This window comes from Gardnerella sp. DNF00497B (genome assembly GCF_049262725.1).
Classification (GTDB): domain Bacteria; phylum Actinomycetota; class Actinomycetes; order Actinomycetales; family Bifidobacteriaceae; genus Bifidobacterium; species Bifidobacterium leopoldii.
Genome location: NZ_CP058400.1, coordinates 403,700 through 519,042, shown reverse-complemented (window position 1 = coordinate 519,042; position 115,343 = coordinate 403,700). Strand labels below are relative to the sequence as shown.

The following is a 115,343-nucleotide window of genomic DNA, read 5'->3' as shown; positions in this document are numbered from 1 at the left end:
AATTTGACATGCGTTCATTCGACCAAAAAATAGCGAACACTCCATATCCTATGCCTATAACAAACGATGCTACAGCATAAGATGCAATTCTATTTCCAACCTCACTATGCGCTAACAGACTTGATATAAAAGACATTACTGTAAAAATAGTGCACCCTATGCCAATGCCTTTAACAATGTTTTTTACCATTGTTTTACCTAATGTTGCAACTTGCTTTTCCATAATAATCGCTTCCTTTTAAGTATTAAAATCTAGTATTAAAAAAAAATCAGTATTAAAATTTTTGATAGTTTTATATTTGACTACATTCTAGCTACATTCGTTATTACTATAACTACATCCCTAAGCGCTTTTTGAACCCACCTAAGCATCTGCGACTAATCCACTCAACGCTTCCATCGTCCATTTTTACGCTCATACTTCCACCAAATCCTGGATCAACTCGAACAATGCGATTCAAGTTCACGATTGCGGATTTAGATATGCGCACAAACGACGCGAATTGCGGATTGTCAAAATCCATTAGGCGCTTGTAAGACACGCACTCGCCTTTATCACCGTGAATGATTACGCGCGAATTTTCAACGCAAATCATAATCACATCTGGCTCGTGCATAACAATAATCGAATCGTTAATATAACCGTATATGAATGGATTATTGTTGCTCAACTTATCTGAAGTATTAATTTCAGTATTATTTTCAGCACTTCTTACATTTGCATCATTGGAGTCAATGCTTTGTAACTGAGCGATAATGTGCTTAAGCTCATCGTCAATATTGTGAATTGACAACTGAACTGACTGCTCTTCCTCAGGCGGAACGATAGCAATAGTTACTTTCATCAAGCCTCCTTTCCGTACACTACTGTTAGCGTTTGTTAGCTTTTTGTTTTGTAATTTTGACTATACGGCACTGTAAATAGTCTGTCTTTACAAAATCGCTAAACGGTAGCTTTCGGTAATTAAGCGGTAAAGGAGAGATTACGCAGCACCCCAAATGCGAATAAGACGCTGGCTTGTAGGGTCAGCTGCAGGACCTTGATCATAAGCATCCAAACGCCAATGAATCGAACCATCAGCGTTAAGACTTGGAATTAAGCGCGCCCAACGGCCGTTTCCCATGCCGCCAATCGTCTTGTAGGAAGGATCTACTTTATCTAATCCAAGCAGCTTATGAACAGTTTGCGAAAGACAGGAACCATGCGAAAATACTAGCAAATCACGGTCTGCGCCAGTTTTGCGAGTCCAATCTTCTACTGCAGCAGCAGCGCGCTCTCCTACTTCCTGCTTAGCTTCAGCACCATGACGAAGCTCCCCGCCTTTACCTTCAACCCAAGCTTTGAAATCTTCCGGCCACTGCTCGCTAATCTGCTGACGATTCAAACCTTCCCACTCGCCAAAGAAACGCTCGCGCACACCATTTTCAACATGCACATGAAGCCCAATCTTATCTGCAAAAGCATGAGCAGTCTGTTGAGCACGAATAAGTGGAGAAACAATCGCCACAAAACTCGCGTCCGCTTCTTCCGGCGTAATGCGCACGTGTTCAGCGCTGTTCGGGTCCTTTGGATCTTCTAAATCAGAAGCACCAAAAAGCACGCGCAAAGCTTTTCCAGAGCGAGTCACCTGATCCATTCCAGACTCATCCAAAGCAATATCAATCATGCCTTGCAAACGGAACTGTGCATTATACGGAGTTTGACCGTGGCGAATAAGCATAACAGAACGAGCAATTCCTTCATGCGCACTATTAATGGAATTATTTACGTTACTCGCAACATTTTCTACGAAATCAACCATGGTTTGTACCGTACTTTCTTCTTATTATTCAGTTTCGCTAGAATCTTCAGTTTTGCTAGAATCTTCAGTTTCGCTAGCATGCTCTGGCAGTTGCAAATCGATTGCCGGGCAATCATTCCACAGGCGTTCCAAGCGGTAGAATGCTCGTGCTTCCTCATGCATTACATGAACCACAAAATCGCCAAAATCAAGCAAAATCCACTGTGCTAATTCCAAGCCTTCACGAGATAAAGCCTTGCGTTTGTTGTCTTTCAAGTACAAGTCTTTTTCGATTTCTTCTGCAACAGCTAATACTTGACGCTCATTTGAAGCAGAAACAACTAACATAGCATCCGTAATACCAAGCAAATCGCTTACATCAAAAGCCTGCTCGTTCGTTGCTTTCAAACGGTCTGCAGCAGCGGCAGCAATACGAATTGCACTAATTGAGCTTTCTAAAGCTGTCATAATGTTACTACTCCTTAATTCTCCAACAAACGCTTTTTAGCGTTCCCAAGCTGGCTTCCAGCCCTCTACAACGTGCTGAGTATTTTCCGAGTACACCATAGAATCAGCCGGAACATCGTGACGTACCACCGATCCAGCGCCGGTAGTAACATCATCTCCCACAGTAACCGGTGCTACAAACAGGTTTCCTGCGCCAACGTGAGCACCAGAACCAATCGTAGTATGATTCTTATGCACTCCGTCATAATTTGCAGTAATCGTACCGCCGCCAATATTCGTATGCTCACCCAAATCAGCATCGCCAATATAGCTTAAATGAGGTACTTTAGTGCCATTTCCAATATGAGCTTTCTTCATTTCTACGAAAGCTCCTGCCTTACTTTCCTCACCAAGTACGTTTCCTGCACGCAAATACGTCCAAGGACCGATGTTTGCAGCTCTACAAATATGCGATTCCTGTACACGCGAACGTTCAACCACAGCATCCTCATCAATTTGCGCATCAATAAGAGTCGTGTAAGGGCCAACTACAGCACCACTTGCAACCGTAGTACGACCTTGAAGGAAGCACCCAGGAAGCACAGTAACATCTTGTGCGAGCGTAACACTATCTTCAATCCAAGTAGTATCAGGGTCGAGAATAGTTACACCTTCAAGCATCCATTTTTCACACACGCGCTTATTATGTGCTTTTGCGAGCGCAGCTAATTGCACACGATTATTTACGCCCTCTACAGTAAGCGGATCTGGAGCAGACATTGCACCAACATGACCAAACTTTCGAGCATGTTCCAAAGCATCAGTCAAATAGAACTCACCTTGAGCATTTTGAGAGTTAAGATCTGCAATCGCGTCACATAATACAGTCGCATCGAATACATATACAGAAGTGTTCACTTCATGAATAGCAAGCTCTCCAGCATTTGCATCTTTATGCTCAACAATACGCAAAACGTCACCGTTTGCTTCGCGCACAATACGGCCGTAGCCAGTTGCATCGTCTAATACTGCTGTAAGAACTGTTGCCACATTGTTATTATTATTGTGAAAATCAACTAAAGACTGCAAAGTTTGCGTATCAAGTAGCGGCATATCGCTTGCGGCAATCAGCACAGCTCCTTTTAATGCTTCACCAGTTTCGTTTTTAGCAATTTCATTAAGATCTTTAATAGCACATTGCACTGCTCTGCCGGTTCCAGGAGTTTCGTCCTGATTTACAATATGCACATTTTCGTTATAGCTAACAGCAGCAGCAGCTACGCGTTCAGCCTGAGCATGCACAACTACAGCTAGTTTTTTAGGATTTACGCCATTCATGGCATCCATAACACGATTGAGAAATGTTTTACCAGCAAATGGATGTAGTACTTTTGGAGTTTCTGAACGCATACGCGTCCCATCGCCTGCTGCCAAAATTATTGCCGCAGTTACATCATGCTTTTCCACGCATACGCTCCTTATACTATTTCAATAAATTTCGCTGTATGTAATTCTATTACTTATTAGCAGCGTTCAAAACAAAAAACGCCACCCGATTCAACGAGTAGCGCTTCAAGTAAGCTCCCTCACCTGGATTCGAACCAAGACAAAGGGTTCCAAAGACCCGTGTGCTGCCATTACACCATGAGGGAACGGCGGAAAAACCGCCAAGTCACTATTATGCCATAATATCGAAAAACGTCAAATTGGCGCGCCGAAAAGCAAACCGCACGAAATCAATACTTAAGCAAATAAGAATCCTTGTCCGTGATGCTCAGGATAAGTGTCGAAAAGCTTAGCAACCGAACCATCCTCAAACACTGCTTTAATAGCGCTTGCAAGAAGCGGAGCAATTGAAAGAACAGTCAAACCATCCCAACGCTTCTCTTCTGGAATAGGCACAGTATCAGTCAAAACAACTTCCCTAGCACCACAAGACTTCAAACGTTCGACTGCAGGACCAGAAAGCACGCCGTGAGTTGCAACAACTGTAACAGACTTAGCTCCAGCTTCCTTCAACACATTGCAAGCTCCTGCAATAGTTCCTGCAGTATCGATCAAGTCGTCAACCATAACGCAATCGCGTCCAGCAACGTCACCAACGACGCGATTTGCAACCGTCTTATTAGGGCAAGTGATATCGCGAGTTTTGTGCACAAAAGCCAAAGGACCGCCGCCTAAGCGCTGAGCCCACTGTTCTGCTACGCGAATACGACCAGCATCAGGAGACACAACAGTCACATTAGCAAGATCATCGCGGAAACGATCACGTACGTAATCAACCAAAACTGGCATAGCAATCAAGTGATCAACAGGACCGTCGAAGAATCCTTGAGACTGAGCTGCATGCAAATCGACGCTCATAATGCGATCAGCACCAGCAGTCTTTAGCAAGTCAAACATCAAGCGGCAAGAAATAGGTTCACGACCGCGATGCTTTTTATCTTGTCGAGAATAACCAAGCAACGGGCATACTGCAGTAATTGAACGAGCAGAAGCCCTCTTCAAAGCGTCAATCATAATTAACTGTTCCATAATGGACTTGTTAACAGGATCACTGTGGCTTTGAATAACGAATACATCTGTACCACGCACAGATTGCGTATAGCGAACATACATTTCACCATTAGCAAAATCGTATGCCGTAGTTTCAAGTACATCAATTCCAAGCTGATCAGCTACATCACGAGCAAGCTTCGGATGTGCGCGACCGGTAACGAGAACAAGGTTTTTATCTGGCTTTCCTTCAAGGACGATGCTCACCATATCTCCAAACATTAGTTCGCTTTAATTCGCGAAATGAACATAATCAATACTAACTTTTTGCACAGACGATAAACGACAAGCCTACAAAATCAATAATTACGCACGATACAAACCATGCTTAACTATGTACTGAACTACTCCATCTGGAACTAAATACCACACCGGCTCACCATGCTCAGCTCGACGACGAACATCAGTAGAAGAAATAGACAACGCTGGAATCTCTAAAATATCAACCGGCAAATGCGTAGAATCACAATGAACCATATCGTCACGATTCGCTGCAATACCAGTATCATTCGTATGCATTTGGCGAGGCATTAACGGAGAATTAGAATCTGCTAACTTTTCTGGCCTCGAATAGCCAGGACGAGTAACAGCCACAAATCGAGCCAAATTCCACATTTCGCGCGCATTTTTCCATTGCATTATTTCAGCAATAGCGTCAGCTCCAGTAATAAAGAAAAGTTCCGCATCAGGATGTTGAGCACGTATATCTCGCAAAGTATCGATAGTATAAGTAACTCCAGGGCGATCAATATCAACCCTAGAAACAGTGAACTTTGGATTTGAGGCTGTTGCAATAACAGTCATTAAATAACGATCTTCTGCATTCGTAACTTTTTTATCAAGCTTAAAAACAGGCCTACCGGTAGGAACGAAAATAACTTCGTCAAGATCATAAACCCAAGCAACTTCTGAAGCAGCAACCAAGTGACCATTGTGTATTGGATCGAATGTGCCGCCCATAATTCCAATGCGCTGACGCTCGTGCACATTGCCACGAGTAGAAGTACGTTTATGAACTGAATTCACAACCGCAGGAGGAGCCGCTTCTTTAGCAGTAAACGCGCCATGGAATAGGTCAGACATGCGACGTTCTGCATCTTCGTGAATTTCAGGACTCATTCGCTTCAGATTCCTTGTCTTCCACTTGAGTTTCATTCACTAACCCAGATGCAACATTTGCGCTATCCGGATTAATATTGCCCATTTCTTCATCCCACTCATCTTTTACGACACGCTGGATTTCGGCAAAAGTTGGAAGAGGGAAATCTGGTTGATACGCACCACGAATTTTCGCTACAGATTCCGAAATTTTAGCAAGCATGGATGTCATGCCATCAATATCATGATCACGTTCTAATTCGCTAAACTTAATAATATTCTTTTCCATATTGCGAACATTTTTAAGAACATTATTAAACGAAGTTTCATCAGGAATAGTCACATCATTCGAATCAGAATCTGGCCAGCCCATTAACACTGCGTCAGCATACTCAAGCGATGAACGTTGCGATGCAGAAGCAATACCATCTTCAATTTGCACCAAAAAAACATATCGCACAATGGACAAACGTTCAGCAGCAATATCAAGCGCTTCAGCTGTACTCAAATTCACGTCATTATTAGGCATACTCTTACCTTACCGCCACGTAACTATTAAAACCAGTACGTCTATTTTTTAATTTGCTTACTGTGGCGCGAGTTTTGGGGGATTTCTCTCCTCGCAAGTTCCCGTCCTTCGTCGCTTTGGCTGTTAAAGGTTTTACTGTCTGCTTTGTTCTTAAAAGAATGTTGCTTCCTCAGTCCTCTTTTATTGCTCGTAAAGAAATCCCCCAAACTCTGCATGTCAATCGTTAATAACCGTGCTCATCGCAGAGATTTTTCGATTTTTCTTCTTCGCTCGACGAATCAGCAGCCTTCGGCTCTGACGTCCGCCTTCGTTCAGTGCGAAAAATCTCAAATCTCTACCACACGAATATTCACACGACTGAATAGTAGTGCGCATTGAGATGTAAAAAATAAACTATAAACGTATTTGCCCATCTCCGTAGCCGATCCATTTGGTTGTTGTCATTTCAAGCAAACCCATAGGGCCTCTTGCATGTAATTTTTGCGTAGAAATACCAAGTTCTGCGCCGAAACCAAATTCGCCGCCATCTGTAAAGCGCGTTGAAGCATTTACCATAACTACAGCGGAATCAACACTTGCAATAAAACTTTGAATAGTTGAGTAATCTTCAGCAATAATGGTTTCAGTATGGCCAGTAGAATATTTCGCAATATGAGAAGCTGCATCAGTATAATCATCTACAACTTTTACACCCATATTCAGCGACAAATATTCTCGCTTCCAATCTTCCTCAGTGGCACACTCAAGCTGCAATCCTTGAATATTAGCGGATTGCAAAATATCGTAAGATTTATCGTCTGCATGCAAAATTACATTATGCTCAGCTAAAGCAGCAGCGATTTTTGGCAAAAATTCTTGCGCAACAGCTTTATGCACTAATAATTTTTCAGCAGCGTTACACACGCCTACTCGTTGCGTTTTTGCATTAACAATAATTGGTATAGCTTTTTTAATATCAGCGCTTTTATCTACATAAATATGTACGTTTCCAGCTCCAGTCTCAATAACAGGAACCGTAGATTCTTGAACAACTGCTGCAATAAGATTTGCACTACCTCTAGGCACAAGCACATCAATATGACCGTGAGCATGCATCATTGACGTAGCTCCGTCTCTTCCTAAATCGTCAACAGCCTGAATCAAATCAGCACTAAAGTTAGAATTTTTAAGAACCGATTGTATAACTTCAATACTCGCCTGATTCGTATGAAGAGCCGCGCTTCCTCCTCGCAAAATCGCAGCATTTCCAGATTTAATGCACAAAGCAGCTACATCAATAGTTACGTTTGGACGAGCTTCGTAAATCATTCCCATAACGCCCATTGGAACTCTAATTTGCGAAAGTTTAATTCCATTAGGAAGAGTGTATCCGCGAACTACTTGACCTACAGGATCTTGCAATTGCGCAATTTTTCGCACGCTTTTTGCAGAAGCTTGGATTCGCTCTTCATCAAATTTAAGCCGATCGAGCTTTCCAGCATCCATTCCCTTAGCTTCAGCTTCTTTAAGATCTTTTTTGTTAGCCTCAGCAATATTTGAAGCTGCAAACTCTAAAGCATCTGCCATTTTTTCGAGAAGCGCATTTTTTGCGCGAGTATCTGCATGAGCAAAATTACGCCACGCTTTGCGCGCACAATCAGCACGAGCATTCACTAAATCATCAACAGACAACGTTCCCCCTATAGATTATTTGCCTAATCGCCAATTAATTAATAGTAAAACAAAAGCATTTATATATATGAGATTAGCACACGCCCATTCGCCCAGCGCTTCAGGTACCATAATTTGATATAAGTTGTGTAAATAATTTACATAAATAATCTACGTAAGTAAAAAATATTCTCTATAAACAGACGGTTACGGAGTTATTATGGCATCAGATACAACTATTTTCCATAGCACTCGTTCGCTTAAGCCAACATGCACATCAAAAGAGGCAATACGTAAAGGAATTGCTGAAGATGGCGGATTATTTGTAGCTGATAGCCTTGGTAGCGAGCGTTACGATATTTCTAAATTGCAAGGCAAATCGTATCAAGAAATTGCGCAGGATATTTTGCAACTGTTGCTGCCTGATTATACTTCAGAAGAGCTTTCTTCTTGCATTAAACTGGCATACGGCAATCAATGGTCTAATAACGCTATTACTCCACTCCAGCAGCTTGGGAACACTAGCGATTTTGTGATGGAACTTTTCCATGGTCCTACTTGTGCGTTTAAAGACGTTGCTTTGCAAATGTTGCCACAATTAATGTCTCGCACTAAAACTCAACACGAGAATGAATCTGATATTGAAAAAAGCGTTATGATTCTAACTGCAACTTCTGGAGATACAGGTAAAGCTGCTTTGGCTGGTTTTGCTGATGTTCCAGGCACTTCTATGATTACTTTTTATCCAGAAGGAAAAGTTAGCCGCGTCCAAGAATTGCAAATGACTACTCAGGTAGGCGAAAATGTGAAAGTTTGCGCAGTCCGCGGTAATTTTGACGATGCTCAAACAGGCGTTAAACAGATTTTCACAAATAATGAGCTCAACAAAAATATTGAAGAAGATGCGAATACAGTATTGTCTTCAGCTAACTCAATTAACGTTGGTCGTCTTGTGCCACAAGTTGTTTACTATTTTGCAGCATACAAGCAGCTTATTGAACGCGAAGTTATAAAACTTGGAGACGAAGTAGAATTTTGTGTTCCTACAGGTAATTTTGGCGATATTCTAGCAGGATATTATGCGAAAATGCTTGGTCTTCCAGTGAAGCATCTCATTGTTGCTAGCAATAGTAACAATGTGCTTTTTGATTTTTTGGTAAGCGGCACTTACAACCGTCAACGCACATTCCATCACACTGTTGCTCCTTCTATGGATATTTTGGTTTCTTCTAATTTGGAGCGAATGCTTTATTACATGTGCGATAAAGACACGCGTTTAATACAAATGCTTATGAATGACTTGACTCAATGGGGCGCTTTTGAGATTCCAGAAAATGTGCTTGCAAAGATTCGCTCACTGTTTGGCTGCGGTTGGGCGAATGAGGATCAAATTCGCGAAGCTATTTATGACTGTTGGAACAAGTACAAGTATGTGATCGATCCACATACTGCTTGCGGATTCTTCGTTATGCAAAATATTCCACATGACGAAAGCACACCTAGAGTATTGCTAAGCACTGCAAGCCCATACAAATTCCCTCGCGTTGTTGCTGAAGCTTTGAATATTGAGCATGTGCAAGATATGGATGATTTCAAATGCATGGACGCTCTTAGTAAAGCTACAGGAACTAAAGCTCCAAGCATGCTTAGAAATCTTGAAAATAAAACTCCACGCTTTAATGATGTTATTAATGTTGAAGATATGCCTGAGTATGTTTTAGCTCAAGCGCATAATTTCGCAAAATAATCATAAAGTTTTAAGCGAAAGAGGCTGGTTTACTTGTATAATCCAGCCTCTCTTACTATTCATTCGTTATTACTTTCGAATAAAGCTGCATACACTTCGTTAATAACGTTTAAATCATGACCTTTTCTTGCAGCTGCTGCGAAAAATCTTCGTCTTCTGACTAAAGGCTCAAGATTTCTCGTGCGCGAAGCCGTTTTGCGACCGAGTTCCCACGCTGCTTCAGTGAATACTCCAGAGTTTTGAGCAGAAGCTACGTTTTGTGAAATAGCAGCAGGATCAACATTTTTACGCTGCAATTCCATTCGAGTAGCTCTAGCACCAAGAAGCCTCACAGCGCAAGAGCGAATCACCATTTGAGCATATTGATTGTCATCAAGAAGATGCAATTCAAGCAAACGATGAATAACCGCGTCAATAGCAACTTCCGTGTAGCCTTTTTCTTTAAGCCTTTTGCGCATGTCCATCACAGAGCGAGGAGCATAATCTAAAAGCCTTAAAGCAGCTTCCCTGCAATCATCTTCACTACTATTGCAAAGTTCGTCGCTTAAATCACTTACTTTAGTGTTTTTTACATACGGCATGTTTTTTGTATTATTTTTTGCGCTTAAAAGTACTGATTTATGCGATATTTTTTTGCGAGTATGTGGCTTTACGCTATTACTTTCGTCATCTTCTTCAGTCCGCTCTACTGGATGATCGCGAAGAAAACTCTCTACACTAATAGGCATATTGCATTCGCTTTACACTGTAATCTTATTATTACTTCGATTCGGATGACTTTTGTGCAGAATTTTTAGCTACAGAATCATCAGCGAATTGATCTAGTTCAGAATCTTCAGCGAATTGATCTTCAGGATGCATTAAACCTAACGAAGCTTTGACTTTTTCGCTAATTTCTTCAGTAATAGCTGGATTATCTTTCAAGAACTTACGGACGTTTTCACGACCTTGTCCAAGCTGCTCACCGTCATAAGTAAACCAAGAACCAGATTTCTTAATAACTTCAGCTTGCAGCCCCATATCGATAACAGAACCTTCAGTAGAGATACCTTCTCCGTAAAGAACATCAAACTCAGCAGTTTTGAAAGGCGGAGCCATTTTATTCTTGACAATCTTAACTTTCGTTCGGTTGCCAACAGCTTCTTCACCCTCTTTAATAGTAGAAACTCTGCGAATATCCATACGCACAGACGCATAGAACTTCAAAGCTTTACCACCAGTGGTAGTTTCAGGGTTACCAAAGAATACGCCAATTTTTTCACGAAGCTGATTAATAAAAATAGCAGTAGTGCCAGCTTGTGAAAGAGCACCAGTCATCTTACGCAACGCCTGACTCATTAAGCGAGCTTGTAAGCCCACATGACTATCTCCCATATCGCCATCGATTTCAGCTTTAGGAACTAATGCCGCTACAGAATCAACAACAATAACATCTAACGCACCAGAACGAATAAGCATATCAGCAATTTCCAATGCCTGCTCACCGTTATCTGGCTGAGAAACAATAAGAGCATCCGTGTCTACTCCAAGCTTTCGCGCATAGACAGGATCCAACGCATGCTCAGCATCAATAAATGCCGCTACCCCACCATTTTTTTGAGCATTTGCAACGATATGCAAAGCAAGAGTTGTTTTACCAGAAGACTCAGGACCGTAGACTTCAACTATTCGCCCTCTAGGAACACCGCCAATCCCCAAAGCAGTGTCCAACGCTAATGAACCAGTAGGAATAACTTCTACATCTTGCATAGGTCTATCACCTAAGCGCATTGCAGAACCTTTTCCATATTGTCGTTCAACATTGGCTAAAGCAGTTTCTAATGCTGCTTGGCGACGTGGATCTGTTTTATCCGCATCAATAAGGCGATTAATACTGCCTTTACTTTTCGTTTGCGCCATGTATGCTACTCCTTTCGCATGCCGTTATGTATCGAACGACCTTAGTTCCATACTAGATTCAAGTACAAGCATTTTTGTGCAATGTGGATAAAACATTTAATCCAAGCACTTAAACGCTTAACTCAGCTTAAACCATCTCGACAAACACAAGTATACTACATATGCGAACATTTGTTCGATAGCGCGTGTCTTGATTACAACCCAACTACTTACAATCTTCGACATAAGCAATCAACTCATCAGCTATTCTCAACAACTGAAATACAGTAGATTCGCGAACTTCTTGACGACTGCCAGATAATCTCAATTCAAAAACAAAAGCAACACTTGATTGCGCAATTTTAGTTACGCTTTGACTTTCGATTTGAGCAAAATCATAATCATAGACGTTACTCACGCATCCATCTTCAAGTTCTTTATGAGCCGCATCTTTCACAGAATCCATAACATCATTAACTTTAGGCAAAAATATTCCAACATAAACTAAACCTGCTGGTTTATTGCCATCGGGACCAGGACCTGCAACACCAGTTGTAGACAAGCCAATAATAGGAAAATTTGCACAACACTCATAATCTTCCCCATACACCCATCCACTGCCACGATATATTTGAGCAGCTCCAAGCGCCATCTGAAAAGCAACATCCTGGTAAACCGCGCCTTCAGATTGTAAAAGATTAGAATTTACACCAAGAATTTTGGATTTAGCATGAATATCATAAGTGACAGCAGAGCCACAAAAAACTCGTGACGCGCCAGGAACAGAAACAAAAGCATCAGCCAAAAGCCCGCCAGTTAACGACTCTGCTGAAGCAATATGCATTCCTTTAATAAAACTTTTTTCCAATAGATCCGCGGCTAAAGAAACTGTATTAAAATCTGAAGAATTATTCATAATACGCTCGATATGATTGTAGCTTACGATTTTCCACAACATAAACCCTTTAGGGATAATCTATGAAAAACCGTAAGCTACAAACAAGAAGTTTACTTATTGATTTTATTTACTTCACAGGAGGCAAAGGAACTGCATTTTTTGCATCATCAACTTGAGATTCGCTATCTGAAGAACCTTCAAAGAAAGCACTATAGACATACAAAACTGCAGAATAGAAAGCAAAGCCCAAAGAAATACCAAGCAAGCCAAAAGCCACTGCATAGTAAGAAACCATCCAAGAAGGCAATGGATTAGCATGAAGAGTTGCAACAAGCGGTGCAATAATCATTGCAATACCAATCGATTGCGTAAGAGTCTTATACTTTCCTGCAGAAGATGCAGCAATTACTCTTCCACGAACATTAACAACATAAATTCGCACAAGAGTAATAGCAATTTCGCGAATCATGAACAAGATGGTTATCCACCAATAAATTTCGCCGAAAACAGAAGCAATAATAAGCGCAGCTAGAATAAGAATTTTATCCGCAATTGGATCAAGTAACTTACCTAATTCTGTAACCTTATGATATTTACGAGCCATCCACCCGTCGAGCTTATCCGTAGAAGCAGCTACGACAAACAGCACAAACGCAGCCCAACGCAACGAAACTGAATCAAAACCCCACGTACCTGCTTTCAAATATAAAACAATAAAAACAAGCGAAAGCACGATACGGATATAAGTCACAATATTTGGAGCATAATTCCAGCCAGCAAAAAATGATGACTTAGCTTTTTTCTTCATACGCATAACCTTCATTCTACTGCAAAGTAAAAACTTCTAGCACACACAACTTGGTGTTGTACACAACAATACAATATCTTATAACGAATCTGACTCGCCACGAATAAAAGCCAAAACTTTTGGCAAATCTTCCGGTTGAACCAAAACTTCGCGAGCTTTAGAACCTTCAGAAGGTCCCACGACGCCTCGAGATTCAAGCAAATCCATCAATCGACCTGCCTTTGCAAAACCAACGCGCAACTTACGCTGAAGCATTGAAGTAGAGCCAAATTGCGAGCTGACAACAAGCTCAGCAGCCTGGAGCAACTCGTCCATATCGTCGCCAATATCGCTAGTTTTAAGCTTGCTTTGAGCTTGAGCATCCGCTTTTTGAGCCATTTGCTCAATATCTTCACGATACTTTGGTTTACGCTGCGTGCGAACATACTCCACAGCCTTGCGGATTTCAGATTCACTCACCCACGAACCCTGCACACGTTGAGGTTTTGCAGCACCCATTGGAAGGAACAAAGCGTCGCCTTGACCAATCAAAGTTTCTGCACCAACAGTATCGAGAATAACCCTTGAATCAGTAGCAGACGAAGTAGCAAAAGCCAAACGAGAAGGAATATTTGCTTTAATCAAGCCTGTTACAACGTCAACAGACGGGCGCTGAGTAGCTAGAACCAAATGCACTCCTGCAGCTCGAGCAAGCTGAGTAATACGCTGAATAGAACTTTCAACATCGTTCTTAGCGACCATCATCAAATCAGCCATCTCGTCCACAACCACAAGCAAATACGGGTATGGAGCAACTTTTCGCTCAGATCCAGCCGGTGCGTGAACCTTTCCTTCACGAACAGCCTTGTTGAAATCTTTAACATGACGGAAACCAAAGAATTGCAAGTCATCGTAGCGAGCATCCATCTCTTTAACAACCCACTCAAGAGCCTGCGCAGCCTTCTTAGGATCCGTAATAATCGGAGTAAGCAAATGCGGAATACCAGCATAAGCAGAAAGCTCCACGCGCTTAGGATCGACCATAATCATGCGAACTTGCTCAGGAGTTGCCCTCATAATAATCGAAGTAAGCATTGAGTTAATGAAACTCGACTTACCGGAGCCGGTAGCACCAGCAACAAGCAAATGCGGCATTTTATCGAGAGCTGCAGTTACGAAATGACCTTCAACATCTTTTCCAACGCCTGTAAGCATAGGATTAGGGTCATGCATAGCTTTTTGCGAGCGCAGAACATCTCCCAAATGCACAATTTCGCGGTCGACGTTTGGAATTTCAATACCAATAGCAGACTTTCCTGGAATTGGCGACAAAATACGCACATCCGTACTAGCTACAGCGTATGCAATATTTTTTTGCAAATTCGTAACTTTTTCAACTTTTACACCAGGACCAAGCTCAACCTCGTACTGCGTAACAGATGGTCCTCTAAGGAATCCAATAACGTGAGCGTCGACGTCAAATTGCTCAAAAGTAGAAGTTAGCGCACGAATAACGTTATCGTTTGCTGGAGTTCTCGCAGCATGAGGCTTGCCATGAGCTAAAAGATTCAAATCAGGGAGCTTGTAAGGTTCAGAGAAAGAATCAAAAGAAGGCTCATTATTATTGCCAGCACCATTTTCGCCGTCTGCAGCATTTTCATTATCTGAATCTTCCTGATCCCTGCGATATTGATCCATACGTTCAGCTGGAATACTTGACCATGGATCGCTTGCAGATAAAGAGGAATCACTCATAGGAGCTTTTGGCAATATTTCTTCAGGAACAGGCTTTGATGAAGATGAAACACTTCTAGGTGTAAGTTGACTCGAATTATTATCAGCATTTTCAAATTGGGAATTATTTGCAGCATTATTATCGGAAGAGCTGCTCACAGTTCTTGCTTTACGAGGTTCAACTCTTTCAAGATTATCTACACTATTACCGTGAGAAGCAGCATGCGAAAATGCATCATCGCCGGCGTATTCGTCAAGCAATTCCCCATTATTATTACTGTTTTTACGCTTAAAGAATGATTTAAACAGTTTCAACACAGAAGACATTTGAGAAGATCCGCTATTATTTTTCGACGACTCTTCATTGTGAGTTGGCACGCCATCTGCAAATTCCAAAGAATTGGTTTTGCTGTCAGAATTATCTTCTTCAGAGTTTCCTAAATCTTCAGAAGATTTTTTACTGTTATATTTAGCAAAAATAGTAGCAACACCTTGAGCTATATCAGTTACATGAAGGCGAGTAATCATTAATATCGAAAAAATAGCAGCTACTACAAAAATAATAATTGCAAAAATACGAGAAAGACCCCACGATAGCGGAGATCCAAGCACAAAACCTAACAACCCACCTGACTTCTGCACAGTTCCTAAATTAAATGCTTTTCCGCGAGGCGCAGAAGAAATATCAAGAATTGAGCAAACAGATAACAATAGAATAATAAATCCGCTAATAACACGAGGATTACCAGAGCCAACTCCACTGTTACGCATCAACCTAAAAGCGACAACGCTTAACCATACAGGCAGAACAACGCTCATAATTCCAAGCAAACTAGAAGACACAAAATGGAGACCTACTCCAATAAATCCACTAACTCTAAACCATTCTGATGCGCAGAATAAAATCGCAAGAACAAGCATAACGAAGCACAAACCGTCCCTGCGATATGCCTCATCGTATTCTCCAACACCAAAAAGCGAGCGCACTAACTTTCCTAAAGTTCTAGGCACAAACAGGAGAATTGTCTCCCATAATGGTTCACTAGGTGAAGCCTTACCAGCCATAAATACTCCTTCTGCACCATGTGCTATTTAGTACGCCATGTCATCATCAACATACATATGCGTAACCATACCAGTCTACTCCATAGACTGAGGTTATTTAAATGAAGCGATTGCCGCTTACTCTAATGCTAATATGATGCACATTCCTCAAGTATTTCATCAACTGATAAATCGTTGATATATCACTTCTTTCTTTCACAATAAGCAATCATGTATTTATTTTTCACAAATATGCATTCCTTGCGGCGCAATATTATTATTACGACGTTTTCGAACTATAGCAATAATCATTGTGGCAAGAACCACCGCGCAACTTATCAATGCTATAAGGAACATAGTCATCCAGAATGGCCACTGAAGATGATCTTCTGGAGCATGCGCTGGATCCGGCAGCACACGATACCCCGTCACTAGCAATCTATGCGAATTCACACCATACGGCGTACACGTAAGCAACGTCGCTAAATCGCGACCCTTTTCACGCTGCAACAAACTAATATCATGCGGGTCTACAACACTAATGCGAAACACCCTATAGCGCATTGTATAGCCCTGTACATCAATGTAGAAGTAGTCTCCACGCTTCATATCGATTAAACCGTCAAACATGGTTGCTGTAGGCAAACCAGTATGAGCTGTGATAACAGTATGCCTGTTTTTACCGCCCACTGGCAAATCTGTGCCATACAAGTGCCCTGCTCCGCGAGCTAGAACATCGCGCGAAGCACCATGATAAATCGGTAGTTTTACGCCTATTTTTGGGATTTTTATGATTCCCATAATTCCCATTGGTTCGTCTAGTTGTTTGATATATGACTTATAGTCTGCTGTTTTTTTGTAATTGTCACTACCATCATACGGATCGGCTGTAAAAATTTTTTTTCTGCGCGCATTGTATTTTCGCGCACTTTTTAGAATAGATTGTCGCACGCTAGCGGCTTGATTATAAGTTACTTTGTCGTAATCTATGGAAATTTGTTTAGACACGTGATTATTCCACAGTGTTGATGCCACTGGGTAAGTGAAGCATAGAATTGCAGCTAGCGCCAGAATGATTGGTTCAATAACGCATTTAAAAACAGATTTTTTGGGATTTGCAGAATCTGAGTCTGCAGACGATTCATTTGCAGAAGATTTGTTTTTAGTGGATTTAAGGATATGTAAGCCTGCGAATCGAACTAGCCTCTCTAAGCTATCGCGGCAAGCTTTTGCAAATTTAGTCAAACTCATAAATCCACTTCCAAAAAGTAAAACAGGGGGCTAAGCAAATACCGCCCAACCCCCTGAGTTTTTTATAATATATTTACGTTAGAAGAATACTAAGCGCGCTGCTTATCTTCTTCTTTGCGATTGTTACGAGTGTAAATAAACACGCTTGCAGCAATCAAAACAATGCCAGCAATAGCGAAAATAAACACGCCGTAAGCACCGGTCTTTGGAAGCTTGAACCAGTGGTCGATGTCATTGTTGCTCGTTGGAACATCCTTGAACGAGTAAATAAACGTTTGCGTATTATTATCATAGCCAGCAGCAGAGGTATAAGTCGTAGGAATAGTAACTTCTTCAACCTTTGGAGCCAAAACATAGTTGTCTGGAGCTTTAGTTTCCACAACGTAGAACTTTTGTCCAACCTTTGCTTTGAATCCAGCTGCTGTCAAACCAGTCTTATCAGCAGTTTCAGTATCAGCAAAGCCCTTAGAAGACTTGTTCTTGCACTTAGCATCAGTACGAGAAGCGTCAGCCGCGCATGCGTTTGCATCATCTGGCTTTGCAAACACAGCAAACTTAGCGCCCTTAATAGCTTTTCCGTCAGTACTGCTTATCTTCTTGATCTGGAATTTGACAAGAGTTACCTTAGAATCTGGATTTGGAGTTGGATTAACAGGCTTTGGCTTATCCTGGTCAGGAGTACCTTTCTTATATCCTGGCTGATAACCATACTTGTTTATAAGTTCGCCAGCTGGAGCATCTGCCTTAAGAGTGAACTTAAGCGCAACAGTTAACTTTGCATTTGGCGAAGTCTTAAGAGCAGTAGCAATTTCGCCAAGACCTGCATCTGTAAACGATACGGTAATACGCTGACGAGTATTATCATCAGGCGTTGCAGCAACCGCTACCTTATACTTATCCTCTTTACCGGTAGAATTCTTAATTTCCATAGTGCCAATCTTAACGCTTTTAACTACATCTTTACTAGAATCATAAGCAGACTTCAACGCGTCATCCCACACAGCAAAGCCCTGATAATCATCAGCCTTACGATCTTTAACAGGCGTACCACTAGTTGTAACTACAGAAGTTGAAATGGTATATGGCAAATCATCCTTTGTACCAACCATTCCTGTAGTATCAACAGTCTTCTTAATAGCATCCTTGGTATAAGCGTTCTTAGGATCAACCTTCACATCATAGGTGTATGTTGTCTTACCAGACTCATTGGTAATTTGTGGAATGGTCATAAAGAATGGCTGCGGAAGCTTTTCGTATCCATCCGGAACACTTGTTTCTTCAACCTTGTACAAGCCAATACCCAATTGATTAAACTTTGCAACACCAGCATCTGTAGTAAGCTGTTCAGTTCCCTTATCAAAGTTTAAACCAGCAGAAGAATCATTTGGATTAGCATTAAGAGTTGGAACCTTAGCAGCAACATCAAGCCACGTATCATATTTCGTTAAATCAAAGTTGGTTACTTTGTAAACCTTGAACTTTGCACCCTTAACAGGAGTTGTCTTCTTCTGATTACCTTTCTCATCGGTTTCATCCTTATACTTAGTGATAGTGATAGAACCAGTCAGCTTCTTACCAGCTTCAGACCAAGGTGCTGGCTTAGCAGCTTCAGCACTTGGACTATTAGCAAATGCTACGTTGTTGTTTGCCACCACAGCACCGGCAACGCACAGCGTGCCAGCCATTGCGAGCGAGGCGAATGCCGCCACGCATTGTTTAGTGAATTTGTTCATATTCATTCCTTTCATAAATGCTGTTTCCAGCAATTAAAAGTTTTGAAATTTTGATGTAAGTATGTAATTGTTTATCGGTTTTAACCGAATTTCGAATTATTCACGCAATTTGCTCATAAATGAGTAAATTTTTTAAGTTTAGGAATATTATGTTGCAATATCACGCTCCAAAATTCCATGAGATTTTGCATCAAAAACACGCACATTAAAAACATGCACCCAGTAGAAAAGCTTCATACGAGTCGCCACCTTCCAAGCAACTCGTGACCGCGCTTAGTTTGATCCATTACAAACACAGCAGCAATCAAACTAGACAACATCGCAGAAACAACGCACAAAGACGCATTCCAGCCGCATCCGCCGGTCTTTGGCAGCGCGAATGGTTTCACAACGTGAATCATGAAAGTCTTAAACTCGTAATCTTTACCCCTGGTGTACTGATCACCGTAAACTTCATTCAACAAATCATATTTAGCACCATGATGATTACTCATACCATCAAAAGATTTCTTAGCTTCTGGTTTCAAAGCCCAAGCAACGCACTGATAGTCACCAGTTTTTTCTGGAATACCATCGAGCGTAGCAGTAGTACGTTGAGCAGCATCGAACGGATTATTCGGATTATCCTTAGCGTTATAGCTATACAATTTATGCTGCGCGTTGCAATTAGAATTATTCTTACATTTCTCACGCTCGGAGTACGTATCAATATGACTCCATGTAATTGGATTACTTGCTTTCATACCCGCAAGTTTTGAAACAAAATCACGGTCATCATTTTCGCATAAAACTTCCAAGCCTATTTTCTTCTCAGTTTTATTACCACTATTCCACACGTCTTTTGTAGACCAAGCGTCAATAAACGGTCTATACATAAGACTCATGCCACTCATAATGGTAAGACCGCTACCACTTCCAAACTGACCATCAGTATCACTAATATCAGGCGCGTCAGGAGAATCTGACCTTAGCACTCGAAGCTTTATATCATCGCCTTCCATTGGATCCACTGTCACTTGCGCGTACACTGGATTTGGTTTACTTATGCCATCTCCATTACCAGCATCTTTATCCGTAGACTTTGAACCGTCCGGATAATGTACGATCACAGGAATTTTATACACGCCAGGCTTCTGCCACTTAAGCGGCTTAAAAGACATCACTCCATAGTGAGAACCATCACCCGTACCATGGTTTTTACCAGTCTTCCCACCATCGCTAGGCTTATTATCTTGACCATTATCGTAGAAAGACATTCCATAAGGATGATCCTTATCCTTCTTATACCAACCAGAATTATCTTTCTTATACTGGTTTTCATCAAACTCGAACCAAGTACCGTCTGGAAGCGCGCCTTCTTCTATATCATCCTGATGAGTAGCATTATTAGCGCCTTTCTTACTCGTAGGCACATCAGTAACATTCTTATAACCGTTAGTAAGGCTTGCATGATATTCACCAGCCTTCACTTTCAATGGCACGTAACTAGGATTATTCCTATGCGCGTAAGAAGCTTTAACACTAAACTTTAAAGTTTGATCATTCCAATCTTTACCCTTTGAATCCTTAGTCTCGCCCTTAGTACCATAATTAGCAAAGAGCATTTTCTTATAAACAACACTTCCGCCAGTATCATTGACAATTATGTCATCGAAATTCTTAAGACTAACAGCATTGTTAAAAGCAAACACGCGACACTCGTACTTACCGCTTTTCCTAGGCGTTCCAGTAATAATCGCGCGAGAACGAGCCATAGTATTCGTGTTGTACTCATCTTTAGTTAAATACGAGTACTTAAAATCATTAAGATTACAGTTTTTATTATTCCTGCACTTGTTTTCTTCGTCTTCCGTAGCGATTTTCCATTGATGAAAAGCTGTAAACTTTAATCCGTTAACCTCACCGACAGACCTGTTTTTCGCTTCATCCCATTTAAGAAGCGTATAATTATCCTTATTTTCTTCGTGGCAAATAGCACGGAATGTAATCGGAGACTTATTGTTAGCAGACCACGCGTCAGGTATAAGAAGCTTACTACCATCTATCTGCTTATCTTTATCAAGATTCGTGTAATGATCCGTATGATACGAACCATAAGTAATACGGTCGGAATAGTTACTACCGAAATCGTGCATACCTGCACCCTCAGCAATAGAAAAACCTAAATCGTTATTGCCTACAGTAAGTGGCGTTACTTTAACGTGAGCATAAACCTGCCCATTATCCGTACTACTTGAGCCATCAGGATAGTGAGCAATTACAGGAGTATCGTAATTATTAGGATCTTGAGGTTTGCTCGGAGTAAAAGTTACTTCACCAGTACTAGCATTAGTCATTTTTGACCAAGAAAGCACTGGTTTAGAATATTTATTACTCTTACCAAGCTCAAACCTAGTACCTTTCGGAAAATCGCCTTTAGTAATCCCCTCGTTTTTTGGAACCGACGTAATTGATTTTCCAGCTTGCACCTGTTTTTTATCATAATCTGGATACACAGGCTTATAAAAATGAGACATAGGCCAAACTTTGAATTTAGCGACAACCGTCTCTGAAAAAGGCTGAGGATGATTACAGTTGTAGTTACTTGGATTAGGATAAGTTACCTTAATCGGTATATAAACTGTATGATTCTTATGCGAGTCTGCCGGGTTAAAATACACTTTGCCTGTGGACTTGTCAATCCACGCATGACCTTGTTGCAAAGTCTCTGGCTTCGGACTATTAGGATCATCAAAAGTAACTTGAGCATTGGAACTCTTATTGTTATCAAAATAAGCGTTACCATCAATAGAATAAGTAAGATTCTTAGGAATATGATTGTACAGCTTACCTCTTTTACCGTCACTGCCATAATCAGGAACAAAACTACCCTTATTATCGAAGTAATCACCATCATTCTCATGCCAATGACCATCATCAGTATAAGCTCTTACGGAAGAAGCTTGACGAGGCTGTGAATCCTCCGACTCCTCAAAATGTAATCCACCAGGCTTAGTTGGATCGGTACTATTATCCCACTCCACGTTATCTGGTATGCCATCACCATCGTGATCATACGGACCATAAGTTGCATAATCACGCTCATGAGATTCAGCATTAGTAGACTGATATCCAGCAATAATAGGCATGTAACGAATATCAGTACCATCTGGCACATCTGCAGTAATAACCCAACGGTAGCAAGTCGTAGAATTAGCACTTTCAAACGAACGCAGCATTATACCAAAGTCGCCATTGTCATGCCACTTCTTTATTTCGCATAAACTGTAATTCTTAAATTTAGACGAAGGATCAGTATTATATCCACAGCCAAAATTACCATTGCCAACAGTATCTTCCCACTGACCATTAAAATCGTTACTACCATACGCATAATGCCAACGAGAAATTGTTCTAGACCAGCCCCAATACTTATCCCAAGTTTTCATTGTTTCTGGGATGCCTTTATCATTCTGACTTGTCCAGTCATTCCACTTTTTCTCGTAAACATTTCGCCTATCTCTTTTCACTCTAATAGTGTCTGTAATAAGCTGTTTCGGAAGATCTACGTAAAAAGTGACTCGTGCTGGAATACGCTGTCTAGGCTGAGGATTTAACTTCTCCTTAAAAGCATAGTTAAAATATATTTCATACTGCACATGAGTACCATTAGAATCCTTAGTAAGTGTTGGTGCAATATGCATATTTTCAATAGCATTACCAATACCATTACCATTAGCAGTAAAATATCCATAGCCACCATACGACCACATAACCTGCGCAGCGCTTGCAGGCTTAGCTGGCACAACGAGAACAGCAAGAATAGTCGCCACGGCAACAATCAACGCAAGAGCCGCGCGACGAATGTAATACAATTTAGAAGCGCTAGCAATAGAGCACCCTTTAGTGTACCTTTTAGATTTTTGTAAAGTTACAGAACCGTTAACATCATCAAGCGCATGATGACAATTCATAAAACTACAAGTTATACGTATAAGGTTAGAGAAACAGCCGTGAAGCCGTGACATTCTAACGCCTCGATTTCTTAAAAATCTAAAAGCTGCTCGAATACTCATGCCTGTTGGTTTTATGAATCAACAAGCATTGCCCGGGGTGCAGAACACTGCATTATCAGCAGCAAATGAGCGCGAAATATCACAAACCACCAAAGCAAACGTCGATACGAACGCAAGCAAGCACAATCATGCCCAAAATCAGCAGACTAATTCACGCCAAAAACTTAAACGCAAGATAATGTAGTGCACTACTGCTAAGCACATACGTTGTTATACCCCCCCCCATGAAAAATTTCAAGTAAAATTTGCAAATTTCTTAATATTCGTAAAAATTCCTAAATTCGGGGTTATATACGGGTTATAGGCAAAAATATTGCAATCCAAAAAACAAAAAACGGCAGATATTTACCTGCCGTTCAAGTGGGGTGGCTAACGCGGCTTGAACGCGCGACCTTCTGAACCACAATCAGATGCTCTACCGACTGAGCTATAGCCACCATGTGCGCGAAACGAATTGAATCACACAACAAAGGGATACTATACACGATTTCCTCGATTTATGCTAGCGCAACACACTTCGGCGCGTCGTAGTAACAACATCAATTATTCGACAATGGCAAATGCAACAATGGATGTATGAGTTTTTCTGAGCAAAATCAGCGCATATTTGGCGTAACTGAAAACAGTAACAACACAACCGCGCTTCTTCTTGGATCTGGCGAGCTTGGCAAGGAAATTGCGATTGAGCTTATGCGACTAGGCGTGCGAGTATGCGCTGCCGATAGCTACAAAAACGCTCCAGCAATGCAAATAGCTCACGAATACCACGTGCTAGATATGTCGAATCCACAAGAATTGCAAGAACTTATTTCAAATGTGAATCCTGACATTATTATTCCAGAAGTTGAAGCTATTGCTACTGAAGTTTTGAAAGATGCTGCTAAAAAGAATATTCAAGTCGTTCCTAGCTCAGATATTGCCGCGATTGCAATGGATCGCGAGCGCTTGCGTAGAATTGCGCACGAAGATTTAGGACTGCCTACTACACCGTATTGTTTCGCTTCATCTTATGAAGAGTTAGAGGATGGAGCTAAAAAAGTTGGATATCCTTGTGTAGTTAAGCCTGTTATGAGCTCTTCTGGTCACGGTCAGTCAATAGTTCGTAGTTCTGAAAATTTGCTTGCAGCTTGGAATGAAGCTCAGCATGGCAGGCGTGCAGCAGCTGGTCATGAGAATGAGTGTTCACGCGTTATTGTTGAAGCTTTAGCTCCGCTTGATTATGAGCTTACAGTACTTACAATAAGCTCTTGCGCAGGAATTACTACTTGTGAGCCGATCGCTCAGCGTCAGCAAGACGGAGACTATAGAGAATCTTGGCAGCCTGCAAATATTCCTGAATCGATCCGCACTAATGCGAAAGATATTGCAAAGCGCGCTGTAGAAGGTTTGACTGATATTGCGCAAGAAGCTGGCGAAGCAGGTTGGGGCGTTTATGGAGTCGAATTATTCGTGCTTACTGATGGCTCTTTGCTTTTTAATGAATTGTCACCTCGCCCACACGATACTGGCATGGTAACTATGATTTCGCAGCATTACAGTGAATTTGCATTGCATGCATTGGCTATTTTGGGAGTTCCAGTTACAGCTAACTATACTGAGCTTTCTTTGAAAAATAATGAAGTTGCAGCAAGTCACGCCATTGTTATTAAGGCGGAAGGATCTGTTGGTTTTACGAATATTGCTCAAGCTTTGCAATCTGGCGAAAATTATCGATGCAACTTGCGTATTTTTGCTAAGCCTTCTGTACATGGTCACAGACGCATGGCAGTTTCTTTAGCTACTGGATTAACGCAAGAAGAAGCTAGAGAAAATGCGACACGCGTCGCCATTTCGCTAAAAACTACACAAACAAATGCTTAGATACATTGAAAATTAAGGCATAGGAGTTAAAAAAGATAATAATTTACAGTATGCACGAAGGGAAATTTTGTAGGTAACAATTGTTACGCTAATCGTGCTGGCAAAGGTCAGGTAAACCTACAAATATTGTTGGTTTGCGCCTACAACTGTGAATGCACATAAGAGAGGGCATATCATGGAAAAACTTGAGAAGTTGTACGAAGGCAAAGCCAAAAAACTGTATGCTACCGATGACACCAATGTGCTATGGGTTGAATACATGAACCAGGCAACAGCTGGTAACGGTCTGAAGAAAGCTCAGATTGCAGGTAAAGGCAGTTTAAATAACCGGATTACTTCGTTACTATTCCATTTACTTGAGGCGCGCGGCGTAAAAAGCCACTTCCTCGGACGAATTTCCGATACTGAACAACTTGTAAAGCGTATGCGCATGTTCCCACTGGAAATTATTATGCGAAATACTGCTGCAGGTTCTTTTGCAAAACGTTATAACGTTAAAGAAGGAACACCTTTAAAGAAGCCATTGTTGGAGTTCTGCGTAAAGTCCGACGAGCTTGGTGATCCATTTATTAATCCTGAAGGCGTTGTGGCTCTTGGATTAGCAACAGATGAAGAAATAGCAGAAGTCACTCGTCAAGCTCATGCTGTTAACAATGCTTTGTTGGATATTTTCTCAAAGATTGATGTTCAGCTTGTCGACTTCAAGATTGAAGAGGGCGTGGACGCCGAAGGAAATATTCTTCTCGCTGATGAAATAACTCCTGATACTTGCAGACTTTGGGATAAGCGCAATGCTGGTACGAACGGAGTAAGTCATTTGGACAAGGACTTGTTCAGGCGCGATTTAGGCGACATCATTCCTGCTTATGAAGAAATTCACGATAGGCTTGCATCTTTAGCTCAAAGCGAAGGTTTGGATGTTTCTGTGCGCAAACCTGACGATTGCGTAGAACGATAATGATTGTTGTGGCTCGTACCTTTAAGGGTGCGAGCCACATGCATTCTTAATGTGATTTTGAATAATTTAATATTTATAATTTAAAACCAATACAACAATAAACACTGCATTCATACCGCACATTCAACAAGGTAGGTTTCTCGTGGTATTTCGCGTATATGTGGAAAAACGCACTGGTTTTGACGTTCAAGCGCAACAGCTTTTACATGAGCTTAGGGAGATTCTTGGCATAAGCGCGATTACTTCCGCAAGAATTATTAACCGTTATGACGTTGAAGGTATCAGCAAAGATTTATTCGACAATGCTGTGCAAACAGTATTAAGCGAACCTCCAGTTGATAATACTTACGATTACTTGCCTATTGAAACCGACGAGCACGTATTTGCTGTAGAATTTTTGCCTGGTCAATTCGATCAGCGTGCGCAATCTGCTAGCGAATGCATTCAACTTATTAGTCAAGGCGAGCGCCCAACAGTGCGCACTGCTAGAGTAATCGCTTTAAAAGGCGATCTTGACGAAAAAGCACTAAACGATATTAAACACTACGTTATTAATCCTGTTGAAGCGCGAGAAGCTTCACTTGATGAGGTAAAAAGTTTACAGCGAGAAGCAGTTGTGCCATCCGATGTAGAAGTGATTAGCTCATTTAACGACTTAGACGAAGCTGGATTACAAGACTTTATTAATACTCGCGGTTTGGCAATGGATTTGGCTGACGCAAAGTTCTGCCAGAAGTATTTCCGTGAAGAACATAGAAATCCTACTATTACAGAAATTCGCGTTATTGATACGTACTGGTCCGACCACTGCCGTCACACGACTTTTGGCACAGAGCTTACAGATATTTCTATTGACGATAACACTGTTCAAGAAGCATTTAGCCGTTATCTTGATTTGCGAAAAGAACTAAATCGCGAAAATAAGCCTGTTTGCCTTATGGATATGGCAACTATTGGCGCAAAATACTTAAAGCATACTGGCGAGCTTAAAAATTTGGACGAGTCAGAAGAAATCAACGCTTGCACAGTAAAAGTTAAAGTGGACGTAAACGGTCACGACGAAGATTGGCTATTCCTGTTTAAAAACGAAACACATAATCATCCTACAGAGATTGAGCCTTTCGGTGGAGCTGCAACGTGCATTGGCGGCTGCATCCGCGATCCTCTTTCTGGACGCTCTTACGTGTATCAAGCAATGCGCGTAACTGGTGCTGCAGATCCACGCACGCCTATTAGCGAGACTTTAAACGGTAAGCTTCCACAGCGAAAAATCGTAACTTCTGCCGCCGCAGGATACTCTTCTTACGGAAATCAAATTGGTTTAGCTACTGGCGAAGTGCATGAACTTTATCATCCGGGTTATGTTGCAAAACGTATGGAGGTTGGTGCGGTTGTTGCCGCTACCCCAGCCGACCATGTGCGCAGAGAAACTCCAGCTCCTGGCGATGTGATTATTCTTCTTGGTGGACGCACTGGCAGAGATGGCATTGGTGGTGCTACCGGCGCTTCTAAAGCTCAAGATGTTGAAAGTATTGAAGAGTGCGGAGCTGAAGTTCAAAAAGGTAATGCTCCTATTGAGCGAAAACTCCAACGACTTTTCCGACGCAAGGATGCTTGCCAACTTATTAAGCGTTGCAACGATTTTGGCGCTGGCGGCGTTTCTGTCGCAACTGGCGAAATTGCCGACGGCTTAACTATTAATCTCGACAAAGTTTCTAAAAAGTATGAAGGTCTCGATGGCACTGAGCTTGCTATTTCTGAATCTCAAGAGCGCATGGCTGTCGACGTTGCGTCAAGTGATGCTGAAGAATTTTTGAAGTATGCTCGTGAAGAAAATCTTGAAGCAGAAATAATAGCGACTGTTACTGAAGAAGCGCGAATGCGAATGACTTGGCGTGGAAAAACCATTGTTGACTTAAGCAGAGCATTCTTAGCTTCTAATGGCGCTCCAAAACAGCAGATACTGCATATTGAAAGTGGAGAATCTTACGAAACTCCATGGCAGAATCAGTCAAATTTGCCGTTAGAAAAGCGCATGCATAACTTAGTTTCGGATATTAATATTGCTTCAAATAAAGGCTTATCTGAACGATTTGATTCTACTATTGGCGCTGCTACTGTGCTTATGCCTTTTGGCGGTCGCCGTCAGCTTACTCCTGCTCAAGCTATGGTTGCTAAATTCCCAGTATTTGGCGAAACAAACACAGCTTCCGCAATGGCTTGGGGCTTTAATCCGTATTTAATGGAAAAAAACCAATTCACTGGTGCCTATGTTGCTGTTGTTGAATCATTGGCAAAGCTAGCAGCTAGCGGTTTCACGCGCGAACGTGCTTACTTGAGTTTGCAAGAATATTTTGGCAAGCCTCACGATATTCCAGAGCGTTGGGGAAAGCCAGCTGCAGCAGTTCTTGGTGCTTTAAGTGCACAGCTTGATTTTGGAGTTGGTGCTATTGGCGGCAAAGATTCTATGAGCGGCAGTTTTGAGAATCTGGATGTGCCACCAACTTTGATTTCGTTTGCTGTTTCTACCGGAGACGCACGTTTAACTGTTTCACCTGAATTTAAGGGTGTAAATCATAAAGTTATACGTATTGCTCCAAAGTATAAATCCGACGGAATCACTCCAGAAAAAGAAAGCTTCCTGAAAGCACTAGAAATTGTAGAAAATATTACGAAAAACAAGCAAGCTCTTGCTATATCTACTCCTGGCTACGGTGCTAGCGCAGAAAGCTTATTCAAAATGACGCTTGGAAATCATATTGGTCTTAAATTATTCAACAATTTAAGCGACGATGATTTATTTAAGCCAGCATATGGAAGCTTCTACGTTGAACTCAAGGAAGACGCTGAAGTTCCATCTTTAGCTAATACAAGCTTGGTTGACGTTGAGATTGTTGGCGAAACAACTGAAAATTACGCAATTACTTCATCAAATAGCGAAGAAATTGATTTAAGTGATTTGCAAAAGGTTTGGGAAAGCGAACTTTCCTCAATCTTCCCGTACAAAAAGCCTGGCGAGATTGTAGAAACTATTAATAACAAAACTAATGTTTCTACTACAAATCACATGCACATAGGAAAACTAAAGCCGCTTTCGCATCCTCGCGTTATTATCCCGGTTTTCCCTGGAAATAATTGCGAATACGATACGCAAGCTGCTTTTGAAAAAGCTGGAGCAGACGCTCATACGCTTATTATTAATAATTTAAGCGCAAAAGATATTGCACAATCAGCTGAGAAATTGGTTGAAGAGATTAAAAAGAGTCAAATTGTAATGATTCCGGGAGGCTTCTCCGGAGGCGATGAGCCGGACGGTTCTGCGAAATTCATTACAGCATTCTTTAGGAATCCAGCAGTAACAGACGCAGTTCGTGACTTGCTTAATAATCGTGACGGTTTAATGCTTGGAATTTGCAATGGCTTCCAAGCGCTTATTAAGCTGGGCTTGGTTCCTTTTGGAGATATTGTTCCTATGGATTCTAACTGCCCAACTCTTACCTACAACACTATTGGCAGACACCAAAGTAGGATTGTTCGCACTAGAGTTGCTTCAAATCTTTCACCATGGTTAGCAAATACGCAAGTTGGAGACATGCATACTGTTGCAATTTCTCACGGAGAAGGTCGCTTTATTGCTACTAACGAAGTTATGGAAAAGCTTATTAAAAATGGTCAAATAGCTACACAATATGTTGACAGCAATGGCGTACCAAGTATGAGCTTAAACGTAAATCCTAATGGCTCAATGATGTCAGTAGAAGGTATTACAAGCCCAGACGGTCGAGTTTTTGGAAAAATGGGACATTGCGAGCGCGCAGGTCGTGACTTGTATGTCAATATTCCTGATTTCCATGAGCAACCATTGTTTGAAGCTGGCGTTGAATATTTCACTGCATAAGCTTTAGTTTACAGTTGCAAAACTTGTATCAAAATAACTACAAATTCGACGATTACAATCATCGATTATTAGGGGGTATGAATGTCTGCAGAACTTGAAGATATTCACGAAGAATGCGGCGTATTTGGTGTGTGGGGTCATCAAGATGCAGCTAGGCTGACATATTTTGGACTTCATGCGCTACAGCATCGAGGACAAGAAGGTGCCGGCATTGTATCTAACGACAATGGCAAACTGCATGGGTATCGCGGATTGGGATTGCTAACTCAAGTATTTAGCAATGAACAAGTTATGGATCGTCTTACTGGAAACCGGGCTATCGGTCACGTGCGATATGCTACTGCAGGTTCTGGAAGCGTTGATAACATTCAGCCTTTCCTATTCCGTTTCCACGATGGAGACGTAGCTCTTGCTCATAACGGAAATTTGACAAATTGCACTAGCCTACGTAATTCCTTAGAAGATAAAGGCTCAATATTCCACTCAAATTCTGATACTGAAATATTGATGCATTTGATTCGCCACTCTAGTAAAGCAACTTTTATGGATCGCCTGAAAGAAGCTTTACAAACTGTTCATGGCGGTTTCGCTTACTTATTGCTTACTCAAGACGCATTAATTGGAGCAACTGATCCAAATGGTTTCCGCCCTCTTTCGCTTGGTCGTATGAAGAACGGCGCATACGTGCTCGCTTCTGAAACTTGTGCGCTTGATATTGTGCGAGCAGAGTTTATTCGCGATATTGAGCCTGGCGAAATCATTGTTATTAATGACGATGGCTACACTATTGAGCAATATACGAAGCATGTACAGCATGCAGTATGCTCAATGGAATTTATTTATTTCGCTCGCCCAGATTCTAATATTTACGGTATTAATGTTCATTCTGTGCGAAAGCGTATGGGTGCGCGTTTGGCTAAAGAATCTCCTGTTGAAGCAGATATGGTTATTGGAGTACCTAATTCTTCACTTTCTGCTGCTGCAGGATACGCTGAAACAAGCGGAATTCCAAACGAAATGGGATTGATTAAAAACCAATATGTTGCACGCACTTTTATTCAACCGACGCAAGAATTACGCGAACAAGGCGTTCGTATGAAACTTTCTGCTGTTCGTGGTGTGGTTGCAGGAAAACGCGTTATTGTTATTGACGATTCGATTGTTCGCGGAACTACTTCTAAGCGCATTGTGCAATTGCTTCGAGAAGCTGGCGCTAAAGAAGTGCATATGCGTATTTCTTCCCCTCCGCTTAAATATCCTTGCTTCTACGGTATCGATATTCAAACTACGAAGGAACTTATTGCAGCAAAGCATTCAGTTGAAGAAATTCGCGAATATATCGATGCTGATTCCTTAGCATTTTTGTCTTTAGATGGATTAGTCGAGTCGATTGGATTAAAAAAGCCTGCTCCTTATGGCGGTTTGTGCGTTGCTTACTTTAATGGCGACTACCCTACTGCACTAGACGATTACGGCGAAGAATTCTTGGCTTCACTTACTCCTGAAGAACGCGAACATTTGCAAGAAGTAAGGAAACATAGTAAATATTCGCACGAAAATCTTATATAACTTAATAATTTAATTGTTCATTGCAATTTATAAATAAAACTTAAGAAAATACTTATAACAGTGTTACGAAAGGAACCGATATGCCACATGCATATGAAGAAGCTGGCGTAAGCGTAGAAGCAGGATACGAAGTAGTACGTCGTATTAAATCTCATGTAAATCGCACAAAGCGCCCAGGCGTTGTAGGTGGCATTGGCGGATTTGGCGGCTTATTTGATTTGGCGTCTCTTGGTTACAAAGAGCCAGTGCTGATTTCTGGCACGGATGGCGTTGGAACCAAGCTTGTGATTGCAAAAATGATGAATAAGCATAACACTATTGGCATTGATTGCGTTGCAATGTGCGTAAACGATATTGCAGCTCAAGGTGCCGAGCCGCTTTTCTTCCTCGATTACATTGCGTGCGGAAAAAACAATCCTGAAATACTTGAGCAGGTAGTTTCAGGCGTTGCAGATGGTTGCGTGCAATCAGAAGCAGGTTTAATTGGCGGCGAAACTGCTGAAATGCCTGGAATGTATGACGAAGACGAGTATGATCTTGCAGGTTTTGCAGTAGGCGTTGCAGAACGTTCAAATATTGTTGACGGCTCCACTATTACTGCCGGCGACGTGCTTATAGGACTTCCTTCTTCAGGAGTTCATTCAAACGGATTCTCTCTTGTTCGCAAAGCTTTGTTTGAAGAAGCAGGTTTTAGCGTCGACACCAAGCTAGATGAGCTTAATGGCAAAACACTTGGAGAAGTTCTTCTTGAACCTACTCGAATCTACGTAAAAGCTTTAAAGCCACTTTTTGCTGAGCATCTTATTAAGGGAGTTGCTCATATTACAGGCGGCGGATTTATTGAAAATGTTCCGCGCATGTACGCAGATGATTTAGCTGCAAAAATTGACACTACTAGCTGGAGCGTTCCACCTATTTTTGGCGTTCTTGAAAAAGCTGGAAAAGTTGCTCACGCTGAAATGTTCAACGTTTTTAATATGGGTATTGGCATGATTTTGGCAGTTGACGAAAACAAAGCAAACGAGGCAATGCGAATACTAAAAGAGCATAACGAAACCGCTTATATTATTGGCAAAATGGCTAAGCGCGAAAACGCTGCAGTTGAGTTGTTGTAAACCGCAAAATATAAAGCTGCAAAACAGTAGACAGCGAAATCTTAAAGCAATAAAGGATTAAAAATGAAAGTTTTAGTAGTTGGTTCTGGCGCTCGCGAACACGCTATTGCACACGCGCTACTTAAAGGAGAAAGCGTTGAAGAAGTAACTGTTGCTCCTGGAAATCCTGGTATTGCAGCAGATGGCATTCAAACTGCAAACATAAGTCAATCAGATCATGACGCTCTTATTAAGTTCGTTAAAGACAATAACTACGATTTTGCGTTCATTGGTCCTGAAGTTCCGCTTATGAATGGCATTGTTGACGATTTTGAAGCGCATGGAATTGCCGCTTTTGGTCCAAACAAAGCCGCAGCTCAAATTGAAGGCTCTAAAGATTTCGCAAAAAAGCTTATGGCTCGTCACAACGTTCCAACCGCCTCCTACAAAACATTTGACGCTTTGGAGACAGCACGCGCATACGTTCTTGAGCATGGTGCTCCAATTGTTATTAAAGCGGACGGTTTGGCTGCTGGAAAAGGCGTTACTGTTGCTATGGATGAGCAAACAGCAGTTGATGCTTTGGAGGATATTTTCGTCGATCATCGTTTTGGTCAAGCTGGAGCAAAAGTCGTTATTGAAGAATTTTTGCAAGGCCAAGAGTTTTCACTTATGAGTTTTGTAAGCGGAACTGATTTTTGGGTTATGCCTATTTCTCAAGATCACAAGCGCGCTTACGACGGAGACAAAGGACCAAATACTGGCGGCATGGGAGCTTATAGCCCTGTTCCACAAATTAGCGACGAAACAGTTCAGCGTGCTATCGACGAGATTGTGCGCCCAACTGTTGAAGGACTAGCTAAAGAGGGTACGCCTTTTACCGGCGTGCTTTATGCTGGCTTAATTGATACAGCAACAGGTCCTAAAGTTATTGAGTTTAATGCTCGTTTTGGAGACCCAGAAACAGAAGTTGTACTTCCTCGCCTTACTTCAGATTTTGGTGAAGCTATATGGAATATTTTGCAGCATAAAAATCCGACTTTTACTTGGAAAAATAGCGGTGTTACGCTCGGCGTGATCATTGCTAGCGAAGGCTACCCTGGCACTTTAGTTACTGAAACTCCTCTTCCTCAAATTCCTGTTGACGAAAATCAAGGTCAGCACGTGTATTATGCAGGAGTAAAAAGCGATGAAGAAAGCGGCAAACTTCTTACTTCTTCAGGCAGAGTAGCTCTTGTACAAGTGCATGGAGACGACGTAAAAGACGCTCAAAACAACGTCTACAGCATATTAGATAAGCTTAATCTTCCGCACATGTTCTTTAGGCATGATATCGCAGAAAAAGCTTTAAAATAGTTTGTTAATTAAATATAGTTTTCATTAACAAACTGCAAATCAATAAGCCCCTCGCTATTTGAAAAATAATATTTATCAAATACAAACGAGGGGCATTTTAATTATCAAACTAACTTTTAGCGCGGTAATTTCATAAAATCAGTATTACGCAAATAATGCTTTCCAGCAGTAATATCGTATTGTATTAAGCGATAGTCGTGAAGAAGTTGACGTGACTTCTTATCCATCTTAGACAAAATCATCGGATTACCATCGTTATCCAAATAAATTGATTGTCCTTCAGGAATTCTATCCCAGCCTTGAATAGTATTTACAACAGGAGGCTCCATAGCACTCACATGCTCATGTAAACGAGTTAAGAAAGCAAGATACGGAGAAACTTTAGCGTTCATATGTAAAGCAGCCTGAGAAATAAAGAAGTTAGGCGAAGAATACTTATTAGTACGATCTACATCTTTACTTGTATTAGAATGCTCTACATTTTTGTTTGAAGATTTTTTCTCACTACGCTCTTTACGCTCCAAAGCAACTTTATTTGACCAAATAAAATAATCAGTCAAATGCAAAGACAATGAATTCTTTTCATCCGAACTTGCAGTACCGTAAATTCCTGGCAAATGGTCACCATAAAACATAACAGTAATAGGCTTATTCAGTTTATCCAAACTCTTCAAAAACGCTTGCGTTGCTTCATCAGTGTGCTGCACACCCTTAGCATACGTTTCAATAGAAGTTTTTTCATCATCACCAAGATCAGCGGCACTATCTTTAGAAGACGCTTCGAATTCATTATTCGCATACCAATCCCTATAAGGCATGTGGTTTTGCATAGTAACAATTTGTACGAACCTAGGTTGCTTATGTTCTTTAATCTTTTCTAACGCACTCTTATATGCTGATGCGTCAGAAACATACGGCGATTTATCTAGCACATCACGGTGAGCAATAACATCAGGTCCTTGCAATGCATAGAACTTACTAAATCCAAACTTTTTGTAATTAGTAGCGCGCAAATACATGCTCGGCTCATACGGGTGGAAAGCTATAGATTTAATAGAATTACGAGAATCATCCCAATATTGATTAATAGTTGGAGACCATTGAGCATTAGGAACCAACTGCTGATACGGACTCGTCATTGAAGGATCAAAATTAGCCATGCTCAAACCAGTTAAAGACATGTACTCTAGGTTTGCAGTACCGCCACCGTAACCAGAAGAAAGCATCAAACCACTATCCGTATGCTTCTTCAAATTGCTAATAAATGGTATTGGATTCTTGTTCAACCTCAAACCAGGAACACGAGTAGGATCAGAGAACGATTCAGACAAAATAAGAATAAAAGTATTATCGTTCATATTTGTTGTACGAGAACGATTTATACGTTTAGCTTCATCGTTATAACGCTTGTATACAGCCTTCATAGTTTCTTCACTGTAATCAGCCGGCCTATCCATAATTTTAGGATTTACATTACGCAAAAATGCCACAATAGCACCATTGCGTTGAGCGTCATAAACAGAATCCCACATAGCAGGACTGTCACCAAGCATTTTAGAAAAAACGTTAGCCGAAGAGTCAACTGTGCCAACGCCGCCAATATACCAGCTTAAATTCCCTATTAAAATCAACGCAATTGCAACACGAATACCAGCAGAATAACGCCAATCTTTAAATCGCACAATCTTTCCATGATTTGTATCAAATATGTGTAAGCAAACAGTTGTAACTAAAAGCAAAATAAAAACGCCTAAAGCAACACCAATGACCATAGGGGCATTATCTGGCAAAAATGAAGCGACATTACCAGTGTTACTTTTTAAAAAGTTTAAGTCCGCAGGAAGAATAGTTTCATAACGAACATTTACTTTCATATATTCAATAACAGCAATAAGCAATGAAACACTTAGAATTATCGCACTTGATATCCAAAATCGGTTACTAATCAAAAGAATTAAACCGTATATCATCGCAACAACGAGCGCACTAAGAACAATAACAAAATTAAGTTCTCTCCAAGTTTTAGTTATTAATCCCCAACGTCCACCAGACATTGCAGAAGTCATCTCAACTCTTCCAGCGCGCTGCACACCCATTTGCACAATAATTACCGACATGCCGTCAATAACAAAGAAAAGAAATGCATACAGCCAATACGGAACTTTCAAGCGCAAAAATGACTTCATACTATCCTCAATAAATCACACACGTACTAATTATTACTAATAATGTGCAAGTTTACTTATTGCTATCGTCATAACTTTTTAACAATGCATTGAAACAAGAAAAATAGCGATTTTAATACTTAGGACTGATTACAATATATGTTTCGATATTTATTATTTAAATAGAATAAATAATAAAAATAAAACAAATATTGAGGAAAATTTCAGATACTAGCATTACATTACTAGGTTGGGCAATTACTGTGCGTATATGTCGCTTAGATTGGTAACTGGTACGCAAATTAGACTAGAAAGTATAGGAGTCAAACATGCTGCAATTGGCAAAAGTGAGTCTTTTGCAAGGATGGCTACCAATAAGCCTTTTTAGCGTAAATGGTATTTCTTTAGTCTTGTTGCTTTTTATGAAAACAAAACGCGGCAAGAAAATGTTCCACTTACTAATACAGCTTGCAATAGGTGTCATAACATTTTTTGTCGGTGGAATAATTGCTTGGCTTATTTCTGACGTGTTTCTTGTATTCGGAGTAAGTCTTGGATGGCTCGTTATTTTTTCTATTGCATGCGGCTTCGGGCTTATAGGTTTTGCAGCAACAGCACTTGTTTTCTTACACAAATGGAGGAAACTAGTTGCAGTAATAGCTATTATCTTGACGTTAGCAAGCACAGCTCTTCATGTAGACATGATTTATGGGGAATACACGACAATAGGTTCAATATTTGGAATGGGCGGTTTTCCAAAACTAGAAGTTAATAAGCAAAAATCCGCATCCTCTAGTATTAAGCAGTGGAGAGAGTTAGCAGCCCAACAAAAACTGCCAAAACTTCCTAAAAAAGGTATTGTTCGTTCAGTTTATATCCCTAACACTGCTTCACATTTCAATGCTAGAATAGCGAACGTATACTTGCCACCTGCTGCACTTGTTAAAAAACCACCAAAACTGCCAGTTATGGTCATGTTCGCAGGACAACCTGGTAGCCCTAATCACTTTTTTGCAGCAAGCGATATTGCAAATACTTTAGACAATTACGCGAAAGATCACTACGGTCTTGCACCTATTGTTGTAGCCCCTGACCAAAATGGTGAATCTTCGCATAATTCTCTGTGTGCGGATACACATGTGTTCGGCAAAGCAGAAACATATTTAATTAATGATGTTCCTAAATGGATACGCAAACATTTGCCAGTAAGCAAAGATCCTAAAATGTGGCTTATGGGCGGCTTCTCGCAAGGAGGCACTTGCTCAACGCAACTAGTTCCATCCCACCCTGATATATTTGGAAACATTTTTTCTGCCGGAGGGGAACTAGAACCAACGTATAAGAATCGCCAAGAAACAATTAATCATTATTTCAATGGAAACACATCAGAATATGAACGACACGTACCTAGTGTGATAATGCGTAAAAATGCTCCTTTGAAACAAAATTATTACGCTATTGCAGGCTCATGGGATACTAAATCTCAAGCGAATCAGGCAACCATTGCACTAAGCGCACATCGCGCTGGAATGAACGTTATAACCATGCTTTCTCAAGGCAATGGTCATGATTGGCACACAGTAAAAGCTGGATTAAAAATAGCAATTGATCAATTCTGCAAAAAAACAGGTATTTCAAGCACTGCGCCAAAACTTAATACCTACCCAAATGTACAAATTCTTGTCAACCAGCAAGTGAATCGAGACTAATATGATGCTGTCTTTCTTTCATAAACGCTGTAAGAAAAATGATTCTGATTCTAAACATTCAGCAATTCGACATACAAAAATATTGATGCACGATTTCATAGCTTGGATGCAACATAAAGTTTTTGCATTAACACTTACGTGCATTTTTATTGTTATAAATTGCATACATTGGGTTGTATTAACGCTTATGCATTTTTATACTTATGGCACAAGCGCTACTCTTGCACAATTGTTTATGCGGCATCATCGCTCAAAAGGTCCAAGCCTATTCTTCGGGCACGGAAACGTCACAGAGCTGCTGATAAAAGTATGTCATTCGCTTATTTTCGTAAATAATATGCCATCTCTTATGGTTAATTGTTTACTTGTTGCCGTACTTATTGGCGTTGCAGAAACTCGTATAAGTAGACTCAATATTATTTATATTGCAATATTTAGCACACTTGTTGGCATAATTGTAGGATTAACAATCATAGGTAATCTTTCAATCATTATTCGAAACATGCATTGGATTACCAAGATTCCTATTCGACTATCTCCATTCACACTGTTTATTGGCGCTTTTATGGCTTCTGCATCTTACGAATCTATTTTGTGGCGCAGAAGAACTTTAGTAATTGGATACGCTACTACTTCAGCAATGCTTCTTTATAGTGGAAATCCTGGCGATTATTGCACTATTATTGCAGCCCTTACAGGGCACATCATCGGCAATATTATGAGCAAAACAAAAGGCGTTAAACGAAGTGTAAACTGGTGGGAAGGTACAGATTACGAAATTCGCAGGCTTTTTGCAGTAGCTCAGAGCATTATTGCATTAGGTCCAGTGTTGGCATTATCTTCGCGCTCTCACGCAGGAATTCTTACTACTCTTGGTTTGTTTATGTCACCGCAACTAGGCTCTAAAACATGGCTTACGCGATGCATGACAAATTACAGTACAAATAATTGTTTTCTTCATTCAGGTCTACATCACGCTGCAATTGGCGGATTATGGATTCGCATTCTATTACCAAGCATCACACTGATGATTATTGCGTGGGGAATGTTACGAGGGCGTAGACTAGCTGCATTAACTTCTATATTTATAAACGCACTAACTGTGCTATATGCAGGAATGTATTTCACTGTTTTGCCTTTAATTGCCACAAAACAAAATATTTTGGAACATCAACATAATGCTGTTGCTGTTGCTTTTATGCTTACAGCTCTCCCACCATTATTGCTTACTATTTTGTTGATAATTAATTTAAAGCATTTTTCTGTTCATACGAGCAAACTACAGGCACGTTTGGGACTAATAGCGATTTTTATAGCATTGTACATAACTGGCGCTGGATATGTTGCTTTTGGTCTTATGATACCTGAAGAATTTACTCCATCTGCTGATGTTTACCACTTATTGCGAGATTTACCAGGGCGCTGGATGCCTATGGGATTTGGAAACAGATCTAACGCAATGCTTCGCACTGAAACACCTCTATCTTCTTTACTAGCACAAAGCGTGGGCGTGATATTCTGGGCAATATTGTTTATTGTCTGCTTTACGTGGTTCCGCAGCAGCATCTCTACAAGCGAAAACGATAGAAAAAAAGCAAGCTCATTAGTAGAACTTGGCGGAAACACAATGAGCTTTATGACGACTTGGGCAAATAACCATTATTGGTTCTCTCAAAGCGGGCAATCTGCAATCGCCTATAGACTAAATTACGGTATTGCACTCACTCTTACAGAGCCTTTTGGAGATGAAAAAGAATATTCGCAAGATATTCGAGGATTTATTAAATTATGCGAACAAAATTCGTGGTCTCCAGCATTCTATGCTGTGCACGATAAAACGCGTCAAGAACTAGAAAAACTTGGATTTACTTCTATTAAAGTCGGAACAGACATGCTAGTAGACCCTAATGCTTGGCAGACGCGAGGGAAAAAATGGCAAGATATTCGTACAGCTATAAACAAAGCAAAACGAGATGGAATTGCCGACGTACTTACAACTTATAACGAAGCCTCTTGGGACATACAGCAACAGATTGTAGAAATTTCAGAAGAATGGGCAGAGTTAAAAGCTCTTCCAGAAATGAAATTTACTCTCGGTGGACTTGACGAACTTCAGGATAGCCGCGTCAAAATTTTATACGCTATTAATGAAGACGGCAGGGTACTTGGAGTAACTAGCTGGATGCCAACGTATAGGAATAATAGAATCATCGGTTGGACACTCGATTTTATGCGTCACCGCACAGATAGTCCTAATGGGATTATGGAATTATTAATTGCTAGAATGGCAGAACGTTTAAGAGATGAAGGATTAGAAAACCCAGACTGTTCTGTAGAATTTATGAGCCTTTCTGCAGCACCTCTAGCTGGCATAAACGAAGACACATTGAACGAAAATGGTCAAAAATCTTCTAACGTTATTAATCATGCGCTAGAAATGATGTCTGACATTTTGGAACCAGCTTATGGGTTCAAATCGCTATATTTCTTCAAGAAAAAATTCCAACCATCCGCAAGTTCCGTATATGTCTGCTACATGGATTCTGCAAAATTAGCTCAGATTTCACTAGCTGTAACTCACGCCTATTTACCGGAAGCTAATCCTAAACAAATACTAGAAATGGTAAAATCGTTGCGTCCAAAAAGTAGCGAAGCGAACAAATAATTTGTTAAGTTTTAGATAAACTTCGGCGAGTTCTCCCTAGTGTTGCGTAAAGTAACAAGTGCACGTCAGGGAGGTTCATCGTGTCAGAAGTAAAGCCAACCGTCGCTGTCGTAATGGGATCCTCAAGTGATTGGGAAACCATGCGTCATGCTTGTGAAATTCTAGATAAATTCCAAGTTCCGTATATGAAACGAGTTATTTCCGCACATCGTACACCAGAATTAATGGCAGATTTTGCGCATAATGCTCGCTCAAACGGTTTCAAAATTATTATTGCTGGAGCCGGCGGAGCTGCCCACTTGCCTGGCATGATTGCGGCACAAACCACGCTTCCTGTTATTGGAGTGCCAGTACGCTCGCATGCGCTATCAGGCTGGGATTCATTGCTTTCAATAGTACAAATGCCAGGAGGTATTCCTGTTGCAACTACTGCAGTTGGAAACTCTGGAGCAACAAATGCTGGATTGCTTGCTGTGAGCATTCTAAGCACAACTGATAATCGTCTTGCTAAAGAACTAGCAGAATATCGCAATGAACTAAAAGAAAAAGTCGAGGAATCAAATGCCAACCTTATCTGAAGTAACTAATGGCGCTGTTGAACGTTTAATGCCAGGATCCACTATTGGAATTATTGGTGGCGGCCAGTTAGGGCGCATGATGGCTATTGCAGCTCGCCATATGGGTTTTCGTATTGGTGTTCTTGATCCTACGCTTGACTGCCCTGTGTTCCAAGTAGCAGATTTGCAGGTTGAAGCCAATTACGACGATCCTGAAGGCTTGCGTGAGCTTGCTGAACGTTGCGATGTATTAACTTACGAATTTGAAAATGTTAACGCAGACGCACTTGATAAAGTTCGTCATTTAACCGCAATCCCACAAGGAACTGACCTGTTACGCGTAACTCAAGATCGCGTCAGTGAAAAAACGTTCATTAATAGTCATAAAATCGAAACAGCTCCGTGGCGTGAAGTAAATAATTTAGACGACTTAGATACTGCTATTGACGAAATAGGCTTGCCAGCAATTCTTAAAACTCGTCGCGGCGGCTACGACGGTCATGGCCAAGATGTTTTGCGTACAGAAGAAGACGTTGCTAACATTCACCATCGCTCGGATCGCGGAGGAAAATTCCCTCCTTCAATTCTCGAGGGTTTCGTTGATTTTGCTTTTGAAGCATCGATCCTGGTTTCTGGAAATGGTAAGGATTTCGTAACTTATCCTCTAGTAAAAAACGTGCATCACAATAGTATTTTGCACATGACTTTAGCTCCTGCAGTAGTTGATCCTGAAGTTGAAAAAACAGCTCACGAATTAGCTTTGCGCTTAGCTAAAGGATTCGAACTAGCAGGAACATTAGGAATTGAGCTTTTCATCACTAAAGATAATCGCGTAGTAGTAAACGAACTCGCTCCTCGCCCTCACAATTCCGGGCATTATACGATTGAAGCTTGCGATATGGATCAATTTGAAGCACATATTCGCGGTATTGTTGGTTGGCCTTTAAAGAAGCCTAAGCTACTTTCCCCTGCTGTTATGGTAAATGTTCTTGGACAACATGTGGCTCCTACGCGTTCGCTGATTTTGGAACATCCAGAATGGCATATACACGATTATGGAAAAGCTGAAGTTCGTAAGAATCGCAAAATGGGTCATATTACTGTGCTATGCGATAATCCTGTTGATGCCGCTGCCGCATTAGATGCAACAGGCTGCTGGGACGACGAACTAGACTAAAAACGACGAAAGGATGCGAAATGTCTAGTGAGCCTATGCGTAGACATACAAAACAAAAAGAAATAGTACTCTCCTACTTACGCGAGTCTCGTAATTTTGTTTCTGCACAAGATTTGCACAGAATACTCGCCAAAGACGGGGAGATTATTGGCTTAGCAACAGTGTATCGTCAACTTAATTCGCTTACTCAAAGCGGCGAAGTAGACACAGTGCGTTTTAACGGTCAGCAATTATTCCGCATTTGCGACGAGAATACGCACCACCATCATTTAGTTTGCGAACGTTGCGGAAAAACTGTTGATATTGAGCCGCCTGACGACGAAGGCTGGATTCATAAAGTAGCTGAATCTCACGGGTATACTGTGGTGGATCATACGCTAGAAGTATTCGGCTTATGCGAAAGCTGCCGCGAAGAAGATAAGTAACCTGCGCGCGTCTTATTGACGCGTGCAGACCTCGCTTGCGTTGAAAGCACACCGTGCTTTCAACCTTGAGCAAGCTCGGCACCATGAAAAATCTTGAAATGCGCTATGCTATTTCAAGATTTCATAGTGCCCCCGACGCGACTCGAACGCGCAACCAACGGATTAGAAGGCCGTTGCTCTATCCTTTGAGCTACAGAGGCAAACAAATGGTTATTATACCAAAAAACTACTATCAACGCGCCATAAAATTATAAATATCAAACGTTTATATAAAAATTGTTATTCAATAATCCACGCAAGTGACATCAACACTGCAAGGAAGAACACATTGACAATAGTATACGTGAGCAAATAACGCCCACGGTAATGCGAATACTGGTGTGTAATTCCCTTATAAGAAATAAGCGAAGCCATAGAAGCAATCAAAGTACCCATTCCACCAAGATTCGTGCCAATAATAAGAAGCTTCCACTGATCACAGAATCCAGAAAGCAGAATCGTCGTCGGCACGTTGCTAATAAATTGGCTTGAAGCAATAGAAACTTCCATCGGATGCGTACCAACCCACATTTGCGCAAGATCGCTAAATCCAGCAACTCGACGCATATTGCCAATAAAAACAAAGAACATAATAAACGTGAGCGGCAAAGCCCAATCTAAAACACGGAATACGTGGCGGTCGCAAACAAGGAAAGCTGCAACCATAATGAGCACCATAATCCAGTCAGGAATCCATCCACTAACACCACACAAACAAACAACAAACAGCAAACTATAAACAGTAACACGCCAGCGAGTAAAACTCATGCCGTAACCCATAACACGAATTTCATCAGGCTGCGGATGACCATGTGAAGGGGCCAACACGCTTTGCTCAATATCGTCACCATGCAAACCTGCAAACTGGTCAACTGTGCGCGACTTAAAGAATACGAATGCAAATACGATCATCAACAGTGCTGCTGTAATCGTATAAGGCGCCATAATCTTCAAAAAATCTTGCGTAGACATATGAGTCAACGCCTTTAAATACAGATTGTGAGCATTGCCAATAGGAGTGAGCATACTTCCAACATTGGCACCAATAGTCATAAGCGTAATTACAAGAATTGACTGCTTTTCAGCATTCGCCATTACGAGCACAGATAGTGCAAAAGGCACAAAAGTTACGAGAGCAACGTCGTTCGTAATCCACATCGCCGAAAAGAATGTTAACGACATAAGCACGAGCACCAAGCCGCGCTCAGTGCGCACATGCCTTAGCAAACGCGCACCAATAGATCGAAACACACCAATGCGCTGGAATCCGCACACAACCATCATAAGGCACACTAATTGCGAAATAGTGTTGAGATGAATATAACTCAAATATTGCGGATCTGGAGGTACCAAAAAACAGGAAATAACTGCCAAAATTGCAGCAACAATAAGAATGGTTTCACACTTGACCACATTCAACAGCCAGCGCTTCATCATTCCTCCGTAACGCAATAGACATAATGACTCTATTATACTAGAAACCCAGTCCCACAATCGGGTTAAATTCCCGACAAAATCGTTGCAATAACAATAAATTAGCAACTATTAATAGCGTGATTTAGCCTAAAGTAGCTAACATAAAATTCCGCCCTTTTTTATGACACGCGCATTGAAAAAATTGCATTTAAAGACAAGATTGCGTATATCATAATAAAACAAAGAATTTGTTGTCTACACAAGAAGCGAATTATGGCAGAAATAAACAAAACAGAAGATCAAAAGCTTGAACAAAAACTTGCTCGTCAAATGCATCTTCGTGAAAACCACAAGCGCAATACTGCAGATTTAGTTGTTGAATGCTTGGTAAACGAAGGAGTTGAAGTAGTATTCGGTATTCCAGGTGAGGAAAATATTCCGCTTCTTGAAGCAATTGAGCGCGATGGACGAATTCGTTTTGTGCTTACTCGCCACGAGCAGGGCGCTGGTTTTATGGCAGCGACATACGCTCATATTACTGGAAAACCAGGCGTATGCTTGGCAACTCTAGGTCCTGGCGCATTGAATTTAACACTTCCTGTAGCTCAAGCAAACGCAAGCACCACACCGCTTGTAGCAATTTGCGCACAAGGTAACGTTTCTAGGCTTTATAAGGAATCTCACCAAATTATTGATTTGGTTGCACTCTTCCAGCCAATTACGCAATGGTCTTCTATGATGCTTGCTCCAGAATCTGCGCCAGAAATGGTTCGAAAAGCTTTCTCAATTGCCGGTCGCAACCGTCCGGGAGCCACATGCCTTGTTATTCCGGAAGATATCAGCGAAATGCCAGCACCTGACAACGCAAAGCCTCTTCCACTTCCACATCCGCTGCATATTATGCCAGCGCCAGACACTATTGAAGAAGCTGCGAAAATTATTAGTCAAGCAAAGCAACCTATTATTTTGGCTGGAAACGGCGTTGCGCGCTCTCACGCTGAGGATCAGCTTCTTGCGTTTGCTGAGCAGCTTAATGTGCCAGTTGCAACTACTTTCGAAGGTAAGGGCGTTTTCCCAGATAATCATCCGAATGCACTTGGCGTAGTCGGCTTCATGCATCGCGATTACGAGAACTTCGCGTTTGACACTGCTGATTTGATTATTGCTGTCGGCTTCTCAATTCAGCAGTTCGACCCGAAGAAAATCAACCCAAATATTGATAAAACTATTATTCACATCAATACTTTTGTGGAAGATACCGACGCACACTACCCTACTGCGCTGAATATTATGGCGAATATTGGCCAAACGCTTAAAACTCTTACAGAAGTATTAAAGACACGAAACATTACTTTTGACGTAAGTCACCCACGTATTCGACAACTACTTACGGAAGAATTACATTCTTGCGAAAACGACGAAAGCATGCCAATGAAACCACAGCGCGTAGTTTACGATATTCGCCGCGCTGTTCCTGAAGGCACGAAGGTTCTTGTAGATACAGGCGCTCTTAAAATGTGGATGGCACGATTGTACCCAACTATGCACCCGAATACTTGCATAATCGACAACAGTCTTTCAACTATGGCTTGGACGCTTCCAGGTGCTGTTGGAGCTTCGTTTATTCGCGATAATTCCGGCAAAATTAACACGAAACCGGTTTTGGCTGTGATGGGCGACGGAAGCTTTATGATGAACGTGCAGGAAATTGAAACTGCAGTGCGCGTTGGCAGCCGAATGGTAGTTCTTGTTTGGGAAGATAACGCGTACGGCTTAATCAAGTGGAAGATGGAGCTTCATGCAGGCGAGCACGAGTACGTTGATTTCCATAATCCGGACGTGCCAAAACTAGCTGAAAGCTTTGGCGCGCGCGGTCATGCTGTTAAAAAACCGGAGGATTTGTACAACATGCTTCGTGAAGCGCTGGATCAGGAAAGCGGCGTCGACGTGATTTCTTGCCCAGTTGACTACAGTGAGAATATGAAGCTTATTGAAAAGCTCGGCGATATTGACTTTAGTAACTGAGTTTCAATAAATTTTTGCAAACAAAAGGCTACGTAATCACGCTAGATTACGTAGCCTTTTGTTTGTTAGTACAGTTTTGTACAAAAGATTGCATGAAAGGCTACATGATTTGCGATTGTAAGTTTTTGCGAGCCGCTTCCATTGAAGTAATTTTTCCTAGAAGCTCAAGCTTTTCCTGACCATCCTTGAGTTTCGCCATACGCACTCTAGCAGCACCGATTCTACGCATATAGCCGATATCAAGAAGGCGAATAAGCAGCTCGTTTGCATACTTACTTTCTGCACTCGTAGCTTTCCGCAAAAGATCTGAAGGAGATCCGTTTGAAACTTGCTGATTCTGTCGATTGCCGGTATCTTCCAATGTATCTGCAGGAGAAGGAAGCGGCAACGGCATTACAGAAAGTTCTGTAATAACGGATTCAAGCAAAGGACCTGCAGCTTTTGTCATCATATGCAGCCACAATCCTTGCGAAACATTGCCAACCGGCAATCCACCTGCAGCTACAAATGCTTGAAACAGCGTACGAAATACTGGTGTAATAAAATTATTCAAAGTCAATTGCGCAAACAATTTCTCATCAAAAGCAAGCGGAACTTGCAAAAGTAACGCCATAAATTGTTGTTCGCACATAAATACAGCATCATCCACACGATAATAATGCTGATTTTTAGCAGAACTTTTAATAATTTCCATACGCGAAGCTTTAAAACCTGCATTACGATCGTCATTAATTTGCTGACCAAAAGTTGGAATAACGTTATGCTTTTGCGCATAAGCATCGTCGTCACGCACTTTCAAACGTCTACGTGCAGACTCAACTTCATTGCGCATAACAGCTAAATCAACGCCAATTGAACGCACGGCTTTGCGCATATACAAGTCAAGCAGCGAACGGTCTCGAATTTGCGCAATAAGAGGAGCGACAGCCTTTATAGCGCCCATTTGACCAGTAGTGTACGAAGTCTCAAAACGATTAATTACTGTGTCAATAACGAAATCGTATAGCGGACTTGCATGTGCAACAAGCGAACGCACAGCCTCATCACCGCGCTGAATACGCAAATCGCAAGGATCGAGATTATTGTCTGCTACAGCAACAAAAGTTTGCGTCAAAAACGCAGAATCCAAACCAAAAGCGTGTAGCGCAGCCTTTTGACCTGCAGCATCACCGTCGAAAGTAAAAACGATGCGCGAACTTACAGACTGTCCATCCACCTTCAGTGGGCCAACAAGCTGAATTGCCCCCAAAGAATCGTCTGCAATAAGGCGGCGCACAATTTTTGCATGCTCAACGCCAAACGCAGTTCCGCAAGTTGCAACAGCAGTATCAATACCAGCCAAATGACATGCCATTACATCTGTGTAGCCCTCTACAATTACAACTTGACGCTTTTTTACAATATTTGCCTTAGCTAAGTCAATTCCGTACAGAACTTGCGTTTTTCGATACAGTGCAGTATCGGGAGTGTTAATATATTTCGCGCTAATAGAATCGTCATCATAAAGCTTTCTTGCACCAAAGCCAAGAGTTCGACCAGTCGAGTCGCGAATAGGCCAAGTTAAGCGGCCACGGAAATAATCATATATTCCGCGCTGACCGAGTCTAGCGAGACCAGCGTCGAGAAGCTCTTGACGCGTAAAACCTTTATTCGCTAAGTATCTAACTAAATTATCCCAGCCTTTAGGCGCGTAACCGCAAGAAAAACGCGCACTTTGTTGCGGAGTAAAGTTTCGCCCTGCAAGTAATTCGCGCGCAGGAGCTGCCTCTTGAGTGCCGAGATTTGAAACGAAAAACTTTTGCGCTTCTTCATTTGCTTCTAAAAGCCTGGCTCGCTTAGAACCGCGCGATTGAGAATCACTATTTTGCTCCTGCTTATAATGCATCTCAATGTGGTAACGATCTGCTAAAAACTCGACCGCTTCACGAAAATCAATATTCTCTTTTTGCTCAACGTACTTAAATACGTCGCCGCCAGCGCCGCAACCAAAACAATGCCACACTCCCAAGCTTGGTCGCACACTAAAACTTGGCGTTTTTTCATCGTGGAATGGGCAAAGACCTACAAAAGTGCCAGTTCCGGAAGGCTTAAGCGTCACTGTTGCAGACACAATGTCATACAAATCTGCCGCAGCGCGCACGCGCTCAATGTCTTCTTTCACAATCATTCCAACCATGCTATCTAGCTTATCGCAAATCTGCGGCGAGTGGTATTGCGCACATAACTTTAGTGTTTCAGCCACTTTTCACCGCTTTTCCAAAGCATAATACAAAAATAGGCGATGCGAACACAGAATATACTGCGTTAAGCACCGCCTTAAAATCAATTACTCGATTACAACAGATACAAATGCAATTTATAAACGCAATTTATAAGCATTAATACCTAGAAATAACTAGAGAAAAGATTAGCGAATAAACTATTTAGTGACGACTCTTGCAAAGAACAGCACCAATACCGGCAAGCATGGAAGCAGTGACAGCAGCCAAAACTACAGAAGAACCAGTATTAGGAAGTTTAGCAGTCTTATTGCTATCAATCTTATCGCTATCAATCTTATCGCTATCAGTCTTATTGTTATCAGCTTTACTATTATCGACACGATGCGGAATAGAAGTATCTACAGATTGAGTGTCAGCCGATTCAGAATTTTTTTGAGAATGTCCGAAGTAATCAATAGCAGCTACAAACCTATTGAGCGCGCCATCAAACTTTGGATGGTGCAAACTAAGATAATAAGATTCAGCTTCATCTGCCTTATTCTGAGCTGCGGCTTTTTCTTCTTCTGTAGAAGCGTTATCAACTTCATCTAAAGCTGCAACCCACTTAGCCTTAGCTTCGCAAATCTCATGATTTACTTCCAACAATGCTTTAGCTTCGGCGTACCCCTTAGCATTCGTATCGCCTGCGGAAACGATTTCATTTGCGCGAGACAATACTTCCAAAATCAAATTATCAACATCTTCTTCTTGACTATCATTGGAATAATCATCAGCCATCGCTGGAGTAGAAAAAGCTAATCCGGATAGCAAAGTTGCAGCAGCAGCGAATACTGCGATAGCTTTCTTGTTTAACATAATTTTCCTTTCTTCTTCCTTCTCACGTACAGCGTGCGAAGAATTTTGCACTAAAATATGTTAGTGTAACTTTGGGTCAAACATGTGACCTATATCACAAAATACCCCCCCCCTAGAAAATGAATGAAGTAGAAGGAAAAATAGAACAAAGCTATATAATTTTCAGGCTAAATTAATGACAGCAAATTTGCGAGAATTCACCATATAACTGATGCAAAACCGTCGAAAACACATAATCACTTGGTGAAATAAACAAAACGAGACGAAACTGTCGAAAACACCAAATCAACGATAATATCGACAAAATACGCTACGAAATCAGCGGAAGACGCACAAATCGCAAATAGTTGCGCAAGCCGCATCTTCCGCAATCTTTCGTAATCTTTTGCTACTTTACAATTCCCGATCTTTAATGAAACCAGTAAAATCAAACGGCTTCTCAACTAGGTAGTAAACGTTTGAATCATCCGGAGCTGGAGCAAAAGGTATTGCTTTATGTTTAGAAGTTGGAACAAAAGGATTGTCTCTCATATCACCATCTTTTGAAGCAACTGTTATCTCTGATTTACTGTAATATTTAGGATCTCTGCGCAAAATAAACGGACGATCCATATCCGGTTTAGTCTTGCCTTTGCCTTTAAAGAATCCGCTTGCTTCTAGTTCGTCGAGCTTTGCACTAACCGGAACAAGCACAAAATACGCGCGCATCTTATACGTTATACCCTTATTTACTCCCGGCACATCAATAAAGTTATTGCTAGAATAATCTGGATAATTGCTATCTAAATCTTGGTAATCTTGGAATTGTCCGTTAACACACAACCCCGAATGCACATTGTATACCTTATTGCCACAATAAGGATCTCCACCATCGCGAAATATTTCAGTCATGCCAGAATCACCAAAAATCAATGTATTGTGCAAAGGAAGAGAATTCTTATCTTCATCACTATCATCAGTATCAATTGCATCACCCAATAATTGCTGTGTATACTGCCACATTCCGAAACTGTGTGCATAATCTTTATTATTTTCATCATCTACTAAATCATCCATAGCATGAGTGCCACGAAGAAGCACTCTAGTATTCTCGCCTATTTCTGTATCATAATTTGTAGGTTCAAACTCTAAGCAATCTCCAGATTTAGTGCACCATTTTCCAACAAATGGAACTAATGTAGAAACTACAGTTGCTTGATTACTTTCACCATATCCACGCTTGCTAGTAAACATTTTCTTAGTTTCAGAAGCATCAGCGCCATAGTAAAGCGTTATGTCGGTATCTCCCCTATGTGATTGCCCTAATCCAAGATTAGACCCAACAATTTTGCCTAAGTGTTTTCGGGATGAATATTTTGGTACAAGTCTAACTTTGAATCCTTCATCAGACATCATTTTGTACGCTTCGTCTTTATCTTTATCGAATAATTCAACAGGAACAGACCTGCCGCTATCAGGATATTTATCTTCTTCTCCAACGCCTATGAAGATTTCTTTATTTTCATCTAAAGGCTCGCCTGGCATTGGGTTAGTTGCAGCAATTTTTCCAGGATGAAGTGAGGCTACTTTGTAAACTTTTACTGGAACTCCCATTGATTTTAATAGAGGCGCTGCTTCTTCAACAGTTTTTCCAATCACTCCCTTTTCCGGCATTCCAGGACCTTTGGATTCAACGACCGTTACAACGTGATTCCCGCGAATAACTTGCCCAGGTTTTACGTTTTGATATCGCGCAAAATTACCTGGTTTACTTCCTCCGAAATCTTTTATTACGTGAGTTTCAATACCTTTTTCTTGCAGTTCGCGTACAACATCTTGTGCAGATTGTGAGGCTTTTGCTTTAGGTACGACTATGCGATCACTTGGCGATGCTTTATGAAAATACGAAGAAGTAAAGAAGAAGATTGCTGCAGCAATAATTGCAACCGCTGCTATAACACATGCGCTTATAATAATTAGTTTGCGATTTTTTATAAGCGGAGTTGCATATTCAGGCTGAGCTATCTGAATTCCGGGCTGCATCACTTCCGTAGGCTGAGATTGTTCAACGTTATTCCCGTATGAAACAGAAGCACCACAGTTACCACAGAATTTTTCTCCAGGAATAATATTATTCCCGCAATTTGCACAAAACATCGTAGCCTTCTCTCGTGCGCGCAACAATCTCATCTACAGAAAAATCTAATTTCTATACTACAGCTACTTGCGCAATTTTTTAATGCGACAACAAACGCCGTGAATATTCACAGCAAATGTTTCCACATAACGCCGAAACGGCAACAAACGCCGGGAAAATAACACGGCAAATGTGGTTAGACGCGGCCAAATCACAGTGATTCGCCAGGAATTGCACTCCAGTCGAAAGGTTCTTCCACAAGATAGTACGCGTTTGAATCGTCCGGAGCTGGAGCGAACGGAACCGCGCGACTACGCTCCGTAGGTACAAAAGGATTAACCCAATCGCTTCCTGCGTTCTGGTCCATGCGCGTTTCTTTGTATAGCTTAGGATTTCTGCGCAAAATAAACGGTCGTGTCAAATCAGGCTTATTCTCAACTTTTCCAACGAAATATCCGCTATTTACAAGCTTATCGAATTTCGCACCAACAGGCACAACTACCATAAAATCTCGCATTGTATAGTAGAAACCAACACCATTGCCTGGATCATCTTGAATACGGTGATATTCGTCTGGATCGTTATCTGGATACTGAACGTATTTTCCATTCAGGCATGCGAATCCAGCACCCATAATAAAAGTATCCTCACCGCCGCATTCTATAACTCCTCCACCAGAATACAGTTCAACAGCACCAGTATCACCAGAAATAAGGTGATTTCTCATCATTGAACTATTTGGAAGATTCTTATCAAATACAGCGTAATCCGTAGGATCTTGGCCCGTTGAATTTAGTGTAAGAACACCTTTCATATTTATATAATCTTTGTGGTCTTTATCAGGTATTCTACCGTTTTTATCAGCAATATCTGCCGGTATAAGTTCCGTAATGTCCTTCTCTTCCGTGTCTAATTCGGAAACTCCACTCATAAAACGCGGAATAAGATTTATGCAATCGCCACTCTTCGTGCACCACTTGCCAACAAAAGAGCCTGCTCGAGTTACAAGATAAGCCGTTTCGTCTCCGAAAGTCATCGGCTCAGTCACCACATCCTTAGCTTTGGACGCGTCAACACCATAGTAAAGCGTTACGGCTTTAGGATTGCCTTTAGTGCCCAAAGCTGGGTAGGCGCCAACGATTTTGCCAAAATACTTTGCAGACGAGAACTTCGGGCGAAGATCCACGCTGAAAGGCTTAGAAGATAGCATGTCCTTGGCTTTGTCTTTATCTAATCCAAACACGTCAACTGGCACGCCATCGCACTTTTCGCCAACCGCAATATTTATTACGCCGTCTTTGCCAACAGCATTTCCAGGCATAGGGCTAGACGCAACAATCTTACCGTCTGCAGTATCGGTGGAAGGAACGTGATGCAGTTTTACTGGAACGCCCATTGACTTCACAATTTTCTTAGCATTGTCCAGACTTGCGCCAACAACGCCTTTTGCAGGAACACCCGGGCCTTTAGATCTTAGAATTTTTACAACTGTTTTAGTTGACACTTTAGAACCCGGCTTAACGTTTGCGTATCGAAGGAAGTTGCCCTTCTTTTCGGCGCCAAACTCGTCTATAACTTTCGCACGGAAACCCTTATTTTCCAAGGATTTTACAACTCCATCCGTATCGTCTCCAGCTTTTGCTTTAGGAATTTTAGCGTAGGCTTTTGCACTGGTTAAGTTTGCGATTGAATTAGGATTTTTTACGCAATATAAAACAGTGCCTGTAATTACAAGCGCGATTGCAAGAATAATGCTCGTAATCATAATTATGAGTTGCTTGCGATTATGAAGAGGGTCGAATTTGAAGGAATTATGAGATTGCGACGAGCTTGATAAGTTGGACGAGTTTAATGAGCTGTATGAATCGGCTACATCGCTTTCAACAACAGCTCCACAAAAACTGCAGAACTTGTTACCTTCATCAATCTTATTCCCGCAATTTGCACAAAACATTCTCAACCTTCTTCGCACACTTTAGTCTTTACAACAAATCTACACTCACAGCTCACCCAGAACAAAGCACTTAGCAAAAGCACCTAGCACAAAGCCGCGTGAAGAGTTGTAGCAGAACCGTCTGTAAGACTTGCCACCTGGTCGATTGCAATACGAAGACGCTCATCATCGTTAGTGCACTCGTTCCAATCTCCCACGAATACTTCCTCCATTGCATCGTGCGAGCGCGGCGACTTGCTCATAAATACTTCTACTAAATCTGTCAAAATTTTCTGTTCGCGCTTATAAACTTCACGCTCGCGAGGAGCGATTATAAAGTGCACAGCTAAGCTTTTCAGCATCACAATTTCGTAGGAAGTATTTTCCGGAATCACAAGGTTTGCGCGGTAGCGAACAAGCGGACCGTTGCCATAACGCTCACGCGTAGCGTGCTCAACAGAGCTTGCAAAACGACCAATAAGAGCACTAGTAATATTTTTCAACTGCGCTAGCGCTCGACGAGAACCGTCGAAAGAATTAGGAAACATGTGAAGCGAGCGCAAACGTTTCAAAGCATCCAAAAGTTTATCTACATCCCAACGTTCACCATACCATGCATGGGTTTCTTCAATAACTTCATCTACAACTTTTGAATCCGCAACTAAAGCAGGGTTAAAAGCGCCAGTTACAATCGCATCCTCAATATCGTGCACACTGTAAGCAATGTCGTCTGAAAGATCCATTATTTGACATTCCATTGGTTTTGCTTCGCGTGGAGCACCAATTTTCAGCCATTCAAACACATCTCGATCATCCGGATACACACAGAATTTCAAATCACGCTCGCCTTTATCGTGCGCTTTTGCTTCTTCTAATCCCCACGGATACTTCACTGCAGCATCTAATGCTGCGCGCGTAAGATTTACTCCTGCACTTCTACCGTTTTCGCGAAAAACTTTCGGTTCTAAGCGCGTAAGTAAGCGAAGAGTTTGTGCGTTTCCTTCAAATCCACCAATATTTTTCGCTAATTCTGCGAGCGCGCGTTCTCCGTTATGGCCAAATGGTGGGTGCCCTAAGTCGTGCGATAAGCAAGCGCAATCAACAACATCCGGATCGCATCCAAGCATTGCTGCAATTTGCCTACCAATTTGCGCAACTTCCAAAGTATGTGTCAAGCGAGTTCGAGCAAAATCATCCGAACCCGCAACTAAAACCTGGCTTTTTGCACCCAATCGACGTAGCGCAGATGAGTGTATGATTCGCGCACGATCTCGTTCAAAAGGCGTTCTCACACGAGTGTGATGAGGCTCACTCGCCCAGCGCTCAGTATCATGCAAATCGTATTCGCCAACGATCTCATTATCCGATGCAATTACTTCGTTGCACATACAGCACCTCTTTTATTTGCAATTAAGGCTAATTTAACCTTCTAAAAAACCAAGCAGCAACAAGCTATATAAGACTTTTTGCGTCCAATTTTGCAATATCGCTAGAAGATAGCACTTCGTAAGCATTGCGGTAAAGCCGCGGCACGCGAGGTCCGATTCCAGTCATGATTTCGTAGCTGATTGTTCCTGCAGCTTCTGCCCAATCGTCGGCAGTAGGCTCAGCAAATTCCACACCTCTTCCAGGACCAAAAAGCGTTACAGTATCGCCTTCTCGGACGCCTAACTCTGCAGCATCGCCTTTTAAATCAACTATGAACTGATCCATGCAAACTCGCCCTGAAACATTCAAAATTCGCGCACCTTTATTGGTTTCTACTCTAACCGGTCCGCCCTGCTTATCAACATGACGCGCACCTTGCATATCAAATCCGGAAGCAGATCGCAAAATTCCGTCAGCGTAACCAAGCGGCACAATAGCAGTACTCGTATTATTTGGAGTTAAATACGTGCGCCCGTAGGAAATTCCATGCCCTTCTTCTACAGCTTTTACAGTGCCAAGTTGCGCTTGAAGCGTCATAGCTGGTTGCAATCCATAAGTTTGAGAATCCCCCATTGCAGGATCCGGCTCGTATCCATACAAACCAATTCCTGGTCTAACAAGCTCAAAACGAATTTCTGGACGATTAAGCGTTGCAGCAGTATTCGCTAAATGGCGGATTTTAGGTGCCACAGATGCTTCTTTCATGCGATTTGTAAACTCGTGGAATTGTTGGATTTGCCGGTCGGTTGCATCTACAAATTCTGGAACATCAGGAGAATCTGCCACAGCTAAGTGACTCCATTGGCCAATAACCTCAATTACGCCTTCACTAGAGTATTGTTGCAATTTTTCTAGAGCGGCACTAAAACCTTCTGGCGTAAAACCGTTTCGTCCAAAACCAGTATCGACTTTTACGTGCACGCGAGCAGGTTTACCTAACTTTCGTGCAGCAAAAGCTACAGCATCAAGAGAGTCAACAGAGCCTACTGAAATATCGATATCTGCTGTAATCAGATCTGCAAATCTCGTAGTTGGAGCGCTAGTAAGCCAAGTGAGAATATGGCAACGGCTAGAATCAATACCAGCTGCACGCAAACGCAACGCTTCGTACGGTTGAGCTGTGCCAAGCCAAGTAGCACCTCCAGCCAAAGCCGCGAGCGCACTAGGAACAAGCCCGTGACCGTATCCGTCTGCTTTTACGACTCCCATAACTTCCGGCGCATTCTGACTAGGCTGCAAATCTTGCGAAACGCGCTCAACCAAAGTACGCATATTGTCTCGAAGCGCCTTCAAATCGACAATTACTTGCCCAGGGTATACGCTTAACGTGCGAGCATAGTTTGCTTCTAACATTGCCGCATTACGTGCACTATTACTTGCCGCATTACTTAAATCTGTACTCATAACTCACCTAACTGATTTAGTATGCTTTAATGCTACATGCTCTTTTGCATACTCTCCATAAGCTTTTTAAGAACACATGCGCATTTCATATGACATGATTAAGTGTTTGCACCCATTGGTATGCAATACGTACTGCACTGTGCGCACGATCTGGAATAACGACCAATCCACAACGACTAAACCCTGCACGCGTAATTACTTTTTGCATAATCACGTTATCTGGATGCGTATCAATGCGTACATTATTATAGTTTTGCTGCACCCAATGCAAGCACGCTGTTGCCATTTTTGGTTTTATTCCCGAAGATGCTAAGCGGTGAATTGTTACATAAGGGGAAATATCATCAAGCCATGCACCGTCAATACTGGCATACACTTCATCAACACCTTCGCATAATGCGAATTGCGCTAAAATACGCTCGTTATGCGATTCTGGATCCTCGTCAACAATCAAATAGAAACGTTTTAAACGAATATCCTCAATAACACTTGAAACAAGTGGAAAACTATTCCCCCACTGATGAGGATTGCCTGTAACACGCATAAATTTGCGAGCATTTTCATAAATATGCTCAATATTTCGCAAGTCACCAAGAGTTGCTTTTCTCAATGTTATATCTTCCATGCCAACCTCTAAAAGAAACCAAATAAAATCACGCAAAATTAGCTAATTATTACTTACACAAGTTTGCGCTCAAAAGGATCCGAACTAATTCCCTTCGCTAGAATATCTTTACACCATTGACTAGCACCAAATAAACTGTGGTCTCTATAGTTGCCGCAAGATTCAATAGTTGTTGCAGGAACATCATCCCAGGTGGCATTAAACGCAATAAACTCAAGAGATTCCTTTAAAGCGCGCGCCACATCTTCTGTGCTGTGTTCGCCCCAAGTTAGCAGATGAAAACCAGTTCTGCAGCCAAAAGGCGAGCAATCAATATAGCCATCAATACGCTCACGAAGTAACACTGCAATCATATGCTCAATTGTGTGCAAAGCTGCAGTAGGAATCGCTTCCTCATTAGGCTGCGTTAAACGAATATCATAGTTGGAAATAACATCCCCATTAGGACCTTTTTGCGTATTGATATAGCGCACATAAGGTGCTTTTACTTTAGTATGATCTAGTTCAAAACTTTCTGGTCTAGGTCTAGACGCATCCTGCTTATTCATAAGTATTCCCTTCACTTAACTACACAATAAACAACGTACTCTTTAACGTAGTGAGTACTTCTATAGTAGACGGTAGTTGCCTAATTAGTTGAAAGATTTATTAGTAGAAAGATTTATTTACATGATTGCTGCGTTTACAAGAGCACGAGTGTAGTCATTTTGTGGATTATTGAGCACATCATTTACACTGCCACATTCCACAACTTTTCCTTCATTAAGAACAATAACTCGCGTTGCTAAATGCCGGATCATACCCAAATCATGACTTACAAATATGCATGACATGCTTTTACGCTCGGAGCGAATGGATGCAAAAGCGTCTAAAATGCGAGTTCTTTCCGCAACATCAATTGCACTCATAGGCTCGTCAGCAAGCAAAACTCGAGGATTATTGATTAATGCGCGAGCAATACAAACACATTGCGCTTGACCGCCAGAAAGCTCGTGAGGATGACGTTCCAAAAAATCTTCAGGTTTTAAGCCTACTAATTTCAGCATTTCACAAACACGCTGCTCAATAGTTGCATCGTCTAATTTAAGCGATTTTTGCCATATTCTAAGAGGCTCAGCAACACTTTTTTGAACTGTCCAGCGTGGATCCAATGCGGCAAACGGATGCTGAAATACAAGCGACGATTCGCGTCTCATAAGCGTACAAGCATTTTTATTTACTTCTAATAAATTGGCATTATTTACAATTTCACCGCAATAAGTAACGTTTCCTTCGCAAAGAGTTTCAAGCCCCAACATAGCGCGTATAAGAGTTGTTTTGCCGGAACCAGATCCGCCAATAATCGCCAAAGATTCGCCGATATTAAGATTTAAATCTACGCCTCTTAACACTTCAGCACGAGTTTTTGCGCGACCTAAAATAACGTGAATATTTTTTGCATTTATAAGCGAATTCTCTTCACTATTGCCAATACGGGAATTAAATTTCTTAGAATCAACGTTTGCAGAACCAGTATTTGCAAAATCAACATTTGCAGAACCCACTTTTACAGAATCTAAATTTTTAGAACCTAAATTTTGCGCTCTAAAAGTCAACTTTTTAGCAGCACTCACTAATTGTTTAGTAGAAGAAATACGCGGATTATCAAGCAAATTCTTAATATTTTCACTATCGACCACACGCCCAGAATCAAGCACATAGCAACGATTAGCAGCATGCGAAAGCACAGAAAAATCGTGCGTTACAAAAAGCATTGAAGCGCCCATATCATCTACAAGTGAAGCAAGCATTCGCACAACTTCACTTTGTGTAACCGAGTCAAGCGCGGTAGTAGGCTCATCAGCCAAAATCAAACGCGGAGAAGTAATCAAAGCTGTAGCAATACCAACTCGCTGCTGTTGACCTCCAGAAAGCTCAAACGTGCGTTTAGATGCGAGATTTTTCGACAACCCTACTTTTTCAAGCATCATGCATACTCGATTGTGAATATCGTCATCATCTAGATTGTAATGTATTCGCAAAGGCAAAGAAATTTGTTTTTCAACGCTTAACATTGGATTAAGCGCTCTATTAGCCTGCTGAAATACTACACCAACGTATTTTCCGCGAATAGAAGCTAAATTTTCATCTTTTGCTTTCACTGTTTGAAAATTGCCAAGCATACAAGAGCCTGAAATTTCAGCATTTGACGGCAATAATCCAGTTATAGCTCGAATTAGCATAGATTTGCCAGAGCCAGAGGAACCAACTAAGCCAACACGCTCACCGTCAGAAATCTCAATTGATACGTTGTCAAGAATTAGTTTTCCGCCAAGTTTTAGCGTGAGATTTTGAATATTTAAGCTCATTTTTCCCCTACTTTATTCGTACTTTTTGATGAAGGATCTAAAACTTTGCGCAATACGTCACCAAAAAGATTAAGAGCAACAACAACCACAGTCACAATCAAACCCGGCCAGACAACCGATAAAGGATTTACGTGAATTAACGAAACAGAAGTAGCCAACACGCGCCCCCAGCTAGGAACTCCAGAAGGAACACCAATACCCAAGTATGTTAAGCCACTTTCAGCCAAAATAACAGTTCCTGCAGAAAGAGAAAGCTCAACAAAAGCAACAGGAATAATATTTGGTAAAACATGATGAATAAGAACATATTTACGCGAGGAACCTTGCAAAACAGCTGAAGTCACATAATCAGATTGCAACGCAAGCTGCGCACTAGGTCGTACAATACGTGCTAAATTCAAGCCATAGCCAGTTCCACAAGCAATAACAATCACAACAACACTAGCTCCAAACGGAACTGCAAGTATAAGCGCAATTAAAACAGTTGGAATAGAAATCAATGCGTCAACAGACATAATGCTTATTGTGCGAACAATTTGTGAACTAGAAATCATAAAGCTCAAAACAATAAACCCAATACAAGTAGCAACTAGAACAGTAGAAAAAACGAGAATCAGCTCAATTCTTGAACCTGCCATAAGCCAACTAAGCATATCTGAACCAGTGCCGTCCATGCCAAGCCAATGCGAAAAAGACGGCTTCTGCCATACTTTAAAACCATTAGTTTCTAAAAGTGAGTACGGAGTCCATAAAAGCGAAAGCAAAGCAACAAAAAACCATATTGCAAACGTTAAACACACAAATTTACCGAAAGTAGCATTCCATATGCGCTTAAACAAAGTAGATTTTACTTTGATACTTTTTTTAGACATATTGCACATAAAAACTCACCTTATTCGCATGTTAGATTCAACAATAGGAAATTAATTCAAACTATCTTTAGATAACCTAGGGTCAAGTAGTCGATGGGTAATGTCAACTACAAAGCCGATTAGTAAGAACAGCGCAGCAAGCATAAAAAGCTCACCTTGCACTGCAATTAGATCGCGCAAACCAACATCTCGAACCATTCCCGTACCAATACCAGGTAAGGAAAACAGGTTTTCAATAACCATCACGCCCATAACCATATGAGCGAAAGTTAAACCAATAACAGATACAAGTTGAGGAAGAGCAAGTCGCAAACCAACACGCCACACAACTTGTTTGCGAGTCATTCCGCAAGCCATAGCTTGAGAAGCTACTTCACTTTTAACAATATTTTCAACAGTTGCAGCAGTGTAACGCATAAAACTAGAGCCAACAATAAGTCCTACTGTAAGAGCCGGAATAAGAAGAGACGCAAAAGCTTCAGGAAATTCGCTCCAGCCATCTGTAGGGAAACCTTGAGTTGGCAACAAACTGAACACACCAATACCGCGTCCTAATAGCAAAATAAGTAGCATGCAACCCCATAATGCTGGAACAGAGCCTGCTGTAATAGCCAAAAAGCGCATAATTGCCTGTGAAAGTTTGCCTTCATGAGTAATTTGCAAACATCCAAGTGAAATACCAACCACTAAAGCAATAAACAGACCCAAAAGAATCAGCGGAAAAGTAATAGAAGCACGCATCGCAATAGTTGAACTTACAGAACGACCAGTTAACATAGACACGCCAAAGTCACCGCGGAAAACACCACAAATCCAGTCAACATACTGCATAAAAAGTGGTTTATTAATACCAAGTTCTGCTCTAAGCTCCTCTACTTTTCCGCTAGGAGCGTTTAAGCCGGCCATAACTTGCGCAACATCGCCCGGAAGTACACGTAACGATATGAAAATAACTACAGAAATACCAAGTAAAGCGAGAGTAAACAGCAATACTCTGTAGCAAATCATGCGAAACATAAAATGCCTCCTTTCTATGTTCTTCTAGTCGAAACACACCACAAATACACAAATTCGGGCACAGTGCAGTTTGCGTGCTGCGCGAGTGTCTCATTTTGCATGTTTTGGGACACTCGCGCAGATTACGCTCGCGCGCTTTGACCGAGCTTGAAATCAACAGGATTTCAAGCTCCTTCAAAGCGTGATTTGGCTCAATTGTGAAGCACGGTGTGCTTCACATGCTAAATCAGCCGAACGGCTATGCCGTGAGGAATATGCGCGAAGGCAGGTCGTCAGCGCACACAAACCACAACCAAATTCCCAATGTGCCCACATGTGAGTCTTCCCTGCCTTCGTCAATCGAGACGAAGGCAGACCTCGCTTGCGCTGAAAGCACACTGTGCTTTCAACTTGAGCAAGCTCGGCGCTCCGAGTTGCCTTCGCGCGCTACGCTCTATGCGCGAAGGCAGGTCGTCGCGCACAGCTAACACAAAATCAGTTAAGCCGCAGGTTGTATAGCGGCAAAATCTCTTGATTCATGTCAAAAGGCATTCCTTCAAGATTCTTCATTTTCGCAGTTACAACGCGATAGTTAAACAGCCAATCAGCAGGAGCATCCTCGCTAATAATTCGCGCAGCTTTAGCAAGCAATTTATTTGACTCTTTAGGATCCGCACAAAGCATAGCTTTAGCATACAAATCCTGGACTTGCTTATTGTCGTAACCGTAGTAATACGTAGGATCCGCCCACTGCCCAAAATCGTGACTCTCATTGTGATCAACCATCGACAAATCATACTGCTTATTCTTATAAACATCTTGAAGCCAAGTAGTAAACTCAACAATATTAACTTTCAAATTGATTCCAATAGGCTTCAATTGCGAGCGCAGCTGATCGCCAATTTGCGTGCCGTAAATATTCGGATAAGTAAGCGTCAAATCCATAGGATGAGATTCGTCAAATCCGACTTCCTTCATTAGCTCCTTAGCGCGCTGCAAATCATGAGGATACAGCTTAGTTAAATCCTCATAACCAGGGTCAAGAGAAGGAATTGGACCACCAAGAGCTAAATCCGTGCCGCCACGAGATGCAATAATTTGCTTGTGATCAATCGCGTAACGAATAGCTTTGCGCACGCGCTTATCCTTAGTACGTTCGCCTTTCATATTCATAGCTAGAACAAATTTATCTGTGCCATTACCTGCACTGACATCGTAACGCTTGGAATCATCTTTAAAAGGCTTAGCAAGTTGACCAGAAATAGGAGCTAATGCTTGCACAGAACCGGAAGAAAGTGCGTCAACCGCTGCGTTATCGTCAACAAAATAGCGAACTACTATCTTATTAGTTTGCGCACGATGAATACCTTTATAACGCGGATTTGCTTTTAAAACAACACGATCATTTGGCACAAATTTGTCAATTAAATACGGTCCAGAACCAACTGCTTGAGTTTTTGCATCATACTTTGCGCTTTTATCAAAAACTAAACCTGAACGACTGCAAAGTGCCCACAAAAGCTTAGCATTTGGCTCTTTAAGAGTGATTTCAAACGTGTAATCATCTTTTGCTTTAGCAGACTCAACTTTTCCAACCATGTTAGAGCCGCGATATTTTTTAGCAATAAGCTCGCTAAACGACCATTCTGCATCATGCGCAGTAAGCTTATTGCCGTTAGAAAATACAGCACCCTTACGCATGTGGAATGTGTAACGCAAACCATCTTTACTTACTTCCCAGCTTTGAGCTAACGAAGGAACTACCTGATTAGTAGCATTGCGAGCAACTAAGCCTTCATACACGTTACCAATAAGCAACTGGTCGAGTGAGGAACCTGATTGATTACGGATATCAAGATTCGTAGGAGCTAACTTTAGACCTATAGATACAGTTTTGTTCGAAATTTCCGATACTGAATTTGATTTATTTGGTTTATTAGATGTAGTAAGAGTTGCAAAAATTGCACTAAACACTACTACCAAAACAATAGCTAAGCTAAATAGCCAGATCTTGCCCATTTTGCGTTTCGAGCCTGAATAAGCATATTTTTCAGCTTCATTCAGCGAAGAGTCAGTGCTCGCAGCGAAAGAAGTGCTTTTATTAGTCTCATTGTTAGTTTTACCGGAGAATTTTTCAGTCGCGCCGTTTTCTTCGTGCACGCTTTCCTCAGGTTTGCTGTTAGCCATACCATAAACCTTTCTTAATGGCATATAAACATTATTTATTTGTTATTATTTATTTCTTTATTTATTCTTTATTTATTCTTGTCTTATAGCTCGCCGCTTTATTGGAAATGCACATTTGCAAACATAACTATTTGCATACCACATAAACCCAAATACAAGTCGACTGCATTACTAATCGTAGTCGATTGACAAGCCAGTCTCATCTATGGCGCGTCCAAAAAATCAAATCATATTTTGTATATTTTTGTAATATTTTTATACCAATACATATGAGATATATCCTACGAATGTGGTTAAATTCCAACAGAACGTAAACTTGCAAACGTACGCAATAATCGACATAAGATTAAAGCGTAGAAGCGCGCAAATTCACGAAATATTAAGATGCATACACGTATCTCATATGTTAAAGCTCATATGTTAAAGCTAAAGCGAGGAATGATGGCTGAGAACTTGAATACTACGGTAACTGTGAACGAATCCTCGGATCCGCAAAACAAAAGCGGCGAAGACCGTACAGCATTGAACCGTCAACTGGCACAAATGCTTAAAGGCGGCGTGATTATGGATGTCACCACCCCAGAGCAGGCGCGAATTGCTGAGGATTCTGGCGCGTGCGCAGTTATGGCTTTGGAACGTATTCCTGCTGATATTCGCGCAGCCGGCGGCGTTTCTCGTATGAGCGACCCAGCAATGATTCACGGCATTCAAGAGGCTGTGTCTATTCCTGTTATGGCAAAATGCCGCATCGGTCACTTTGTTGAAGCACAAGTGCTTGAAGCTATCGAGATCGACTACATCGACGAAAGCGAAGTGCTTTCTCCAGCCGACGACGTGTATCACATCAATAAGCGCGATTTTGCTGTGCCTTTCGTTTGCGGCGCTAAGGATTTGGGCGAAGCTTTGCGCCGAATTAACGAAGGTGCTTCCATGATTCGCACTAAGGGCGAGCCTGGAACTGGAGACGTGATTCAGGCTGTGCGTCACATGCGCATGATGAATTCCGCAATTCGTAAGCTTACAAGCATGCGCGAGGATGAGCTTTTTGAAGAAGCCAAAAATTTGCGCGTGCCTTTCGAACTCGTAAAATACGTTGCACAAAACGGCAAGCTTCCTGTTGTTAACTTCGCAGCCGGCGGCGTTGCTACCCCAGCCGACGCTGCTTTAATGATGCAGCTTGGTGCCGAAGGCGTATTCGTTGGCTCCGGCATCTTTAAGTCTGGAGACCCAGCAAAGCGCGCTGCCGCAATCGTTAAGGCTGTAACTAATTACAAGGATGCCAAGATGATTGCTCAACTTTCCGAAAACTTGGGCGAAGCTATGGTTGGCATTAACGAGCAGGAAATCAAGCTTTTAATGGCTGAGCGAGGCGAGTGATTTTGTCAAACTCACCTACCAATACTGATAACTCCGCTCATACTGTAGCAGTTTTAGCTGTTCAAGGTGCTTTTCTTGAACATCGCTTAATGCTTGAAAAATTAGGCGCACACGTTATTGAACTTCGTCAAGCGCGCGATTTGGAGCAGTCTTTTGACCGCTTAGTACTTCCGGGCGGCGAAAGCACTGTGCAGGCTAAGCTTCTTCGTGAGCAAAATATGCTCGAACCTTTGCGCGAGCGCATTGCAGGAGGAATGCCTGTTCTTGGCACTTGCGCAGGTTTGATTTTGCTTGCGAAAAACGTAGAAGGTGACGAAGTAAACGGTTTTGGCACTTTAGACGTAACAGTTAAACGCAATGCTTACGGACGCCAGCTCGGAAGCTTCCATTGCGAGGCTGAGTTTGGTGAGCTAGGCAATGTGCCGATGACGTTTATTCGCGCGCCTTACATTGCAGAAGTAGGCTCTAATGCCAAAGCTCTTGCAACTGTAGATGGTCATGTTGTCGCCGCGTGCCAAGGAAAGCAAATCGGCACATCCTTCCACCCGGAGCTTGACGACGATATGCGAATCCATCAGCTTTTCCTGGATTTGTAATCGAATTTGCAAATAAAAACGTAAGTAAAGCGCCAGTTAAAGCGTAAATCTTAAATAAGTTACATACAAACCTTCGCAAGTAGCAATATTTGCGGAGGTTTTTGATTCTGAACATTGACACAGAACGAAAACTATCCTGCCTTCATATTTATCGACGAAGGCAGACCTCCCTCACATTTGGAGCACAACACAACCCAAAGCCCTCCAAGCACGAGCAAAATTACCCACGTTTGGAGCAAAAAACAACAAATAAACGATATTTACTATTAGCGCAAGTTTCGCTGATAAATCGAAGCCATACCTTTGAAAATAAGATCCGGATCGTAATAATCAATCGATTGCACGTCATTTTCAAAAAGCCTACCCAAGCCACCAGTAGCAACTACCTTAAATGGCTCGTCTATTTCAGTTTTAAATTGTGCAATTGTACGCTCAATTCCACCCAAGAAGCTGTAATATAATCCAGCTTGCATTGCGAGTTTAGTAGATTTTGCAAGAACAGACTGCGGTCTAGCTATTTCCACTTCTGGAAGCTGAGCCGTGTTATCCCAAAGTGCCGCAGCTGCAGTACGAATACCTGTGCAAATAAGTCCGCAAGTAATAGCACCACTTTTATCTATATAGTTGTAAGTTGTTGCCGTACCAAAATCAATAACTAGTACAGATCCTCCATACTCACTAAACGCACCAACGCAATCAGCTAAACAATCCGCGCCAAGAGTTCTTGGCTCATCAATACGAATATTCATACCGGTTTTAACACCAGGACCTACAATCATAGGATCAATATGAAGAAATTTGATAATACTAGCGCGGAATGAATGCATAACTTTCGGCACAACAGAAGCAACGATAACATCTTCAACATCGTTTATTGTAAATCCGCTTAAATGCAAAAATTGCGCAATCATAATGCCATACTCGTCTGATGTATGATTAGACTTTGTTGTCATACGATAAGTGCCAACAATTTGGTTATTTTCCAAAAAACCCAGCACAATATTCGTATTACCAATGTCTACTGCTAATAACATGTGTGCCTACTTCCTATATTGACATTTACGGATTAATTAAGTTAATCTGCAATCACGCGCGCACGTATTGTATGTGTATTTATACTATCCTATTGTATTTATACTACTTTTGCTAATGATCTTACTTTTACGCAAAATTAAGCTGCTTTTACGAAATCACTTAATTTTAATACGTTACGAAATTATCTAACTACAAATCCTTGATTGTAACCATATTCTTGAAGATCTTTTTCCCACAATAAAAGACCATCTTTTAAAGAAATACGTTTACCAGGATCATCTGGAAGCCACAATTTACTTCCATCATCTTGAGTAACACCAGCATCAATCATGGCTTGCACGTTTAATCTAGCTAAAGATTTAACACTCCAGTCATATGCTTGACCCATAGTTGCTCTAAAATCACTTCGCGAATACACTTCAAAAGGCAAATACCTGTATCCCGTATCCACGCGATTAGCGGCATCTGCAAATACACGATTAAACTTCTGGCCGCCAAAATAAGGTATATCAATGCCTCGTGAATCACGAATAGTAGCTCTATCTAAAAATGACTTATCTCTAAGCGTAACAACATCTGCAGGAAACGCTCCACCATTGACACGAGTACGAATTCCATGCATATCATGGCATACAAAATTCACAAATCGCATTGCTGCTTCAGGCTTACGACTCGATTTAAGCACAGATAACGAAGAACCGCCCATTTCTGCATTACGCTTTTCTCCGTGCATAGTTGGCACATTCGTCACCTTCCACAATCCTGCAGTTCCAGGCACATTTTCCAGAAGCAAAGACGGCATCCAGGCTCCTGAGAAAACAGAAGCAATCTTGCCAGCTCCAACACCGTTCTTCCAGCGTTGACTCCAAGTTGTAGTTCTAATGTCAATCAATCCTTCATCAATCATTGATTGCCAGAACTTTGTAAACTCTTCAGTACCCTTATCTTTGCTCAATCTAACAGTAACTGTTTTCCCATCATGAGAAGTCATAAACGGGTGTCCACCTGCAAGCCAAATCATAGCGTTATAAAAACTTGCGTCACCTGAGTCTGCTGCAATATACACACCGATATCTTTAAGCTTACGAGCAGCGTGACGGTAATCTTCCCAAGTGTGTATTTTTGTGGCATCTACACCAGCCTGCTTAAACACGTCATCATTATAAAACCAAGCCATTGGGCCAGAATCCATCGGCAAACCGTAAACACGTCCACCAAGTTGCACAGAAGACCATGTTCCAGGAGTATAGAATGTGCGAGTATTTTTCACACGATCAGTAATATCTAAAAGCTGTCCACTTACAGCATATTGCGGAAGAGCAAAATATTCTAATTGAACAATATCTGGCATACCATAGCCATCTTGAATAGCACTATTAAGATTGCTATATCCGCTAGTATCTTTTACAGTTACATGAACATCTGGATTATGTAATTCAAATTCTTCAGCAAGTCGTTTCATGCTTGGTTCCCAAGACCAAACACTAATTTGAGTTCTAGAATCTTTAGTTCCGCATCCGCAAGAAAACAGCAAAGAAAAAACACAAAGTATCGACAGAAGCAAGCGTCCAAAATGATTGCGTTGTTGCAAAATTCTTGCAAATGCAGACATAAGATTTGCCATCCGTTACTTTATGTTACTCAACGTTGTTATGCGCTTACTCAACAGTTACAGACTTTGCAAGATTACGAGGCTTATCAACATCATAACCTTTTAACTTTGCCATATCCATTGCAAATAATTGCAATGCAACTACATCTACAAGAGGACTTAGCAAAGTCGCACATTTAGGACGCCAGAACACAATATCTGCATAGCGAGAAGCATCTGGATCACCCTCTTCTGCAACAGCTATAGTGAAAGCTCCGCGCGCTTTAACTTCTTCAATTCCAGAAATAACTTTCGCATGAAGCACATCACGACCGCGAGAAGATGGCACAATCACAACTACCGGCTCACCTTCATCTACAAGCGCAATAGGACCGTGCTTAAGCTCACCCGCAGCAAAACCTTCAGTAAACGTATACGCAATTTCCTTAAGCTTCAACGCACCTTCTAGCGCAACAGGATATCCAACATGTCGACCTAAGAAAAGGAAAGATTTAGCTTCCAGAGTATGCTCAGCAGCTTTCATAATTGATTCAGATTGTGTATCAAGTACATACTGAATTTTATCCGGCATCTCTTTTAATTGCGCAACGATTTGCTGAATTTCGTCGCGATACATAGTGCCTTTTACTTGCGCCAAAAACAGACCAAGCATATAGGCCGCAACTATTTGCGCAACAAAAGCTTTAGTAGATGCAACTGCTATTTCTGGACCTGCATGCGTGTAAAGAACTGCATCAGATTCGCGCGGAATGCTAGAACCTTGCGTATTGCAAATTGCAAGAACTCGACTACCTTGCTCGCGCGCATGGCGCAAAGCCATAAGCGTGTCCATTGTTTCACCAGATTGCGAAATAGCAACAACCAGCGTGCGATGAGTCAAAATAGGATCACGATATCTAAACTCATGCGCTAATTCAACTTCTACAGGCACACGAACCCAATGCTCGATAGCATATTTTGCAACCAATCCGGCATAACTTGCAGTTCCGCAAGCAACAACAATAATTTTATCTATTGAACGCAAAACATCTTGGCTAATATGCACTTCATCTAGCACAATATTTCCTTGCGCATCAAAGCGACCTCGCAAAGTGTCAGCGACAGCATGTGGATCCTCATGAATTTCCTTATCCATAAAGGAATCCCAACCGCCTTTTTCTACTGCAGAAGCATCCCAATCAACCGTAAAACAAGTAGGATTTTCAACAATATTATTGTCAAAATCAGTTAGAAGCAAAGATGCCTTGCCGCTGCCATCTACATCTCCAATGCACACAGCTTGATCTTGACCAACTTCCAAGACTCGATCCGTATAAGCAACAAAAGCTGCAACGTCAGAGCCAAGGAAATATTCACCGTCTCCAAGACCTACGACCAAAGGCGAATCGTGACGAACAGCAGCCACAATACCAGGCTGACGAACGTCAACAGCAAGTAATGTGAAAGCTCCTTTTAACATTTTTGCTGTACGACGAAGAGCTGTGAATAAATCAGGCTTACCAGTTTCGTTTACAATATCATTCGCAATTTTGCCAAGTAATTTTGCAGCAACTTCAGTATCTGTTTGAGAAGAAAATTCGTATCCTTCTTCGTGAAGCTGCTCTTTTAATACAACAGCATTTTCAATAATGCCATTATGAATAAGCGCGATTTTGCCATCTGCACTAGTATGAGGATGCGCATTAATGTCACAAGGAGCACCATTAGTAGCCCAACGAGTATGACCAATAGCTGCACTCGCCTCAGGCATAGGGTTTGCATCAATATCATTGCGAAGAACAGATAAACGACCAGCTTTCTTTCTCACAGTCGCACATTTCATCCCAGGAGCAACTAAAGCTACGCCCGAAGAGTCATATCCGCGATATTCTAGACGCTCTAACCCACCTAAACAAACTTCTAAAGGTTTTGCACAAACTTTTCCAAAACCTGCGTATCCTACAATGCCACACATAATCTTCTATTGTACGTTATGCGAGCGAGTGCACGCCAGAGAAGCACACAAAAACTATGCAAAACTACATAAATAAGATACGTTTCTTACGTAAATTACAATACGTGATTTAGGAAATCTTTAAAACGATCAGTTTGCGGATTAGTAATAATATCTGCACTACCCTGCTCAACTATGACACCGCCATCCATAAACACAACCTGATCTGCAACCTCACGCGCAAAACCAATTTCGTGAGTTACTACAATCATAGTCATGCCATCTTTAGCAAGATTTCGCATAACGGTTAACACTTCACCTACAAGCTCTGGATCTAGCGCAGATGTTGGCTCGTCAAATAGCATAATTTCCGGTTTCATAGCAAGAGCGCGAGCAATTGCAACGCGCTGCTGCTGACCGCCTGAAAGTTCTGCAGGATAATGGTTCATACGCTCATCCATGCCAACTCGCTTTAACTCTTCAATAGCTAAATCGCGCGCTTCTTGAGCTTTCATATGCATAACATGAATAGGAGCTTCCATAACGTTTTCTAAAGCCGTCATATGAGGGAATAAATTAAAACGCTGGAATACCATGCCAAGCTTCGCACGCTGTTGAGCAATTTCTTTGTCGTTAAGAGCCTGCAGGCACTTCTCACCTTTATGCATTACTTGCTTTACGCCGATGCGCTCGCCATAAATACTTATACTTCCTGCAGTCAAAGTTTCTAGTTGATTAATTAAACGCAATAACGTCGATTTTCCAGAACCGGACGGACCCAAAATAACTGTTACGCTACCTGGATTCACTGTCATATTAATACCGTTAAGTACATGCAATTGACCGAAAGATTTCTGCACGTCGTTAATAGCAACCGCAGGAAGATTAGATTTTGCTTCTACCATTTATTCACATCCAATTTGTTTGTTTCATGCAAAATTTAAAGTTTACAAAGAAAAATATTTAAAATTTAAGCTATTATGCGTTTATTTAGGCATTAAATCCGAGCATAGCAGCATCATTTCGTCCTTTAACATTTTTCCGTTTAGCATCTAATGATTGATCGCCGCGCTGATCAGAATCAGTATTAAGTTGAGCATGCTTTACAATATCTCTTGCTTCAAAACCTTTAGCAAAATGCTTCTCGAGCATGTATTGCAAAACCATCAAAATGGAAGTAATAATCAAATACCAAATACTCGCAACAAGAAGAAGCGGAATTGGTTTATAGATACGGTTAGCAATAGCATTTGTAGCAAATTGCAATTCAAGAGTAAACGGAACTGCAAGAACTAACGAAGTCGTTTTTAGCATACCGATTGTTTCGTTACCAAGCGGAGGAACAATAATACGCATTGCTTGAGGAAGAATTATACGCCTCATAGTTAAAGCTCTACCCATTCCAAGAGCCTTAGCAGCTTCAACTTGTCCACTATCGACAGCTTCCAATCCTGCGCGAACAATTTCCGACAAATAAGCCGATTCATTCAAAGACAAACCAACTACAGCAGCAGTAAGAGAAGTCATAATTACATTAGAATCAATAGACCAAAATTCTACAGAAGTAAAAGGAATACCAATACCAATTCTCGGCACAAGAACCGCAAACATGCCCCAAAATACAAGCTGCGTATAAACAGGAGTACCACGGAAAAACCAAATAAAGAACCAACTTACGCCACGAAGCACAGGATTAACTGACTTGCGCATCATCGCTAAGCCTACAGCAAACACGATTGAAATTACCATAGCAATTAGCGTAAGAAGTAACGTCCAGCCAATACCAGAAAGCACGTTATCGCTTATTAAATATATTCCGACTACTTGCCATTCAAAACGAGGGTTAGTAATAATACTGTAAAGAAGCGAACATGCTATTACAGCTACAATGACTCCGGCAATAATAGGTCCTGGCTTTTTTACTGGCAAAATACGTTCAGAGTTAGCTACTCCGGACTTGCTCTTAGCAGAGTTACCAATTAAAGAATTCAAAATATGCTCCAATAAGTACGTTTATACAAAAACAGCAAAGTAAAGAAACAATCTGAGCCGAGAATTAAATCACGACTCAGATTAACGATATCATTTTAGATAATTATTCGATTATTTGATAGCTAAAGTTTGATAGCTAAAGTTTTATAGTTTTGGATTAACTACAGACTTTTCAATAGCAACATCTTCAACGCCCCACTTCTTCAAGATATCCTTGTAGACGCCGGACTTCATAAGCTTATCAATACCAGCTTTTACAGCCTTCAACATCGCTGCATCACCCTTTTTAACAGCCGCTCCCATTGGTTCAGAATCCTTGCTGTTTTCCAAAATTTCAAGCTTTCCAGGATTCTTAATTGAAGCGTAACCGGCAACAGGAGTATCTGCATACATAACATCAGCGCGACCGGAAAGAAGTGCGGTAGTTGCGTCAGTTTGCTCCTTGAAGCTCATGATTTCAAGAGGCTTATTCCCTTTAGCTGCGCACTGTTTCTTTGCTTCCTCCATAATAGGTTCGCCAACAGTTCCAGTTTCCAAAGTTACTTTCTTGCCACAAAGGTTCTTTGGATCTACCTTAGTAGGATTTCCCTTACGCACTTCAAAAGACAAACCTGCGTTTGCATAAGTAATAAAGTCTACAGACTTCATACGTTCAGCATTTACTGTAAAACCAGAAATACCGACATTATATTTGCTTCCTATTGCTGGAATGATTGAGTCAAACTGAGCATGCATAATTTTTGCTTTTAAGCCCATGACCTTTGCAAGAGCCTTCGAAAAATCAATTTCGTAACCTACAGGAGTTTTACCGTCTGCAGCAAAGAATTCTGCAGGGGCATAACTTACGTTTACACCAACAGTTAACTCTCCTGTTTTTGCAACTTCTGCTGGTACCAATGCTGCAACAGCATCATCTTTTTGCACATGACTTATATCATAGCTACGAGCAATATCAGGGTCTGCTTCTTTAGAATCAGCAGGTCCACATGCAGCAATACTGCCAATCATTACTAAAGATGCAACAATAGCAACAGGCTTCATAGATTTAAACATAGTTCTTCTCCTCATGTATGTACTAAGAATCTATAATTTGCATTAATGTGTATAACTATACACGATAACCCTACAAATTCAACAGCCTTTTATACGATTATTGAATATACGAAGATACTCATGCAGTACATCTGCACAATAATTATGCTTTTCATAAACAAAAACTGCATATTATTCGCAATAATGTATAATATGTGCGTGTCGTATTGTCGCACTTTCTATCCCATGCGAAGCGCACATGTGTTTCAAAAACGTATAAAAAGAAACATCAACTCTTAATCAATACTACGAGAACGCAGATTACGGTAACGCATTTCACGCAAGGCCTCTCGCTTATCTTGCTCCTCACGCAAAGCCTGACGCTTATCAAATTCCTTTTTACCGCGCGCTAAAGCAATTTCTACTTTTACGTAGCTTCCCTTAAAATACAAACGCAAAGGCACAACAGTGTAGCCTTTCGCCTCAGTTTGCCTAGAAAGCTTAGCAATCTCAGCAGCATGAAGCAGAAGCTTACGCTTGCGCTTAGGAGCATGATTATTCCATGTGCCGTTTAAATATTCAGGAATATTTGCTCCTTCAAGCCACATTTCACCACGACGATCAATATTCACAAATGATTCAGCTAAAGAAGCACGCCCTTCGCGAAGTGACTTAACTTCAGTACCAGTAAGAGCAAGACCTGCTTCATAACAATCTTCAATTACATAATCATGATGCGCTTTACGGTTTTGTGCCACAGTAACAGTGCCATCTTGCGCAGGCTTATTTGCCATAATTCCCCTCCAGTACACATCACACACAAAAGAAACTTGCCATAAGATACTACTATCTTATGGCAAGAACAATAAGTCGTAAATCTTACAACGTTTTCAATTTCAATAAATTGAAAACTATGAAGTGCTTATATTTAATAATGAATGTACTCATAATCGCCTGGATTATAAATAGTTTCATAAGCAGGGAATGTTGCAAAACCAGTTCCACCTTCAGAAATAAGAACTGATCCATCAGCATTCACACGTTCCACAACCGCAACATGTCCATATTGCCAATCAGCATTCCAATTACCAACACGTTGGCCACGAGCAAACACCATAACAGCACCAACATGTGGAATTCTATTAACTAAATATCCAAGCCTACGAGCAGTATTCGCCCACTCAGCACCATTACCCATGTAGGAGCCAACAGGCAGACCAAGTTGCGAACGACGCAAATAAGCCCATAACGTGCATTGACGAGCAGGATAAGCAGAACCACCAACAGTGTTTCCAGTATTATGCCCGTAGCAGAACTTAGAACCTTCTGCGCAATTTCCAGGAACAGTATAATTCATACCATTAGCAGCGCCATTAGAAAGTTGCATCGGAGGAAGGTAAACATTCTTCCCAGAACTTCCATTCAATTGCTGACGATTACCAGCATTCGGATCGGCTTTAGCGAATGACTTATTAGCAAGAGCACGCGCTTGAGCATCGATGGCAGATTTCATTGCTATAATTTCTGCAGCCTCACGCGCAGACTGAGAAGTCAAACTACTCTTTTGACCTTCCAGCTGCTTACGAATCTCTTCACCATGATCTCGCAAACTTTGCAAGGACTTTTTGCGATCATTGGCAGCTTTCGCAGCGATTTGAGCACTTTGCGCTTGGGCATCCGCCTGCTGCTTTAACTTGGTTATTTCTGCTTCAATAGCAGCCAAACGCTGACGACGATTCATAGAAGTATTCAACTTGATAGCAGCATCATTAGCAGCGTTTGCTTCACTTCTAGCAACAGCAGCCTCGGATTGTAACTTTCCAACAAACTGTTCTGTGGTAGTTGATTTAGTCACAATATCCATAACATTAGATGCCTGAGAACCATGGAAACTCTTACGAGCAAGCTGTGCTACAGCAGCCTTAGCATCATCAAAATCTTCACCAGTTTTTTTAATTTTCTCTTCCAAATCACGCTTATCTTTTTGTGCAGACTCTAGACGCTGCTGCGTTGATTCTACAAGACTGCGCGCCTGAGAAGCTTGCTCTTCTGCTTGTTGAGCAGCTCGTATTTGATTTGGAATTTTATGCTCATTTAAATCATTCAATTCAATGATCTTATTTGCAAGTTGTTTACTTACGCCAGCAAGTTGGCGCTTCAAATTCTCGTTTCGTTGTATTTTGCGCCTATATTCCTTCATGTTGACAGCACTTGCTGTAGACGCATTAAATAATGCACCAGCAACACCAGCAAACATCATTGAAATAGCAACTATTAAACTCACTACAGTATGAGTGCGTCGAATTGCATACATGCTATGTCGATCTTCGCTCATATCACTTCCCTTTCAACATCACTATTGCGAATTATACCGTAATGCAAGGAATCACGCGAGTTTCTACTTCAAATCTTCTAAAATAGTACTTTTACAATACTCATACGAAAATAACGCAAATAATTACACACCTATTATTTTGCATTTTAAGCTTTTAAGTATCGTCTCAAAGCAATAGCAGAAGCAACTATAGATAACACCACTGCACCAGCTACAAGTATTGGAACGCATAGCCACACAGTTGTTTGAGTAACAAATGGCATCCAACGCACATTCTGCGCAAGCCAATCAGTTACAAAAATTTTAACTACTAAACTTAGCGCAGCACCAGCAAGTAAAGAACCTACAAACGACGCGAACGCTCCTTCAAGAATAAACGGCATACGAATAGTCCAGTTAGAGGCACCAACTAAGCGCATAATTTCGGTTTCTTGACGACGGCTAGCAGCAGACATTCGAATCGTAGTGCCAGTAAGCATAATAGCCACAACAACCATAACCGCTGCAAGCACAATTGTCACAACAGTAGCGCGATTAAGCACACTGAAAACAGGATCAAAAATCTGACGCTGATCAACAACTTCTTCCACACCATCGCGTCCAGAAAGAACTTCTGAAACAACCTGATATTTCATAGGATTAGTAAGCTTCAAGCGCAACGAATCTTGCATGTCTGCCGCAGTTAAAGTACGTCCTTGATACATTCCGTTAGGATATTGCTTTAAGAATGTGTTTTTATAAAATTCGTTGCGGCTAACATAAGTGATATTTGAAACATCATCGCCTAATTCTTGGTGAATAATATGCTCCAATTTTACAATTTCGGCACTAGTAGGCGCTTTTCCAGAAGCACAAGAAGGAGATTGGCTAGTTCCATCCGGGCACAGCCAGGCAACCACTTCTACTTTGTCATACCAGTCACCTTTTGCCTTGGTAATCTGCGCTTGCATAAGCACTGAAACACCAATAAAAAGGAAAGAAATGAACGTTACAAGCATAACCGAAAGAATCATCGAAACATTACGACGCAAACTAATGCAAGTTTCGGAAAAAATAAATCGTAAACGCATTACTCTGCTCCTTCAGTTTTATTAATGTCATTATTGCTATCGTCAACACTAATGTTCTCATTATTAGTATTTTCAGCTGCAACAGGTGGCTTAGGCGGAGCTGGAGGCATAGGAGGAAGCTGAGATTTACGCTCAGATTCAGCATCGGATTGCAACTTACTTTCTGCTTCTGATTGCAACTCATCGCTGGTTTCGGATTGTGATTCTCCGCTCACTTCAGAGTTTTCAGTAGATTCAGTAGATTCAGTAGATTCAGTAGATTCAGTAGATTCAGTAGATTCAGTAGATTCAGTAGTTTCATTAGTTTCATTAGTTTCAGCAGTTTCGTGAGATTCGGCAGTTTCATAGGATCCTTTATTATCTTCCGAAATCTCAACTTCTGAATCATTCTCTTCAACATCTTCATTATCGTTTGCAGAAATCAATCCACGTCCCCAAGTCATTGTTGTTTCCAAAGACTGGAACACTTCGCCATAACGACCAGTCCTGCCAGAATGGACAGACTGAGCCAAACGTGCAATTCCTTCATTCTCTGAAGTATCACTCTTCAACGATTGCGTTACCATGTCAACAACTTCACGCGCCTGAGCAGCACGTTGAGCTTTTTTAGAAAGCCTCTTATGACGTTCAGTATGCTCAGATTGAGCAATTGATTTTTGAGCATCACGATCTGATTGATCTTGAGAATTTTCAACAGTTTGTTGTGCTTTAGAATTATGCTCAACTTCACTATCCGGGAAATACAATGCAGAATCATATGATCCTTCACGCTCATCACGCACAATTTTGCCGGCATGAAGCTCCACAACGCGCTTACGCATTGAGTTCACAATTTCCTCATTATGCGTAGCCATAACAATCGTTGTGCCAGTTCGGTTAATAGCATCCAAAACTTCCATAATTCCAAGAGAAGTAGTTGGATCCAAATTACCAGTAGGCTCATCTGCAAGAATAATTTGAGGGTGATTGACATATGCGCGAGCAATTGCAACTCGCTGCGCCTCACCACCAGAAAGCTCATGTGGGTAATTATTTTCTTTACCAGTCAAACCAACCGTTTCAAGAACACGAGGAACAAGTGAACGAATCGTAGACCGACTCGTGCCGATCACTTCCAAAGCAAAAGCAACATTTTGGTAAACTGTTTTATTATTAAGCAGCTTATAATCCTGAAAAATAAAGCCAAGAGATCTACGATACTGCGGCACCTGTCGGTTAGAAAGTCTGCGCAAATCGTTACCGGCTACGTGAATTTCCCCACCATTTGCTTCTTCTTCGCGAAGCAGCAAACTAAGCAATGTAGTTTTACCAGAACCGGAAGCGCCAACAAGAAACACAAAATCTCCGCGATCTACATGCAAAGACACATCGTCTAATGCAGGACGTGTACCTCGAGGATATATTTTTGACACATGATCTAATGAAATCAGCGACATTGTTTCAATTCCTTCCGAAGATTATGTGTAATTGTTGGTTTTTAGTTCTAGCTTTAGTTTTATTTAAGATTCTGCTTCAGCTTCTTTTTGAGCCGCAACTCGCTGCTCGTGACGCCAACGAATACCAGCTTCAATAAAACCGTCAATATCGCCGTCAAAAACAGCCTGAGTTTGCGAAGTTTCGTAGCCAGTGCGCAAATCCTTCACCATCTGATAAGGGTGAAGCACGTAAGAGCGCATTTGATCTCCCCAACTTGCCTTAATATCTCCAGCAAGTTCCTTCTTTTTTGCAGCTTCCTCAGCATGCTTAAGCACAAGCAAACGCGATTGCAAAACTGCCATTGCAGCGGCGCGGTTCTGAATCTGGCTTCGCTCATCTTGCATAGAAACAACCAAGCCGGTTGGCAAATGCGTAATACGAACAGCAGAATACGTAGTGTTCACGCCCTGACCTCCTGGCCCTGAAGCTTGGAAAGTATCCACGCGAATATCCGAATCCGGAATATCAATATGATCCGTAGCTTCAACAAGAGGAATTACTTCAACAGCAGAAAAACCAGTTTGGCGACGTCCTTGATTGTCGAATGGCGAAATACGAACCATTCTGTGAGTGCCACCTTCTACAGAAAGACGACCATACGCGTACGGGGCATCCACTTGGAAAGTGGCTGATTTAATACCAGCCTCTTCTGCATAAGACGTGTCCATCATCTTAGTTTTATAGCCGTTTCGCTCAGCCCAGCGCAAGTACATACGAAGAAGCATTTGAGCAAAATCGGCAGCATCCACACCGCCCGCACCAGAACGGATCGTAACAACCGCAGAACGAGCGTCATACTCGCCGTCAAGAAGAGTCTGAACTTCCATATCGTCCAACTCGTGAGCAATATTTCCAAGCTCTTCTTGAGCCTCATTCATTGAATCAGCATCGCCTTCTTCTTCACCAAGCTCAATTAAAGTCTTAGTATCTTCAATACGCTGTTCAACAGCTTGCAAACGCTTCAATTGAGACTGAGCTGCAGAAAGCTTACTCGTGACTTGCTGAGCATGCTCAGAATCGTCCCAAAGTCCAGGCTCTGCAGCCTGCTTTTCTAAATCAGCAATCGTAGCCTTCAACGAATCGACATCTAGTGCTTTAGAAATCAAAGAATACTTTGCTTCAACATCATTTAACGCTTGGGAAAAATCAAATTCCGCCATTTACTTAAAGTACCTCTTTACATACCTGTTTTACGCAATTACTACTCGCAAAATACTTACAAAATCAACTATTGATAAGTTTAGCGCACGGTCAAAATCTCAGGACCGTTTTCCGTAATTGCAATCGTATGCTCAGTGTGTGCACCGCGAGAACCATCAGCAGAGCGAAGAGTCCAACCATCCTTAGGATCCTGGTAAATTTCGTCAGTAGTCTTTAAGAACCATGGCTCAATTGCAATCACAAGACCTGGGCGAAGCTTGTAGCCATGGTGAGCAGTTCCATCGTTAGGAACATGCGGATCGCCGTGCATAATATGACCGACTCCGTGACCGCCAAACTCAAGATTTACGCTATAACCATACTCGTGAGCAACGCAACCAACAGCTGCAGAAATATCGCCAAGACGGTTGCCAGGCTGAGCCATATTAATACCAGCCTCAAGAGCTTCCTCAGTGCACTTAATTAAGCGTAAATCCTCAGGATCAGCATGCTTTCCAACCACAAAACTAATAGCGGAATCACCAACCCATCCATCGACGTTAATTGCCAAATCAAGGGTCAACAAATCGCCGTCTTTAAGGTTATAATCAAAAGGAACTCCGTGAAGGACAGCATCGTTTACAGAAGTGCAAATATAGTGCGCAAAAGGACCTGTACCAAAATCAGGAGCGTAATCAACATAGCAAGAAGACGCACCTTTGCGGCTCATAATTCGCTGACGAACGAAGTCATCAATCTCAAGAAGATTCGTGCCAACTTTGGTCATTGCTTTCAAGTCTTTAAGAATACTACCGACGAAGCGACCTGCAGGCTTCATCGCTTCAATTTCAGATGGAGTTTTAAGTTCAATCATGCTTCAAGACTAACGCGCAGGCACGAAAATAAAGCAAAATATAGCGAAAATACTAACTAATAGTGTCGCTTAATACTTGTAAGCTAATCACATGTCTAACAACAATGAAAACAATAGTAATAATAGTAATAATAAGGAATCGCAGAAGGAAATTTCTGCTGTAGATTTCGACCCTGCCTCCTTCTCGTCGGCTACTCGTCCACAAGACGATTTATTCCGTTACGTAAATGGTCCTTGGATTGACACTTACACTCTCCCAGAAGACAAACCAATGTATGGTGCTTTCCACAAGCTTGCAGAAGATGCAGAAAAGCAAATTCGAGATATTTTAGAAAACGAAAATTGCCCAGCCAAAAAGTCGCAAACCTTATACCGTAACTATTTGGATACCGCATCTATTGAAAAAGCTGGAATTACGCCAATTAAGGGCGATCTAGACGCTGTGGATTCAGCAGAAACTAAGGAAGATTTGGTTCGCACTATTGGCGCGCTTAATCCGTACGGCGGTCCAGATGCAATGTTTTATTTTGGAGTTTACGGAGATCCTAAAGATCCTAAGACGAATATTATGCATATTGAGCAATCGGGATTGGGCTTGCCAGACGAAGCATACTATCGCGAAGATAACTACGCTCCAATTCGCACTGAATATGTAAAAATGGTAGCTTCGTTGTTGAGATTGGCTGGTTACGGAGATACCGCCACTACCCAAGCTCAAGCCGAGCGTTTTTTGAATGTTGAAACTAAAATCGCGAAGCACCATTGGGATAACGTGGCAACTCGCGATTCTCAAAAAACTTATAATCCTTGCAATTATGCTGATTTGGCAAAAAATCTTGAAGCGCTGAATCTCGACGCTTTCTTAGATGCTGCACAAAAAGCGTACGAAACTTGCGAAGAAGCAGAACATCAACCAATCAATCTTCGTGAAGCTTTTAGCAAAGTAGTAGTTCACGAGCCAAGCTTTATAGAAGGATTGAATAAGATTTGGCAGGAAACTAACTTAGAAGATTTAAAGCTTTGGGCACGCGTGCACGTGATTTTGTGCTGGGCAATCTTACTGAGTGAAGACTTTGCCGAAGCTAGATTCGACTTCTACGGCAAGGTGCTTTCTGGAGCCACAAAGCAACGCGACCGCTGGAAGCGAGCAGTCGGAGTTGTTGACGATGCTTGTGGCGAGGAAGTTGGACGCGAATACGTGCGATTGCATTTCCCTGAGTCTTCTAAGGAATATATGCAAGGCTTAGTTGACAATCTTATTAACGCTTACCGCGAGTCGATTTCTCACAGCAGCTGGCTTGGCGAGGAAACTAAAGCGAAGGCTTTGGAAAAGATTAGTAAATTTGAGCCAAATATTGGTTACACAAACCATTGGGTTGACTACTCTGCGCTAAATATTAAGGAAGACGCTGATTTAGTTGAGAATATGCGCGAAGTTTATCGATTTGGCTTTGGTAAAAATACTGCAAAAGCCGGAAATCCTGTGGATCGCGAAGAGTGGCAGATGACTCCGCAAACTGTGAACGCTTACTACGATCCTCTGCTGAACGTAATCGTGTTCCCAGCTGCTATTTTGCAACCACCATTCTTTAACCCAAGCGCTCCAGACGCAGCAAATTATGGTGCTATTGGTGCCGTGATTGGTCATGAAATCGGTCACGGTTTTGACGATCAAGGTTGCGAATACGACGGCGACGGCGTACTTAACAATTGGTGGACTGAAGAAGACAAAACCAACTTCACTGAGCGCACTAAGAAGCTTATTGAGCAATACAATGCTTTCACACCAACGCAGCTTATTGTTAAGTACTCTCACTTGAAGAGCAAAGAAGAGCGCAATGCGATGCCTCACGTAAACGGTGCTTTAACAATCGGCGAAAATATTGGCGATTTAAGCGGCGTGACTATTGCGCTTAAAGCATACGCTTTCGCCTTGCAAAAGAGCAAGGGACAAGAAATCAACGGAAGTGATGATGCTATTCGCGAAACCTTGCTTAACGCTCCTGAAGTAGATGGTTTCACTGCTTTGCAGCGATTCTTCTTAAGCTACGCGTTAGTATGGCGTTCCAAGGCTCGTAATGAAATTGCGGAACAGCTGCTTCAAATCGACCCGCACTCCCCAGCCGAATGCCGCACTAACGGCATTGCTCGCAACGTTGACTTGTTCTACGATGCGTTCGATGTTCAAGAAGGCGACGAGATGTGGCTCGACCCAAGCGAGCGCGTGCACATTTGGTAAAGCATCTCAAATTGAGCACAGAAAATAGAAAATAAGAAATAGAAAAGCCTGCAAGCGTTCTTTACTAATCGTTTGCAGGCTTAATTTATATAACCTTATAAGTTTTTATTCTTCCGCAGAGGCAGAACCTGCAGAAACAGCTTCTTCTGCAGCAAAATCTTGCGAAATAGTCTCATTTGAAACAGCTTCTTCTGCTACAGCAGGAGCATTATCAGCAGCATAATCATTATCAACAGCAGCATCAGCAACTTCTGCTACAGCTTCAGCATCAGCAACAGCAGTATCAGTATTAGCAACAGCAGTGTCTACAGAAGCAGCTTTTGTACGCGCATTTTTGCGTGACTTATAAAGTAAAATAGAAAATACAACTACAGCACAAAGAATAATTACCATTGCAATTACAGCAACCACCATTCCAGAAATACCAGTTTTTTCAGTATTTTTAGCGGAATCTTTACTATTTGCAATTTGAGAATTAACCTTATTGGCTAAATGCTTATTTTTTCCAAATGCTTTCTTTTTGCTAGATCTATCACCCTTATGTTTTTTCTTATTTTTATCGTCCTTCTTATCTTTCTTATCTTTTTTATCCTTGTCGTCCTTTTTATCCTTATCGGATTTAGCTGCCTTAGTATTATTCGCTACTGCAGCAGGACGCTGATAAACTTGAGGGCTTCCATAACCAATTTTGCCATCAGGATAGTCAATATCACCGTTATATTCCGACAAAGTTAAATCACCAACAATGCCGTACGGACCGCCTTGAGCTTCACCATAACCAAAGGAGATATTTCGTGGATTCAAAATTTGATACAAATGACCATTCTCGTCAGTAAAGGCACCACGAGTAGCGCGCAATGGTCCCTCTTCATTTTGAATCCATAAACGCATAGAACCAGCAAGATCTGTACCCCAGCTTAAGTTTTCACCCCAAGCTTTTCTACCATTAAAATCAGGTGCGCTTTTACCATCTGGAGCAAAATGACCAAATTTACCATGTTGAGCAGTCTCTTGTGCGCGACGATACGCATCCTCTTCATTTGCGGAATCGTATTGAATATTATTCACATAAGCTTGTTTAGTTAAACCGCAACGACTCACATAATCTTGCAAAGGAATTCCTTCAAAGTAAATACTACGATCGTCGTATAAACGCGAACGTGCATTACGAATTGAAGCCAGCACATAGCGCACTACATCAACAGATCGAACCCAGCCAACACTACGTGCAACGTTTTTTTGTTTAATAATCGGGTTTTTAATAGACAGGTTTGACGTAGACGAATTAGATGCTTCTTTGCTTAATTCTAACGAATTTATGCCCATCAAATTCATATTCATGGAGCTTTGTGCAGACAAGCACACAAAGGATACTACAGCAAGCAGGCTTATCAGCGAACATACAATATGCTTCACTACAGCACTTTTAACTATCGTATTCTTCGAATTCATTGAACTATTCGATTTAAAACCAAATGATTTAAATAAATTAGATGAGCATGAATTTACATGCATAGCTAAATTGCGCACCAATCCCTGCTTATTATTTTTCATAGTAAAAAACTCTTCTTCTGTTCATTCAATGCAACAAATATAGGTTAATAGTATCTCTTAATAAGGAATTATTGCGAAAATGCTTGCAATCTTGCTGTTTTACAAGTGATTTTATTGTCAATATTTTTAATAAATTGTGGTTAAAACATAGCTTTTAACCACAATAAAAGAATTTTCTAGAACAATTCTCGCAAAACATTCATAGTTGTTATTACTGCGGCATTTCCTTGTGGCTGCGAAGCTCAGGGGCAATGATGGCTCTGATTTCGGGGCTGAAATGGCTGCAGTCCAAATCGTGAAAGGATGATGAATATGGTACAACAACAGTCAACTGTGACTATTAGCGGATTTGTAGGCGCAGAACCAATAAGTTTTGGACGCAACGAAAATTCTCCTGCTTGTTCTCTACGAATTGCAAGCACACAATCTTATTATCGAAATGATGAGCAGCAATGGCATGAGCGTCCAACCACATGGATGACTGTGAAGGCGTATCGAACTTTGGCTTCAAACGTTCTTAAAAGCGTGCATAAAGGTGATGCAATTGTTGTTTCTGGAAATTTGAGTACTGAAAGTTGGACAAAAGACGGCAATGATTATAATCGCATAATTTTAGAAGCGGCTACTATTGGTCACGATTTAAATCGTGGAACTACTCAATTTACAAAGCGAAACGCTGATTCCGCTAAAAATGATCATACGAAAGAAAGTAATCAAGCACAGCAGAACAATAGGGCACAACAAAATAACTCTAACGCAAGCATTTCGAATGATGAATTTGGGGGCGAAACTGACATTTAAGAAAAATAAATCGCAATTCTAAAAATCCACTAAACTCACACCACAGTAAAAATTAATATGAACACAATAAAATAGCCGCCAAGAATCAACATTCCTGGCGGCAAATCTATTTATTCTCTATTTCGCAAATTAAGTATTTCCTAATTTACTGAAACTGAGATATCTACTACTACTTAATCACATGTATGTCATCAGAAGAAACCGATGGCTGACCATAAGGCAAATCACCACCATGATACATAATGCCATTAGGTTTCGTTGCAATAGTAATTCTCTTACCTTCGTATTGTTTGAAATTATTACTAGTTCCATCATTAGAGTCACTGATAAGCACAGCTACTTTATTAGCGAAAGTAATAGTTGGTCTTAAAGCACAATCCATAAAACCATTAGCCACTGTAACTGAAGATGGATTATCTAGCAAAAGAACAGTAAAGCGTGCATTATCATCATAAGTGTCTGGGAAGCCAGTAGTATCATCCTTATCAGCGCCAGGTAAGTTCTTAGCTTCTTCCTTACTTAAGGTCTTTATTGTTCCAGTGTAGACTTGGTAACCCTTTTCAATCCAATTCTGAACATTCTTATTATGCTCACGCACTTTTTGTGAATTCTCTTCATTATTCACTAATGCGTCAACGCCTCTCATGTCTGAAATTGAAATAAACGACGGCATTACTACTCTTGATAATTCATCAGTTCCTTGAACAACACCATCGCTTCCTAACGGATGCTCAACAGTTTCAGAACTAGTTGTGAATTTATGATGTTTATTTAGGCGATATATTGTTTTTGTCCAAGGCATATCTCCATCACTTGTAGCATCGGAACCAAATGGAGCAAGTGTAACTATTCCATCATGATTCTTGTTAAAATACAAAGTTGCATATGAATCGCTACTAGTGGTCAAATCTTCAGATTTTATAAGCTTTTTACCATCGTAAGAAGCAACACGAACGCCATATGTAGCGTCTATCATTCTAGTAGTATCAGCGCTGCGCGAAGACGCAATCACTAAATCTGGGATAGAGTCTTTGTTTATATCCCATAGCGTGTAGTAATACTTCATGTCACTACTGTCGGAAGATTTGGTTTCGCTAAAATCTTTTAGAACTTTTTTATATTGTTTTCCAGCCTCACTAATTACGTTATTATGAGACCCATCAGCACTATTTACTCTTTTATTTAGATTCAAAAAACAAACTATTCCAGCAATTACCACAACTAATGCAACTACTGCCGAAATAATAATTGTTAATTTTGAATACTTACTTTTCTTATTCTTAAGCGCGTCTACAGGCTGCTCATAAACCTGAGTATACAGTTGCTGTTCTGATTGGTTATAAACTGCTTGCTGCGGATTATTTATTTGTTCTGCAGAAGTTTGCGAACCAATAGAAGAATCAATCCTCGCTCCACACTCATTACAAAATTGCTGATCATCACTAATTTGTGATCCACATTTTTCACAAAACATATGTGTAACTTCTTCCTATTACGTATATATAAAACAAGTGGGATGCAAACGCAGAGCCCACAAGTTATTAATATTTCTCACGATTCAAAATTACGCACCAAATTTTACTTATTCAAAAGTATTTTGACACGCTTTACAATGCGGCTTGCAGCTTCGTCAACTGGAACTGCTTCAACGTTTGAGCCGTTGCGATCGCGGATTTCAATCGTACCGTTGTTCACGGTATCGCGACCTGCTACAGCAATCAGCGGCACGCCAACAAGCTCAGCATCCTTAAACTTCACGCCTGGAGAAACCTTTGGACGATCGTCGAAGATTACTTCGATTCCCTGCTTACTAAGCTCCTCAACAACCTTTTCAGCAGCATCGAAAGCAACTTGATCTTTGCCTGTTGCAACCACGTGAACTTGAGCTGGAGCAATCGCCATAGGCCATGCGAGACCAGCGTCGTCGTGATGCGTTTCTGCCAAGCATGCGATCACGCGGCTAACGCCAATACCGTAGCAGCCCATCCAAACTGGCACAGCTTTACCGTTTTCGTTAAGAACGCTTAAGCCCAAAGCCTTAGAATACTTTAAGCCAAGCTGGAACACCTGACCGATTTCCACACCGCGTTCGAAGCTAAGCGGACCAGAACCATCTGGGCTCATATCGCCGTCACGAACCTGGGCTGCTTCAACAACGCCGTCAGCCTCAAAATCGCGACCGTAAACAGCGTTGTAAACGTGCTTTCCGTCTTCGTCAGCTCCTGAAATCCAGGCGCTTCCCTTTGCAACGTGAGCATCCATCAAGTAGCGAACAGGATTTTCAATACCACTACCCTCTTTGCGAGCTTGAGGACCTAATACGCTAAAACCAATGTAGCCCTTAACAAACTCAGGATGAGACTTCAAATCATCCTCAGTTGCTTCTTCGATTTCTGCAGGAGCAAACTGAGCTTCAAGACGCTTCATATCTACCTGGCGGTCACCTGGAATACCAATAGCAACAATTTCGCGCCATGGCTCCTCATGCTCGCCACCCTCAGCATCAGCCGGGTGCTTAACAGCAATAATCAGATTCTTCAAAGTGTCGTCTGCTTGCCATTCGCGGCCATCTTTACGCGGATGCAAATCGTTAGAAACCTTAACCAAAGCTTCAATCGTCTTAGCGTCTGGAGTTTCGAGCGCTTCTGCTGCAGGAGTTGCCGAGTAATCAACATCAGACATTTCTGGAGTGGTAAGAGCCTCAACATTCCAAGCTTTTCCGGAAGGAGCGAGAGCAAAAGTATCTTCACCAATTGGCATTGGAGCCAAGAATTCCTCAGAATCAGAACCGCCCATTGGACCGGAAACAGCGTGAACAATCACGTATTTAATGCCCAAACGGTTGAAAATTCGAGCGTAAGCAGCGCGCTCTTCAACATAAGCAGACTTCAAACCATCTTCGTCAATTGAGAACGAGTAACCATCTTGCATAATAAACTCGCGGCCGCGGATAAGACCTGCGCGAGGACGGAATTCGTCGCGATACTTCGTTTGAATCTGATACAAAGTAACAGGCAAATCCTTGTACGAAGAATACATATCCTTAACAAGGAGCGTGAAAACTTCTTCGTGCGTTGGAGCAAGAAGATAGTCAGCTTCATGACGATCCTTAAGGCGGAAGATGTTGTCGCCGTATTCTTCCCAACGGTTTGTAGCCTCATAAGGCTCACGCGGAAGAAGCGCTGGGAAGTGGACTTCCTGCGCACCAATACCGTTGATTTCTTCGCGAATAATCGCTTGAACCTTGTTTAAAACCTTGAGTCCGAGCGGCAACCAAGTCCACACACCTGGGGCAGATTTACGAATATAGCCTGCGCGCTGCATAAGTTTTGCGGAAGTCACGTCCGCGTCTGCAGGATCCTCGCGCAGCGTACGAAGGAACAGCTGAGACATACGAAGTACATTGGAATTCATGCGTTCCAATCTATTTGCGCATGAGGACATAAACACTTGTTTACACAGCTAAACAAACAAGCCAAAGCAGCGACAAAAACCCAGTTAAAACTCCGGCAAATGTTTCCCAAATACGCAAAAACGACAACAAACGCCAGAGAAAATACACGGCAAATGTTTCAAAAAAGCACCAAAACGCTCGCGCGGGTAACGCGCTCGCTACGAAACTCGCGTTGGAAGTCCCCCGGACTTCCAACTTAAGCGAGTTTCCGCTCCGAGTTGCCTTCGCGCGCTAAATCGCAGCGCTCAGGCAGGTCGTCGCGCAAATGTTCCACAAAAAATCGCACTAAAACTCGTCATCGAAGGAAAACTCTTCATTATCTGCGTAATTGACAGCGCCAAAAATGTCAAACTCTTGCTGATTTGCAGAATCGCCCTCAAACTTATCTGTCAAAAATACAGAAGCACCATCGCTAGCAAGCATCTCACTCGCACGTTTGGAAGCATCGCGCAAAGATCCATCTAGTAGAACGGCATCAACTGAAACGCTAAACGCGCGATCGTTAATACCTTCCAAATAAAGACCGCCCAGATTTTCCACGCGAGAAAGCGCAACATATCCCATTCCAGGAGCGAAAGTTCTACGCAAATCCATTACCGCACTATCGAGCGTCATACCTTGCGACTTATGAATCGTAATTCCCCACGCGCAACGAAGAGGCACTTGATTTACGCTAGCAAGTACAGTCTCACCGTCCGTCATTTCCCACGCAGCTGGCTTAAGAGTGACAATATTTCCGTTTTCAAACTCAACAATCGGCCAGCCACCTTTAGATTCAGGCACAAAACGCAACACACGTCCAACAGAGCCGTTTACATACTGCTTTTCTTGGTCATTACGCAATGCCATCACAGCAGCTCCGACCTTCAAAACTAAACGCTCCGGAGCAAGCATATTCTTCTTTAAGCGCTCAACGAGATTTTTAGGTCCTGCTTCCGTTGCAACGAATTCGTGAGGCTCAGCATTAATTTCCGCAAGCTGCATATTATTTAAGCCATCTGCTTGCGCGTTCGTTGGGAAAAGATGTACTGCAACTTCGTCATCTTGCGGATACTCACCAAGACGGCTGGCCAACACTTGCTTATCGTCGTCACTTACTAGACCGCTACGAATATCTGTTAAAACATCAAGTAACTTACCGTCGTCTTGACGATGTTGCTCAGTTAAATAGCACACAACAGGTTTCAAAGCATCCCAGGCGAAAGATTCCGTAATATAGCCTTCCGGATTTTTTCCAGCTGCAGCATACTTTTCGCGCGACGAAATAAACTCCGGGCTCGGCTCGAACACGTCACGATTTCGCATAGAAGTGCTAACAGGAGGCAGCTGGAAGAAGTCGCCCGAAATAACTACTTGAAGCCCGCCGAAAGGAGCGGGATTTTTGCGCACTTTTCGGCATACTTCGTCAACCATGTCGAAAAGCCACGCGTGTATCATTGAAACTTCGTCCAGCACGAGCACGTCCGTGGCTTTTATGCGCTTTCCTCGCCTAGCTCTAATGGTTTTAAGAAGCGTATCCGTAAGTGCGTTTGCAACTCCAACTCCACTCCAAGAGTGAATGGTTTGACCGTTTAAATGAGTTGCTGCGATTCCGGTAGAAGCCGTTACAGCCACGCTTAAACCGTTCTTTCGCATTTCGCGAATAGCTTCGTTTAATACGTAGGTTTTACCTGCACCCGGAGCGCCGGTAATGAACGCGCTTGCACCAGCGTTGATTATGGTTAGAGCTTCGGATTGCTTCATCGGCAGTACCTTTTATTGTGTTTAATACGTTTAGTAGTCGCGCTTTTCTGCGGAATTTACGTCTTCTAGCGCCTCTCCGCGGCGTTCGTAGTCACGAAGCAAGCTCGTGCTTTCAATGTGCTGTGCGCCAGCTTTTGCTTGAGACTCACTTGGGCCTGGAGCTGGAACGAACATCATATCGCGGTAGTAACGAAGCTCGTCAATCGACTCAATAATATCCGCGAGCGCACGGTGACCGCCATGTTTTGCCGGCTTATTGCGGTAAACGTCCGGGTAAAGCCTGCGCGAAATTTCCTTCAACGTGCTTACGTCTATTACACGATAGTGCAGATTTGCCATTAAATCTGGCATGTAACGGTCGAGGAACTTTTTATCGGAACCGACGGAGTTTCCAGCAAGATGAGCTTTTCCGCGAGCCGGCAGGAAGCGCTTTACGTATTCAACTACCTGCTTTTGTGCTTCTTCCAAAGGCAAACCATTCTTATTCCACTCGTCAACAAGTCCGGAAGAAGTGTGCATATTGCGCACAAAATCGTTCATATGAGCCACAGCAGCATCGCTCGGCTTAATCACTAAATCAATGCCGTCGTCCAAAACTTTCAGATTAAAGTCGGTTGGAACTACAGATACTTCGCATAATTCGTCGTGGAAAATATCGAGTCCCGTCATCTCGCAATCAATCCAAATTAAGCGCGACTCTTCCGGCGTAAACGTAAGATCTTCCTTAGCTTCAGCCATTTTCGTTCCTTTCCTAATATTTTTTCGAACCCATCAGCCTACATCTTCGTAGAGACGAGACACGTATTAAAAACGACGAAAAGCAGGCAAGTTGTGAGTAACTTGCGTAACTTTTCGCCGTTTAAAATAGTTGCGATTTATACGCGATTTAATCGCGCAACTTACGCACCACGCGATTTAGTTGTGGAAACCGCTGTAGTTTGGCGCTTCTGCAGTCATCACAATATCGTGAGGATGAGATTCACGAAGACCTGCATCAGTAATACGAATAAAGCGTCCGCGCTCTTGCATTTCCTTAATATTGTGAGCACCAACGTAGAACATGGACTGATGCAAGCCACCAAGCAACTGGTAAAGCACAGCGTTAAGTGGACCGCGATATGGAACTTCGCCTTCAACGCCTTCTGGAACCACCTTATCGGAGCTGGTAACGTCTGCCTGGAAGTAACGATCCTTCGAATAAGACTTCTTACCACGAGGAGCCATTGCGCCAAGCGAGCCCATGCCGCGGTAAAGCTTGTACTGCTTGCCGTGAAGAAGAACCTTCTCACCAGGAGCTTCCTCGCAGCCAGCCAAAGTGCCACCGAGCATAACGGTGTCCGCACCTGCAACCAAAGCTTTAGCAATATCGCCGGAATAGTGAATGCCGCCGTCTGCAATGCATGGAATACCAGCAGCCTTGCAAGCCTGAGCAGCGTCGTAAACTGCAGTAAGTTGAGGTACACCAACGCCTGCAACAACACGCGTAGTGCAAATAGAACCTGGGCCAACGCCAACCTTTACAGCGTCAACGCCAGCATCAATCATAGCCTGTGCGCCTTGGCGAGTTGCAATATTTCCGCCAATAATTTGCACGCCGTCGAAAGCCTTATCTGCCTTAATGCGACGAATCATGTCGAGAGCCAAGCGAGCCTCGCCGTTTGCGGTATCGACCACAAGCACGTCAACTCCAGCTTCCATAAGAGCGCACGCACGCTGCCAAGCATCACCAAGGAAGCCAATGCCAGCAGCAACACGCAAGCGACCTTGATCATCCTTAGTAGCATCCGGATACTGCTCAGTCTTCACAAAGTCCTTAACAGTAATCAAGCCTGTAAGCTTACCTTCAGCATCAACCAAAGGCAACTTTTCAATCTTGTTATCCGCAAGCAAGCGGTGAGCATCTTCCTTAGAAATATCGGAAGGACCAGTGACGAGATTTTCGCGCGTCATCACGTCCTTAACTTTCAAGCGATCGTAATCTTCGGAAGCAATAAAACGCATATCGCGGTTGGTAATAATACCAACTAAATGATTTTCGCTATCCACTACCGGAAGACCAGAAATATGGAAACGCCCGCACAATTTATCTAAATCGGCGAGCGTAGCATCTGGGTGAACAGTAAGCGGGTCGGTAATCATACCGGATTCACTGCGCTTAACAATATCAACCTGCGCAGCTTGATCATCAATAGAAAGATTGCGGTGAAGTACTCCAATACCACCGTTACGCGCCATGGCAATAGCCATATCGGACTCGGTAACAGTATCCATAGCTGCCGAAATAGTCGGCACTTTCATGGTAATTTCGCGAGTCAGACGAGTGGAAGTATCCACTTCGGACGGAATAACATCAGTTTCGTTTGGAAGCAAAAGGACATCGTCATAAGCGAGACCGAGCTTCTCGAAAATTGGTGGAACAGGAGCATACACGGATTTCGTGTTAATATCAGTTGTAGCCATAGGGTTACTATACGTTTTTGCTATGACGTTTGCCGAAACTCCGAACGAAACGCTACGAATTGCGAAGTTCGGGCAGGCGGCGACGCAAGTACGGCATCATTGTGAGCACAGTAAGCAACGCAGCAGCAAGAATCATTCCAACAAGCACATACACAGCTTTAAAGAACAAAATCATAATAGAGCCAAACGCAATCAGCGCCGCCCATCCCCACAAAATCAGCACAGCACCTTGCACAGAATGTCCGATTCTAAGCATGCGGTGATGCAAGTGCATGCGATCCGGATGCATTGGCGACTGCCCTTTAGCAACACGCCGCGTAATCGCCAAACACATATCAAGAACCGGCAAAAACAGCACAAGAATCGGCAACAAAATCGGCATAAATACAGGCAAATAAATACTCGTGTGAACGGCGGACGGATCCAAATGGCCGGTCATAATAATCGACGCGCAAGTAATTAAGTAGCCGATTAGCATGGAGCCGGAATCGCCCATAAAAAGTTTCGCAGGATGCCAATTGTGCATGATAAATCCAACGCACATACCTACCATTGCAACGTCAATAAGAGTTGCCATTGATGCGTAGGATGGCGACGTGCGCGCGAGCATGTAGGAGTAGGTTGCGAAGGCAATTCCGCCAATTGCAACAATTCCGGAAGCCAGTCCGTCCAGCCCATCTACAAAATTTACTGCATTAATTGAAGCAACGATTAGTATTGCAGTTATTGCGATTGACACGCTTGGAGATGCCGTCACGAGTGAACCGAGCGGCAAAGTTACGATTTGCAACCCTCCCCACGCTACAAAAACAGCTATAAGCAGCTGACCGGCAAGCTTTAGCATCCAATCTAAATCCCAAATGTCGTCGCATACCCCAAGCAGGCATATCATAACGGCTCCTGCTAGTACAACCCACGGCTGGTGCGTTCCTGCAAAAAGCCCAGAAATAAATGGCATAGAACTAGCGAATGCCATCGCAACTGCAAAACCAAAAAGCATACCTACACCACCCATACGTGGCGTTGGAATAGTATGCACGTCGCGAGCGCGAACTTTGCCAACAGCACCCATACGGATCGCAAGGTGACGAACAAGCGGCATAATAAGCCACGTAGCACCGCCTGCAATTGCTGCAATAAACAGGTATACCCTCATGAATGCGTCCTTTGCTATGCGATTACTTTGTTGGTTTTAGCAGCGTTTGCTAAATTTTTCGCTTGCTTATTTTGATTGTAGCGATTTGTTAGTACCAGAAATTTAGTATCAGAAATAAGTTAATAAACTTACTCACTTAACGCATTACGAATTTCGCACTCCGAAATCACACCTTCGCGCAAAATCACAATACCGTCTTTATCGCTTGAATCCGCACCAACTACCGTGCTTGCCACGTGCGAGCGAGTTGGACCTGCGTTCAAATACAGCGGAATTTCGTTGCCGAAAGCCTCAAATGCTTCCTCGACGCTGTCTGCACTTTCGTTACCACTGCGATTCGCGCTAGAAGCAGCCAGCGGGCCCGTAACGCGCAAAATTTGCATTAATTCCGGGCAATCAGGCACGCGCACACCTTGAGTTGATTCGATTGCTTGAGTTGTTTCAGTTTCTTGAGTTTTCTCATCAGTCTCATTCGTTTTGCACAGCGTTGCAAGTTTGGACGCAACCGAGTCCTTCTTAGCGCGCGCAATCGGAGAATATCCACCCGGAAGGAACTTTTTGCCTAAAATATCCAGCGGAGACGGCAAATACAGCCCAAGTTTTTCTAAATCTTCCACTCCGCTCATTAAAATTTGCAACGCCTTCGTGCGCGGCCTGCGCTTAAGCTCGTAAATTTTTGCAACTGCAGCTTCATTAAATGGGTCACAAGCAACGCCATACACAGTGTCAGTTGGCACTACGATTACGCCGCCTTCGTTAATAATTTGCGCTGCCATTTGCAGTGATTCTCCGTTGCAAATTTTGCTCATTTTTGCCTCTTTTGTTGCTTTTGTTGTTTATTTTGCTTATTTTCTTCTATTTGATTCAAGTCATATATCTGATTCAAGTCATATTTTTGCGCAAAAGTGTATCGCGGTCTGCCTGTTAAGTCGTTTCCAACTCGAGTACACACAAAACCTAGGCTTTCCGCGTACTTTTTAAGCGCATCTCCTTGCGAAATATCATGCTCCATAACCATAGCTCCCCCGGGTTTAAGAAGCGCAAAAGCCGCGCGCATAATCTGCTCCGGAATAAGCAAGCCATCCACAGAGCCGCCGTACAACGCAAGCGGAGGATCATATTCTCGCACTTCAATCTGTTCCGGCACTTGATTTTCCGGCACGTAAGGCGGATTCGTTATTACTAAATCTACTTTGCCGCAAATTGCGTGAAGTTCAGGAGTTAAATCTGAAATATGCGCTTTTGTTGCATCTGCAAGAACAGCATGGTATCGACTGGAAATCTGCATATTTTCGTAATTCTTTGCAGTTTCTTCAGAATTTTTTCGCAAATATTGAAAAGCTTCAGGAGATTTTTCTACAGCCCACACTTGCGCGTCTGCAACTTCCGTTGCAATTGACAATCCGATTGCTCCCGAACCTGCGCATAAATCGACTACCGTAGGCTTGCTAATATGCGATTCGCACAACCAATCTAGGCCAGCATCAACAACAACTTCTGTTTCCGGACGCGGCACAAAAACGCCCTTGCCAACGCGCAAATCCAAGTAGCGGAAAGGCGCGCGACCAATAATATGCTGCAACGGCTCGCGAGAAGCACGCCTAGATACAAAATCGCTATATTTGCTAGCATAATCGGGCGAAAAATTCTTGTAATCACCCATAAGCAGAGCTTTGTTTAGCTCAGCTAAGCTCACTCCGCAAGCGTGAGCCAGCAGCAAGCGCGCATCATATTCTGCTGACTCCACACCTGCAAACTCAAGCTTTTTAACAGCATCGCGCAAAACTCGCAAAAGTTCTTGCATTTTAAGAATCGTTTAGAAATTTTAATCGGCTACTTACTTGGCTTGCGCTAAACGGTCAGCTTCATCCGCCTGAATATCACTGTCGATAACAGGCTGCAAATCGCCGTCAAGAACCTGGTCAAGATTGTAAGCCTTGTAATTCGTGCGATGATCCACAATACGATTTTCTGGGAAATTGTACGTGCGGATTCGCTCAGAGCGGTCGAGCGAACGCACCTGTGAGTGGCGCATATCCGCCGCTTCTGCTGCCTCCTGCTCGTGCTTCATAGCGAGCAAACGAGACTTTAGCACGCGAAGGGCTGCCGCACGGTTTTGAATCTGCGACTTTTCGTCTTGCATGCTAACAACAATTCCGGTTGGAATATGCGTCATGCGAACCGCGGAATAAGTAGTGTTCACGGACTGTCCACCAGGACCGGAGCTCATGAAAATGTCGATCTTCAAATCTTTTGGATCGATTTCGATTTCGTCGTCATCTTCGTCTGCTTCTGGAAACACGATTACGCCGGCTGCGGAAGTCTGTATGCGCCCCTGCGATTCAGTAACTGGGATTCGTTGCACACGATGCACGCCACCCTCGTACTTCATGCTTGCCCACACGCCGTCTTCTGGAGCAGGAGTACCTTTTGCGCGAATCGCAAGCTGCACGTCTTTTACGCCGCCAAGTTCCGTTGAATTTTCGCTTTGGATTACGGTAGTCCAGCCGCGCTTTTCGGCATAACGCATGTACATACGCAATAGATCGCCAGCAAACAGAGCAGCTTCTTCGCCGCCTGTGCCAGCTTTAATTTCCATAATCATATCGCGCGCATCATCCGGATCCCTAGGAATTAATGCCGTGCGAAGCTTTTCTTTTGCTGCTGGAAGCTGCTCTTCTAAGCGCTTAGCTTCTTCAGCAAAATCTGGGTCGTCGCTTGCCATTTCGTTTGCGGCTTCAAAGTCGTCGCAAAGCTGCTTGTAATTTAGGTAAGCATTTACGATTGAGCCGAGTTCTGCGTGCCTGCGGCCGAGCTTGCGAATAGCGTCCGGGTTTGACGCAACTTCCGGACTTCCCATGCGACTTTCAATATCGCGATACTCTTCTAACGCGGTAACTGCTGCCGGGAATTGTTCCTCTACTGACTCAGCCATCATATTCCTTTGTAGTCGCGCTTAACGCGGATTGTAAATCAAAAATTTAAATGTTAAATGTAGAACACTAAACACACATGTTTAGCACATAAAACGCCAGCCCCGATTCCGCGAGTTACACGAAAGCAGGGCTGGCGTCACAAAAGCTACTTAGTCTTCTTACCGTAGCGCTTCTCGAAGCGAGCCACGCGGCCGCCGGTGTCGAGAATCTTCTGCTTACCGGTATAGAATGGGTGGCACTTTGAGCACACGTCAACCGTCATGTGATCGCCATCAGCGGTGGAACGAGTTACGAAAGTGCTTCCGCAAGAGCAGGTAACCTGCACTGCGTGATAGTCGGGATGAATACCCTGCTTCATAATGTCTCCTATGGAATTCGGGCGACCCGGGTCGCAAAGCCCCAATAGCTAAGCGTGAACCGGAACCTTCGTTATTCTAGTCACCACCCTCGACGCGCTTATAATTCGTATAAAAATGGAGCGCATGAAAAATTCAAACGCTCCAAATTTAAATAAATTATTTATTATTGCGACGCTTGCGATGGTGCTTGCCAGTCTTTACCACCGCAAGACCAATTGCTGCGATTGCTGCCGACAAAATACCAGCAGATGCAGAAGAAACCGTGTCGCTACCAGTTTTAGCTAATTCCAGCTTTGCTTCAACAGTTTCTTTTAGATCCTTTTCTTGCTTCTTTTCATCCTCAATAGTTACGTCATATGAAGTAGAAGAATCAAGAGAAGGAATAACTTGCTCAGGCGCTGGAGTTGGCTGCTCAGGCGCTGGTGCTGGACTTGGAATTGGTGCTGGAGTTGGAGAGTTTGGTTTGCTCTCAGAAATCACATCAATTTCAACAGCAATTTCCGCTTCGCGACCATACTTATCGGTAGTAGTAAACGTTAGCTCAACTTTTGGCTTTCCATTCACAATCTTAGGAGTGCCGGAAATCTTGCATGCAGTACCAGCGCAGGTTGCGTTAATACCGTTTACAGAATTCGTAACCTTTGAGATTAACTCGTTAATGGTTACTTCCTTACCATCTACCGTAATCTTGTTAGTAGCATCGCCAGATCCTTCAGTCATGTTTTGCAAAGTAAAGTTCGTTAACATACCCTCGCGAGCAGAACCACTAAACTTAAACCTCATAGGAGCCATCTTCTCGAAGTTTGCAGTAATAGTGATTTCGTGTTTTGAGTGAGGCTTTGGCAGCGAAATCTCTGGATTTACTCCAGCATTGCGCAAAACCTGCTTCAAAGCTTCCAAACTAGACTTCTTGGAGCTGCGAATTATCTTTGCAACAAATGGCTTATCTGCTTCATCAGCAAGCTCAGCGAGCACTTCTCGCTGTTCATCAAGAACATAACTATCAATTGCGTTCTCAAGATTAGCAAATGTTAAGTCTATTCCTGCTTCTTGCATCAAATTCTTCAGCGCTTCTATTGAAGAATACATAGAATTGGAAATTTGCTTGGCAAGCCATGGTTGTCCAGCTTCTTTAGCAAGTTTTACAAGCAAAGTCTTTTCATGAACTTGCTCAATGACTTTGTCAACATCAATGCCATTTTGGACAAGCTTATCCTTAATCTTTTGTAAGGAATCATGAGACTGACGAATTTCAGAAGCTAGATCAGTCTTATGATTTCTTTCAGCAACCTGAGCTAATTCTTCACGCTTAGCATTGTAGACTTGCGCAGCATGTTGCTTTTGCGCTTCGTTCAGGAGATTTTGCAAAGCAGCAAGCGTATATTTATCTGAGTTACGAATCAACTTTGCTACATATGGCATACCATCCATAATTGCCATTCGAGCCAAAGCTTCTCGTTCTTCTTCTGTGGCCTTGCGTTTATCTGCCAGAGCCGCTGGCTTTTCAGTCGTATTAGACGACCAATCCTTGAACACGTAGCCCTTATCGGCAAGCACATCTGGAACTGGCATAAGCAAATTAGTAGCGCCGTTTCGTACCCAATATACTGAAACTATCTTGTCGCCAGCACTCTCAAGAGGCGATTTTTGCAAACTTCCGCCCTTACCAGCTACATACGTCACCTTCGTGTAGTTCTTTTCTATGAACTTAGCCGCAGCAGTGCCCTTAGCCGGCAAATCGTTATCTGCAATCACGTTAGGCAAAACATACACATGCACAGGCAACTTAGTTGTAACAGTTTTTTGCTTTCCTGTAGTCTTATCAATTTCATCAGTAGGCTTAGTTACATTCACCATAATTGTTGAAATTCCAGGCTTTGAAACATCAACCTTAGCATTCTCATCTACAGATGCACTCACTTTAGGGTCAGCACTATGTACGAGCTTATTGACGTTTGGAATCTTATCTCCAACGCCAACAACTGTTTCTGGAATCTTCACACCATCAGCGCCATTTTGTTCAGCAACGAAAATGCGCGGCCTGCTGATATCCCAATTGTCGTGTAAGAGTATGTTTGACTTACGGCTCTTTGCATCATACATTTGCCACTTTGTAAAACCGGAAAGTTCTGCAGCAGTATCGTTTGCAACTTTTTGAGCAAACTTAATGTTATCTTCTTTATCTTTTCCGTGACGAATATACAGAAGTTTTGGCTTATACGAACCGTCAGCCCACGTTCTACCAAATCCTGGAAGGAATATGGTTGCAACGTAGCCATCTGGAATATCGTCTTGTTGAGAAGCGTCAATTACGTTTGGCACAAGCTTATAACGTGCTATAAAAGTGGTGTTCCCACTAAACTTCATACCAGCAATTTCAGCACTAGAATATAGCTTAATTTTTGGTGGATTCGACACAGTAGTAGGTGTTGGAGCCGCAGTAGCAACAAGTGTCACAACAGGGACTACTGATGCAGCAGTATTTGTACCATTCGTAATATTTGGCGTGTTGGTCGAATTTGCTACAGGTGCAGTAGCTGCCTGCATCTCCCAGCCTTGGAACTCGTAATGGTATCCTTTCGCATCGTAATCCTTGCCAATAACCTGCGGTGCACGAACGCCACTAGCAGATTGCTTATATGCGTAGTACAACTCGCGCGAACCTTCAGCAAATTCACCCTTGCCATTTGGTGACTTATTATCACTCTGAGCATTTATAAAGTTGACTGAAACATACTTAGTCTTATCAAAAACTAGTTTGCGTTCAGCATTAGCACCAGTTTGCGTAGTATCCTGCGTATTCTCCTTCGGCAAGCTTTCTGGGTACATCAACTGATAAAGCACTTTTAAGCGTCCTACAAGTCTATAAGTCTTGTAATCCACTGCATCCTTATACTTAACTGTAACTTTCAAAGGAACAGTGTACAAAGCAGGCTTCTTAAGCATTTTTTGTTTTAACTTATTTTGTTCAGCTTCAGTTGGTAAATCGTATTCGACTTTTATGTCTTCTATGCCATTATTCACAGCAGCATCTGCTTTGAGCTGAGACATATTAGTTATAAAATCGGTTAGCTTTGGAAGCGTGTCAGGGTCATCTTGCACAGCAACAAGGTAATCAGTCTGCACTGCTGGCTCTGTCCAAGGGGTTTGATCTGCCACGAACTCTTGGAATGGTTCATTGACTTTCCAGCCATCTTTCCAATCACCGGTCACGTCAGCAACATCTTTAACTTCAGTAACTTTCTTACCGTCATTAAGCATACTGCTTCGTTTCCAAGTGCCAGTAGCTCCAGTGAGACTGCCTTTCAGCATCTCAAGAACATTCACTTGCTTTCCATTAATGATCTTCGTAATTTGGGAAATATCAGTGCCCTTCTTTACGTAGAACACTTTAGGTCCACTCGTGCCGTCACTCCACAATCGTCCTGGAGCAGGCTTGAAGATTGCAACTACAGCATCTTTAGGAACTTCACCGCCGTCAGAGGAACTCGAGAAGTATTCAATCTTCTTGTAAACAGCGTTATAAGTTATGCCGGAATTATCGTTAACCTTAACATCTTTATAACGACCTTCAGAATCGATATCGTACTTCTGCTCTGGATTCGGATTCTCAGCAGTCGGCTTTACAACATTAGTTGCCCAGCCCTTAAACACGTAGTGGTAATTATCGGCACTATGATCCTTACCGAAAGCTTGCGGCACACGGATTCTAACATCCTTACCTTTATAAACGTACGCAGTAAGCGTAGTGTCTCCGTCATCAGGATGATTAGAATTATCTCCATCGTGACCAATAATAGTGCCTTCATCGTTCTTACCGGTAAAGGTAATCGGCACGTACTCGTCTTTATGCTTGCTACCGTAGTCAGTAGCCTTAAACTTCTCCCACTCGCTTCCGTACACCAAATCCGGCAGCGTGCGGTACAGCACTTCAGTTTCAGCAATGTTGCCATCAAGATGCACTTGCACTTTAATCTTGTGCAAGCCTGGAGTGTTGTCAAACTTTTCGTCTTTACCGAATGAGAACGTAGCATCACTTGGATACTCATCAGCATTCGTTATAAGAGCTTTAGCTGCAGTTGGATCAGCCGGATTCAAAGTATCTATTGGCTTCAAAACCTTAGTATCAATTGCAACAGGAGCTTTTATCTTGAAGTTAGCAGTGTAAATTACCTCAGGATTGTTCTGCTCTTCGGAGCGAATCGGCAAGCGATTTACACCATCGGAATACTGAAGCGTATGCGAGCCAACTTCAGACGAACCGACTTTCGAAGTCCAGCCTGCAAACTCAAATCCAGGCTTTGCTTTCACTGTTGGAAGTGGCATTTGATAAGCTTTTGTGCCCTTAATTGCGTCGTACACAAGAGCAGAGCCGTCAGCTACATCCTTGTTCTGCCAGTCAACAACGCTGCCCATAGAGTCTTGACCATCAGCCACTTTAAACACGTAACGCGTGTAGTGATCTGGGCGAGCTTGATAATCGTCCTTACGCTTAAGCACGCGTACGTCATCATATCTAAATGTGATAGTACGAATATCGTCAGCTTTTTGCTTGCCGTAAGGATCAGTAACGTATTCAATACGCTGCTGCGTATTTTCTGGCTTAAAGCCTTCAATAGGCTTGTAGAATACTACGTCATACTTTCTATTTACAGAGCTAACTTCGCTTTCTGGAAGAAGCTCCTTTTCTTTACCGTCCTTACCAATAGTTACATAGCGAACTTTGTACTTGCGCATATTATAAGTTTGGTAAATAAACTCGCCAGTATTCTCAGATTCAGTACTCGAAGCTTCAAAGCTCGTGAAATGCTTATCTGGGAAGTGCGTTTCGTCACTATAGACTGCTTCCGCATTGTAGCGCAAATGCTCGCGCAAGCCGGAAACCGTTTGCTCGGCGGTATGGTCTACCATCGCAGCTTTGGCTTCTTTCGTAGCAGCATCCTTATAGTCAGAAATCGTGTATCCAGGCTTTAAGAATATATGCTTAAAAGTGCCCTTGTAGCGAGTATCCTTCACCCACACTGCGTTAAGCGTTATATCTTCTACTACTTTGTTGCCAAAGGCGTACGGCAAAGTTTTGCCATTCTTGTTGATTTCCCAACCGTAGAAGTCGTAGCCTTTGCGAGTTGGAGTGCCTATTTCATCCTTTTCGTCAATAACATGGTAGCGAGCGAACTCCTTTTTCTTAACTACGTTTGTGCCAGCTACCTCATTACCGTTTCCATCGGTATTTGGCATATTGTAGTTAAACGTTACCGTGTGCTTAATATTAGTTGGCTTACCCCACGCAGCATAAAGCTTAATGCCATTAACTGGCATTGTAACATCTTTAGCTTTACTTTTATCTTTGCTTTCACCTTTAGCATCTTCACTCTCGCCATTTATAAGCTGACTACCAGCTTGATCAACAGCCCAGCCTTTAAACACGTAGTCTTTTGGCAAATTGTTAGGACGAGTGATGGAGTAAGTTTTGCCGTTAAGTGTGAATGTGTACTTGCCATCGAACTGAGTTGCGGTGTTATCACCACCCTCTTTAGTTACAGAATCATCGTAAGACTTAACGTTGCCGTATAGCTCTTTGTCTTCGCCCGTCAAATCTTTTTTGCCGCGCTTAGTCAAGCTATACTCGTACGGCAATCTCTCTTTAGCAGCGACATTGCCATCTGTTATAGCATTGCCATCCGCATTATAAAACTGCACGTCGTACGACTTGCGGTCGTACCTAAACTCAAGTGGTTTGTTATCATTAAATTCATCTTCATCACCTTTATAATTTTCTTGTTCATCTACTGGAACGCCCCTATACTTTCGAAATGCTAAATGATACTTTTTAGCAAAAGCTTTCTGCTCATCCTCACTTAAATCATCCCAATTCCCATGAGCATGAGATTCGTTATACCACACTTCCAGATTATCTTTAAAGTCGTCTGAATCTAACGCATCACCAACTTTTGTCTTATCATAACCATCAGCAGGATTAAAACCAGCAATAGATGGAGCTGGATAATCATAGCCAGTGTTGGGAGTATCATCTTTGCTATAAGAATCGGTAGAAAGCTCATAATCGTCATCGCTTGCTGTACCACCCTTTTTAGCGGATGCAATACTTTGCTTCCTAATAATCACCTGTATAGGCTGACTTTGATCACTGCTATCAGCAGTAAGCAGACGCTGATTATCTTTTAACTCATATTGTTTTGCATCAGGATTCGAAGGGTCATCACTAATTTTAGGCGCTTGGTTCTTACCCACTACACGCCAACTAGGGTCAGCAAATTCTTCTTTAGTAAAACGATACGGAGGAGTGTCACGATACTTTACATCCCCCGCAAATCCAAGCTGCCACCCTAAAGAGCCTTTTCCCTCTTCACTAAAATATAATTCATTTACATCAGGCCAAATATCAGTAAGCTTTTGACCGTAACGAACATTTACGTGGTAGCCTTTATGGTTAATTTTAGCGCCATTATCATCCTCATCTTTACCTTCATACTTCGTTGAGCAACCGCCACCGCCAGCATAGCAATAAATAGTTGTTTTGCCGTTTTCATCTTTTCTTTTTATAGCAACATTGTCACCGCTATTGACGCCAGCAGGCTTAGCAAAAATAAGCTCATAAGTATTGCGGTCGTAAACTAAGTTAAGAGTGTTGTTTAAGTCGTTTGCGCAAAGCTTCGCTTTACTGCGTTTGCCTAAATCTGGGCGACCCTGCACAAAATCATGTTCCTCAGTGTTAAGCTTTTTAGTAAGCTCCTTATTCACGTGGAAGTAGCGCGTGAATAAGTCCTTACCCTTGTTGTTAACATCACCAGGATGCTCAGTATCATACCCGTCTAAGCTTGTTACAGGCGTATCGTTCATCCAGTTGAACTTTGAAATTAAGCCATCTTTATGATTATTCGCATCTGTACCTTGCAGCTCTTCTTTTGTTAAGCCAAGCTCCGGGCTCGTTACATAATCAGTTTCGCTTTTGCCATTAAGCTCATCAGTATCTTTAGCAACACCAGCATCATCCATCTTATCGAGCACAACGTCGCTATCAGTTTGCACATTCGTGCGCTCAACAAGACCAACAAAGTCGTAGTTTACAAGCGAATCCGGATGCTCTTTGTCTACCAAATCCGCCTTCTGTACCCACACGTTCACGCGGTAGCTGGTAGTATTGTTAGCTTCCCAAACTGCGCGGAATCGCACATTGTGATCCGGCATCTTGTAGTTAGTAGAATTTCCTTTAATTAGTGGACTACCAGAAGTATTTGATTGATTAGTATCCCCTGGTTTTACTACCTGCCACCCAAGGAACTTATGACCACGATATGTAGGTTCTGGAACCGCAGGCACTTCCTGATCATAATACACTTTTTGAGCAGTAACATCCGTGCCGCCAGCAGAATCGTAAGTAACTTCATACGCCTTACGATAGTAACGAAGGTTCAAAACTAGCTTGTCTTTTTCATCTTCAGAATCAGAAAGTGGCGAGCTAATAAGATTATGCTCCGGCTCGTAGCCTGGAATATACAGAGCTACAGCACTCACATCTGAACCAACAGTGCCAGTAACTTCAGTGACGTGGATACGTTCTTTTTTGCCATCTTTGTAAGTTACTTCAATAGTCTTGCCAACGCCAAGATTTGGAGCATCGTGAAACTCATCCTTATTATCGAGATCCTGCACCAAGTGACGCACATAGTACTTAGCTGTTTTAGGAGCGTAGTTGATATTCAACTCGCCGTAATACTGAATGCCGTCTTCTACTGCCGGTTGCGCAGATGATGAAGATTGCGAAGTTGTTTGAGATGACGAGGCTTGCGGGGCTTGAGCGCCGTTGTTAGCTCCAACAGCAGGCCTTTTCTTTACAGCATACTCAGTAATCAGCTTCTTACTCAAACGCAAGTAGCGCTTAGCATCCGCATCCGTACCGTCGTCAATAACAAACTTGCCTTCGTCGTTTTTAATGTAGTACTGATAATCCCCGGAATGGTATACAGATGGACGGTATCCAGCAGCCTGCGGAAGCTCAATGTATTCGTACTTACCATCTTTGTCGAGCTTATCGAAGTCTTCTTGGTCAATTGTAAGCTCATAAGGCTGTACAAGCTGCTTATTCGCAGCACCGCCAATCGTATAGCGAATTTGCAAATTGTACGTAGCTTTTGACTTAGTGTCGGTTTGTACCTGTTCGTTGGCTTGCTCTGTACTCTTCGCCTCTGGATTATCCGTATTCGGCTTAATTACCTGGCTGTCTGGATCAGTTGCTGCGTTATTAGTTGTTGTGCCAGTGTTCGGTGTGCCAGCGTTCTGTGTGCCAGAGGTCGGTGTGCCAGAGGTCGGTGCAGGAGAAGGTGAAGGCGTTGGCTGATTGTTCGAAGCAGGCGTTGAGTGAGTTGTATCATTGTTCGGCGTAGAAGCAGATTGATTCTGGGAAGCAGAGTTTTGTGCAGTAGTTGAAGGCGTAGCGCTTTTATCTTTGCCTGTGGCACCTGTAGTTGCACCTTCTGCACTGCTTTGCGAACCTTGTGCATTGGTTCGTGCAATTGTATCTGTACCTGTGGTCGCTGCAGTTCCAGTGCCAGTGTTAGATTCTGCATTTGCAGGAGTTACAGGAGTAGACGATGCAGTTGTATTACCTGCAGGAGCCGCATCTGCAGCAGCTGGCTCTACGTTTGCAGGCTGCTGATTTTCAGCTGGATCAACGTCACCAGCATTTGCTTCCGGTTGCTTTGTTTCTGCTGGCTTCGCAGTTGGCGTTGATTCTGGCTTTACTTCTGCTGGCTTTGTAGCTGCAGTATTTGTAGTAGCCGGCTTATTATCAACATTCTGAACCGGTTTCGCAGTATCTGGCTTCGTCGTATCTGGATTAGTAGTATTTTGATGAGCTTGCCTATTAGCAGTCGCACTTTTTACAACAGAATTAGACACTGGCGCACTCACCGTAGCAGATTCAGCAGCACTTACTGTATTTTCAGTAACATTTGACTTTGAGCCTAAAGTTGCATTTTTAATCTCAGAAGTCTTTGTAGGCGTAGCAGACTGAACGTCATGAAGAGCTTTATCAGAATTTACAGACTTCACAGCACCTACAGAAGGCATAATAGGCATGGGAGAAGAAATTGCAACTGGGGTATTTTTCACACTAGTCAGCGGCTCAGAAGGAGACGCAGCCAATGCAGATGGAGATGCATTCGTTTCCAGCACAGATGCACCAGAAGTAGTTTCACTAGGTTTCTTATCTTCTTGCTCTTTGCGAGATCCCTCAGCCTCGCGCAACTGTTGCATTTGTGCATCATGACGCGCAAGCTCTACAAACTTTTGAGTTTGAGCACTCTTATTGAGCACGCCAGCACCCCAACGCTGCATGTTCAATTCGTCTACATCAGGCTTACCTTTGCCCATTTTTTGCGTCATATTAGACGCATCGATAATATCTTTTTGAGTAGGCTGAAGCGCGGAAGCTACAACAGATGGCAGCATCATTGCCAAAGTTGAAGCAACAGCAACTCCAGCAACTCCCTTACGCAAAGCACGAGAACGCTTCACCGCATGAGCCTTACGAAGTGTTCTTCTTGGTACCACATCACCGTGTAAATCTTTACGCTCTGCCATTATTTCTCCTCACTCCAACCAATTTCAAGTAGACCACGCATACTTATAAATCTTCATATGTATCATACATGAATACAATATATGGACATAAAATAAACATTTGTTATAATCTTTTATTCATTACAAATCAACTACAACTCATATTTACGCTTGGCAAATAAAATCACCTAACTAATAGTATACTAATCAATACCCCCCCCCCCAAAAAAAAATCATCCGAACGACTATGCCGTGAGGAATAAGTGCTCAAGCAGTTCGTCGCGTTAAAATATGATACAATGTAGAAATGTGTGCTCTAGAGCAACAATTGTTTGAAAAATCAAAAGGGGTCGATCGGTTTCGACGGCGATCTGTTCGCCGCGGGGAAGCGTGCCGAGAATGCGGAAGTCCACTCGTAAACGTCCTTTCGCAAAAGAATAAGTGCTAAATCTAATCGCACTGAGTTCGCTCTCGCTGCCTGAGCTTCGCGCCAGGATTAACCAGTGAGCAGCTGCTCCGTTCACCCACTCACGTCTTCGGAGTGGTGCTGAACGTCATAAGAAGACTTGCTTGAATTGCCGAGCTGCAGGGCAATTCAGGGACTTTGACTGTAGATATGCTCGCCATGAATTGTCTGCGATAACATGGGGGCAGAAAAACTGCCGCACGGCCAGCAGACTACGCACGTAGAAGACCGAGGGTACGGTCACCGGACCGGGGTTCAATTCCCCGCGACTCCACAAACGCAACAACGCCACTGCTAAAACAGTGGCGTTTTTTGTAGCAAAACCCAATGTTTCCAATGCTTAAATTAAACGTTAAAAGCATCTCCGAGATGGTGCTGAGTAGCGTGCTCAGTAGCGTCAGAACTATTGCAATCAAACTCCCCCGCATCCGCAGCATCAACAATCGCGAGCGCAGCTTCCGCAAGATCCGGTCGCAACGCGTCCAACCAGTAAATGCGTGCATCCCTACCAAACCAACCCATTTGTTTGCGTGCAAGTCGTCGAGTTTTTTGCGCAATATCCGCAAAAGCCTCATCCTCACTCCAAACGCCATCCAAATAATCCATAATCTGCTGGTAGCCAAGAGCACGAGCTGCAGTCACACCCAATCGCCCTCGAATTGCGCGCACCTCATCCACAAAACCCTGCTCACGCATAATTTGCGTACGTAAATCCACGCGCTTATCTAAATCTTCACGACGCAAATCTAAGCCAATTTGCACGCAATCAATCACATACTTATACTTCGGAAGCGTTGCGGAATAAGGCTTTCCTGTAAGCTCAATCACTTCAAGCGCGCGAATTGTACGTCGCGGATTGCGCGCATCCATATGAGCCGCAGCAACCGGATCCTTCTGCTTCAACTCATCAAACAGCGCACTCGCTCCCTCTTTGCGCTCGCGCTCCTCCAAAGCTGCACGAATAGACTCATCCGTGCCTGGGAATGTAATATCATCCACAGCAGCACGAGCATACAATCCCGATCCTCCAACTAAAATCGGCCTCACACCACGCGATTGCAACTCACTAATACACTGCCTTGCCAAAGTTTGAAAGCGCGCAACCGTCATCGTTTCTTCAGGATCAATAATGTCAAGCAAATGGTGTGGTACTTCCGCCTGCTCCTGCGCACTCGCCTTAGCCGTGCCAATATCCATGTAACGATACATTTGATACGCGTCTGCGTTGATGATTTCCGCACGAATCCCACGCTCAGCTAATTTTTGCGCAAGCGCAATACCAAGACTAGTTTTGCCTGAAGCTGTAGGACCAACTATTGAAATTACTTTAGGAATATTATCCTGCTTATTTTCAGACAAAATACACTCCCCGTCAAAATACTTTCCTAGATTTTGCTTGCGCGCAATCACCTAAGATATTTATATCACGCTTTGCAAAGAATATTACATTTACATACGCACTCCCAGACGTTTAGCAGTTTTTATAGTATTATTAAAAGACGTGATACTTGATCGTCATAACCGCGTAAACGCAGCAGAACTCTATGCGCGTCTTCATAGCAACGAAGCAGCTAATGAAAGCAACAATTTAAGTAGCAATGTAAGCAATACAAAAAATCAACAAAATTGCTCCCAATGCGACAAAACTAATTCGCTTATGCTTCCTGAAGACCAAATCGACGAATTTGTAAACATGATGCAAATTTACGAAGGAGCAATGTACGAAATAAGTACAAAGCTCGAGATTCTAGATAGCGAATTTCAGGTGCGATTCTCTCACGACCCAATTCACCACATGGAACGCCGTCTTAAATCAGTGCACTCAATTTTTGAGAAGCTGCAAAGGCGTCATCTAGATATTTCCACACGCTCTATACGTGATAATCTTTTCGACGTAGCTGGAATTCGCGTAATTTGCAACTACTGCGACGATGTGTATTCTGTAGCACAATATCTTTCTAAACAAACAGACATTCAAGTATTGCAAGTTAAGGATTATATTAAGAATCCAAAACCTAATGGATACCGCAGTTTGCACGTAATTTATGCAGTTCCTGTGTTCTTGTCTTCTGGAGCACACTACACGCCAGTTGAAGTGCAATTCCGAACTATTGCGATGGATTATTGGGCCAGCTTGGAGCACGCTTTAAGATACAAAGCCGGTTTGCCAGATGCAAAGTTGGCTGAGCACTCTCAAACCTTGCTCGATTGCGCACATAGCTTGCAAAATATTGAAACACAAATGCAAGGTATTCACCGCGATATTAATGGTGCTCCTCAAGTTGAAGAGGCACCTAATAGTAAGGCATAATATCAATGCGAAGCGCAAGATTACGCAATACTAAAATCAGCTTATTGTACGAACGTATAAATTATGCTGTATTTTTTTAGCATTTTCCCAGATGCTTTAATTATAATTATGTGAGAACGTTGTCTTGACAGCGTTTTATTTCATAGCTGTTAAGGAGAAATAATGACAAACTTTACTCAAGATTATTACGGAAGCGGTGCTCCTGAGGTTATTGACACTCAGGCAACATATGCTTTTGAAGAAGCAAAAAGAGTTTCAGTAGGACGCACTTATGGCGAAATGACGCTTGGATTGATTGTTACAACTCTTGTGGCACTGTTCACTCAGAGCGGTAATTTCTGGCTTAGATTTATGTTTGCAACCCGCGGATGGGGTTGGATGATGCTGGCAATTGCTCAGGTTGTGATAGCAGTTGTTCTTGGAACGCGTTTAATGAAGATGAGTGAGACAACAGTACGAGTTTTGTTCTATGCTTATGCTGCTTTAACAGGATTCACTTTAAGCTCAGTCTTTCAAGTATTTAGCCTTGGATCCGTGGCATTAGTGTTTGCTTTAACTGCAGGATTCTTCCTGTGCTTGACAATGCTTGCACTTACTACAAAAAAGGATTTGCTTAAAGCTGGTCCAATTTTAATGGTTGCATTACTTGTATTCGTTGTTGCGCAAATTATTATTTCATTTATTGGGCAAGATACTGGAACCATGCGTCTTATGGCTGGAATTGGCATCGTTATTTTTGCAGGTTTAACAGCTTACGATGCTCAGCAAACTCGCGCATTACTTGCACAATATGAAAATCAGCCTGAAATGGTTAAGAAAGTATCTATTTTCTGCGCATTCCAGCTGTTCTTGGACTTCATTAACATGTTCATCTACTTGCTAGAGTTGCTTGGAGATAATAGAGATTAGTAGTTCTGATTTTCTAAACACAAAACCCTGCTGAATTTGTTCGGCAGGGTTTTTATTTATGTGTTCTGTGTTCCAAACATGGGCGCGACGACATGCTTGAGCGCAGCATTGCGCGCGCGAAAGCAACTCGGAGCGCCGAGCTTGCTCAGGGTTGAAAGCACACTGTGCTTTCAACGCAAGCGAGGTCTGTCTTCGTCAATAAAGATGAAGACAGGGCAGGTTAGTGTGGTAGTTCATTGGGAGGGAGGTTGTGTTTTGTGAGCGCGACGACATGCTTGAGCATTAACCACAACCGTGCTTCGCATGCCAAATCGCGCTTTGAAGGAGCTTGAAATCATTGGGATTTCAAGCTCCTTCAAAGCGCGCACGAACATAATAAAGACCCCGCGAGGAAACTCGTGGGGTCTTTATTAAGCCTTAGCTAATATTTTCAGTTAGAGAAAATACTAGGCAAGAATCTTGGTCACACGACCGGAACCAACGGTACGGCCACCTTCACGAACTGCGAAGGTCAAGCCCTCTTCCATTGCGATAGCCTGGATCAACTCAACAGTGAAGGTTGCGTGATCGCCTGGCTGAACCATCTCAACGCCGTCTGGCAAGGTGATAACGCCGGTGACGTCGGTGGTGCGGAAGTAGAACTGTGGACGGTAGTTGGAGAAGAACGGCGAGTGACGGCCACCTTCGTCCTTGGTCAAGACGTAAACTTCGCCTTCGAACTTGGTGTGTGGGGTCACAGAACCTGGAGCAGCCACAACCTGACCACGCTCAACGTCGGTACGGTTGATACCACGGAGAAGAAGACCAGTGTTATCGCCAGCCTCGGCCTCATCCATCTGCTTGTGGAAGGTCTCAATGGAGGTAACGGTGGTGGTCTGAGTTGGACGCAAACCAACAATCTCAACTGGGGTGTTGATTGGGAGCTTACCACGTTCAACACGACCGGTGACAACGGTACCACGACCGGAGATGGTGAACACATCTTCGATTGGCATCAAGAATGGCTTGTCAAGATCGTGAGTTGGGGTTGGGATGTACTCATCAACAGCCTTCATGAGCTCCTTGACGGTCTCTACCCACTTCTCGTGATCTGGAGCGTCATCATGCAAAGCACCGTAAGCAGAGGTGCGGATGACTGGGCAGTCGCGATCGAAGCCGTTTTCTTCGAGGAGGTCACGAACCTCTTCTTCGACGAGGTCGATAAGTTCTGGATCATCAACCATATCGCACTTGTTCAAAGCAACGAGGATCTTCGGGACACCGACCTGCTTAGCGAGCAAAACGTGCTCACGGGTCTGAGCCATAGGACCATCGGTAGCAGCAACCACGAGGATTGCGCCATCCATCTGAGCAGCACCGGTGATCATGTTCTTCACGTAATCAGCGTGGCCTGGAGCGTCCACGTGAGCGTAGTGACGCTCAGCGGTCTGATACTCGATGTGTGCGATGTTAATGGTAATGCCGCGTTCCTTCTCTTCTGGAGCGGCATCAATCTGATCGAAGTCATACTGAGGGTTCAGATCTGGATACTCGCCATGCAGCACCTTAGAAATAGCCGCGGTCAAGGTAGTCTTACCGTGATCAACGTGACCAATGGTACCAATGTTAACATGCGGCTTAGTACGCTCGTACTTTTCCTTTGCCATGTGTTTGTCCTCCTGGACGTCTCGTAGTTTGCCTCACACATTTGTGAGAGGTCTTTCGCTACATATTACTGGGTTTCTGGGTTAGGTGCCACTTCGGTGCCAGAACCCAGTCAACGTAGGAAATTCTAGCGTTGACCGGGGACAGAAAACACCGAAGTAGCGTGCGCTTTATTCGCCGCGCTGAGCCTTAATAATCTCGTCCGAAACGGCCTTCGGGACCTCCGCGTAAGAGTCCATCTGCATGGTGAACATTGCGCGGCCCTGAGTCTTAGAACGAAGATCGCCAATGTAGCCGAACATTTCGCTCAGCGGCACCTTGGCATCGATAACTTTCACGCCAGTAGCATCAGTCATAGACTGGATGTTACCGCGACGAGAGTTCAAATCGCCCATGACATCGCCCATGTACTCTTCTGGAGTACGGACTTCGACAGCCATAATTGGTTCGAGAATTACCGGATTAGCCTTAGGAGCAGCTTCCTTGAAGCACATGGAACCTGCAATCTTGAAGGCCATTTCCGAAGAATCGACATCGTGAGTCTGACCGTCGGTGACGGTTGCCTTTACACCCACAACTGGGAAGCCAGCCAAAACGCCGGATTCCATAGCTTCCTGCACGCCTGCATCGATTGAAGGAATGAATTCCTTGGTGATGTGGCCGCCGGTAACTTCGTTGACAAACTGATAGGTTTCGCCAGATTCTGTGTCGAGAGGCTCGAAGTTCATCAAAACCTTTGCGAACTGACCAGAACCACCGGTCTGCTTCTTGTGAGTGTATTCCTGGTTCATAACAGCCTTACGAATCGTCTCACGGTAAGCAACTTGTGGCTTACCAACGTTCGCTTCGACCTTGAACTCACGACGCATACGATCAACGATAATGTCAAGCTGAAGCTCGCCCATACCGGAAATCAAAGTCTGACCAGATTCCTCATCGGTCTTAACCTGGAATGTAGGATCCTCGTCAGAAAGCTTAGCCAAAGCCAAGCTCATCTTTTCCTGATCAGCCTTCGTCTTTGGCTCCACAGCAACCTCGATAACAGGATCTGGGAATGTCATGGATTCCAAAGAAATTGGGTTCTTTTCGTCGCACAAAGTATCACCAGTGCTGACGTTCTTCAAACCAACGAAGGTGTAGATGTTACCAGCTTCAGCTGAATCTACAGGATTTTCCTTATCAGCATGCATCTGGAAGATCTTACCAACGCGTTCCTTCTTGGACTTCGTGGAATCGTACACGGAATCGCCTGGCTTTACTTCGCCAGAGTAAACGCGCACAAACACGAGCTTGCCATAGAATGGATGGGTTGAAATCTTGAATACCAATGCTGCAAATGGATCTGTATTAACTGGCTTACGGTCAATTTCAACAGATTCGTCACCTGGCTTGAAGCCCTTAATAGATGGAACATCTTCTGGGCTTGGGAGGAAGTCGACAACAGCATCCAGCATTGGCTGAACACCCTTATCCTTGAATGCAGAACCGCAAGTTACTGGGAATGCCTTACGCTCAATGGTAAGCTTACGGATACCAGCGCGCATTTCTTCTTCAGTAAGTTCGCCAGTTTCAAGATACTTCTCAACCAGCTCATCGTCAGCTTCAGCAACCTGATCCATAAGCTCAGCACGATACTGTTCTGCACGTTCCTGCAAATCTTCAGGAATGTCAACGGTGTCATAGTGAGCACCCATATCGTCCTTAACGTCATTCCAGACGTAAGCCTTCATACGAATCAAGTCAACAACGCCAACGAAGTCGTTTTCAGCACCGATTGGAAGCTGAATAACGAGTGGAGTTGCACCGAGCTTCTCCTTGATGGTCTTGACGGAATAGTAGAAATCAGCGCCAAGCTTATCCATCTTATTGATGAAGCAGATACGTGGAACGCTATACTTATCAGCCTGACGCCACACGGTTTCGGACTGAGGTTCCACACCTTCCTTACCATCGAAGACTGCTACAGCACCATCGAGCACGCGAAGGGAACGTTCCACCTCAGCGGTGAAGTCCACGTGGCCTGGGGTATCGATGATGTTGATCTGATAGCGATCATCAACGTCATGAGTCTGACGCTTCCAGAAGCAGGTAGTTGCAGCAGACTGAATAGTAATACCGCGCTCCTGCTCCTGAGCCATGAAGTCCATGGTAGAAGCACCATCATGAGTTTCACCGATCTTGTAGTTCTTACCAGTGTAGTAAAGAATACGTTCGGTGGTAGTAGTCTTACCAGCATCAATGTGCGCCATGATGCCGATATTACGAACCATATTCAGGTCGTTAAGCACATCTTGTGCCATATTCTTATCCTTAGCTCTTTAAGATACCGATTATCTTGTGGATTACCAGCGATAGTGAGCAAAAGCCTTGTTTGCTTCTGCCATCTTGTGGGTATCCTCGCGGCGCTTCACGGAAGCACCCAAGCCATTGGAGGCATCGAGAATTTCGTTGGCCAAACGCTCAGCCATAGTCTTTTCACGACGAACACGTGAGAAGTCAGTAAGCCAGCGGAGGGAAAGAGTGTTTGCACGAGCAGGCTTAACTTCGACTGGAACCTGGTAAGTTGCGCCACCAACGCGGCGAGAACGAACCTCAAGATTTGGACGAATGTTATCAAGAGCGCGCTTCAATACAGAAACTGGCTCCTGCTCGGTCTTTGCCTTCACCTGCTCAAGAGCGGTGTAGACGATGTTTTCTGCGATGGACTTCTTACCATCGAGAAGGATTTTGTTAATCAACTGAGCCACGACGGTCGAGCCGTAGATTGGATCAGGAAGCAGTTGATGCTTTTTTGCAGGTCCTTTACGTGACATGTTTTACTTCGCCTTCTTTGCTCCATACAGGGAACGACCCTGCTTGCGGTCCTTGACACCCTGGGTATCTAATGCGCCACGCACGATGTGGTAACGCACACCTGGGAGATCCTTCACACGGCCACCACGCACGAGCACGATGGAGTGCTCCTGCAAGTTGTGACCTTCGCCTGGAATATAGGCGGTTACTTCAATACCAGAGCTGAGGCGCACACGAGCAACCTTACGAAGCGCGGAATTTGGCTTCTTAGGAGTGGTGGTGTACACACGGGTGCACACGCCACGACGCAGCGGGCTACCCTTCAAGGCCAAAGTCTTTGACTTTTTCGGCTTGGCCTGACGTCCTTTACGGACAAGTTGTTCAATCGTAGGCAACTTAAGTTCTCCGATTCATTGTTATTTTCTATTTGGTGAAAACCGCCACACTGCAGCACACCATAACCAAAGAATCGGTTAAAGAGTAAAAGCCACAGTCCACCGGCCCGATGGCCCTCGCGCCTCCAGCCACACATTACTGCGCACTATCTTTGGCACTTGGGATATCCCAACACGCACGCCTATAACATAAGGCACGCCGTTGGCACACACGAATTACTATTATACACCTAATCTTGACAATGCAATTAATAAAGTTTTAAAACCCTATTTAAGAATTGGACGCACAGGAGCAGACACATCTAAGCTGCGTTTGTTTCCAATTTTACTAGGATCATCAATAATCTTGGCAACAATAGCTTTCTTTAACTCAATCTGAGACGAATTGCCCCATATAATAGTTTTTTTAACATCCCCTAATTCTGTTTCGACAGAATCTTGAGTTTTTGCACTAACTCTCGTAACTCTAGCTCGCAAAGATTCCGAAAGTGAACTAACAATTTTTACAGCTTCAAGTACCGCTCTATTATTCAAACTTCTTTGCACATTTGAAACTTCAATAACAGGTATTCCTTGTGTTGTAACTTGAGCTACGGCATTTAACACGCGACCTTTAGCGTCAACAGCAGTTAATTTATTGCTATCTCGAGTTTTGAGCATTGCTGCAGGACGTTGCGCATGTACAGAAACATGCAAACCATTAGGAAAATTCTTAGAAACTTTTGCTTCAGTTACGCCAGGAATATCGTTAAGTTGGTTAATTACTTCTTGAGAAGAAACTAAAAATAGTGATTTACCAACCTGAGTTGACGCAATTGAAGCAATTTTTTGCTCACTCACCCACTCGTTAGATCCAGAAATACTTATATCGCTAGACTTAAGAAGAAAAACTGGCGAGAAGAATAAAAACCAAACAATCGCCGAAACAGAGGCAATCACTGCAAGAATTGCAAGAATTCGTTTAACAGTAAATTGCAAATAA

Annotated in this window: 82 protein-coding genes, 3 tRNA genes and 1 other RNA gene (2 of these 86 running past the window's edge); 22 read left to right on the top strand and 64 right to left on the bottom strand. The window is 42.5% G+C overall.

Translation table 11 applies throughout. From position 1 onward, the window contains the following. From HXT26_RS01805 to HXT26_RS01760, 10 genes are all read right to left on the bottom strand, one after another. Positions 1–223 carry the start of a DUF3021 family protein gene (locus HXT26_RS01805; protein WP_004106474.1) on the bottom strand. 227 nt of this gene lie to the left of the window's left edge, so the window shows 223 of its 450 coding nt (coding positions 1–223); it begins with the start codon at positions 221–223; its stop codon lies off the left edge, out of view. 112 nt (positions 224–335) lie between these two features. Next, positions 336–845, bottom strand: a complete 510-nt coding sequence (locus HXT26_RS01800; protein ID WP_004106477.1) for a LytTR family DNA-binding domain-containing protein — start codon at positions 843–845, stop codon at positions 336–338. A gap of 138 nt (positions 846–983) precedes the next feature. Next, entirely contained in the window at positions 984–1,802 is an 819-nt protein-coding gene (locus HXT26_RS01795) for a histidine phosphatase family protein (protein ID WP_064340408.1), read from the bottom strand. Between the two features lie 24 nt (positions 1,803–1,826). Then, positions 1,827–2,249: a ribosome silencing factor gene (gene rsfS, locus HXT26_RS01790; RefSeq protein ID WP_004118984.1), complete on the bottom strand. Its 423-nt coding sequence runs from the start codon at positions 2,247–2,249 to the stop codon at positions 1,827–1,829. 36 nt (positions 2,250–2,285) lie between these two features. After that, positions 2,286–3,695, bottom strand: coding sequence for a bifunctional UDP-N-acetylglucosamine diphosphorylase/glucosamine-1-phosphate N-acetyltransferase GlmU (glmU, locus tag HXT26_RS01785; RefSeq protein WP_004118983.1), 1,410 nt, complete (start codon positions 3,693–3,695; stop codon positions 2,286–2,288). A gap of 114 nt (positions 3,696–3,809) precedes the next feature. Beyond that, positions 3,810–3,880, bottom strand: a tRNA-Gln gene (locus HXT26_RS01780). 91 nt (positions 3,881–3,971) lie between these two features. Continuing rightward, positions 3,972–4,994: a ribose-phosphate diphosphokinase gene (locus HXT26_RS01775; RefSeq protein ID WP_032835511.1), complete on the bottom strand. Its 1,023-nt coding sequence runs from the start codon at positions 4,992–4,994 to the stop codon at positions 3,972–3,974. Between the two features lie 96 nt (positions 4,995–5,090). Continuing rightward, positions 5,091–5,903: a nicotinate-nucleotide adenylyltransferase gene (gene nadD, locus HXT26_RS01770; protein ID WP_174191574.1), complete on the bottom strand. Its 813-nt coding sequence runs from the start codon at positions 5,901–5,903 to the stop codon at positions 5,091–5,093. Continuing rightward, positions 5,893–6,411 carry a phosphoribosylglycinamide synthetase gene (locus tag HXT26_RS01765; protein ID WP_112928724.1) on the bottom strand — a complete coding sequence of 173 codons (519 nt, stop codon included), beginning with the start codon at positions 6,409–6,411 and terminating at the stop codon, positions 5,893–5,895. The genes nadD and HXT26_RS01765 overlap by 11 nt, the downstream gene beginning before the upstream one ends. A 393-nt stretch (positions 6,412–6,804) precedes the next feature. After that, positions 6,805–8,082, bottom strand: a complete 1,278-nt coding sequence (locus tag HXT26_RS01760) for a glutamate-5-semialdehyde dehydrogenase (protein WP_174191575.1) — start codon at positions 8,080–8,082, stop codon at positions 6,805–6,807. A 199-nt stretch (positions 8,083–8,281) separates the two neighbouring features. On the opposite strand from HXT26_RS01760, the gene thrC reads away from it, so the two are divergent. Next, a complete protein-coding gene (gene thrC, locus HXT26_RS01755; protein WP_004118978.1) occupies positions 8,282–9,808 on the top strand; it encodes a threonine synthase in 1,527 nt (508 codons plus the stop codon). A gap of 59 nt (positions 9,809–9,867) precedes the next feature. Here the strand turns inward: thrC and HXT26_RS01750 are convergent, their stop codons facing one another. The 6 genes from HXT26_RS01750 to HXT26_RS01725 all read right to left on the bottom strand — a co-directional run bounded on the left by HXT26_RS01750 (position 9,868) and on the right by HXT26_RS01725 (position 17,235). After that, entirely contained in the window at positions 9,868–10,536 is a 669-nt protein-coding gene (locus HXT26_RS01750; RefSeq protein WP_004118976.1) for a regulatory protein RecX, read from the bottom strand. 31 nt (positions 10,537–10,567) lie between these two features. Further along, positions 10,568–11,707: a recombinase RecA gene (gene recA / locus HXT26_RS01745; protein WP_004118965.1), complete on the bottom strand. Its 1,140-nt coding sequence runs from the start codon at positions 11,705–11,707 to the stop codon at positions 10,568–10,570. A gap of 205 nt (positions 11,708–11,912) precedes the next feature. Further along, positions 11,913–12,602 (bottom strand): CinA family protein, encoded by a 690-nt coding sequence (locus tag HXT26_RS01740; protein WP_032835514.1) that lies wholly within the window; start codon positions 12,600–12,602, stop codon positions 11,913–11,915. 109 nt (positions 12,603–12,711) lie between these two features. Then, positions 12,712–13,392, bottom strand: a complete 681-nt coding sequence (pgsA, locus tag HXT26_RS01735; protein WP_032835516.1) for a CDP-diacylglycerol--glycerol-3-phosphate 3-phosphatidyltransferase — start codon at positions 13,390–13,392, stop codon at positions 12,712–12,714. Positions 13,393–13,470: 78 nt separating this feature from the next. Continuing rightward, positions 13,471–16,170, bottom strand: coding sequence for a DNA translocase FtsK 4TM domain-containing protein (locus HXT26_RS01730; protein WP_422112046.1), 2,700 nt, complete (start codon positions 16,168–16,170; stop codon positions 13,471–13,473). A gap of 216 nt (positions 16,171–16,386) precedes the next feature. Then, positions 16,387–17,235, bottom strand: coding sequence for a class C sortase (locus HXT26_RS01725; protein WP_422112088.1), 849 nt, complete (start codon positions 17,233–17,235; stop codon positions 16,387–16,389). On the opposite strand from HXT26_RS01725, the gene HXT26_RS01720 reads away from it, so the two are divergent. Continuing rightward, positions 17,192–17,434, top strand: coding sequence for a hypothetical protein (locus HXT26_RS01720; protein WP_421789417.1), 243 nt, complete (start codon positions 17,192–17,194; stop codon positions 17,432–17,434). The two genes, HXT26_RS01725 and HXT26_RS01720, sit on opposite strands and share 44 nt — an antisense overlap. Positions 17,435–17,489: 55 nt before the next feature. On the opposite strand, the gene HXT26_RS01715 is transcribed toward HXT26_RS01720, so the two are convergent. Together HXT26_RS01715 and HXT26_RS01710 are read right to left on the bottom strand one after the other, a co-directional pair. After that, positions 17,490–19,133 (bottom strand): SpaH/EbpB family LPXTG-anchored major pilin, encoded by a 1,644-nt coding sequence (locus tag HXT26_RS01715; RefSeq protein WP_422112045.1) that lies wholly within the window; start codon positions 19,131–19,133, stop codon positions 17,490–17,492. Between the two features lie 233 nt (positions 19,134–19,366). After that, positions 19,367–23,140 (bottom strand): Rib/alpha-like domain-containing protein, encoded by a 3,774-nt coding sequence (locus HXT26_RS01710; RefSeq protein ID WP_422112044.1) that lies wholly within the window; start codon positions 23,138–23,140, stop codon positions 19,367–19,369. A 46-nt stretch (positions 23,141–23,186) separates the two neighbouring features. On the opposite strand from HXT26_RS01710, the gene HXT26_RS01705 reads away from it, so the two are divergent. Then, a complete protein-coding gene (locus HXT26_RS01705) occupies positions 23,187–23,372 on the top strand; it encodes a hypothetical protein (protein ID WP_101886089.1) in 186 nt (61 codons plus the stop codon). Between the two features lie 177 nt (positions 23,373–23,549). Here HXT26_RS01705 and HXT26_RS01700 read toward each other — a convergent pair. Further along, positions 23,550–23,625 (bottom strand) — tRNA-His (locus HXT26_RS01700). A 139-nt stretch (positions 23,626–23,764) separates the two neighbouring features. On the opposite strand from HXT26_RS01700, the gene purT reads away from it, so the two are divergent. The 6 genes from purT to purD all read left to right on the top strand — a co-directional run bounded on the left by purT (position 23,765) and on the right by purD (position 33,923). Continuing rightward, positions 23,765–25,048, top strand: coding sequence for a formate-dependent phosphoribosylglycinamide formyltransferase (purT, locus tag HXT26_RS01695; RefSeq protein WP_004105966.1), 1,284 nt, complete (start codon positions 23,765–23,767; stop codon positions 25,046–25,048). A 175-nt stretch (positions 25,049–25,223) separates the two neighbouring features. Next, positions 25,224–26,006 (top strand): phosphoribosylaminoimidazolesuccinocarboxamide synthase, encoded by a 783-nt coding sequence (purC, locus tag HXT26_RS01690; RefSeq protein WP_004105967.1) that lies wholly within the window; start codon positions 25,224–25,226, stop codon positions 26,004–26,006. A gap of 142 nt (positions 26,007–26,148) precedes the next feature. Further along, positions 26,149–29,904, top strand: a complete 3,756-nt coding sequence (locus HXT26_RS01685) for a phosphoribosylformylglycinamidine synthase (RefSeq protein WP_410295076.1) — start codon at positions 26,149–26,151, stop codon at positions 29,902–29,904. An 81-nt stretch (positions 29,905–29,985) separates the two neighbouring features. After that, positions 29,986–31,473, top strand: coding sequence for an amidophosphoribosyltransferase (purF, locus tag HXT26_RS01680; protein ID WP_004105975.1), 1,488 nt, complete (start codon positions 29,986–29,988; stop codon positions 31,471–31,473). An 80-nt stretch (positions 31,474–31,553) separates the two neighbouring features. Beyond that, the gene (gene purM, locus HXT26_RS01675; protein ID WP_004105986.1) at positions 31,554–32,588 is read left to right on the top strand and encodes a phosphoribosylformylglycinamidine cyclo-ligase; all 1,035 of its coding nucleotides are present in this window, start codon (positions 31,554–31,556) and stop codon (positions 32,586–32,588) included. Positions 32,589–32,651: 63 nt separating this feature from the next. Further along, positions 32,652–33,923 carry a phosphoribosylamine--glycine ligase gene (gene purD, locus HXT26_RS01670; RefSeq protein ID WP_004105988.1) on the top strand — a complete coding sequence of 424 codons (1,272 nt, stop codon included), beginning with the start codon at positions 32,652–32,654 and terminating at the stop codon, positions 33,921–33,923. Between the two features lie 116 nt (positions 33,924–34,039). Here the strand turns inward: purD and HXT26_RS01665 are convergent, their stop codons facing one another. Further along, positions 34,040–36,109: an LTA synthase family protein gene (locus HXT26_RS01665; RefSeq protein WP_004118929.1), complete on the bottom strand. Its 2,070-nt coding sequence runs from the start codon at positions 36,107–36,109 to the stop codon at positions 34,040–34,042. Between the two features lie 308 nt (positions 36,110–36,417). Here HXT26_RS01665 and HXT26_RS01660 point away from each other — a divergent pair, with 308 nt between their 5' ends. The 5 genes from HXT26_RS01660 (at position 36,418) to HXT26_RS01640 (ending at position 42,621) form a co-directional block, all read left to right on the top strand. Further along, positions 36,418–37,797 (top strand): alpha/beta hydrolase, encoded by a 1,380-nt coding sequence (locus HXT26_RS01660; protein WP_004118926.1) that lies wholly within the window; start codon positions 36,418–36,420, stop codon positions 37,795–37,797. Between the two features lies 1 nt (position 37,798). Further along, the gene (locus HXT26_RS01655) at positions 37,799–40,462 is read left to right on the top strand and encodes a phosphatidylglycerol lysyltransferase domain-containing protein (RefSeq protein WP_174143308.1); all 2,664 of its coding nucleotides are present in this window, start codon (positions 37,799–37,801) and stop codon (positions 40,460–40,462) included. Positions 40,463–40,575: 113 nt separating this feature from the next. After that, on the top strand, positions 40,576–41,040 hold the full coding sequence (gene purE, locus HXT26_RS01650) for a 5-(carboxyamino)imidazole ribonucleotide mutase (RefSeq protein ID WP_217430206.1): 465 nt from the start codon (positions 40,576–40,578) through the stop codon (positions 41,038–41,040). Further along, on the top strand, positions 41,024–42,196 hold the full coding sequence (gene purK, locus HXT26_RS01645) for a 5-(carboxyamino)imidazole ribonucleotide synthase (RefSeq protein WP_004106000.1): 1,173 nt from the start codon (positions 41,024–41,026) through the stop codon (positions 42,194–42,196). Before purE ends, purK begins: the two co-directional genes overlap by 17 nt. Positions 42,197–42,216: 20 nt before the next feature. Next, positions 42,217–42,621: a Fur family transcriptional regulator gene (locus tag HXT26_RS01640; RefSeq protein ID WP_004106002.1), complete on the top strand. Its 405-nt coding sequence runs from the start codon at positions 42,217–42,219 to the stop codon at positions 42,619–42,621. 127 nt (positions 42,622–42,748) lie between these two features. Here HXT26_RS01640 and HXT26_RS01635 read toward each other — a convergent pair. Then, positions 42,749–42,821, bottom strand: a tRNA-Arg gene (locus HXT26_RS01635). Positions 42,822–42,900: 79 nt separating this feature from the next. Then, positions 42,901–44,094 (bottom strand): SLC13 family permease, encoded by a 1,194-nt coding sequence (locus HXT26_RS01630; protein ID WP_064340223.1) that lies wholly within the window; start codon positions 44,092–44,094, stop codon positions 42,901–42,903. Between the two features lie 312 nt (positions 44,095–44,406). Between HXT26_RS01630 and HXT26_RS01625 the strand changes: the two genes are divergently transcribed. Then, the gene (locus HXT26_RS01625) at positions 44,407–46,101 is read left to right on the top strand and encodes an acetolactate synthase large subunit (protein ID WP_032835521.1); all 1,695 of its coding nucleotides are present in this window, start codon (positions 44,407–44,409) and stop codon (positions 46,099–46,101) included. Between the two features lie 100 nt (positions 46,102–46,201). Here HXT26_RS01625 and dnaG read toward each other — a convergent pair whose 3' ends face one another. From dnaG to HXT26_RS01565, 12 genes are all read right to left on the bottom strand, one after another. Next, entirely contained in the window at positions 46,202–48,343 is a 2,142-nt protein-coding gene (gene dnaG, locus HXT26_RS01620; protein ID WP_410295813.1) for a DNA primase, read from the bottom strand. Positions 48,344–48,524: 181 nt separating this feature from the next. Next, a complete protein-coding gene (locus HXT26_RS01615; RefSeq protein WP_116442783.1) occupies positions 48,525–49,178 on the bottom strand; it encodes a hypothetical protein in 654 nt (217 codons plus the stop codon). A 393-nt stretch (positions 49,179–49,571) separates the two neighbouring features. After that, complete coding sequence (locus HXT26_RS01610; RefSeq protein ID WP_116442784.1) at positions 49,572–51,314, bottom strand: PASTA domain-containing protein; 1,743 nt, start codon at positions 51,312–51,314, stop codon at positions 49,572–49,574. Between the two features lie 191 nt (positions 51,315–51,505). Then, the gene (locus tag HXT26_RS01605; protein WP_116442785.1) at positions 51,506–53,248 is read right to left on the bottom strand and encodes a PASTA domain-containing protein; all 1,743 of its coding nucleotides are present in this window, start codon (positions 53,246–53,248) and stop codon (positions 51,506–51,508) included. An 83-nt stretch (positions 53,249–53,331) separates the two neighbouring features. Then, positions 53,332–54,615 carry a deoxyguanosinetriphosphate triphosphohydrolase gene (locus HXT26_RS01600; protein ID WP_422112043.1) on the bottom strand — a complete coding sequence of 428 codons (1,284 nt, stop codon included), beginning with the start codon at positions 54,613–54,615 and terminating at the stop codon, positions 53,332–53,334. A gap of 64 nt (positions 54,616–54,679) precedes the next feature. Beyond that, a complete protein-coding gene (gene alr / locus HXT26_RS01595; RefSeq protein ID WP_064340221.1) occupies positions 54,680–56,059 on the bottom strand; it encodes an alanine racemase in 1,380 nt (459 codons plus the stop codon). Positions 56,060–56,144: 85 nt separating this feature from the next. After that, positions 56,145–56,684: a histone acetyltransferase gene (locus HXT26_RS01590; protein WP_032842431.1), complete on the bottom strand. Its 540-nt coding sequence runs from the start codon at positions 56,682–56,684 to the stop codon at positions 56,145–56,147. A 53-nt stretch (positions 56,685–56,737) separates the two neighbouring features. Beyond that, positions 56,738–57,232 (bottom strand): S-ribosylhomocysteine lyase, encoded by a 495-nt coding sequence (locus HXT26_RS01585; protein ID WP_004118906.1) that lies wholly within the window; start codon positions 57,230–57,232, stop codon positions 56,738–56,740. Positions 57,233–57,349: 117 nt separating this feature from the next. Then, positions 57,350–59,032 carry an ABC transporter ATP-binding protein gene (locus HXT26_RS01580; protein WP_064340220.1) on the bottom strand — a complete coding sequence of 561 codons (1,683 nt, stop codon included), beginning with the start codon at positions 59,030–59,032 and terminating at the stop codon, positions 57,350–57,352. Next, positions 59,029–59,913, bottom strand: coding sequence for an ABC transporter permease (locus tag HXT26_RS01575; protein ID WP_422112042.1), 885 nt, complete (start codon positions 59,911–59,913; stop codon positions 59,029–59,031). The genes HXT26_RS01580 and HXT26_RS01575 overlap by 4 nt, the downstream gene beginning before the upstream one ends. A gap of 42 nt (positions 59,914–59,955) precedes the next feature. Further along, entirely contained in the window at positions 59,956–60,921 is a 966-nt protein-coding gene (locus tag HXT26_RS01570; protein WP_422112041.1) for an ABC transporter permease, read from the bottom strand. Positions 60,922–61,395: 474 nt separating this feature from the next. Then, entirely contained in the window at positions 61,396–63,087 is a 1,692-nt protein-coding gene (locus HXT26_RS01565) for an ABC transporter substrate-binding protein (RefSeq protein ID WP_116442786.1), read from the bottom strand. 543 nt (positions 63,088–63,630) lie between these two features. Here HXT26_RS01565 and pdxS point away from each other — a divergent pair. Continuing rightward, a complete protein-coding gene (pdxS, locus tag HXT26_RS01560; RefSeq protein ID WP_064340158.1) occupies positions 63,631–64,464 on the top strand; it encodes a pyridoxal 5'-phosphate synthase lyase subunit PdxS in 834 nt (277 codons plus the stop codon). After that, positions 64,461–65,060, top strand: coding sequence for a pyridoxal 5'-phosphate synthase glutaminase subunit PdxT (gene pdxT / locus HXT26_RS01555; RefSeq protein WP_004118885.1), 600 nt, complete (start codon positions 64,461–64,463; stop codon positions 65,058–65,060). The genes pdxS and pdxT overlap by 4 nt, the downstream gene beginning before the upstream one ends. A gap of 266 nt (positions 65,061–65,326) precedes the next feature. Here pdxT and HXT26_RS01550 read toward each other — a convergent pair whose 3' ends face one another. The 12 genes from HXT26_RS01550 to map all read right to left on the bottom strand — a co-directional run bounded on the left by HXT26_RS01550 (position 65,327) and on the right by map (position 79,559). Next, the gene (locus HXT26_RS01550) at positions 65,327–66,094 is read right to left on the bottom strand and encodes a type III pantothenate kinase (RefSeq protein ID WP_004107486.1); all 768 of its coding nucleotides are present in this window, start codon (positions 66,092–66,094) and stop codon (positions 65,327–65,329) included. Between the two features lie 182 nt (positions 66,095–66,276). After that, the gene (locus HXT26_RS01545; protein WP_064340159.1) at positions 66,277–67,707 is read right to left on the bottom strand and encodes an ABC transporter substrate-binding protein; all 1,431 of its coding nucleotides are present in this window, start codon (positions 67,705–67,707) and stop codon (positions 66,277–66,279) included. A 46-nt stretch (positions 67,708–67,753) separates the two neighbouring features. Beyond that, positions 67,754–69,661: a glutamine--fructose-6-phosphate transaminase (isomerizing) gene (gene glmS, locus HXT26_RS01540; protein WP_004107482.1), complete on the bottom strand. Its 1,908-nt coding sequence runs from the start codon at positions 69,659–69,661 to the stop codon at positions 67,754–67,756. A 95-nt stretch (positions 69,662–69,756) separates the two neighbouring features. Beyond that, positions 69,757–70,545: an amino acid ABC transporter ATP-binding protein gene (locus HXT26_RS01535; protein ID WP_004107481.1), complete on the bottom strand. Its 789-nt coding sequence runs from the start codon at positions 70,543–70,545 to the stop codon at positions 69,757–69,759. Between the two features lie 85 nt (positions 70,546–70,630). Beyond that, on the bottom strand, positions 70,631–71,632 hold the full coding sequence (locus HXT26_RS01530; RefSeq protein ID WP_004118856.1) for an amino acid ABC transporter permease: 1,002 nt from the start codon (positions 71,630–71,632) through the stop codon (positions 70,631–70,633). Positions 71,633–71,776: 144 nt separating this feature from the next. Beyond that, entirely contained in the window at positions 71,777–72,685 is a 909-nt protein-coding gene (locus HXT26_RS01525) for an ABC transporter substrate-binding protein (RefSeq protein ID WP_004118845.1), read from the bottom strand. Between the two features lie 275 nt (positions 72,686–72,960). Beyond that, positions 72,961–73,458: an SsrA-binding protein SmpB gene (smpB, locus tag HXT26_RS01520; RefSeq protein WP_004107461.1), complete on the bottom strand. Its 498-nt coding sequence runs from the start codon at positions 73,456–73,458 to the stop codon at positions 72,961–72,963. 134 nt (positions 73,459–73,592) lie between these two features. Further along, the gene (locus tag HXT26_RS01515) at positions 73,593–74,999 is read right to left on the bottom strand and encodes a CHAP domain-containing protein (RefSeq protein ID WP_004107459.1); all 1,407 of its coding nucleotides are present in this window, start codon (positions 74,997–74,999) and stop codon (positions 73,593–73,595) included. A gap of 146 nt (positions 75,000–75,145) precedes the next feature. Then, positions 75,146–76,069, bottom strand: a complete 924-nt coding sequence (ftsX, locus tag HXT26_RS01510; RefSeq protein WP_004107457.1) for a permease-like cell division protein FtsX — start codon at positions 76,067–76,069, stop codon at positions 75,146–75,148. Then, entirely contained in the window at positions 76,069–77,505 is a 1,437-nt protein-coding gene (gene ftsE / locus HXT26_RS01505; protein WP_422112040.1) for a cell division ATP-binding protein FtsE, read from the bottom strand. The genes ftsX and ftsE overlap by 1 nt, the downstream gene beginning before the upstream one ends. 63 nt (positions 77,506–77,568) lie before the next feature. Further along, the gene (prfB, locus tag HXT26_RS01500) at positions 77,569–78,705 is read right to left on the bottom strand and encodes a peptide chain release factor 2 (protein WP_004107453.1); all 1,137 of its coding nucleotides are present in this window, start codon (positions 78,703–78,705) and stop codon (positions 77,569–77,571) included. Positions 78,706–78,785: 80 nt separating this feature from the next. Next, positions 78,786–79,559: a type I methionyl aminopeptidase gene (map, locus tag HXT26_RS01495; protein WP_004107450.1), complete on the bottom strand. Its 774-nt coding sequence runs from the start codon at positions 79,557–79,559 to the stop codon at positions 78,786–78,788. A 91-nt stretch (positions 79,560–79,650) separates the two neighbouring features. Between map and HXT26_RS01490 the strand changes: the two genes are divergently transcribed. After that, entirely contained in the window at positions 79,651–81,798 is a 2,148-nt protein-coding gene (locus HXT26_RS01490) for a M13 family metallopeptidase (protein WP_101886099.1), read from the top strand. 105 nt (positions 81,799–81,903) lie between these two features. Here HXT26_RS01490 and HXT26_RS01485 read toward each other — a convergent pair whose 3' ends face one another. After that, complete coding sequence (locus HXT26_RS01485; RefSeq protein WP_410295083.1) at positions 81,904–83,250, bottom strand: CAP domain-containing protein; 1,347 nt, start codon at positions 83,248–83,250, stop codon at positions 81,904–81,906. 414 nt (positions 83,251–83,664) lie between these two features. Between HXT26_RS01485 and HXT26_RS01480 the strand changes: the two genes are divergently transcribed. Then, complete coding sequence (locus tag HXT26_RS01480) at positions 83,665–84,153, top strand: single-stranded DNA-binding protein (RefSeq protein ID WP_032842545.1); 489 nt, start codon at positions 83,665–83,667, stop codon at positions 84,151–84,153. 169 nt (positions 84,154–84,322) lie between these two features. Here the strand turns inward: HXT26_RS01480 and HXT26_RS01475 are convergent, their stop codons facing one another. The 11 genes from HXT26_RS01475 to HXT26_RS01425 form a co-directional block, all read right to left on the bottom strand. Further along, complete coding sequence (locus HXT26_RS01475) at positions 84,323–85,627, bottom strand: zinc ribbon domain-containing protein (RefSeq protein WP_231880158.1); 1,305 nt, start codon at positions 85,625–85,627, stop codon at positions 84,323–84,325. A 104-nt stretch (positions 85,628–85,731) separates the two neighbouring features. Then, positions 85,732–87,567, bottom strand: coding sequence for a proline--tRNA ligase (locus HXT26_RS01470; RefSeq protein ID WP_032842546.1), 1,836 nt, complete (start codon positions 87,565–87,567; stop codon positions 85,732–85,734). Between the two features lie 325 nt (positions 87,568–87,892). Then, on the bottom strand, positions 87,893–89,350 hold the full coding sequence (locus tag HXT26_RS01465; protein WP_004107434.1) for a PIF1 family DEAD/DEAH box helicase: 1,458 nt from the start codon (positions 89,348–89,350) through the stop codon (positions 87,893–87,895). A gap of 30 nt (positions 89,351–89,380) precedes the next feature. Beyond that, complete coding sequence (gene orn, locus HXT26_RS01460) at positions 89,381–90,088, bottom strand: oligoribonuclease (protein WP_004107431.1); 708 nt, start codon at positions 90,086–90,088, stop codon at positions 89,381–89,383. Between the two features lie 177 nt (positions 90,089–90,265). Then, positions 90,266–91,810 (bottom strand): IMP dehydrogenase, encoded by a 1,545-nt coding sequence (gene guaB, locus HXT26_RS01455; protein WP_112928771.1) that lies wholly within the window; start codon positions 91,808–91,810, stop codon positions 90,266–90,268. A 52-nt stretch (positions 91,811–91,862) separates the two neighbouring features. Continuing rightward, positions 91,863–92,966: an MraY family glycosyltransferase gene (locus tag HXT26_RS01450; protein WP_116442795.1), complete on the bottom strand. Its 1,104-nt coding sequence runs from the start codon at positions 92,964–92,966 to the stop codon at positions 91,863–91,865. Positions 92,967–93,094: 128 nt separating this feature from the next. After that, positions 93,095–93,775: an L-threonylcarbamoyladenylate synthase gene (locus tag HXT26_RS01445; RefSeq protein WP_422112039.1), complete on the bottom strand. Its 681-nt coding sequence runs from the start codon at positions 93,773–93,775 to the stop codon at positions 93,095–93,097. Then, on the bottom strand, positions 93,772–94,770 hold the full coding sequence (gene prmC / locus HXT26_RS01440) for a peptide chain release factor N(5)-glutamine methyltransferase (RefSeq protein ID WP_174143295.1): 999 nt from the start codon (positions 94,768–94,770) through the stop codon (positions 93,772–93,774). The genes HXT26_RS01445 and prmC overlap by 4 nt, the downstream gene beginning before the upstream one ends. Positions 94,771–94,803: 33 nt before the next feature. Beyond that, positions 94,804–95,901: a peptide chain release factor 1 gene (prfA, locus tag HXT26_RS01435; RefSeq protein WP_004118799.1), complete on the bottom strand. Its 1,098-nt coding sequence runs from the start codon at positions 95,899–95,901 to the stop codon at positions 94,804–94,806. Positions 95,902–96,047: 146 nt separating this feature from the next. Further along, positions 96,048–96,260 carry a 50S ribosomal protein L31 gene (gene rpmE / locus HXT26_RS01430; RefSeq protein ID WP_004118797.1) on the bottom strand — a complete coding sequence of 71 codons (213 nt, stop codon included), beginning with the start codon at positions 96,258–96,260 and terminating at the stop codon, positions 96,048–96,050. Positions 96,261–96,417: 157 nt separating this feature from the next. Further along, the gene (locus HXT26_RS01425; protein WP_422112038.1) at positions 96,418–105,864 is read right to left on the bottom strand and encodes an InlB B-repeat-containing protein; all 9,447 of its coding nucleotides are present in this window, start codon (positions 105,862–105,864) and stop codon (positions 96,418–96,420) included. Positions 105,865–106,189: 325 nt separating this feature from the next. Here HXT26_RS01425 and ssrA point away from each other — a divergent pair. Beyond that, positions 106,190–106,586, top strand: a transfer-messenger RNA (tmRNA) gene (gene ssrA / locus HXT26_RS01420). A 68-nt stretch (positions 106,587–106,654) separates the two neighbouring features. Here ssrA and miaA read toward each other — a convergent pair. Then, positions 106,655–107,668: a tRNA (adenosine(37)-N6)-dimethylallyltransferase MiaA gene (gene miaA, locus HXT26_RS01415; protein WP_032842568.1), complete on the bottom strand. Its 1,014-nt coding sequence runs from the start codon at positions 107,666–107,668 to the stop codon at positions 106,655–106,657. A gap of 142 nt (positions 107,669–107,810) precedes the next feature. Between miaA and HXT26_RS01410 the strand changes: the two genes are divergently transcribed. Both HXT26_RS01410 and HXT26_RS01405 read left to right on the top strand, forming a co-directional pair. After that, positions 107,811–108,620 (top strand): GTP pyrophosphokinase, encoded by an 810-nt coding sequence (locus HXT26_RS01410; RefSeq protein WP_004107417.1) that lies wholly within the window; start codon positions 107,811–107,813, stop codon positions 108,618–108,620. Between the two features lie 162 nt (positions 108,621–108,782). After that, a complete protein-coding gene (locus tag HXT26_RS01405) occupies positions 108,783–109,529 on the top strand; it encodes a Bax inhibitor-1/YccA family protein (protein WP_004118787.1) in 747 nt (248 codons plus the stop codon). Between the two features lie 446 nt (positions 109,530–109,975). On the opposite strand, the gene tuf is transcribed toward HXT26_RS01405, so the two are convergent. The 5 genes from tuf to HXT26_RS01380 all read right to left on the bottom strand — a co-directional run. Then, a complete protein-coding gene (gene tuf, locus HXT26_RS01400) occupies positions 109,976–111,175 on the bottom strand; it encodes an elongation factor Tu (protein WP_004118785.1) in 1,200 nt (399 codons plus the stop codon). Positions 111,176–111,343: 168 nt separating this feature from the next. Further along, positions 111,344–113,473, bottom strand: a complete 2,130-nt coding sequence (gene fusA, locus HXT26_RS01395; RefSeq protein ID WP_004107409.1) for an elongation factor G — start codon at positions 113,471–113,473, stop codon at positions 111,344–111,346. A gap of 42 nt (positions 113,474–113,515) precedes the next feature. Continuing rightward, positions 113,516–113,986 carry a 30S ribosomal protein S7 gene (rpsG, locus tag HXT26_RS01390; RefSeq protein ID WP_004107405.1) on the bottom strand — a complete coding sequence of 157 codons (471 nt, stop codon included), beginning with the start codon at positions 113,984–113,986 and terminating at the stop codon, positions 113,516–113,518. Between the two features lie 3 nt (positions 113,987–113,989). After that, complete coding sequence (rpsL, locus tag HXT26_RS01385) at positions 113,990–114,361, bottom strand: 30S ribosomal protein S12 (RefSeq protein WP_003813881.1); 372 nt, start codon at positions 114,359–114,361, stop codon at positions 113,990–113,992. A gap of 267 nt (positions 114,362–114,628) precedes the next feature. Further along, positions 114,629–115,343, bottom strand: the 3' portion of a protein-coding gene (locus HXT26_RS01380; protein WP_421788972.1) for a cell division protein FtsQ/DivIB. Its footprint extends 536 nt past the window's final position; only the last 715 of its 1,251 coding nucleotides appear in the window; the start codon falls outside the window, past its right edge; its stop codon occupies positions 114,629–114,631.

Bases quoted from the DNA above. Each gene is read 5' to 3' on its own strand.
- HXT26_RS01800 (WP_004106477.1), bottom strand. From the start codon at position 845: ATGAAAGTAACTATTGCTATCGTTCCGCCTGAGGAAGAGCAGTCAGTT.
- HXT26_RS01795 (WP_064340408.1), bottom strand. From the start codon at position 1,802: ATGGTTGATTTCGTAGAAAATGTTGCGAGTAACGTAAATAATTCCATT.
- rsfS (WP_004118984.1), bottom strand. From the start codon at position 2,249: ATGACAGCTTTAGAAAGCTCAATTAGTGCAATTCGTATTGCTGCCGCT.
- HXT26_RS01775 (WP_032835511.1), bottom strand. From the start codon at position 4,994: ATGGTGAGCATCGTCCTTGAAGGAAAGCCAGATAAAAACCTTGTTCTC.
- nadD (WP_174191574.1), bottom strand. From the start codon at position 5,903: ATGAGTCCTGAAATTCACGAAGATGCAGAACGTCGCATGTCTGACCTA.
- HXT26_RS01765 (WP_112928724.1), bottom strand. From the start codon at position 6,411: ATGCCTAATAATGACGTGAATTTGAGTACAGCTGAAGCGCTTGATATT.
- thrC (WP_004118978.1), top strand. From the start codon at position 8,282: ATGGCATCAGATACAACTATTTTCCATAGCACTCGTTCGCTTAAGCCA.
- HXT26_RS01750 (WP_004118976.1), bottom strand. From the start codon at position 10,536: ATGCCTATTAGTGTAGAGAGTTTTCTTCGCGATCATCCAGTAGAGCGG.
- recA (WP_004118965.1), bottom strand. From the start codon at position 11,707: ATGGCGCAAACGAAAAGTAAAGGCAGTATTAATCGCCTTATTGATGCG.
- HXT26_RS01740 (WP_032835514.1), bottom strand. From the start codon at position 12,602: ATGAATAATTCTTCAGATTTTAATACAGTTTCTTTAGCCGCGGATCTA.
- pgsA (WP_032835516.1), bottom strand. From the start codon at position 13,392: ATGAAGAAAAAAGCTAAGTCATCATTTTTTGCTGGCTGGAATTATGCT.
- HXT26_RS01730 (WP_422112046.1), bottom strand. From the start codon at position 16,170: ATGGCTGGTAAGGCTTCACCTAGTGAACCATTATGGGAGACAATTCTC.
- HXT26_RS01715 (WP_422112045.1), bottom strand. From the start codon at position 19,133: ATGAACAAATTCACTAAACAATGCGTGGCGGCATTCGCCTCGCTCGCA.
- HXT26_RS01710 (WP_422112044.1), bottom strand. From the start codon at position 23,140: ATGTCACGGCTTCACGGCTGTTTCTCTAACCTTATACGTATAACTTGT.
- HXT26_RS01705 (WP_101886089.1), top strand. From the start codon at position 23,187: ATGCCTGTTGGTTTTATGAATCAACAAGCATTGCCCGGGGTGCAGAAC.
- purT (WP_004105966.1), top strand. From the start codon at position 23,765: ATGAGTTTTTCTGAGCAAAATCAGCGCATATTTGGCGTAACTGAAAAC.
- purC (WP_004105967.1), top strand. From the start codon at position 25,224: ATGGAAAAACTTGAGAAGTTGTACGAAGGCAAAGCCAAAAAACTGTAT.
- purF (WP_004105975.1), top strand. From the start codon at position 29,986: ATGTCTGCAGAACTTGAAGATATTCACGAAGAATGCGGCGTATTTGGT.
- purM (WP_004105986.1), top strand. From the start codon at position 31,554: ATGCCACATGCATATGAAGAAGCTGGCGTAAGCGTAGAAGCAGGATAC.
- purD (WP_004105988.1), top strand. From the start codon at position 32,652: ATGAAAGTTTTAGTAGTTGGTTCTGGCGCTCGCGAACACGCTATTGCA.
- HXT26_RS01665 (WP_004118929.1), bottom strand. From the start codon at position 36,109: ATGAAGTCATTTTTGCGCTTGAAAGTTCCGTATTGGCTGTATGCATTT.
- HXT26_RS01660 (WP_004118926.1), top strand. From the start codon at position 36,418: ATGCTGCAATTGGCAAAAGTGAGTCTTTTGCAAGGATGGCTACCAATA.
- HXT26_RS01655 (WP_174143308.1), top strand. From the start codon at position 37,799: ATGATGCTGTCTTTCTTTCATAAACGCTGTAAGAAAAATGATTCTGAT.
- purE (WP_217430206.1), top strand. From the start codon at position 40,576: ATGGGATCCTCAAGTGATTGGGAAACCATGCGTCATGCTTGTGAAATT.
- purK (WP_004106000.1), top strand. From the start codon at position 41,024: ATGCCAACCTTATCTGAAGTAACTAATGGCGCTGTTGAACGTTTAATG.
- HXT26_RS01640 (WP_004106002.1), top strand. From the start codon at position 42,217: ATGTCTAGTGAGCCTATGCGTAGACATACAAAACAAAAAGAAATAGTA.
- HXT26_RS01630 (WP_064340223.1), bottom strand. From the start codon at position 44,094: ATGAAGCGCTGGCTGTTGAATGTGGTCAAGTGTGAAACCATTCTTATT.
- HXT26_RS01625 (WP_032835521.1), top strand. From the start codon at position 44,407: ATGCATCTTCGTGAAAACCACAAGCGCAATACTGCAGATTTAGTTGTT.
- HXT26_RS01615 (WP_116442783.1), bottom strand. From the start codon at position 49,178: ATGTTAAACAAGAAAGCTATCGCAGTATTCGCTGCTGCTGCAACTTTG.
- HXT26_RS01610 (WP_116442784.1), bottom strand. From the start codon at position 51,314: ATGTTTTGTGCAAATTGCGGGAATAATATTATTCCTGGAGAAAAATTC.
- HXT26_RS01605 (WP_116442785.1), bottom strand. From the start codon at position 53,248: ATGTTTTGTGCAAATTGCGGGAATAAGATTGATGAAGGTAACAAGTTC.
- HXT26_RS01600 (WP_422112043.1), bottom strand. From the start codon at position 54,615: ATGTGCAACGAAGTAATTGCATCGGATAATGAGATCGTTGGCGAATAC.
- alr (WP_064340221.1), bottom strand. From the start codon at position 56,059: ATGAGTACAGATTTAAGTAATGCGGCAAGTAATAGTGCACGTAATGCG.
- HXT26_RS01590 (WP_032842431.1), bottom strand. From the start codon at position 56,684: ATGGAAGATATAACATTGAGAAAAGCAACTCTTGGTGACTTGCGAAAT.
- HXT26_RS01585 (WP_004118906.1), bottom strand. From the start codon at position 57,232: ATGAATAAGCAGGATGCGTCTAGACCTAGACCAGAAAGTTTTGAACTA.
- HXT26_RS01580 (WP_064340220.1), bottom strand. From the start codon at position 59,032: ATGAGCTTAAATATTCAAAATCTCACGCTAAAACTTGGCGGAAAACTA.
- HXT26_RS01575 (WP_422112042.1), bottom strand. From the start codon at position 59,913: ATGTGCAATATGTCTAAAAAAAGTATCAAAGTAAAATCTACTTTGTTT.
- HXT26_RS01570 (WP_422112041.1), bottom strand. From the start codon at position 60,921: ATGTTTCGCATGATTTGCTACAGAGTATTGCTGTTTACTCTCGCTTTA.
- HXT26_RS01565 (WP_116442786.1), bottom strand. From the start codon at position 63,087: ATGGCTAACAGCAAACCTGAGGAAAGCGTGCACGAAGAAAACGGCGCG.
- pdxS (WP_064340158.1), top strand. From the start codon at position 63,631: ATGCTTAAAGGCGGCGTGATTATGGATGTCACCACCCCAGAGCAGGCG.
- HXT26_RS01550 (WP_004107486.1), bottom strand. From the start codon at position 66,094: ATGTTATTAGCAGTAGACATTGGTAATACGAATATTGTGCTGGGTTTT.
- HXT26_RS01545 (WP_064340159.1), bottom strand. From the start codon at position 67,707: ATGTCTGCATTTGCAAGAATTTTGCAACAACGCAATCATTTTGGACGC.
- glmS (WP_004107482.1), bottom strand. From the start codon at position 69,661: ATGTGTGGCATTGTAGGATACGCAGGTTTTGGAAAAGTTTGTGCAAAA.
- HXT26_RS01535 (WP_004107481.1), bottom strand. From the start codon at position 70,545: ATGGTAGAAGCAAAATCTAATCTTCCTGCGGTTGCTATTAACGACGTG.
- HXT26_RS01525 (WP_004118845.1), bottom strand. From the start codon at position 72,685: ATGTTTAAATCTATGAAGCCTGTTGCTATTGTTGCATCTTTAGTAATG.
- smpB (WP_004107461.1), bottom strand. From the start codon at position 73,458: ATGGCAAATAAGCCTGCGCAAGATGGCACTGTTACTGTGGCACAAAAC.
- HXT26_RS01515 (WP_004107459.1), bottom strand. From the start codon at position 74,999: ATGAGCGAAGATCGACATAGCATGTATGCAATTCGACGCACTCATACT.
- ftsX (WP_004107457.1), bottom strand. From the start codon at position 76,069: ATGCGTTTACGATTTATTTTTTCCGAAACTTGCATTAGTTTGCGTCGT.
- ftsE (WP_422112040.1), bottom strand. From the start codon at position 77,505: ATGTCGCTGATTTCATTAGATCATGTGTCAAAAATATATCCTCGAGGT.
- prfB (WP_004107453.1), bottom strand. From the start codon at position 78,705: ATGGCGGAATTTGATTTTTCCCAAGCGTTAAATGATGTTGAAGCAAAG.
- map (WP_004107450.1), bottom strand. From the start codon at position 79,559: ATGATTGAACTTAAAACTCCATCTGAAATTGAAGCGATGAAGCCTGCA.
- HXT26_RS01490 (WP_101886099.1), top strand. From the start codon at position 79,651: ATGTCTAACAACAATGAAAACAATAGTAATAATAGTAATAATAAGGAA.
- HXT26_RS01485 (WP_410295083.1), bottom strand. From the start codon at position 83,250: ATGAATTCGAAGAATACGATAGTTAAAAGTGCTGTAGTGAAGCATATT.
- HXT26_RS01480 (WP_032842545.1), top strand. From the start codon at position 83,665: ATGGTACAACAACAGTCAACTGTGACTATTAGCGGATTTGTAGGCGCA.
- HXT26_RS01475 (WP_231880158.1), bottom strand. From the start codon at position 85,627: ATGTTTTGTGAAAAATGTGGATCACAAATTAGTGATGATCAGCAATTT.
- HXT26_RS01470 (WP_032842546.1), bottom strand. From the start codon at position 87,567: ATGAATTCCAATGTACTTCGTATGTCTCAGCTGTTCCTTCGTACGCTG.
- HXT26_RS01465 (WP_004107434.1), bottom strand. From the start codon at position 89,350: ATGAAGCAATCCGAAGCTCTAACCATAATCAACGCTGGTGCAAGCGCG.
- orn (WP_004107431.1), bottom strand. From the start codon at position 90,088: ATGGCTGAAGCTAAGGAAGATCTTACGTTTACGCCGGAAGAGTCGCGC.
- guaB (WP_112928771.1), bottom strand. From the start codon at position 91,810: ATGGCTACAACTGATATTAACACGAAATCCGTGTATGCTCCTGTTCCA.
- HXT26_RS01450 (WP_116442795.1), bottom strand. From the start codon at position 92,966: ATGAGGGTATACCTGTTTATTGCAGCAATTGCAGGCGGTGCTACGTGG.
- HXT26_RS01445 (WP_422112039.1), bottom strand. From the start codon at position 93,775: ATGAGCAAAATTTGCAACGGAGAATCACTGCAAATGGCAGCGCAAATT.
- prmC (WP_174143295.1), bottom strand. From the start codon at position 94,770: ATGCAAGAACTTTTGCGAGTTTTGCGCGATGCTGTTAAAAAGCTTGAG.
- prfA (WP_004118799.1), bottom strand. From the start codon at position 95,901: ATGGCTGAGTCAGTAGAGGAACAATTCCCGGCAGCAGTTACCGCGTTA.
- rpmE (WP_004118797.1), bottom strand. From the start codon at position 96,260: ATGAAGCAGGGTATTCATCCCGACTATCACGCAGTGCAGGTTACCTGC.
- HXT26_RS01425 (WP_422112038.1), bottom strand. From the start codon at position 105,864: ATGGCAGAGCGTAAAGATTTACACGGTGATGTGGTACCAAGAAGAACA.
- HXT26_RS01405 (WP_004118787.1), top strand. From the start codon at position 108,783: ATGACAAACTTTACTCAAGATTATTACGGAAGCGGTGCTCCTGAGGTT.
- tuf (WP_004118785.1), bottom strand. From the start codon at position 111,175: ATGGCAAAGGAAAAGTACGAGCGTACTAAGCCGCATGTTAACATTGGT.
- fusA (WP_004107409.1), bottom strand. From the start codon at position 113,473: ATGGCACAAGATGTGCTTAACGACCTGAATATGGTTCGTAATATCGGC.
- rpsG (WP_004107405.1), bottom strand. From the start codon at position 113,986: ATGTCACGTAAAGGACCTGCAAAAAAGCATCAACTGCTTCCTGATCCA.